This window comes from Streptomyces sp. NPDC021749 (genome assembly GCF_040640655.1).
GTDB lineage: Bacteria > Actinomycetota > Actinomycetes > Streptomycetales > Streptomycetaceae > Streptomyces.
Map to the genome: position 1 here is coordinate 1 of NZ_JBFACE010000028.1, position 115,343 is coordinate 115,343.

At 70.2% G+C, this 115,343-nt stretch carries 94 protein-coding genes, 2 pseudogenes and 1 riboswitch; of the genes and pseudogenes, 31 read left to right on the forward strand and 65 right to left on the reverse strand.

The genetic code is table 11. The features are described from left to right. Positions 1-365: 365 nt before the first annotated feature. The 3 genes from AB0G35_RS24925 to thyX form a co-directional block, all read right to left on the reverse strand. Entirely contained in the window at positions 366-2,051 is a 1,686-nt protein-coding gene (locus AB0G35_RS24925; RefSeq protein WP_360953558.1) for a ribonuclease J, read from the reverse strand. A 113-nt stretch (positions 2,052-2,164) separates the two neighbouring features. Further along, positions 2,165-3,064 carry a 4-hydroxy-tetrahydrodipicolinate synthase gene (dapA, locus tag AB0G35_RS24930; protein WP_030417239.1) on the reverse strand — a complete coding sequence of 300 codons (900 nt, stop codon included), beginning with the start codon at positions 3,062-3,064 and terminating at the stop codon, positions 2,165-2,167. Between the two features lie 197 nt (positions 3,065-3,261). Beyond that, positions 3,262-4,020, reverse strand: coding sequence for an FAD-dependent thymidylate synthase (thyX, locus tag AB0G35_RS24935; RefSeq protein ID WP_360953562.1), 759 nt, complete (start codon positions 4,018-4,020; stop codon positions 3,262-3,264). 232 nt (positions 4,021-4,252) lie between these two features. On the opposite strand from thyX, the gene AB0G35_RS24940 reads away from it, so the two are divergent. Both AB0G35_RS24940 and AB0G35_RS24945 read left to right on the forward strand, forming a co-directional pair. Continuing rightward, the gene (locus tag AB0G35_RS24940) at positions 4,253-4,492 is read left to right on the forward strand and encodes a hypothetical protein (protein ID WP_360953565.1); all 240 of its coding nucleotides are present in this window, start codon (positions 4,253-4,255) and stop codon (positions 4,490-4,492) included. 116 nt (positions 4,493-4,608) lie between these two features. Then, complete coding sequence (locus AB0G35_RS24945) at positions 4,609-5,163, forward strand: PH domain-containing protein (protein WP_360953568.1); 555 nt, start codon at positions 4,609-4,611, stop codon at positions 5,161-5,163. Between the two features lie 82 nt (positions 5,164-5,245). On the opposite strand, the gene AB0G35_RS24950 is transcribed toward AB0G35_RS24945, so the two are convergent. The 6 genes from AB0G35_RS24950 to eccD form a co-directional block, all read right to left on the reverse strand. Beyond that, the gene (locus tag AB0G35_RS24950) at positions 5,246-5,695 is read right to left on the reverse strand and encodes a hypothetical protein (protein ID WP_360953571.1); all 450 of its coding nucleotides are present in this window, start codon (positions 5,693-5,695) and stop codon (positions 5,246-5,248) included. 11 nt (positions 5,696-5,706) lie between these two features. Beyond that, complete coding sequence (gene dapB, locus AB0G35_RS24955) at positions 5,707-6,459, reverse strand: 4-hydroxy-tetrahydrodipicolinate reductase (protein ID WP_360953574.1); 753 nt, start codon at positions 6,457-6,459, stop codon at positions 5,707-5,709. 58 nt (positions 6,460-6,517) lie between these two features. Continuing rightward, positions 6,518-7,897: a pitrilysin family protein gene (locus tag AB0G35_RS24960; protein ID WP_360953577.1), complete on the reverse strand. Its 1,380-nt coding sequence runs from the start codon at positions 7,895-7,897 to the stop codon at positions 6,518-6,520. Beyond that, positions 7,894-10,116 (reverse strand): polyribonucleotide nucleotidyltransferase, encoded by a 2,223-nt coding sequence (locus AB0G35_RS24965; RefSeq protein ID WP_360953580.1) that lies wholly within the window; start codon positions 10,114-10,116, stop codon positions 7,894-7,896. The genes AB0G35_RS24960 and AB0G35_RS24965 overlap by 4 nt, the downstream gene beginning before the upstream one ends. A gap of 292 nt (positions 10,117-10,408) precedes the next feature. After that, positions 10,409-10,696, reverse strand: a complete 288-nt coding sequence (gene rpsO / locus AB0G35_RS24970) for a 30S ribosomal protein S15 (RefSeq protein ID WP_360953583.1) — start codon at positions 10,694-10,696, stop codon at positions 10,409-10,411. Positions 10,697-10,849: 153 nt separating this feature from the next. Then, the gene (eccD, locus tag AB0G35_RS24975) at positions 10,850-12,313 is read right to left on the reverse strand and encodes a type VII secretion integral membrane protein EccD (RefSeq protein WP_360953586.1); all 1,464 of its coding nucleotides are present in this window, start codon (positions 12,311-12,313) and stop codon (positions 10,850-10,852) included. Positions 12,314-12,568: 255 nt separating this feature from the next. On the opposite strand from eccD, the gene eccCa reads away from it, so the two are divergent. Continuing rightward, a complete protein-coding gene (gene eccCa, locus AB0G35_RS24980; RefSeq protein ID WP_360953589.1) occupies positions 12,569-16,525 on the forward strand; it encodes a type VII secretion protein EccCa in 3,957 nt (1,318 codons plus the stop codon). Between the two features lie 89 nt (positions 16,526-16,614). Here eccCa and AB0G35_RS24985 read toward each other — a convergent pair whose 3' ends face one another. Together AB0G35_RS24985 and AB0G35_RS24990 are read right to left on the reverse strand one after the other, a co-directional pair. After that, positions 16,615-17,346, reverse strand: coding sequence for a WXG100 family type VII secretion target (locus AB0G35_RS24985; protein WP_360953592.1), 732 nt, complete (start codon positions 17,344-17,346; stop codon positions 16,615-16,617). Continuing rightward, a complete protein-coding gene (locus AB0G35_RS24990) occupies positions 17,343-17,669 on the reverse strand; it encodes a hypothetical protein (RefSeq protein ID WP_261955370.1) in 327 nt (108 codons plus the stop codon). Before AB0G35_RS24990 ends, AB0G35_RS24985 begins: the two co-directional genes overlap by 4 nt. A 237-nt stretch (positions 17,670-17,906) precedes the next feature. Here AB0G35_RS24990 and AB0G35_RS24995 point away from each other — a divergent pair, with 237 nt between their 5' ends. The 3 genes from AB0G35_RS24995 to AB0G35_RS25005 all read left to right on the forward strand — a co-directional run bounded on the left by AB0G35_RS24995 (position 17,907) and on the right by AB0G35_RS25005 (position 22,505). After that, complete coding sequence (locus tag AB0G35_RS24995) at positions 17,907-18,308, forward strand: hypothetical protein (RefSeq protein WP_360953595.1); 402 nt, start codon at positions 17,907-17,909, stop codon at positions 18,306-18,308. A 520-nt stretch (positions 18,309-18,828) separates the two neighbouring features. Further along, positions 18,829-21,183 (forward strand): ATP-binding protein, encoded by a 2,355-nt coding sequence (locus tag AB0G35_RS25000; RefSeq protein ID WP_360953598.1) that lies wholly within the window; start codon positions 18,829-18,831, stop codon positions 21,181-21,183. Continuing rightward, complete coding sequence (locus AB0G35_RS25005) at positions 21,180-22,505, forward strand: SUKH-4 family immunity protein (protein WP_360953601.1); 1,326 nt, start codon at positions 21,180-21,182, stop codon at positions 22,503-22,505. The genes AB0G35_RS25000 and AB0G35_RS25005 overlap by 4 nt, the downstream gene beginning before the upstream one ends. 276 nt (positions 22,506-22,781) lie before the next feature. Here AB0G35_RS25005 and AB0G35_RS25010 read toward each other — a convergent pair whose 3' ends face one another. Together AB0G35_RS25010 and AB0G35_RS25015 are read right to left on the reverse strand one after the other, a co-directional pair. Beyond that, a complete protein-coding gene (locus AB0G35_RS25010; protein ID WP_360953604.1) occupies positions 22,782-23,249 on the reverse strand; it encodes a hypothetical protein in 468 nt (155 codons plus the stop codon). A 7-nt stretch (positions 23,250-23,256) separates the two neighbouring features. Further along, positions 23,257-23,931, reverse strand: a complete 675-nt coding sequence (locus AB0G35_RS25015) for a hypothetical protein (RefSeq protein WP_360953607.1) — start codon at positions 23,929-23,931, stop codon at positions 23,257-23,259. 666 nt (positions 23,932-24,597) lie between these two features. On the opposite strand from AB0G35_RS25015, the gene AB0G35_RS25020 reads away from it, so the two are divergent. Together AB0G35_RS25020 and AB0G35_RS25025 are read left to right on the forward strand one after the other, a co-directional pair. Continuing rightward, positions 24,598-24,927: a hypothetical protein gene (locus AB0G35_RS25020; RefSeq protein ID WP_360953610.1), complete on the forward strand. Its 330-nt coding sequence runs from the start codon at positions 24,598-24,600 to the stop codon at positions 24,925-24,927. 170 nt (positions 24,928-25,097) lie between these two features. Then, positions 25,098-26,105 carry a PE-PGRS family protein gene (locus AB0G35_RS25025; RefSeq protein WP_360953613.1) on the forward strand — a complete coding sequence of 336 codons (1,008 nt, stop codon included), beginning with the start codon at positions 25,098-25,100 and terminating at the stop codon, positions 26,103-26,105. Positions 26,106-26,322: 217 nt separating this feature from the next. Here the strand turns inward: AB0G35_RS25025 and AB0G35_RS25030 are convergent, their stop codons facing one another. From AB0G35_RS25030 to AB0G35_RS25050, 5 genes and pseudogenes are all read right to left on the reverse strand, one after another. After that, the gene (locus AB0G35_RS25030) at positions 26,323-26,631 is read right to left on the reverse strand and encodes a hypothetical protein (protein WP_360953616.1); all 309 of its coding nucleotides are present in this window, start codon (positions 26,629-26,631) and stop codon (positions 26,323-26,325) included. Positions 26,632-26,705: 74 nt separating this feature from the next. Continuing rightward, positions 26,706-27,107, reverse strand: coding sequence for a hypothetical protein (locus tag AB0G35_RS25035; protein ID WP_360953619.1), 402 nt, complete (start codon positions 27,105-27,107; stop codon positions 26,706-26,708). A gap of 27 nt (positions 27,108-27,134) precedes the next feature. Beyond that, complete coding sequence (locus AB0G35_RS25040; protein WP_360953622.1) at positions 27,135-27,878, reverse strand: hypothetical protein; 744 nt, start codon at positions 27,876-27,878, stop codon at positions 27,135-27,137. A gap of 52 nt (positions 27,879-27,930) precedes the next feature. Continuing rightward, positions 27,931-28,257, reverse strand: coding sequence for a hypothetical protein (locus tag AB0G35_RS25045; RefSeq protein WP_360953625.1), 327 nt, complete (start codon positions 28,255-28,257; stop codon positions 27,931-27,933). 552 nt (positions 28,258-28,809) lie between these two features. After that, positions 28,810-30,034: pseudogene (locus AB0G35_RS25050) on the reverse strand (S8 family serine peptidase). Positions 30,035-30,297: 263 nt separating this feature from the next. Between AB0G35_RS25050 and AB0G35_RS25055 the strand changes: the two are divergent. Next, the gene (locus AB0G35_RS25055; RefSeq protein WP_360953627.1) at positions 30,298-30,447 is read left to right on the forward strand and encodes a hypothetical protein; all 150 of its coding nucleotides are present in this window, start codon (positions 30,298-30,300) and stop codon (positions 30,445-30,447) included. Between the two features lie 399 nt (positions 30,448-30,846). Here the strand turns inward: AB0G35_RS25055 and AB0G35_RS25060 are convergent, their stop codons facing one another. From AB0G35_RS25060 to AB0G35_RS25090, 7 genes are all read right to left on the reverse strand, one after another. Continuing rightward, a complete protein-coding gene (locus AB0G35_RS25060) occupies positions 30,847-32,199 on the reverse strand; it encodes a S8 family serine peptidase (RefSeq protein WP_360953630.1) in 1,353 nt (450 codons plus the stop codon). A gap of 97 nt (positions 32,200-32,296) precedes the next feature. Then, complete coding sequence (locus AB0G35_RS25065; RefSeq protein WP_360953633.1) at positions 32,297-33,931, reverse strand: hypothetical protein; 1,635 nt, start codon at positions 33,929-33,931, stop codon at positions 32,297-32,299. Positions 33,932-33,993: 62 nt separating this feature from the next. Further along, complete coding sequence (locus tag AB0G35_RS25070; protein ID WP_360953636.1) at positions 33,994-34,305, reverse strand: hypothetical protein; 312 nt, start codon at positions 34,303-34,305, stop codon at positions 33,994-33,996. Between the two features lie 22 nt (positions 34,306-34,327). Beyond that, positions 34,328-35,563, reverse strand: a complete 1,236-nt coding sequence (gene mycP, locus AB0G35_RS25075; protein ID WP_360953639.1) for a type VII secretion-associated serine protease mycosin — start codon at positions 35,561-35,563, stop codon at positions 34,328-34,330. Positions 35,564-35,763: 200 nt separating this feature from the next. Next, on the reverse strand, positions 35,764-36,057 hold the full coding sequence (locus AB0G35_RS25080; RefSeq protein WP_030414182.1) for a WXG100 family type VII secretion target: 294 nt from the start codon (positions 36,055-36,057) through the stop codon (positions 35,764-35,766). 117 nt (positions 36,058-36,174) lie between these two features. Further along, positions 36,175-36,498 (reverse strand): WXG100 family type VII secretion target, encoded by a 324-nt coding sequence (locus AB0G35_RS25085; protein ID WP_030414183.1) that lies wholly within the window; start codon positions 36,496-36,498, stop codon positions 36,175-36,177. 330 nt (positions 36,499-36,828) lie between these two features. After that, the gene (locus AB0G35_RS25090) at positions 36,829-38,484 is read right to left on the reverse strand and encodes a type VII secretion protein EccB (RefSeq protein ID WP_360953643.1); all 1,656 of its coding nucleotides are present in this window, start codon (positions 38,482-38,484) and stop codon (positions 36,829-36,831) included. Between the two features lie 346 nt (positions 38,485-38,830). On the opposite strand from AB0G35_RS25090, the gene eccE reads away from it, so the two are divergent. The 3 genes from eccE (at position 38,831) to AB0G35_RS25105 (ending at position 43,997) form a co-directional block, all read left to right on the forward strand. Then, on the forward strand, positions 38,831-40,057 hold the full coding sequence (gene eccE / locus AB0G35_RS25095; RefSeq protein WP_360953646.1) for a type VII secretion protein EccE: 1,227 nt from the start codon (positions 38,831-38,833) through the stop codon (positions 40,055-40,057). Beyond that, the gene (locus AB0G35_RS25100) at positions 40,057-40,911 is read left to right on the forward strand and encodes a hypothetical protein (RefSeq protein WP_360953649.1); all 855 of its coding nucleotides are present in this window, start codon (positions 40,057-40,059) and stop codon (positions 40,909-40,911) included. Before eccE ends, AB0G35_RS25100 begins: the two co-directional genes overlap by 1 nt. Before the next feature lie 305 nt (positions 40,912-41,216). Next, a complete protein-coding gene (locus AB0G35_RS25105; RefSeq protein WP_360953652.1) occupies positions 41,217-43,997 on the forward strand; it encodes an SCO5717 family growth-regulating ATPase in 2,781 nt (926 codons plus the stop codon). A 501-nt stretch (positions 43,998-44,498) separates the two neighbouring features. Here the strand turns inward: AB0G35_RS25105 and AB0G35_RS25110 are convergent. The 10 genes from AB0G35_RS25110 to rimP form a co-directional block, all read right to left on the reverse strand. Beyond that, the gene (locus AB0G35_RS25110) at positions 44,499-45,446 is read right to left on the reverse strand and encodes a bifunctional riboflavin kinase/FAD synthetase (protein WP_360953655.1); all 948 of its coding nucleotides are present in this window, start codon (positions 45,444-45,446) and stop codon (positions 44,499-44,501) included. A gap of 237 nt (positions 45,447-45,683) precedes the next feature. Further along, positions 45,684-45,869 (reverse strand): hypothetical protein, encoded by a 186-nt coding sequence (locus AB0G35_RS25115; protein ID WP_360953658.1) that lies wholly within the window; start codon positions 45,867-45,869, stop codon positions 45,684-45,686. 141 nt (positions 45,870-46,010) lie between these two features. Continuing rightward, positions 46,011-50,336, reverse strand: coding sequence for a hypothetical protein (locus tag AB0G35_RS25120; RefSeq protein ID WP_360953661.1), 4,326 nt, complete (start codon positions 50,334-50,336; stop codon positions 46,011-46,013). A gap of 274 nt (positions 50,337-50,610) precedes the next feature. Continuing rightward, entirely contained in the window at positions 50,611-51,540 is a 930-nt protein-coding gene (truB, locus tag AB0G35_RS25125; RefSeq protein WP_360953664.1) for a tRNA pseudouridine(55) synthase TruB, read from the reverse strand. Positions 51,541-51,542: 2 nt separating this feature from the next. Next, entirely contained in the window at positions 51,543-51,992 is a 450-nt protein-coding gene (gene rbfA, locus AB0G35_RS25130) for a 30S ribosome-binding factor RbfA (RefSeq protein ID WP_265360858.1), read from the reverse strand. A gap of 66 nt (positions 51,993-52,058) precedes the next feature. After that, positions 52,059-52,352: a DUF503 domain-containing protein gene (locus AB0G35_RS25135; protein ID WP_360953668.1), complete on the reverse strand. Its 294-nt coding sequence runs from the start codon at positions 52,350-52,352 to the stop codon at positions 52,059-52,061. Positions 52,353-52,501: 149 nt separating this feature from the next. Beyond that, on the reverse strand, positions 52,502-55,549 hold the full coding sequence (gene infB, locus AB0G35_RS25140) for a translation initiation factor IF-2 (RefSeq protein ID WP_360953671.1): 3,048 nt from the start codon (positions 55,547-55,549) through the stop codon (positions 52,502-52,504). A gap of 177 nt (positions 55,550-55,726) precedes the next feature. Next, positions 55,727-56,005, reverse strand: coding sequence for a YlxR family protein (locus AB0G35_RS25145; protein ID WP_360953674.1), 279 nt, complete (start codon positions 56,003-56,005; stop codon positions 55,727-55,729). 122 nt (positions 56,006-56,127) lie between these two features. After that, positions 56,128-57,135, reverse strand: a complete 1,008-nt coding sequence (gene nusA, locus AB0G35_RS25150) for a transcription termination factor NusA (RefSeq protein ID WP_360953677.1) — start codon at positions 57,133-57,135, stop codon at positions 56,128-56,130. 2 nt (positions 57,136-57,137) lie between these two features. Beyond that, positions 57,138-57,686: a ribosome maturation factor RimP gene (rimP, locus tag AB0G35_RS25155; RefSeq protein WP_360953680.1), complete on the reverse strand. Its 549-nt coding sequence runs from the start codon at positions 57,684-57,686 to the stop codon at positions 57,138-57,140. A 160-nt stretch (positions 57,687-57,846) separates the two neighbouring features. Here rimP and AB0G35_RS25160 point away from each other — a divergent pair, with 160 nt between their 5' ends. From AB0G35_RS25160 to AB0G35_RS25170, 3 genes are read left to right on the forward strand one after another with little or no spacing between them, the layout of a single operon-like run. Next, positions 57,847-58,350 carry a hypothetical protein gene (locus tag AB0G35_RS25160; protein WP_360953683.1) on the forward strand — a complete coding sequence of 168 codons (504 nt, stop codon included), beginning with the start codon at positions 57,847-57,849 and terminating at the stop codon, positions 58,348-58,350. After that, positions 58,347-58,853, forward strand: coding sequence for a ferritin-like domain-containing protein (locus tag AB0G35_RS25165; RefSeq protein ID WP_360953686.1), 507 nt, complete (start codon positions 58,347-58,349; stop codon positions 58,851-58,853). The genes AB0G35_RS25160 and AB0G35_RS25165 overlap by 4 nt, the downstream gene beginning before the upstream one ends. 52 nt (positions 58,854-58,905) lie before the next feature. Continuing rightward, positions 58,906-59,817, forward strand: a complete 912-nt coding sequence (locus AB0G35_RS25170) for an aminoglycoside phosphotransferase family protein (protein ID WP_360953689.1) — start codon at positions 58,906-58,908, stop codon at positions 59,815-59,817. A gap of 82 nt (positions 59,818-59,899) precedes the next feature. On the opposite strand, the gene AB0G35_RS25175 is transcribed toward AB0G35_RS25170, so the two are convergent. From AB0G35_RS25175 to AB0G35_RS25220, 10 genes are all read right to left on the reverse strand, one after another. Then, complete coding sequence (locus tag AB0G35_RS25175; protein WP_360953692.1) at positions 59,900-61,609, reverse strand: proline--tRNA ligase; 1,710 nt, start codon at positions 61,607-61,609, stop codon at positions 59,900-59,902. 127 nt (positions 61,610-61,736) lie between these two features. Continuing rightward, entirely contained in the window at positions 61,737-62,273 is a 537-nt protein-coding gene (locus AB0G35_RS25180; RefSeq protein WP_201808233.1) for a GNAT family N-acetyltransferase, read from the reverse strand. A gap of 25 nt (positions 62,274-62,298) precedes the next feature. Further along, entirely contained in the window at positions 62,299-63,144 is an 846-nt protein-coding gene (locus AB0G35_RS25185) for a GNAT family N-acetyltransferase (RefSeq protein ID WP_360953695.1), read from the reverse strand. A 172-nt stretch (positions 63,145-63,316) separates the two neighbouring features. Beyond that, positions 63,317-64,474, reverse strand: coding sequence for a flavodoxin-dependent (E)-4-hydroxy-3-methylbut-2-enyl-diphosphate synthase (ispG, locus tag AB0G35_RS25190; protein WP_360953698.1), 1,158 nt, complete (start codon positions 64,472-64,474; stop codon positions 63,317-63,319). A gap of 172 nt (positions 64,475-64,646) precedes the next feature. After that, on the reverse strand, positions 64,647-65,948 hold the full coding sequence (locus tag AB0G35_RS25195) for a site-2 protease family protein (RefSeq protein ID WP_360953701.1): 1,302 nt from the start codon (positions 65,946-65,948) through the stop codon (positions 64,647-64,649). Further along, complete coding sequence (gene dxr / locus AB0G35_RS25200) at positions 65,945-67,219, reverse strand: 1-deoxy-D-xylulose-5-phosphate reductoisomerase (protein ID WP_360953703.1); 1,275 nt, start codon at positions 67,217-67,219, stop codon at positions 65,945-65,947. Before dxr ends, AB0G35_RS25195 begins: the two co-directional genes overlap by 4 nt. 97 nt (positions 67,220-67,316) lie before the next feature. After that, on the reverse strand, positions 67,317-69,236 hold the full coding sequence (locus tag AB0G35_RS25205; protein ID WP_360953706.1) for an acyl-CoA dehydrogenase family protein: 1,920 nt from the start codon (positions 69,234-69,236) through the stop codon (positions 67,317-67,319). Between the two features lie 570 nt (positions 69,237-69,806). Then, on the reverse strand, positions 69,807-71,267 hold the full coding sequence (locus AB0G35_RS25210; protein WP_360953709.1) for an aldehyde dehydrogenase family protein: 1,461 nt from the start codon (positions 71,265-71,267) through the stop codon (positions 69,807-69,809). A 320-nt stretch (positions 71,268-71,587) separates the two neighbouring features. Then, positions 71,588-73,345 carry a PucR family transcriptional regulator gene (locus tag AB0G35_RS25215; protein ID WP_360953712.1) on the reverse strand — a complete coding sequence of 586 codons (1,758 nt, stop codon included), beginning with the start codon at positions 73,343-73,345 and terminating at the stop codon, positions 71,588-71,590. Between the two features lie 365 nt (positions 73,346-73,710). Then, positions 73,711-75,912, reverse strand: a complete 2,202-nt coding sequence (locus AB0G35_RS25220) for an ATP-binding protein (RefSeq protein ID WP_360953715.1) — start codon at positions 75,910-75,912, stop codon at positions 73,711-73,713. A gap of 286 nt (positions 75,913-76,198) precedes the next feature. Here AB0G35_RS25220 and gabT point away from each other — a divergent pair, with 286 nt between their 5' ends. Continuing rightward, positions 76,199-77,548, forward strand: a complete 1,350-nt coding sequence (gene gabT, locus AB0G35_RS25225; RefSeq protein ID WP_360953718.1) for a 4-aminobutyrate--2-oxoglutarate transaminase — start codon at positions 76,199-76,201, stop codon at positions 77,546-77,548. 677 nt (positions 77,549-78,225) lie between these two features. Beyond that, on the forward strand, positions 78,226-78,969 hold the full coding sequence (locus tag AB0G35_RS25230) for a phosphatase PAP2 family protein (RefSeq protein WP_360953806.1): 744 nt from the start codon (positions 78,226-78,228) through the stop codon (positions 78,967-78,969). A gap of 60 nt (positions 78,970-79,029) precedes the next feature. Here the strand turns inward: AB0G35_RS25230 and AB0G35_RS25235 are convergent, their stop codons facing one another. The 6 genes from AB0G35_RS25235 to AB0G35_RS25260 all read right to left on the reverse strand — a co-directional run bounded on the left by AB0G35_RS25235 (position 79,030) and on the right by AB0G35_RS25260 (position 86,441). Continuing rightward, a complete protein-coding gene (locus AB0G35_RS25235; protein WP_360953721.1) occupies positions 79,030-80,451 on the reverse strand; it encodes an FAD-dependent oxidoreductase in 1,422 nt (473 codons plus the stop codon). A 14-nt stretch (positions 80,452-80,465) separates the two neighbouring features. Further along, complete coding sequence (locus AB0G35_RS25240; RefSeq protein WP_360953724.1) at positions 80,466-81,335, reverse strand: ABC transporter permease; 870 nt, start codon at positions 81,333-81,335, stop codon at positions 80,466-80,468. Continuing rightward, positions 81,335-82,270: an ABC transporter permease gene (locus AB0G35_RS25245; protein ID WP_360953727.1), complete on the reverse strand. Its 936-nt coding sequence runs from the start codon at positions 82,268-82,270 to the stop codon at positions 81,335-81,337. Before AB0G35_RS25245 ends, AB0G35_RS25240 begins: the two co-directional genes overlap by 1 nt. After that, on the reverse strand, positions 82,267-83,430 hold the full coding sequence (locus AB0G35_RS25250; protein WP_360953730.1) for an ABC transporter ATP-binding protein: 1,164 nt from the start codon (positions 83,428-83,430) through the stop codon (positions 82,267-82,269). Before AB0G35_RS25250 ends, AB0G35_RS25245 begins: the two co-directional genes overlap by 4 nt. A gap of 62 nt (positions 83,431-83,492) precedes the next feature. Next, a complete protein-coding gene (locus tag AB0G35_RS25255) occupies positions 83,493-84,737 on the reverse strand; it encodes a spermidine/putrescine ABC transporter substrate-binding protein (protein WP_360953733.1) in 1,245 nt (414 codons plus the stop codon). A gap of 186 nt (positions 84,738-84,923) precedes the next feature. Next, positions 84,924-86,441, reverse strand: a complete 1,518-nt coding sequence (locus tag AB0G35_RS25260) for a gamma-aminobutyraldehyde dehydrogenase (protein ID WP_360953736.1) — start codon at positions 86,439-86,441, stop codon at positions 84,924-84,926. Positions 86,442-86,703: 262 nt separating this feature from the next. On the opposite strand from AB0G35_RS25260, the gene AB0G35_RS25265 reads away from it, so the two are divergent. From AB0G35_RS25265 to AB0G35_RS25275, 3 genes are all read left to right on the forward strand, one after another. Then, a complete protein-coding gene (locus AB0G35_RS25265) occupies positions 86,704-87,285 on the forward strand; it encodes an NADAR family protein (protein WP_360953809.1) in 582 nt (193 codons plus the stop codon). Positions 87,286-87,393: 108 nt separating this feature from the next. After that, positions 87,394-88,416 carry an adenosine deaminase gene (locus tag AB0G35_RS25270; protein WP_360953739.1) on the forward strand — a complete coding sequence of 341 codons (1,023 nt, stop codon included), beginning with the start codon at positions 87,394-87,396 and terminating at the stop codon, positions 88,414-88,416. A gap of 167 nt (positions 88,417-88,583) precedes the next feature. After that, positions 88,584-89,237: a DUF2690 domain-containing protein gene (locus AB0G35_RS25275; RefSeq protein ID WP_360953742.1), complete on the forward strand. Its 654-nt coding sequence runs from the start codon at positions 88,584-88,586 to the stop codon at positions 89,235-89,237. 27 nt (positions 89,238-89,264) lie between these two features. Here the strand turns inward: AB0G35_RS25275 and AB0G35_RS25280 are convergent, their stop codons facing one another. Beyond that, positions 89,265-90,446, reverse strand: coding sequence for a spermidine/putrescine ABC transporter substrate-binding protein (locus AB0G35_RS25280; protein ID WP_360953745.1), 1,182 nt, complete (start codon positions 90,444-90,446; stop codon positions 89,265-89,267). Between the two features lie 145 nt (positions 90,447-90,591). After that, positions 90,592-92,046, reverse strand: a complete 1,455-nt coding sequence (locus tag AB0G35_RS25285; protein WP_360953748.1) for a gamma-aminobutyraldehyde dehydrogenase — start codon at positions 92,044-92,046, stop codon at positions 90,592-90,594. 200 nt (positions 92,047-92,246) lie between these two features. Between AB0G35_RS25285 and AB0G35_RS25290 the strand changes: the two genes are divergently transcribed. The 4 genes from AB0G35_RS25290 (at position 92,247) to AB0G35_RS25305 (ending at position 96,222) form a co-directional block, all read left to right on the forward strand. Continuing rightward, positions 92,247-92,732: an Lrp/AsnC family transcriptional regulator gene (locus tag AB0G35_RS25290; protein ID WP_360953751.1), complete on the forward strand. Its 486-nt coding sequence runs from the start codon at positions 92,247-92,249 to the stop codon at positions 92,730-92,732. Between the two features lie 2 nt (positions 92,733-92,734). Further along, entirely contained in the window at positions 92,735-94,096 is a 1,362-nt protein-coding gene (locus AB0G35_RS25295) for an aspartate aminotransferase family protein (RefSeq protein WP_360953754.1), read from the forward strand. A gap of 231 nt (positions 94,097-94,327) precedes the next feature. Beyond that, positions 94,328-95,068 (forward strand): ATP-binding cassette domain-containing protein, encoded by a 741-nt coding sequence (locus AB0G35_RS25300; RefSeq protein ID WP_360953757.1) that lies wholly within the window; start codon positions 94,328-94,330, stop codon positions 95,066-95,068. Next, complete coding sequence (locus AB0G35_RS25305) at positions 95,050-96,222, forward strand: hypothetical protein (RefSeq protein ID WP_360953760.1); 1,173 nt, start codon at positions 95,050-95,052, stop codon at positions 96,220-96,222. Before AB0G35_RS25300 ends, AB0G35_RS25305 begins: the two co-directional genes overlap by 19 nt. Before the next feature lie 579 nt (positions 96,223-96,801). Here AB0G35_RS25305 and AB0G35_RS25310 read toward each other — a convergent pair. Beyond that, positions 96,802-97,239 carry a RidA family protein gene (locus tag AB0G35_RS25310; protein ID WP_360953763.1) on the reverse strand — a complete coding sequence of 146 codons (438 nt, stop codon included), beginning with the start codon at positions 97,237-97,239 and terminating at the stop codon, positions 96,802-96,804. A gap of 112 nt (positions 97,240-97,351) precedes the next feature. Between AB0G35_RS25310 and AB0G35_RS25315 the strand changes: the two genes are divergently transcribed. The 5 genes and pseudogenes from AB0G35_RS25315 to AB0G35_RS25335 all read left to right on the forward strand — a co-directional run bounded on the left by AB0G35_RS25315 (position 97,352) and on the right by AB0G35_RS25335 (position 102,323). Next, entirely contained in the window at positions 97,352-97,759 is a 408-nt protein-coding gene (locus AB0G35_RS25315) for a MarR family transcriptional regulator (RefSeq protein WP_360953812.1), read from the forward strand. A gap of 10 nt (positions 97,760-97,769) precedes the next feature. Beyond that, positions 97,770-98,915 carry an LOG family protein gene (locus AB0G35_RS25320; protein ID WP_360953766.1) on the forward strand — a complete coding sequence of 382 codons (1,146 nt, stop codon included), beginning with the start codon at positions 97,770-97,772 and terminating at the stop codon, positions 98,913-98,915. 163 nt (positions 98,916-99,078) lie between these two features. Continuing rightward, positions 99,079-99,948 (forward strand): annotated as a pseudogene (locus tag AB0G35_RS25325) (hypothetical protein); the annotation flags it as partial. A 540-nt stretch (positions 99,949-100,488) separates the two neighbouring features. Then, entirely contained in the window at positions 100,489-101,643 is a 1,155-nt protein-coding gene (locus tag AB0G35_RS25330) for a sensor histidine kinase (RefSeq protein ID WP_360953769.1), read from the forward strand. Further along, positions 101,637-102,323 (forward strand): response regulator transcription factor, encoded by a 687-nt coding sequence (locus AB0G35_RS25335; RefSeq protein ID WP_360953772.1) that lies wholly within the window; start codon positions 101,637-101,639, stop codon positions 102,321-102,323. The genes AB0G35_RS25330 and AB0G35_RS25335 overlap by 7 nt, the downstream gene beginning before the upstream one ends. A 130-nt stretch (positions 102,324-102,453) precedes the next feature. Here AB0G35_RS25335 and AB0G35_RS25340 read toward each other — a convergent pair whose 3' ends face one another. From AB0G35_RS25340 to AB0G35_RS25365, 6 genes are all read right to left on the reverse strand, one after another. Continuing rightward, positions 102,454-103,557 carry an ABC transporter ATP-binding protein gene (locus tag AB0G35_RS25340; RefSeq protein ID WP_360953775.1) on the reverse strand — a complete coding sequence of 368 codons (1,104 nt, stop codon included), beginning with the start codon at positions 103,555-103,557 and terminating at the stop codon, positions 102,454-102,456. Further along, a complete protein-coding gene (locus AB0G35_RS25345) occupies positions 103,558-105,207 on the reverse strand; it encodes an iron ABC transporter permease (RefSeq protein WP_360953815.1) in 1,650 nt (549 codons plus the stop codon). A 56-nt stretch (positions 105,208-105,263) separates the two neighbouring features. After that, positions 105,264-106,340 (reverse strand): thiamine ABC transporter substrate-binding protein, encoded by a 1,077-nt coding sequence (locus AB0G35_RS25350; RefSeq protein WP_360953778.1) that lies wholly within the window; start codon positions 106,338-106,340, stop codon positions 105,264-105,266. A 103-nt stretch (positions 106,341-106,443) separates the two neighbouring features. Beyond that, positions 106,444-106,564, reverse strand: a riboswitch (TPP riboswitch). 34 nt (positions 106,565-106,598) lie between these two features. Next, positions 106,599-107,705 (reverse strand): 23S rRNA (adenine(2503)-C(2))-methyltransferase RlmN, encoded by a 1,107-nt coding sequence (rlmN, locus tag AB0G35_RS25355; protein WP_360953781.1) that lies wholly within the window; start codon positions 107,703-107,705, stop codon positions 106,599-106,601. Between the two features lie 359 nt (positions 107,706-108,064). Further along, on the reverse strand, positions 108,065-108,637 hold the full coding sequence (locus tag AB0G35_RS25360; protein ID WP_360953784.1) for an RICIN domain-containing protein: 573 nt from the start codon (positions 108,635-108,637) through the stop codon (positions 108,065-108,067). Between the two features lie 442 nt (positions 108,638-109,079). Continuing rightward, the gene (locus tag AB0G35_RS25365) at positions 109,080-109,703 is read right to left on the reverse strand and encodes a TetR/AcrR family transcriptional regulator (protein WP_360953787.1); all 624 of its coding nucleotides are present in this window, start codon (positions 109,701-109,703) and stop codon (positions 109,080-109,082) included. An 80-nt stretch (positions 109,704-109,783) separates the two neighbouring features. On the opposite strand from AB0G35_RS25365, the gene AB0G35_RS25370 reads away from it, so the two are divergent. Continuing rightward, positions 109,784-110,011: a hypothetical protein gene (locus AB0G35_RS25370; RefSeq protein ID WP_360953790.1), complete on the forward strand. Its 228-nt coding sequence runs from the start codon at positions 109,784-109,786 to the stop codon at positions 110,009-110,011. Beyond that, on the forward strand, positions 110,008-110,229 hold the full coding sequence (locus tag AB0G35_RS25375) for a hypothetical protein (protein WP_360953793.1): 222 nt from the start codon (positions 110,008-110,010) through the stop codon (positions 110,227-110,229). Before AB0G35_RS25370 ends, AB0G35_RS25375 begins: the two co-directional genes overlap by 4 nt. Positions 110,230-110,574: 345 nt before the next feature. Here AB0G35_RS25375 and AB0G35_RS25380 read toward each other — a convergent pair whose 3' ends face one another. The 5 genes from AB0G35_RS25380 to rpsB all read right to left on the reverse strand — a co-directional run bounded on the left by AB0G35_RS25380 (position 110,575) and on the right by rpsB (position 115,215). Further along, positions 110,575-111,747, reverse strand: coding sequence for a phosphatidate cytidylyltransferase (locus AB0G35_RS25380; RefSeq protein ID WP_360953796.1), 1,173 nt, complete (start codon positions 111,745-111,747; stop codon positions 110,575-110,577). Beyond that, positions 111,747-112,304, reverse strand: coding sequence for a ribosome recycling factor (gene frr / locus AB0G35_RS25385; RefSeq protein ID WP_030413725.1), 558 nt, complete (start codon positions 112,302-112,304; stop codon positions 111,747-111,749). Before frr ends, AB0G35_RS25380 begins: the two co-directional genes overlap by 1 nt. Before the next feature lie 174 nt (positions 112,305-112,478). Then, entirely contained in the window at positions 112,479-113,249 is a 771-nt protein-coding gene (gene pyrH, locus AB0G35_RS25390; RefSeq protein WP_030413724.1) for a UMP kinase, read from the reverse strand. 163 nt (positions 113,250-113,412) lie between these two features. Further along, positions 113,413-114,249 carry a translation elongation factor Ts gene (gene tsf / locus AB0G35_RS25395; protein ID WP_360953800.1) on the reverse strand — a complete coding sequence of 279 codons (837 nt, stop codon included), beginning with the start codon at positions 114,247-114,249 and terminating at the stop codon, positions 113,413-113,415. Positions 114,250-114,354: 105 nt separating this feature from the next. Continuing rightward, the gene (rpsB, locus tag AB0G35_RS25400) at positions 114,355-115,215 is read right to left on the reverse strand and encodes a 30S ribosomal protein S2 (protein WP_261955438.1); all 861 of its coding nucleotides are present in this window, start codon (positions 115,213-115,215) and stop codon (positions 114,355-114,357) included. Positions 115,216-115,343: the final 128 nt, after the last annotated feature.

The following is a 115,343-nucleotide window of genomic DNA, read 5'->3' on the forward strand; positions in this document are numbered from 1 at the left end:
CGCTTCCCTTCGGTCTTGCGTTTCCGACTCTATCAGATCCTCGCGGTCCTGATTTTCGCCGGTGCGTTTCGGCCTTTCGGCTTCTTCGCGGTTCCGACTCTATCAGATCCGATTCCTTGCCGTTTCCGGTTCGAATTCGGTCCGATTTTCCGTCGGAGGGGGTTTGCCTTTCGGCTGATCCGACTTTATCAGATTGCTCTTGGTCGGAATTCCGCCTCGCGGGGAGGGGCGTCCGTACGCACAGGCGTGCGGCGCTTCCCGTTCAGGAGGAGCCGTAAACGTACTGGAGCGGGGCGCCCGGATGCAAATCCGTGCGCCCCGCTCCGACTTGGGGACCTTCGTACGAGTTCGTACGGGCCGGCGCGTCAGACCTCGACGACCACGGGGAGGATCATCGGGCGGCGGCGGTAGTTGTCCGACACCCACTTGCCGACCGCGCGGCGGACCAGCTGCTGGAGCTGGTGGGGCTCGGCAATGCCGTCCTGGGCGGACTTGGCCAGCGCCTCGTCGATCTTGGGGACCACGCCCGCAAGGGACGCGTCGTCGATGCCGGAGCCACGGGCGTGCAGGTCCGGGCCGCCGACGATCTTGCCGGTGCTGGAGTCCACGACCACGAAGACCGAGATGATGCCCTCGTCGCCGAGGATGCGGCGGTCCTTGAGGGACGTCTCGGTGACATCGCCGACCGACAGGCCATCGACGTAGACGTAGCCGGCCTGCACCTTGCCGACGATCTTGGCGACGCCGTCGACCAGGTCGACCGCGACACCGTCCTCGGCGATGACGATGCGGTCCTTCGGGACGCCGGTCAGGGCGCCCAGTTCGGCGTTGGCGCGCAGATGACGCCACTCGCCGTGCACCGGCATGAGGTTCCGGGGCTTGCAGATGTTGTAGAAGTACAGCAGCTCGCCGGCTGAGGCGTGGCCCGAGACGTGGACCTTGGCGTTGCCCTTGTGGACGACGTCGGCGCCCCAGCGAGTGAGGCCGTTGATGACGCGGTAGACCGCGTTCTCGTTCCCGGGGATCAGGGACGAGGCCAGGATGACGGTGTCGCCCTGGACGATGCGGATCTGGTGGTCGCGGTTGGCCATGCGGGACAGCGCCGCCATCGGCTCGCCCTGGGAGCCGGTGCACACCAGCACGACCTCGTCGTCCGGAAGGTCGTCGAGGGTCTTGACGTCGACGACCAGGCCGGCCGGAACCCGCAGATAGCCCAGCTCGCGGGCGATGCCCATGTTGCGGACCATCGAGCGGCCGACGAAGGCGACCCGGCGGCCGTACTCGTGCGCCGCGTCGAGGATCTGCTGGATGCGGTGCACATGGCTGGCGAAGCTGGCGACGATGATGCGCTTCTGGGCGTTGGCGAACACCTGGCGCAGCACGCCCGAGATGTCGCGTTCCGGCGGGACGAAGCCGGGGACCTCGGCGTTCGTGGAGTCCACGAGGAGGAGGTCGATGCCTTCCTCGCCGAGCCGGGCGAAGGCCGGGAGGTCGGTCAGGCGGCGGTCCAGCGGGAGCTGGTCCATCTTGAAGTCGCCGGTGTGCACGACCATGCCCGCGGGGGTGCGGATGGCGACGGCCAGGGCGTCCGGGATGGAGTGGTTGACCGCGACGAACTCGCAGTCGAACGGGCCCAGACGCTCGCGCTCGCCCTCGGCGACCTCCAGTGTGTACGGACGGATGCGGTGCTCCTGGAGCTTGGCCTCGATCAGGGCGAGGGTCAGCTTTGAGCCGATGAGGGGGATGTCCGGCTTCTCGCGCAGGAGGTAGGGGACGCCGCCGATGTGGTCCTCGTGGCCGTGCGTGAGCACGATGCCGTCGATGTCGTCGAGGCGGTCCCTGATGGACGAGAAGTCGGGCAGGATCAGGTCGATTCCGGGCTGCTCCTCCTCGGGGAAGAGCACTCCGCAGTCGACGATCAGCAGCCGGCCGCCGTATTCGAAGACCGTCATGTTGCGGCCGATCTCTCCCAGGCCGCCGAGGGGGGTGACGCGCAGGCCGCCCTTGGGGAGCTTCGGCGGGGCGCCGAGCTCGGGATGCGGATGACTCAAAAGACTCTCCTCACCACGCGCGCCACGCTGCCGTAGAGGCACGTGGCGCGCATGACATTCGTGCACTTGCTATAAGGCGGTTGTTGGTCCGTATTCAGTTGTGAAGTCTTTGATCAGAGCTGTACCCCGCCGGCGGCGAGATCGCGCGTGAGCTGCTCGGTCTCCTCGGGGGAGAGCTCGACGAGCGGCAGGCGAAGGGGTCCGCCGGGCAGGCCCTGGAGCCCGAGGGCGGCCTTGGTCGTGATGACGCCCTGGGTGCGGAACATGCCGGTGAAGACGGGCAGCAGCTTCTGGTGGATCTCGGTGGCCTTGGTGACGTCGCCGTTGAGGTGCGCGTCCAGGAGGGCGCGCAGCTCGGGGGTGACGACGTGACCGACCACGGAGACGAAGCCGATGGCGCCGACCGAGAGCAGCGGGAGGTTGAGCATGTCGTCGCCGCTGTACCAGGCGAGGCCGGAGCGGGCGATGGCCCAGCTGGCGCGGCCGAGGTCACCCTTGGCGTCCTTGTTGGCGACGATCCGGGGGTGCTCGGCGAGCCGGACGATGGTCTCGGTGTTGATCGGGACGCCGCTGCGGCCGGGGATGTCGTAGAGCATCACCGGCAGGTCGGTGGCGTCCGCGATGGCCGTGAAGTGGCGCAGCAGGCCCTCCTGCGGGGGCTTGCTGTAGTACGGCGTCACCGCGAGCAGGCCATGGGCTCCGGCGTCCTGGGCAGCGCGGGCCAGCTCCAGGCTGTGGTGGGTGTCGTTCGTACCGGCTCCGGCGACGACGAAAGCACGGTCGCCCACCGCATCGACCACGGCGCGGACCAGCTGCGCTTTCTCCGCGTCACTGGTGGTCGGGGACTCACCGGTGGTGCCGTTGACGACGAGGCCGTCGTTGCCGGCGTCCACCAGATGGGCGGCGAGCCGCTGCGCGCCGTCGAGATCGAGAGCGCCATCCGCCGTGAACGGCGTGACCATGGCGGTCAGCACCCGCCCGAAGGGGGTCTGCGGTGTGGAAGTCGGAGCCATGGGTCCCACGCTACTCGTAGCTCACCGTGGGATGCGCCTCTGGGGAGCAGGGATGTGGACTCCGGCACTGCCTGCTCGGGGGTTCAAGCAGTGCCGGGTCCGTCTGTTCAGCGTAGATGAACTTCTCAAAATGCCGCAATCCGGACACCTCGCATGGCTACCTCGCGCACCTCGCCATCCGGCCCGCGGCCTGGGCCTTACGGCGCGATCCGGCCGTTCGCATTGAATGCGCCGTACGTGAGCGGCATGAGCTTGGCCCAGTGGGCCTCCATCTGCTCGCCGACCATCTCGATCTCGCGCTGCGGGAAGGAGGGCACCTTCGCCTGCTCGTGCTGCGTCCGCAGGCCGAGGAAGTGCATCAGCGAGCGGGCGTTGCAGGTCGCGTACATCGAGGAGTACAGGCCGACCGGGAGGACCGCACGGGCGACCTCGCGGGCGACGCCGGCGGCGAGCATCTCCTGGTAGGCGGTGTACGCCTGGCGGTAGGAGTCCTCCATGACACGGCCGGTGAGCTCGTGCTGCGCGGGGGTGCCCTCGACGAATTCGTACTTGCCCGGGCGGCCCTGCTGGACGAGCTTGCGGGCCTCGCCGGGGACGTAGAAGACCGGCTCCAGCTGGCGGTAGCGGCCGGACTCCTCGTTGTACGACCAGCCGACGCGGTGGCGCATGAACTCACGGAAGACGAAGATCGGCGCGCTGATGAAGAAGGTCATGGAGTTGTGCTCGAACGGGCTGCCGTGCCGGTCCCGCATGAGGAAGTTGATCAGGCCCTTGGAGCGCTCGGGGTCCTTCTGGAGCTCCTCAAGGGACTGCTCGCCGGCCGTGGAGACCCGGGCCGCCCAGAGCACGTCGCTGTCCGCGGCGCTGTGCTTGACCAGCTCGACCGTCACCTCGCTCCGGAAGCTGACGGCTTCAGCCTCGGGGCTTTCGGCGCTCTCGGCGGGGGTATGCGACACCGGCGGTTCCTTCCGTTCGATCCTCGTGCGCGACCAGCCTACGGCCCGCCACTGACAGTCCAGTAAATGGGGCGTGATGCCGCGTTAGCCGCAAAAGGGACGCTCTATAGCAGGGCACCGAGCGGGAGTTGATTTTTTTCACAGAAGTCTTGGAAAACGGGCACCAAACGGGCGGCGCAAACGTCTATCCCTGTGACAGTACCCACTACGAGGTTCCTAGGAGAGCCCCCTCATGTTCCGCCGGCGCGAGCCCGTCCCGTTCGCCTTCGTCGCAGAGGCAGACCGGTTCCGCAGCAATGTCACTCCCCCGCCGCGTGCGCGTCTCTCACGTACGCAGCTCGTCGGCCAGTCCCTGATCACGCTCACAGTGGTCGGCGGCCTGGCCGGTGCCCTGCTGTTCGGCGTTCCCGCGCTGCAGCAGGACAGCTCGGCCTCCAATCGGGTGCATCAGTCCGAGGCCGCCCACCACTGAGTGGCAGGGGCGGGGCGGACCAAGTGGTTCCGCCCCGCCGGTCCCGATAGCCTCACCGGTCACAGCTTCCGTCGGCACGCCCCCGCATGCCGAGCAGCCACCAGTGAGGATCAGCCGTGCCCCTGCCCTTCCTGACGGCCGACCGCCACCTCGACAACGGTGCCGCCGAACAGGCCGCACTGCCGTACGACGAGCCGGACCACTGGCGCCGTCCCTACCTCCCGGGACCGTGGCGGGTGGGGGCGGCGGCGGTGTTTTTGCTGCTCGCGTCGTTCGTGCTGCTGTCCGCGATGATCATTGCGATGGCCGGATCGCTGCCCGGGGCGGCCGCGGTGCTGGCGATCGGCGCCCTGGTGATCGCGCTGGCACTGCGGCTGCTGCGGGTCGGCGTGTGGGTCAGCGCCCGGGGCCTGCGCCAGGTGAACCTGCTGCGGACGACCACGGAACCGTGGAGCGCGATCGCGGCGGTCCGTACGGTCCAGCAGCCGGTGCGCTGGCTCGGCCTGCCGCGGACCGTGCAGGGCCAGGCGCTGCTCATCGAACGGCGCCAGGGCGAACCCCTGCGCACCCTGGTCACGGACCACAGCGGCGACTTCCTCGGCCGCCCCGAGTCCTTCGTACACGCCGCGGACGTCCTGGAGGCCTGGGCGGCGGAGTACCGGCGGGGGTAGACACCGCGGAGCCGGAGGGGGCGGCGGGCGGGCCCTTTGACGGCGGGGGCACCGGCAAGGGTTGGGGTCAGGGTGTTCCGGGCTAAGCCGGGGAAGCTGTCTCGTACAGCGTGATCGCGCGTTGCATGGCCTTGCGGGCTCGGGGGGTGTCGCGGGCGTCGTGGTAGGCGACGGCCAGGCGGAACCAGGTGCGCCAGTCGCCGGGGGCCGCTTCGGTTTCGGCCTGGCGGCGGGCGAAGACCGCGTCGGCGGAGTCCCGGTCGATACGGCCGCCGGGGGTCCGCTTCAGCTCGTCGGCCGGGAGGCCGCCCTCCGCCTCCAGTACGGCCGCGAGCCGGTGGGCGTTGCGTGCGAAGCGGGTGTTGTGCCACAGGAACCAGCCGCCGATGAAGGGCAGCACGAAGGCCACCGCGCCCATGCCCATGGCGGCCGGCTCGCCGGTCAGCAGGAGCAGTACGCCCTCCATGGCCACCACGCCGAAGACGAGCACCAGGACGGTGGCGAGGAAGAAGTAGGTGAACTTTCCGCCCATGACTGCCGGCCTCAGCCCAGATCGAGGAAGTTTTCCAGGCCCACCGTCAGGCCCGGGGTGGTCACCACGCGGCGGACGCCGAGCAGGATGCCCGGCATGAAGCTGCTGTGGTGGAGGGAGTCGTGGCGGATCGTGAGGGTCTCGCCCTCGCCGCCGAGGAGGACCTCCTGGTGGGCCAACAGGCCACGCAGGCGGACCGAGTGCACCGGGATGCCGTCGACGTCCGCGCCGCGGGCACCGTCCAGCGCGGTGGTGGTGGCGTCCGGCTGCGGCGCGCAGCCGGCCTCCTCGCGGGCCCTGGCGATCAGCTGGGCGGTGCGGGCCGCGGTGCCGGAGGGGGCGTCGGCCTTGTTCGGGTGGTGCAGCTCGACGACCTCGACGGACTCGAAGAAGCGGGCCGCCTGCTGGGCGAACCGCATGGTGAGCACGGCGCCGATGGAGAAGTTCGGGGCGATGAGCACGCCCGCCTGCGGTGCCGCGGCGAGCGAGGTGCGCAGCTGCGCGAGGCGGTCCTCGGTCCAGCCGGTGGTGCCGACGACGGCGTGGATGCCGTGCCGGACGCAGTAGTCGAGGTTGCCCATGACGGAGGCGGGGTTGGTCAGCTCGACCACGACCTGGGTGTCGTTCTCGACCAGCGTCTCCAGCTTGTCGCCCCGGCCCAGGGCGGCGACCAGCTCCATGTCCTCGGCGGCCTCGACGGCCCGTACGGCCTCGGAGCCGATGCGGCCCCGGGCTCCGAGTACGGCCACGCGCAGCTTGCTCATCGTTTCCTGTCTTTCTCTCGGTGGTACGGCGGCGGGCGGCCCGCCCGACGATCCGGTCCTAGGCGACGATGTCGTCCAGGCGGGCCGCCTGCCGGTCCTTCAGCGGGCCGATGACGGACAGCGAGGGGCGCCGGCCCAGGACCTCGCGGGCCACCTCGCGCACCTCGTCGGGGGTGACGGCCGCTATCCGGGCGAGCATCTCGTCGACCGACATCTGCTCGCCCCAGCACAGCTCGCTCTTGCCGATGCGGTGCATCAGCGCGCCGGTGTCCTCCAGGCCGAGGACGGTGGAGCCGCGCAGCTGGCCGATCGCGCGGTGGATCTCGTCGTCGCTGAGGCCGTGCGCGGCCACCTCGTCGAGTTCGTCGCGGCAGATCTTGAGGACGTCGTCCACCTGGTTGGGGCGGCAGCCCGCGTAGACGCCGAACAGGCCGCAGTCGGCGAAGCCGGAGGTGTAGGAGTACACGCTGTAGGCGAGGCCGCGCTTCTCCCGGACCTCCTGGAAGAGGCGGGAGGACATGCCGCCGCCGAGGGCGGTGTTCAGCACGCCCATGGCCCAGCGGCGGTCGTCGGTGCGGGCCATGCCGGGGACGCCGAGGACCACATGGGCCTGTTCGGTCCTGCGGTTGAGCAGTTCGACGCGGCCGGCGGTGCGGATCGCGCGGGCCCCGGAGCGCGGGGCGACCGGGGTGGCGTCCGTCCGGTCGAGCGCGCCGGCCTGCTCGAAGGCGCGGCGGACCTGGCGGACGACCTTGGCGTGGTCGATGTTGCCGGCCGCGGTGACGACGAGGTGGGTGGGGTCGTAGTGCTTCTTGTAGAAGCGGCGGATGCGGTCCGCGGTGAGGGCGTTGACGGTGTCGACGGTGCCCAGGACGGGGCGGCCGAGCGGGGTGTCACCGAGCATGGTGTGGGCGAACAGGTCGTGCACGCAGTCGCCCGGGTCGTCCTCGGTCATCGCGATCTCTTCGAGGATGACGCCGCGCTCGGCGTCGACGTCCTCGGCCTCGATCAGCGAGCCGGTGAGCATGTCGCACACCACGTCGATGGCGAGCGGCAGGTCGGTGTCGAGCACCCGCGCGTAGTAGCAGGTGTATTCCTTCGCCGTGAACGCGTTCATCTCGCCGCCGACCGCGTCGATGGCCGCGGAGATGTCCAGGGCGCTGCGCTGCTCGGTGCCCTTGAACAGCAGGTGTTCGAGGTAGTGCGTGGCGCCGTTCAGGGCCGGGGTCTCGTCGCGGGAGCCGACGTGCGCCCAGATGCCGAAGGTGACGGAGCGGACCGAGGGCAGCGTTTCGGTGACGATGCGCAGGCCGCCGGGCAGCGTGGTGCGGCGGACCGTGCCGGCGCCCGCGGTGCCCTTGAGAAGCGTTTGGGTACGGGCGACGGCCCGCCCCTCCGTGGAGGTGCGGGCCGTCGTCCGTTGCGTACGGGACGTCACTTGGCGGCGTCGTCCTTCTTGTCTTCCTTGGCGGCGTCCTCTTCCTCGATCACGGGGATGAGGGAGAGCTTGCCGCGCTGGTCGATCTCGGCGATCTCGACCTGGACCTTGGCGCCGACGCCGAGCACGTCCTCGACGTTCTCCACGCGCTTGCCGCCGGCGAGCTTGCGGATCTGCGAGATGTGCAGCAGGCCGTCCTTGCCCGGGAGCAGGGAGACGAACGCACCGAAGGTGGTGGTCTTGACGACCGTGCCCAGGTAGCGCTCGCCGACCTCCGGCATGGTCGGGTTGGCGATGCCGTTGATCGTGGCGCGGGCGGCCTCGGCGGCCGGGCCGTCGGCGGCACCGATGTAGATGGTGCCGTCGTCCTCGATCGTGATCTCGGCGCCGGTGTCCTCCTGGATCTGGTTGATCATCTTGCCCTTGGGGCCGATGACCTCGCCGATCTTGTCCACGGGGATCTTGACGGTGATGATCCGCGGGGCGTTCGGGGACATCTCGTCCGGGGTGTCGATCGCCTCCATCATCACGTCGAGGATGTGCAGACGGGCGTCGCGGGCCTGCTTGAGGGCCGCGGCGAGGACGGACGCCGGGATGCCGTCCAGCTTGGTGTCGAGCTGGAGGGCGGTGACGAACTGCTTGGTGCCGGCGACCTTGAAGTCCATGTCGCCGAAGGCGTCCTCCGCACCGAGGATGTCGGTGAGCGTGACGTAGTGGGTCTCGCCGTCGATCTCCTGGGAGATCAGGCCCATGGCGATACCGGCGACGGGGGCCTTGAGCGGCACACCGGCGTTCAGCAGCGACATGGTGGAGGCGCAGACCGAGCCCATGGACGTCGAGCCGTTGGAGCCGAGGGCCTCGGACACCTGGCGGATCGCGTAGGGGAACTCCTCGCGGGTCGGCAGGACCGGCATCAGCGCGCGCTCGGCGAGTGCGCCGTGGCCGATCTCGCGGCGCTTCGGGGAGCCGACGCGGCCGGTCTCGCCGGTGGAGTACGGCGGGAAGTTGTAGTTGTGCATGTAGCGCTTGCGGGTCACCGGGGAGAGGGTGTCCAGCTGCTGCTCCATGCGGAGCATGTTGAGGGTGGTGACGCCCAGGATCTGGGTCTCGCCACGCTCGAACAGGGCGGAGCCGTGCACCCGCGGGATCGCCTCGACCTCGGCGGCGAGCGTACGGATGTCCGTGACGCCGCGGCCGTCGATGCGCTTCTTCTCCTTGATGACGCGCTCACGGACCAGGGTCTTGGTCAGCGAGCGGTACGCGGCGGAGATCTCCTTCTCGCGGCCCTCGAACTCCGGCAGGAGCTTCTCGGCGGCGAGCGCCTTGACGCGGTCCAGCTCGGTCTCGCGCTCCTGCTTGCCGGCGATGGTCAGCGCCTGGGAGAGCTCGTCCTTGACGGCCTTGGTGAGGGCCTCCAGGACGTCGTCCTGGTAGTCGAGGAAGATCGGGAACTCGCCGACCGGCTTGGCGGCCTTGGCGGCGAGGTCCGACTGGGCCTTGCACAGGACCTTGATGAACGGCTTGGCGGCCTCCAGGCCGGCGGCGACGACCTCCTCGGTCGGGGCCTCGGCGCCGTCCTTGACCAGCTGGACGGTCTTCTCGGTGGCCTCGGCCTCGACCATCATGATCGCGACGTCGCCGTCGGGGAGCACCCGGCCGGCCACGACCATGTCGAAGACCGCGTCCTCAAGCTCGGTGTGCGTCGGGAAGGCGACCCACTGGCCCTTGATGAGGGCGACGCGGGTGCCGCCGATGGGGCCGGAGAAGGGCAGGCCGGCCAGCTGCGTGGAGCAGGAGGCGGCGTTGATGGCGACCACGTCGTAGAGGTGGTCGGGGTTGAGCGCCATGATCGTCTCGACGATCTGGATCTCGTTGCGCAGGCCCTTCTTGAACGACGGGCGCAGCGGGCGGTCGATCAGGCGGCAGGTGAGGATGGCGTCCTCGGAGGGGCGGCCCTCACGACGGAAGAAGGAGCCGGGGATCTTACCGGCCGAGTACATCCGCTCCTCGACGTCGACGGTCAGCGGGAAGAAGTCCAGCTGGTCCTTCGGGGTCTTGGAGGCGGTGGTGGCCGACAGCACCATGGTGTCGTCGTCCAGGTACGCGACGGCGGAGCCGGCGGCCTGCTTGGCCAGGCGGCCCGTCTCGAAGCGGATGGTGCGGGTGCCGAAGGAACCGTTGTCGATCACGGCTTCGGCGTAGTGGGTCTCGTTCTCCACCAGGAATATCTCCTCGTCTGCGTCTGCTGCCCGTATGGCGGCAGACCGTCTTCGGTGGAGCGCCGGTGCGGGCCGGTCTTCGATCGAAGCACCCGGAGTGATGGCGCATGGTGTCCATGGATCGTCCGGGGGCCACTACCGAGGACCGGCGGCCAGGAGGCGCTCCTACCGCGTTCACTTTTGCGATATGGCACCAGAGTACAAAGCTTCCGTCCACCTTGAGGGGGCACGGAGTCCGGTGCGTATGGCAAAGGGAGCGGTCCCCGGTGGGAACCGCTCCCTCTACGGCGTCTTACTTGGCGCCCGCCGCGCCGCGGCGGATGCCCAGGCGCTCGACCAGCGCACGGAAGCGCTGGATGTCCTTCTTCGCCAGGTACTGCAGCAGGCGGCGGCGCTGGCCGACCAGCAGCAGCAGACCACGGCGGGAGTGGTGGTCGTGCTTGTGGGTCTTGAGGTGCTCGGTCAGGTCCGAGATGCGGCGGGAGAGCAGCGCGACCTGGACCTCGGGGGAGCCGGTGTCACCCTCCTTGGTGGCGAACTCGGCCATGATCTGCTTCTTCGTAGCGGCGTCGAGCGACACGCGGTACTCCTTGGGGTCGGGGCCGTCGAGCGTCCCTGGTCTGCTTCACAGGGAATCCTTGGATGACTCGGCCGGGCCGTCACACAGCGTACCAGTTGGAAACGGCCCCCCGACCGGGTGGTCGGGGGGCCGTGGCCGTGAGCGGGGGCCGCGCTAGTTGCCGGTGAGGCCGCGCACGGTGTTGTAGACGTCGAGGACCGCCAGGCACAGCGGGACCAGGGACAGCAGCACGAGGCCGTCGAAGATGTCGAAGATCCGGCCCCAGAAGGGGGTGACGCCCTTGCGGGGAACGACCAGGCCGACGCCGACGAGGACGGCCGCGCCCACCGCGATGCTGCTGGAGAACCAGACGGTGCGGATGTTCAGCGGGCCGGAGTCCTGGTACTGCAGCAGGTCGACGAAGATGTCCTGCGGCGGGTGCAGGGCGATGCCCAGGATCAGCAGGACGATGGTCAGGATGCCGGCGATGGTCAGGCAGGCGACCTGCGCGGTGTAGTCGAAGAGCCGGGCGCGCAGCATGATCGTGATGCCGGCGGCCAGGGCGAGCAGCTGGGCCCACATGTTGTCGGAGAAGCCGAGGACGATACCGGCGGAGCCGACGACGAGGGCGGAGCAGCCGGCGACGAGGCCGAGCAGCAGTTCGTGGCCGCGCTTGGCCTGGTTGCCGATCTTGATGAAGTCGACGGACTCGGTCTCGCCGCCGTTGTCCAGGGAGCCCTTGGCGATCTGGTCGGGCGAGCGGTAGCCGATGGGCAGCCGGGCGAAGCGGGCGGAGAGGCCGGGGAGCCAGGCGACCATGGCGATGGCGACGACGGCGGTGACGGCGGCGACCTCGCGGGGCTCGGCGTCGGTGAGGATCGCGGCGAAGACCGCGAGGGTGCCGATGGCGGAGAGGAAGGCGGCCGCGACGAAGGGGGCGTCACCGCGCGGCAGCAGCACCACGAGCAGTACGGACGCGATGAGTACGGTCACGCAGCCGACGAGGAGGTGCAGCCGGCCGGGGCCGGCGCCCTCCTCGACCGGGAAGATGCCGGATCCGGCGATGAGCAGGTGCGGCAGCGCGGACAGGCCCAGGGCGATGGAGGAGCCGTGGTCGTCGTAGACCCGGGCGCGGACGCCGGCGAGGGCGACCAGGACGATGCCGACGACACCGGCGATGATGCCGGGCAGGCGGTGCATGTCGCGGTCCACCGGGTTCGAGAACCACAGGGCGAACGCCATCATGACGAGCAGCAGCACACCGGCGCTGAGGCCGAGGGTGTGCATGAGGTCGTCGCTCCAGCGGTTGCGGTTGCGCTTGACCGCGGAGGCGACGGCGTCGGAGACGTCGTCGAAGACCGGGAGCGGCAGCGATTCGGCGAACGGCTTCAGGAGCAGGAGGTCGCCGTCGAGGATCTGCTGCTGCGCGAGCGACTGCCCGGCGTCGAGGACCGTGCCGTCGCGGCGTACGAGGTGGTAGCCGGTGGGCGCGCCCTCCGCCTGGGACTGCCCGGAGAGCCGCAGGATCTCCGGATAAATGTCGACGAGTGCGACGTCCTCCGGCAGTGCCACGTCGATCCGTGCATCGGGCGCGGCGACCGTGACCCGGCAAAAGCCGGTGCCAGTGCTCGTGCTCACCTGGCGGTTCCCCCTATCCGTTGGGCGTTTTGTCGCTTCGCGCGCCGTATATATAGAGCCGTCTCTGCGGGGCCGTGGCACGCTCGCGAGGCGTCAGCGTACCGTCCAATTCGGCGACCGCCCCACCCACCCCGCGACTTGACGCTTAACAGTAGGATCAACGCCTGGTTCGGGCCAAGGACTTGGCTCGGGGGGACCGTCGAATCCAACGGGGGCGGTCCGAGACTGCGAGATGCATGAAGGACTGATGCCTCGGTGAGCGTTGTCATCGTCAAGCGCCCGCCCCGCGCGCTGCCACCCGAAGTCCCCTCCGAGGAGGTGACACTTGAGGCTCCGCCTGAGCTGCCCCGCGAAGGTGAGCAGGAGAACCTCTTCATGACGTTTATGCCCATGATGGGTATGGCGTCCTCCGCGGGATTCCTGTTCATGGGCAACCAGCCGTTCATGAAAATCATGGGTGGCTTTATGGTGGCGTCCACGTTGGCAATGGCGATCATGCAGATCGTCAAGGCGCGGCAAGGCCCTTCCGGACAAATGGTCCAGGAGCGCCAGGATTACCTCAAGTACCTTGCGCAGAAGCGGAAAGAGGTGCGGCGGACCGCGCGTAAGCAGCGGGATGCGCAGCTTTTCACCCACCCCGATCCGAGCCAGTTGTGGTCGATCGTCGCGGAAGGCAAACGCGTCTGGGAACGGCGGGCGACCGACCCGGACTTCGGGCAGGTACGTCTCGGGCTCGGGCCGCAGCAGCTGGCCACCCCGCTGAGGGCTCCGGAGACCGCCCCGGTCGACGAGCTGGAGCCGCTCACCGCGCACGCGATGAAGGAATTCCTCGACAAGCACGGGCAGTTGGACAACCTGCCGCTCGCGGTCTCGCTGCGCGCCTTCTACCACCTGACCGTCTCCGGTGACCCGGACACCGTCTACGGCACGGCCCGCGCCATCATCGCCCAGCTGTGCACCCTGCACTCCCCCGAGGACCTGGTCGTGGCCGTCGTCGCCGCGCCCGGTGCGCAGGCGGAGTGGGAGTGGACGAAGTGGCTGCCGCAGGTGCAGGACAAGACCACGGACGGCGCGGGCAGCCGCCGGCTGGTGGTCGGTGACCTCGGCGAGGTCGAGGAGCTGCTGGCGGACGAGCTGGAGGGCCGCGGGCGGTTCAACCCGCAGGGCACGCCGGTGACCGACACCCCGCACGTGGTCATCATCCTGGACGGCGGCGAGGTCCCGATGGACTCGGTGATCGCCGGTGCCGAGGGCCTGCAGGGTGTCACCATCATCGAGGTCGTCCCGGGCGACCTGGACGAGATCCGCGGCGGCCTGGCCGTACAGGTGTGGCCGGGCAAGCTGGTGCTGGAGTCGGCCAGCGGCGCGGTCTACCACGGTGTCTGCGACACCCTCTCGATCGCCGAGTCGGAGGCGTTGGCGCGTCAGCTGGCCCCGCTGCGGGCGGGTTCGGGCGCGGACGGCGAGGAACCGCTGCTGTCCGCCCTGGACTTCACCGACCTGCTCAACATCGGCGACGCCGGTTCCCTGGACGTCTCGCGCACCTGGCGGCCGCGGACGCTGGCCGAGCGGCTGCGCGTCCCGATCGGTGTCGACCGCGACGGTCAGCCGGTCATGCTGGACATCAAGGAAGCCTCGCAGCAGGGCATGGGCCCGCACGGCCTGTGTGTCGGTGCGACCGGTTCCGGTAAGTCCGAGGTGCTGCGCACGCTGGTGCTGGCGCTGGCGGTCACGCACTCCTCCGAGACGCTGAACTTCATCCTCGCGGACTTCAAGGGTGGCGCCACCTTCACCGGCATGTCGGACATGCCGCACGTCGCGGCGGTCATCACCAACCTCGGTGAGGACGTCACGCTGATCGACCGCATGCGCGACTCGATCACCGGTGAACTCCAGCGCCGTCAGGAGCTGCTGCGCTCCGCGGGCAACTACGCCAACATCACCGACTACGAGAAGGCGCGTGCCGCGGGTGCCCCGCTGGACCCGCTGCCGTCGCTGGTGATGATCATCGACGAGTTCTCCGAGCTGCTCGCCGCCAAGCCCGACTTCATCGAGATGTTCATCCAGATCGGCCGCATCGGCCGTTCGATGGGTGTGCACATGCTGCTCGCCTCGCAGCGTCTGGAAGAGGGCAAGCTGCGCGGTCTGGACACCTTCCTGTCCTACCGGTTGGGTCTGCGGACGTTCTCCGCGGCCGAGTCGCGGACCGCGATCGGTGTGCCGGACGCCTACCACCTGCCCAACGTCCCCGGTTCCGGCATCCTGAAGTACGACACCGAGACGATGGTGCAGTTCAAGGCCGCGTACGTGTCCGGTACCTACCGCGGTCCGGGCGGCGGCGGCCGGGGCGGCAGCGGCGGCCGGTCGATGCGGATGCCGGTGCCGTTCACCGCGGCCCCGGTCATCGAGCAGATCATCGAGGAGCCCGTCGTCGAGGCGACGGAGCCGGAGATCGACGACGCGCTGGCCGACACCGTGCTGGACGTCATGGTGCAGCGGATGCAGGGCCAGGGCCCGCCGGCGCACCAGGTGTGGCTGCCCCCGCTGGAGGAGGCGCCGACCGTCAACCAGCTGCTGCCGACGCTGGCGGTCACGCCCGAGCGGGGCGTGCACGCGGCGGAGTACACCGCGCTCGGCAAGCTCGTGGTGCCGGTCGCGCTGGTGGACAAGCCGTTCGAGCAGCGGCGTGACGTGATGTACCTGGACTTCTCCGCGGGTGCCGGTCACGGTCTGGTCGTCGGTGGTCCGCAGTCCGGCAAGTCGACCCTGATCCGTTCCGCGATCGCGGCGTTCGCGCTCACCCACACCCCGGCCGAGGTGCAGTTCTACTGCCTCGACTTCGGTGGCGGCGGCATGCTCACGATGGAGGACCTGCCGCACGTCGGCGGTGTCGCCTCGCGTCTGGACGCGGAGAAGGTCCGCCGTACGGTCGCCGAGGTCGTGGGCATCCTCAACGAGCGCGAGGAGTTCTTCCGGCAGAACAACATCGACTCCATCGCGACCTACCGCCAGCGGCGGGCCGCGGGCGCCTTCCCCGGCGAGAAGTGGGGCGACGTCTTCCTGATCATCGACGGCTGGGCGACGTTCAAGACCGACTACGAGCAGCTGGACCCGGTGATCCTGGACATCGCCGCCCGCGGTCTCGGTTTCGGTGTCCACCTGATCATCGCCGGCGCCCGCTACACCGAGGTCCGCCCGGCGCTGCGCGACCAGCTCCTCAACCGCGTCGAGCTGCGCCTGGGTGACCCGATGGAGTCGGAGTTCGACCGCAAGCGCGCGGAGAACGTCCCGATGGGCAAGCCGGGCCGTGGTCTGTCCCCGGAGAAGCTCGACTTCCTCTCGGCGCTGCCGCGTCTGGACGGCATGAGCGACCCGGAGACGCTCAGCGACGGCATCGCCAACCTGGTGGCGACGGTCAAGGAGCACTGGCAGGGCGAGCCCGCCCCCAAGGTGCGGATGCTGCCGACGATGCTGCACGCCACCGAGCTGCCCAAGGGCAGCGACTACCCGGAGCACGGCATCGCGATCGGTGTCGACGAGACCACGCTGTCGCCGGCGTTCATCGACTTCGAGACCGACCCGCTGCTGGTCATCTACGGCGAGAGCGAGTCCGGCAAGTCGTCGCTGCTGCGCCTGCTGGCCAAGCAGATCGCCGAGCGGTACCCGTCGGACAAGGCGCTCATGGTGGTCTCCGACTACCGCCGTGCGCTCCTCGGGGAGATCCCCGAGAGCCACATGTACAAGTACTGCGCCGCGGGCCCGCAGCTGCAGGAGGTCATCAGCGGACTGGCCGGTTCGCTGGGCCGCCGGATGCCCGGGCCGGACGTCACGCCGGAGCAGCTGCGCAACCGCAGCTGGTACGACCTGCCGGACGCGTTCGTGATCGTGGACGACTACGACCTGGTGGCGACCAGCAGCGGCAACCCGCTGCAGCCGCTGCTGGAGTACCTGCCGTTCGCCCGTGACCTGGGTCTGCGCCTGATCATCGCGCGCAGTTCCTCGGGCGCCGGACGGTCGTCGTTCGAGCCCGTGATGCAGCGGACGAAGGAGCTCGGTGCGCAGGGTCTGATCCTGTCGGCCGACCCGGCGGAGGGTCCGCTGATGGGCAACATCAAGGGCCAGCCGCTGACGCCGGGCCGGGCCACGTTCATCACGCGCAAGCGTGGTGCGCAGCTGGTCCAGACGGGCTGGCTGCCGGCCCACAGCGGGTAACCGGCGAGCACGGCAACGGCGGTGGGGCGTCCCTCTGGGAGGGGCGCCCCACCGCCGTTTCGTGTGCGATGACGGAACCGGGCCGTCGCTCAGCCGAAGGCGCCGTGCTGGGTGGTGTCCGGGGCGGCGGGCTCCGCGGGCTTCTGCTCCGCCGGGGCCGGCGCGTCCTTCTTGCCGGAGGTGGTCGGCGCGGCGGACGCGGCGGGTGCGGCCTTGGCGTCCCGCTCCGCACCCGGCGCCGGATCCGGGTCGGCCGGCCGGGTCCGTACGCCCTTGGCGAGGCCCTCGCCGCCGCGGGTCGCGGCCGGGCCGTCCCCCGCCGGCCCGAACGGGTCCGCTCCGTGCACGGCCGTGGAGGTCTCCCAGGTGTGCCGTGCGGACGGGACCGAGCTCTGGCCGCCGCCCCGGCCGCCGCGCTTGCCGAAGGCGCCGCCGAGCCCGTTGGCGAGCTGACCGAGCGCCATGAAGCCGTAGGCGACCTGGGGGCCGGACGAGGACTGGCCGCCGCCCGAGGCGCTGTTCGCCTGCGGGGCGCCGTGGTCCTGGTCGCCCTTGTCGTCCTTGTCGTCGGGGTGCTGCGCGGCGGCGGTCTCCAGGTCGGCCGCGGCCAGTTCGAAGGCCGGCAGCGCGTCGTCGACGGACCGCTTGAGGCGGTGCCACTCCGCGGCGAACGCCTCGCCCGCCGGGCCGTGCCAGTTGGCCGCGGCCGCGGTACCGACGTCCCGGTCCAGGTCGCGGACCATGCCGTCGAGGTGCCTGCCCATCTCCCGCCAGCCGGCCGCCGCTTCGTGCAGGGCCTCGGGGTTGCGTCGTCCGCTCACTTGGCGCTCCGCATCTTCTCGACGCTCCGCAGGGTGTCGACCAGCTCGTCCTCGGCCGCCTCCGTGTTGGCGACGGTCTCCTTGATGCCGCTGCTGACCTCGGCGAGCCGCTCCTGCAGCTGGACGAGGGCGTGCTCGGCCTGCTCGTACAGCTCGCGGAACGGCCGGGCCGCCTCGTCGCTGCCGAATCCGTCCCGCAGCGCCTCGGCATCGGCCCGCCGTCTGAATGCGGCCAGCTGCCGGCTCAGTTCTTCCGCGCGTATCCCGAAGGACGCACCGAGCTTGTGCAACTCCTCCGTACTGAGCCGGACTTCGTCGGACATCATTTCTCCCCGAATTGAATGACAGCTGCCTGCCAACATCGCCTCAGGTCTAGCACACCCGCAATAGCCCCGAAGCCCGCTGTGAACCGGCCGGCCGCCGGACCGTGGAATGGATACGGAGCAATATGCGGCAATACCGACAACCCCCGCCTTGACGGCGCGTTCACATCCGTCATTAGACTCTGGACGCCGGTGCAGCACACGTGGTTGCTGTGCCATCACGTCAAGGGGGCAGAGATGAGCAACGAGCGGCAGATCCAGGACGAGGACCTGATGGACGTCGCCCAGGATCCGGAGCAGGCGCACCGGCTGCGGAAGGCCCTGAAGGTCCTGGCGGAGAACCCCAACGTCGGCGGCAAGCTCCAGGAGATGGCCCAGGAGGTGCTGTCCGGCCGCATCGGCATGAAGGAAGCCATCCAGACACCGGGCTACATGGACGCCATCGGCGACCGGCTGGGCGAGATGCGGCGGGCCGCGGAGAACCAGACCATGGCTGAGCGCGAGGAGTCGCGCGAGAAGTTCGCCGCCTGGCAGAAGGAACAGGAAGAGAAGGAAGACCAGGAGCGCGCCGAGCGCGACGGCCCGTCGGGGAACATCGTCACCGGCTCGCGGCGCGGCGGTCGCGGCCACCGCCGCTGAACCCGCTCCCCGCTGCCGCCTGAACTCCCCGGGCGAATTCCCGGGATCTTCCGCGGCCTTGGGTGTGCGTGTGCCGCCTCGTGCCCTGTGGTGTCATCGTGCCGTACGGCGTCGTCGTACCGTATGGCGGCGTCGTACCGCATTGCGGCGTCGTACCGCATTGCGGCGTGATGCAAAGAGTGCCCGAGGGTGCTCATAGCGAAAGAAGCAGATCAATACCCGGGAATTTCGGGCATTGATCTGCTCCTTTCTCCACAGCACATTCCCAACACTCGCGTTTTCTCCATAACGGGCGACCACTCCCGGCGGCTGCGGCCGCAGGAGCCCCTGCCTTCACCGGCGCCCCACAAGCCCGGCATGCCGCCCGCACACCCGCTCCGGCCTGCGTGTTCCAGTTCCGGAACAGCCGGACCCGCGGCGTCCCGGGCACGCGGCCCGGATCATAGGATCGAACCGGTAAGCCGCTACACGCAGGAATCCACGAAGGTGGAGGGCGGGATTGATGGGGGACGAGGAAGCCATGAGCGCCTCAGACGAGGGAAACGCCCGAACAGCCGGCTACGCTCCGCATCCGTACATCGGCGGCCGCACCGCCGTGCTGCGCGCCCTGGCGGCCTGGCGCATGCGCTGGCCCGGTGCGCCGCGCGTCATCGTGCTCACCGGAAATCCGGGCAGCGGTCGGTCACGCCTGGTCACCGGCTTCCTGATGATGTGCGACCCCGGCTACCGCAAGCAGCTGCCGCTGGACGACCTGGACCCGGCCACGGTGCCGCCGGACCTGCCGCCGCCGGCCGTACCGAGCCCGGAGGGCCGTACCGCGGCGCAGTTGCTGTGGCTCATCGCCGACCACTTCGGCCTGCGGGCCGGCCGCACCGAGGACGTCTTCACCGAACTCGCCGCTCGTGAGGAGCCGGTGACGATCGTGGTGCCGGACGTCGACCGGGCCGGTCCGGTGCGCGCCGCCCAGGAGCCGGCCCGGCTCGTCCGGGACGTGCTCGCCCCGCTCGCCGCCGTCGAAACGGTTCAGCTGCTGGCCGACGTCCCTCGGGAACTGGCCGCGGAGCTCGCCGGGGCGCTGCCCGCCGGGCAGGTCCAGGTCATCGACCTCGACGCTCCCGAATGGGCCGACCCCGCGGGTCTGGTGCTGCACGCCGAGACCGCGCTCGACCCGGACACCGGCGCGCCGGAACTCCCGTACACCACCGACCCGTCGGCCCGCCGGGCGCTCGCCGAGGCGCTGGCCGGTCGGGCGGTGGGCAACCGGCTGACCGTCCAGCTGACGCTGCAGTCGCTGCTCATGCAGCCCGAGGGCTTCGACCCGGCGGATGCCGCGCAGCTGCCCGGCAGCGTGGGCGAGGTGCTCGATCTGCACGCCCGCCGGCTCGGCGCCGACCCGCAGACGCTGCGGCTGATGCTGGCCCCGCTGGCGTTCGCCGAGGGCGAGGGGCTGCCGGTCGAGCTGCTGGGCACCCTGGCGAACGCCGTCGCCGGACGGGACATGAGCCAGGACATCGCCAACGGCATGCTGCTGGCCGCCCCGTTCATCCAGCCGGTCGAGGTCGAGGCGGACGACGACGCGGCGGAGGCGGCGCCGGCGGACGGCGAGGGGACCGCGGACGCCTCCGCTGCCGGGCCCGCACGCACGCTGCTCCGCCTGATGCACCCCGCCCTCGCCGAGGAGATCCGGGCCGGCCTGCCCGACGTCCGTGACGCCCAGACCAAGATCGCCATGGCACTGCTGGAGGCGGTCCCCCATCAGGACTGGGCGCAGGCCGATCCGTACGTCCGCGACCACCTCGCGGCGCACACCCTCGAAGCCGGTCTGCTGCCCCAGCTCCTCACCGACCCGGGCCTGTTCGCGCACGCCGATCCGGTGACCCTGCGGGCCGCCGTCGAGGCCGTCCCGCTGGAAGCGCTGGGCGCACCGGCCCGTACGTACCTGCGCACGGCCCCGCTGCTCACCCGCACGCAGGCGTCGGCCGAGATGCGGGCGGCCTTCCTGGAGACCGCGTTCGTCGAGGACGGGCTGACGCCGTACGCCGAGGCGCTGCACACCCGCGGCTTCCGGCTGCCGTGGCGGACGCTGTGGAGCGCACCACTCCCCGGCGTCGCCGCGGTGACCGCCGGCACCCTCCCCCAGGAGGGCACGAAGAACGCGGACGGTACGGGCGGCACGGACGGTATGAGCGGTACGGGCGGCACGGACGGTATGAGCGGTACGGGCGGCACGGACGGTATGGGCGGTACGGGCGGTACGGGCGGCACGGACGGTATGGGCCGCACGGACGGTATGAGCGGCACAGACGGCAGGGAGAACTCGAAGGGCGCCACCTCGCGCGCCGTCGTCGCCCTGCTCGTCCCCGAGGGCCCTCCCGGCTCCCGTACGGTGCGGTCCACCACGGGTGCCGCCGGGTCCGAGCCGGGTGGCGCGGAGAGCGCGGACGGGGCGGACGGGGCGGACGGGGCAGGCGCGCCGGGAGACGCGGCCCTGGCGGATGCCGCCTCCGACCGCGCCGGTCAGGCGGTCCTGCTGCACGACCTGTGGACGCCGGAGTACGTGGACGCCGACCCCGCGCAGGTGCTGCGCCCCTCGGACGACGAGCGCGCCGCGGCACCCTTCGGGCTCAGCCGGGGCGCCGACTACCTGCGGGTCTGGGCCCGGGCGACCCAGCAGGTGGTGGCGGCGCTCGTGTCCGACTCCCCGATCACCGCCGCCGACCTCTCCCCGGACGGTGTGCTCGTCGTCGCCACCGAGCGCGGAGTGACCGCCCGCCAGATCCTCGCGGCCGCCCCCGCGGCCCCCACCGTGCCGGCCCAGCGCGCCGCCACCACTGACGCCGACGCTTCCCACGGCCTCGAAGGAGACCACTCGTGATCACCCAGGCGCAGGCACACGCCACCGCCGCCCGCTGGCTCAACCCCGAGGGGCACCAGGGCCCGCCGCGCGAGGTGGCCATGCAGGAGTTCGACCTCGGCTGGGTGGTGTGGGCCGTACCGCCGCCCCCGGAGGTCGACCCGCAGACCGGGCAGCGCCGCCCGCCCGCCGAGATCGGCACCGCCTGCGGCGTCGTCGACCGGGCCTCCGGCGAGCTGACCGTCTGGCCGTCCGTACCGGTCGACGAGGTCGTGCGGATGTACCAGCAGAAGCACGGCGGCGGCGCGGCCCCCTCGGAACCTTCCCGGCCGCCGGTCACCGGCCCCGGCAACACCGCCGTCGCCACCTACAACGACCCCGCGACCGGCGAGGAGACCAGCCTCGCCCGGGTCTCGGCCCCCGGCCAGCCGCCCGTGGAGTACCAGCTGTACGAGGAGCTGCGGCGGCTGGGCGTGGACCCGGCGGCCGTCCACGCGGTCCACACCGACCTGCGCCCGGCCCTGCTGCCCGGCGGCTACCCCGGCGACTTCGTCCTCCGCACGTTCCCCAACGCCTCGTTCTCCTGCACCGAGGGCTACGGCATGCGGCCCGAGGAGCGCGCCGAGGGCGTCGCGGGGCTGCTGCGGCACGTCGAGATGATGCACCAGCTGGCGGGCCAGCAGCCGCCGCCGCGGCCGCACCGGGTACCGGTTCCTGAGCGCGTCGAGCCGGCGCCGCCGATGCGGGACGTGGCCCTCGGCAAGCACCTCGTGGAGGTCTACGGCCCCGAGGGCGTCCACCGCCCGGACGCCGACGACCTGGCCCCGACCCAGCTGCCCGAGGCCACCAAGAACACCCTGCTCTGGGCCGGACTCCCGTCCCAGGTCCCGTACTTCTTCACCGCCGACCGCCCCGACACCCCGCCCGCCGGCGGGCTGTTCACGGACGTGGCGACCCACCTCCGCGAGGTCGGCACGCAGGCCAAGGAGCAGACGCTCGACACGCTGGCCGGCTACGTCCGGATCGGCGCCGACGGGCTGTACACCATCGCCGTCCAGTGCACCGCCCCGGAGACCAACCAGAACCTCATCGGCACCATCTGGGCCGTCCAGCCCTCCTCCGGCGGCGGCCGCTTCGTCAACCGCACCCTCTCCGCCCACCTCCGCTCCCTCGCCCTCCTCACCACCACCCGCCGGGAGATGCAGGGCCTGGACCCGGCAGCGGCGGGCACGGCGGTGGCGGCCTTCCAGGAACAGATCGCGGCGATCGACTCCTGGGCACTGGACGACCAGGGCAACTGGTGGTCGCTGGTGATCGAGCAGATGTGGCACGGGTTGTTCTGATTGTTCTGAGGCCTTGAGCGGTAGGTGGCGTTGCCGTGGGTGGCTGTGGGTGGCGTGGCCGTAGGTGGCCGTGGGTGGCGTTGCTGTAGATGGCCGCGGGTGGCTTGCGTAGGTGGCGAGTGCGGAGTCCATCGTTTGGGAGGGCTCCGCACTTTCCTGCGCAGGGGGCTCCGACACTCCGTGCGCAGGGGATCAGCGCTTCCCTGCGCAGGGGCCTCCGCACTCCCCGAGTTGGGGCCCAGGCACTTCCCTGCGCACGGGCCCCCGGTCGGCCCGTCAGGGCAACAGGAGCCAGTCCGCGGCGAGGGCGGCCGCCAGGCCGATGCCCAGCATCCAGGTGCCGAGCCGGGTACGCCCGTGCCGGCTGAGCTCGATCACGACACCGCAGAGCACCAGCGCGGCTCCGTACACCCCGACCACGAGCACCGACGTACGCGAGGCCAGGCGCACCACGAGCACCACCGCCATCGCGGCCATGAGCACCGAGGCCAGGACGATGCGTATCCGCCGCGCCTGACGCGGCGTCAGCCCTACCCGATTCGCGGACTCATCGAGCTCGTCCAGATCGTCCAGCTCATCCAGCTCCGCAAGCTCGTCGAGGGAGGCGCGCTGGTCGAGGGAGTCGTCAAGGCCCTCTTCATGCGACTCTTCAGCCGGCTTTTCAGCGGTCGCTGCAGTCGACTCTTCAGCCGGCGTTGCAGTCGACTCTTCAGCAGCCGACTCTTTGGCAGAGGGTTCGGCCATGCGCGGTTCACGCCCCTCGGTTCCATGCACTGACGAATGCCTCCATATGCGTGCGCACCGCGCTGCCGAGGGCGATCCATGAACCGTCGGTGAAGCTGACGTCGAACCGGCCCCGGCCGCCCATGACCTTGGGATGCGGGTCGATCCGAGCGATGTTCGGACGAGGCACTGCCGATCCGACAGCCCACCGCGGGGTGGTCTCCCGCCAGCTGGTGTTGTGGTCCACGAGCACGATCAACCGGCGGTCGGTCAGCGCCTGCCGCCCCGGCGTGCCCCCGGCGTTCGTCAGATTGACGAGGAAGCGCCCGGCCATGCTGTGCCAGCCGCCGTCCATGACAGTACCCCAGATCGCTTTCTCGACGGCCCGGTCGGCCGCGTGATCCAGGGCGTCCATCGTGCGCTCGGCGCGGTCGCCGACGCGCCCCACAGCCCGGGTGAACGGGTTGTTGACCAAACGGCTGTTGGTCACCGCCTCCAGCGGACGGGCCACCGCGCCGAGTGCGCTGCCCAGAACACCCCGTACCCGCTCTTCGAGCGCCGACGGAGGGGGCGGGGGGTGTGGGGTGCGCAACTCGGCGGGGACGGAGGGCAGCGCATCATTGCCCCAGTAGTCGCAGGCGATGACCAGTCGTTCGCCCGGATGGAGAAACGGCAGGAAACTGTCGCGGTACTCCGGCTTCATGCGGCCGGGCTCCTCTCGTCGTGTGGGGCTGCTCGCCGCTCAAGGCCTGATTCGATCTTCTCGGCGCCTCGTCGACCACACGGCCGATGACCGGGCTGCGCCGCACCACCCACGCACCCGCCCACCCACCGGATTGCCCCTGAAGCCGAGGCCGTACGGCAAGCTGCCGCGCATCGCCCGCACCTTCTCGACACGCCGGCCCGAGCATGTGGCGAACTAGTGGAAGGCTTCCTGGTCAGCGGTGAATCGCTGTGTCACGATCCCCGGTCTGCACTGGCTCCGATCCGCCATGGTCCCGATCCGTCCCGGCCCGTCATGGTCCCGATCCGTCCCAGTCATGCAGTCGAAGACGATCTTAGTCAACGGGTCGGACAGCGGCAGTGCAGACTCATCACAAGCGCACCAGCATCGCCACCAGTCGACGGGCCACCCACCCCACCGAAGCGTTCACACATACCACTATGCGGCATGTGCCACCAATGCCACAGTCGAGCCGAATTTCACGGGACCTCCACGCCATTGAGTAAAGACATTCCCTTGAATCCACCGCAGGATCGCCCGCGTTGACATGTCGGCGCTCACTGCACCTAACCTGGGAACGCTAAACTCGCGCTACGAGTCAGACGCTAAGGGTCAGAGCGGACGCACCGGAAAACGGGGGTTGTGGTGGCAGGCAAGGAATTTGACGTAGATCCGGATGTCCTGCGCACGCAGGGCAACGCGTTTACGCACATCGGCAGCGATTTCTCCAAGGCGTCGAAGAAGCTGAAAGCCGACCTGGAGGACCTCGGCAGTCCCTGGGAGAACTGCGACTTCGGCGACATCTTCGAAACGATCTACACCCCCGTCAGGGACGGCATGTTCGAGTCCATGGACTCCCTGGGCGAGCGCCTCGAAGGAATCGGCGACAAGCTGCAGCACATGGCGCAGACATACGCCGAGTCCGACCAGCAGGGCATCCACACCATCAGCGCCGTCGGCCGCCCCGTCATCTGACGCCTCGGGCCACCGCACTTACTGCGGGCCGCACACCCGGGCCGAGGGCGTGAAAGTGTGAGAGTTCACGATCCGCCTCCCACCCCCCTCAGCCCGATTCCGCACCTCTCACTTCCCACTCCTTCCATTGCACTCCGCAATCGGCTACCACTGCACGGGGGACGATCACTGTGTCATTGACGCTGCCAAGCGAGGTCGCCTGGGTCCTGGACCTGCTCGGCTACAGCTGGCCTGACGCCGACGAGGACAAGCTCCACGAATGCGCCCAGGTCTGGCGCAACTTCGCCGAGTCGGTCAACCAAGCGGCTTCCTCGGGCACTTCGGCAGCCAATGAAGTCGTCTCCGCCAACTCGGGCGAAGCGATCGAGGGCTTCACCAATGAATGGGGCTCCTTCTCCGGCGGCGGTGACAGCGGGGACAATTACCTCCGCGACGCCGCCGCAGCGGCGGAAGTCATCGCCGTCGCCTTCGACGCCGCCGCCATCGCCGTTCTCGCCGGCAAGATCGCGGTCATCGTCCAACTCGTGATGCTGGCCGCGGAACTCATCGCCGCACAGGCCGCCGCGCCCTTCACCCTCGGCCTCTCCGAACTCGGCGCCGCCGGCGCCACACAGGCGACCCGTCTGATCGTCCGCGAGATCCTCGACAAGATCAAACGCGAGGTCATGGAGGCGGCCACCAAGGCCATGGAGCACGCCACCATGGACGCCATCAAGAAGATGGCGAAGAAGGCCGTGTCCAAGGAAGCCCGCAAGCTGGCGATGGACTACGCCAAGAAGACAGTCAAGGAAACCGTCAAGGACACCGTCAAGGAAAAGGTTGTCGACGCGGCCAAGGAAAAGGCCACGGAAGCCGGCACCGAAATGGCCCAGAACGTCGCCCAGCAGGGCATCGAAAGCCACTTCGGCGCCCGCGACGGTATCGACTGGGGCGAAACGGCCGACATCGGCAAGGAAAAGGCCGGTGAATACGTCGACGGCATCAAGGAAGGCGCCCAAGACCTCACCGACCCGAAGACCTACGTCGACCACGCCCGCCAGGACCTCACCGACCGCGGCCTCAACGCGGCCCAACGCCACGCCGACCAGCGCACCGGCGGCGCCGCCACCCGCCACCAGGGCGCGACGGACGCCGTCAGGGAAACGGTGAGCGGCAGCGTCGAGGACGTCTTCGGCTGAGCCCTGCTCCAATTGACCCCGGGCGGGGCACAATCCACACCCCGCCCCACCGCTTACACATCCCCCTCGGCCCTAACGTGTGGCTCGGCCTGGATAGGGCTGGGCGTTCGAGTTCCCATGACACACCAGGATCCCGATGCAGAACAGTGCGCGCCTCGTGAATCCCCTGCTCCAGGTCGCGCCTTCCGGCTCCCGCCTGCTTCGCCTTGACACGTCGTCATGCCATAAGCGACATAGCCACCAGGCAAACCGCGAGTGATCCAGCCATGATCCATCCGCCCAAGGTCACCAGCCGGGCACGGTCGTGACGCCAGCCGCGCACCATGACGAACAACCCGCCGTACATGACCACCAGATTGAGAAGGGAGGCCCAGAGGTGCCTTCCCGTCATCACTGCCATGGCGACAAGCACCAAGGGCGCCAGTACTCCGCCGCCCAGAAGCAATGAGGTGAACTGCCCCCGCTCGCGCAGGGCCATCTCATCAGCCGGGGACTGCGGGTCCAGATCCGGCAGCTCCGAGTTCATGCATACCTCCATCGTCGCCAAAAGCCGCCACGCACTCGCCCTGTACCGTCCCTCAGGCGGATGGCGGGCTACCACTAGTAGACGCTGAATCCACCCGCATCGTGCCGGCTCTTGGCCTGCGTCCCACGAGCGCGTTCACGCCGCTCCTGCTCAATCTCAGCACGCTGCTCTTGCAGAAACCTGGTGCCCTCTTTTTCGGCTTGTGATCGCTCTTCCGCAGACATCTCGTCCCACTTGTGCTGGAACTTATCGATGTTCCGTACGAGTTCCTCTTCGTAAGCGCCGACCCGCACTGCGTCCCTGAGCCCGATCCGCCCTGACAAGACCTCTCTCGCCATCTCCGCCAGGACGTCACCGCCCTTCCCATCAGCCAACGCTTCCAGTTGCTTCCTCAGCACACGAGCCATGGCCGGGTCCCGGGTAATCGGCACGAACTCGTCGTCACCGACCCAGGGTTCACTTTCCTTGCCGCTCATCGAGCCACCTCTCCCCGCCCCTTCGGTTCAGACCGCGGGGTTGTCGTATCCCTTGCCGGGCAACGGGAATTTCTCCATGTTGGCCGCGTGGAAACTGGTCAGCTGGACAACCGTACCCACGGATCCACTGACGACGCTCTGTACCTCAGTGACCAGCGCCGTCAGCCTCCCCCACAATGTGATCATGGCCGCGACCTCAGCGGCCACGGCGCCTGCCGCAATGACCGGGCCGAACAGCGTGAAACTCGTTGATGCCCCGGCTGCAGCCGTGATGGCGGCGGTCAACGCCAGGTCGAGAATTCCGCTCAGCAGATCGCCGCAGGCTTCAGCGGCATGCCATACGGCTTCCGTTACCCGTTCGTACTGCTCCTTCAGCCCGTCGAAGGATTCCTTCATCGTCGAGACATCCTTGGCCAGCGTGTGGACGTACACATAGGCCGAATCCGCGGCATTACCCGACCACGTGGCATCGAGCGCCTTGTTGCCTGACTCCAAATTCTTCGACAGATCGGCACAGAAGCTCCCGAGAGCTTGCCACGCCTTGGCACATTGTGCGTATTCTTCCCAGTTCCCGCCGAGCAGCTTCTTGGCCTCGTCCACCGGGTTGAAGTCGAATGCCAGCTCCAGCCCTTTACTGATCATCGCCGAAGGGCTGAGCACGTCGCCGAACGAGGTCAGATCGCGGTAAAGCGTCCCCGGCTCATCCTTGTCTCCGTCGACCTTAGGCTTAACGAGCCTACTGGTCGGCTCCGTCACATCATGGAAACTCAAACTGCTCCCCTTGCAGATCGCGCCGCACGTATGCCTTTACGAGAAACCTTGGTCATCGCTTGGAAGCCGGATAAGTAGCGTCCAACTTGGAGGCCTCACCACGGTCCGTATGCTCGTAGAACGTCGCACTGCGCGCCATTTCCCGCTGAGAGGCATCCAGAATGTGATGTAGCTTCCTCAGTGTGGATTCAACATTTGCCATTACCCCGTCATGCCCTCCGCCAAAGATACTCGCCAGCGCCGAGATGGGCCCTTTGTCGAAGGTTCCGATCGAGCACTCGCTGCGCACGAACCCCAAGGCATGATTCACGTCACCGGAAGCCCGTTCCAACTGCTTGGCAAATGCAGATAGATCGGCCGGCTGCACTTCGAATGACATACATCCCCCATGCGTAAGGCAAAGCAAACGTGCCGCCTAACCGTAAACCATACAGGACAGTGACCACCGGACGGCTGCACGGCACTCCAGATAAATAGGATCACGCCACATTGTGGACTGCGGCGACACCGCCTCCAGACCCGATAAATGAGCGACATAGGGGGCAAAGTGGAAAAAGATCCAGCTAGTACAAGAGTCATTGCACGTAAGGGACTGCATGCTGCCTTCAAAAATCCCCCAGGCAGCATGGTTGATCGTCGAGGATGAAGTAGTAAAGCGATCCGCGCAGCGCGGCTGACACTGGCCGGCGAACGCCACACACCACGGCTTATCGCCCCGCCACCGTGGAAGATCGCTTCATGCGTAGCCAGATCTGCACACCAAGGGCATGTTCCACAGAGGCTCTGGCACCCCCGGTTGTCACCCTGCAACGCGCATGTGGGCGGCTCTAGATGCCGGGGTGCAGAATGATCTTGCGAAAGAGGTGGGGCCCATAGCCCGAAGGCCACGGACCCCAAGTCGCACTCATGAGCGCGATACCAGCATCAGTCCTCACTGCCCCGGCGGCTGCGTGGGCGGCGTCGGTGGCGGGAGGCTACCGGGCTGCTGCTGATACGGCCCAGGCTGCTGATAGACACCTTGCTGCTGGTACGGCCCCGACGGATGCGGCGGAAGACCCGTTCCTCCGGGGCCGCCGAAGCCACCCGGAGGGGGTCCGTTGCGCCCGTTCTTCTTCTGGCGGGCAACCACGATGACGATGATTCCGGCCACCACGAGAACCGCTACCGCAATTCCCACGATGGCGCCCATGCCGAGGCCACTGCCGTAATCGGCCTTCTGTCCGTTGCCAGATACGCCTGCCGCGTTGGTCCCGGCAGTGCCGGCAGGTGAATCCGCCTTCGGGGTCTTCAGGGGACCGTTCGTGGAACCAGCAGGGATGTCAGCAGTCAGCGCTTTCAAAGGCTGGATGAAGCCATAACCGTAACGCGGGTCAGGAAGCTTGAGGCCTTTCTCCCCGGGGGGGGGCAGACCGGCGGACTTCACCAGCCGGTTGGCAATTTGACCGGCCGTGAGGTCGGGGAACTTTGCACGCAAGAGCGCCGCCGTAGCCGAGACATAGGCGGTGGCGTCAGAAGTACCGTCAGCTAGCCTATATTGACCAGGAGTAGCAGAAGCAGACGTGATCTCTACACCGGGAGCTGATATCAACAGCTGACTTCCCGTGTTGGACTTCGCCCATACCTTTCCAGTCTTGTCCACTGCTCCGACGGACACAACGCCAGGAACAGAAGCCAGTTCGCTCCAGTGCACTCTTGTCATCTTCGCCGACGTAGTAGGGATTGATCGACGTGTTGATGACTGACGCACCCTGATCGACTGCGTACCTAACCCAGCTTCCAACGCTGGTGCCGGAGGCATCCTGCCCCTCGGTCGGCACTGCCACAGGAAGAATTTTGGCATCGGGAGCGAGTCCCATCACACCATCGGAATTCCCCGCACCATGCCCGTGCCCGGCGATGAGAGACGCCATGCCGGTTCCGTGGTCACGCGTCCCCCTTTGGTCACCCCGCCCACCGTCGGCGAAGCTCTTCCCAGGAAGAACGCTACCCTTCAAGTCTGGGTGGTTACCGTTGACCGGATCATCAATTACTGCGACAGTGACGCCCTTGCCTGTGGACTCCTTCCAGACGCTTTGAGCGTCAAAGGCCTTCAGTGGCCACTGGTCTTCCCTGTTCTGGTCTGCCAAGGCAGTCGGGGCGGCGCCGAACAGCAGCACTCCGCCGCCACCGCGCCACCCACTACACGCAGCGTCCGCGTGAAGCTCATGCCGTTACACCTTCCCGTAGCAAGCTGGGGCCCGCAGCCCGAAGACTGCGGGCCCCCGTCGAGTCCGCCGAGCGGTTCGCGCTGGCGGGCAGGTCCCTACTCGATGGCCCTGGGCGGCGTCACATTACGCTCTGGGATCCAGGTCTCCTCGTCCTCTACCAAGTAGTCCGGACGCTGTCCGTTCTCGTTGGCCTCATCTTTGCCCTTGGGGCCGTGAGCACCGTGCACTCGTGCCATTCCCGCCGGACGGCGACCGTCAACTGCGCCCTGTCGGGCACCGCCTCGGCTGCGGTGCACTCCCAGGCCGCCCTGCCCACCGGCTCCCGGCTGGCCGACCTTGCCGCCGATCACGCCGCCCTTTAGTGGGCAAGCGGCCCATGCATCGTTGAGGCCGGCGGCCTTGCCTGGCGCACCATCCCTGGCATGCTCCACGGCCGCCACGAGCACCCGCATCGGCGCCTCGGATCATGCCTGGCATGCCAGGGGTGCCAATACCCGAACGGGCTCTTCCGCCAATGCCAGAGCCTCCCCCGGCCCTCCGGTGCCTACATCGCGAATTATCCCTGGCCCACCTTGGCAACCCGGTGCCGTAACGAATGACACAGCCCGCTGCTGCCACACAGCCCACGCTGCGCAGTGCCCGAGCGAAGTCCATACATTCCGACACGGCTTGGGGTCCGCAGCCCAAGTCTGCGGACCCCAAATCGCCACCTTCTGGTCTCTCACGTCACCGCCACACCAGGCACAGGCTGCGCCGAGCTATCACTGCCCTGGCGGTTGGTTGGGCGGCGCCGGCGGAAACCCTCCCGGCGCACCAGGCTGCTGATACGGACTCGGTTGCTGGTAGGCACCCTGCTGCTGATACGGGCCACCCGGCTGCGGCGGAAGACCAACGCCGCCGCCAGGTCCACCGAACCCACCGGGCGGCGGGCCGTTGCGGTCGTTCTTCTTCTGCCGGACCACGACGAGGACAATGATTCCGACAACTACGAGAACGCCCACCGCGATTCCCGCGATGGCGCCCATGCCAAGGCCGCTTTCCTTCTGGCCGTTTGCCTGCTCGTTTCCACCGCCAGTCGATCCTGCGACAGTCGCTCCACCGGCCGTGGACGGCTCCGTCTTGGGAGTCTTGAGCGGACCATTCTTGGAACCCGCCGGAATGTCCTTGGTCAGCGCGCTGTACGGCTTGATGAAGCCGTAACCGTAGTGCGGGTCCGGGAGCTTCATTCCCTCCTTGCCAGGCGGGAGGCCTGCCGTCTTCACGAGACGGTTGGCGATCTGACCGGCGGTGAGGTCGGGGAACTTGGCCCGGAGGAGCGCGGCGGCACCGGAGACGTAGGCCGCGGAGTCGGAGGTGCCGTTGGCCAGTCGGTACGGCTTGGACGCCGCAGCAGACCTGATGAGGGTTCCAGGCGCGGTCAGCATGGTCTCGGGGCCATAGTTCGATTTCCCCCACACCTGACCGGACTTGTCGACTGCGCCAACAGCAACTACGCCTGGATAGGACGTCAACTGGTCAAGGTGCCCCACTCCATCGTTGCCTGTTGCGACAACAAGGAAGACGTCCTTTTTAACCGCGTTGGAAAGAGCCTGCCTGTCTTTCTCGCTTAGGACAGCTTGACCAAATGACATATTGATAACAGATGCGCCGTTATCAACCGCATAATTCACCGCATCCGCCAGGTCGTTCGAATTCGAGTCCGAAAACTCGTCGCCGGTCGGGATGGCGACTGGCAGAATTTTAACGTCAGGGGCTAGCCCTTTCACTCCCTCTGAATTTCCAGCGCCATGCCCATGGCCTGCGATGATGGACGCCATCGCCGTGCCATGATCATCCAGATTCTCCCGGTTGGCGGACCCACCATCTTCAATGTCCTTCCCTGGTAGGACATTGCCTTTCAAGTCAGGATGATCGCCGTTGACGGGGTCATCGATCACTGCGACCGTGACGCCTTTACCTGTCGACACCTTCCACACGCTTTCAGCGTCGAACGACTTCAACGGCCATTGATCATCCCTGATCTGGTCCGCAACAGCAGCCGAGGCGGAGCCGAAGAGCAGTGCTCCCGCCACCACCGCGCTGCCCACCGCACGCAGCGTCCGCGTGAAGCTCATGCCGTTACACCTCTCCCTAGCAAGGTGGGGCCCGCAGCCCGAGGACTGCGGGCCCCACTTCGATTCCGCCGTGTGCCGGAACGCGACCGACAGGGTCCTACTCGATGACCTTGGGCGCCACATTACGCTCCGGCGTCCAAGTCTCCTCATCTTCTACCAGGTAGTCCGGACGCTGTCCGTTCTCGTTGGCCTTGTCCTTGCCCTTGGCGCCGTGCGCACCGGCTCCACCCATCATCCCAGCCGGACGACGGCCACCTGCGGCACCCTTCTGCGTGCCGCCGCGGCTGCGGTGCAGACCCGAGCCTCCTTGCGCACCTCCTGCGGCCTTCCCAGCCTTGCCGCCGATGATGCCGCCCTTCTGACGAGCGAGTGCGCCACCCTTACCCGCGCCCACGCCCTTGGCGCCGCCCTTGGCCCCGGCTCCGGCGGCACCACCCATGCCCGGCATACCGGTACGACCGCCGCGGGCGCCCGCTCCAGCACCAGCGCCTCGGGCGCCACCGGCGCCACCGGCGCCACCGACCATGCCCGGCACGCCCGGGGTGCCGATACCCGGCCCCGAGCCACCGTGGGGACCGCCGGCGCCTGCGCCCAAGCCGCCGGTGCCGACGCCGCCACCGACGCCGCCGCCACCCCCACCGATGCCTCCGGTGCCGAGACCGGTACCTCCTGAGAGACCGTCAAGCCCGGTGCCTACGTGCGGTACAGGTGCAGGTGCGGGGGACTTGGGGATGCTGCCGATCCCGCCGTCAATACCGTTCGGGCGCGGTGCCTGCATCGCCGGAGGAGTCGTGTACCCGCCTCCCTTGACGCCCGGCATCTTCGGCATCGAAGTGCCACCCTTCGGGCCGGAGGGTGCCGGACCGTACGGGGCGATCGGGGGGATGGGCATGTTGGGACCGTCGTGGTCCGGGACCTCGTCGTCACGAGGTGGCCGCCCACCACCAAGCGGCGGCTTCCCCATAGCCGTAACGCCCGACCGATAGGTCGTCGCCAACTGCTCCATGTAATGGGCAGCCTCAAGCTCGCGCTCCCTGTCGATCGACAGGTTGCCGCGATTCTTGTTCATGGCGTCGTAGATGGAGATCTTCGGGTTGGCCAGGTCACTGTTCAGCTGCGAGTCGTCTCGACCGTCGCCAGCGCCCATCAACTTGGCCGCACCGCCAGCGATCAAGCTCCCGCCCGGAATGAACGAGCCAACTGCCGCAGCCTTGCCTGTGCCGGAGTGTGCGAGGTCGTTGAGTCGGTCGGCCTTTCGCTCCAGCCAGCTCGGCTCCTCGACGGCCTCGACGGCCTTCTTGACTTCCCTCAGCCGATCGCTGATCTGCTCAAGGACGTAGCCGGTGTTGTGCGGATACACCGCAAGCTTGGCGAAGTTGTTGCTGATCTTCTGCGCCGAGGCCGCGAACTGGTCGGCGGACTGGCCGTGCCAGGACTGCAGGACCTTGGTCACCGCATCGTCGAACTTCTTCTTGATGCCGCTGTTCCAGTCGTCACCGACGAGCGAAACGCGGACCTTCTTCCAGCCCTCGGCGACATTGCCGACCTCGCCCGGGTCGGCGCCCTCGACCAGCGCCTTGACCTGGTTCAGCCTCAGGTTGGTGAACTGAGGGCGGCTCTGGCCGACTTCATAGCTTTCCTCCGAAGCCGCACCCGACCCCTTGGGCGCCGGTTCAGGCTTCTTCGGTACGTGGACCTCTGCGGGCTTGAACTCGCTATCTTTCGCTGACATCTACTGTCCCCCACTCCGTCATCGAACACGTTCTACCGGTTACTACGATCAGCCCGCTGACGTCACTTCATGCCGACGGTGTTGTCCGCCTCGGCATCTTGGTACGCGCCCCTGACCTTGGACGACTTCTTACCGAACCGGTCGACCAGGCCCTCAACCATGTCGATCAGCCGCTCGATGTCGCTCTTCATCAGGTCGTGAGCCTGATACAGCTGCCCCTCTTCCTTGAACCCCTTGCCCAGGGACCCCTTCGGAAGGTAAGTGCTGTTCTTCGCCGTGCTCTTCGAGTCGCCCATCTCCTTCAGGACATGGTTGAGCTCCTTGATGACCTGGTCCAGCGCGTCCAGGTCAACGCCATACTGCCCCTGAGCCATGAGTATGTCTCCCCGTGTGTTCTCAGCTTGTCTTTCGCCGCCAGTCGCGGATCGCGATGGCGGTGCCCACCACCGCGCCCACGGCGAGGATCCCGCCGCCGACGATGTAGATGGAAATGCGGGCACGTCGGTCCTCGGCGCTTTCGCCGACGGTGAGGGCGACCGGGTGGATGTTGGAGCCGTCGGCCGCCTGGGACGCCTTGTCCGGCTTCGGCGGAGCGGTCGGTGTGGTGTCGTCCTTGAGCGCTGCCACCGGGTCGACGACTCCCCAGCCGATGAAGTCGTCCCGGCCCTTCTTCACGCGCTCGGCGGTCTGCTCCAGGTGCCAGATGAGCTGCTGCGGAGTCCAGTCCTTGTGGCGTGCTTTCAGGAGTGCCGCGGCGCCCGTTACGTAGGGGGCGGCGAAGCTGGTGCCTTGGTCGACGCAGTTGCCGCCGTCCGGAACGGTGGACACCATGTCGACACCGGGCGCGGCGATGTTCACGAATTCTCCGGACTGGGAGAAGGGGGCGCGCTCGTTGTTGCGGTCGGAGGCTGCCACCGCCAGCACATTGGAGTAGTCGTCCGAATAGGCGGCGGGATACATGCTCTTCTCACCGCCGTCCGCGCCGCCGTTGCCTGCCGAGGCGACGATGAGGACCTTGTGCCTCTCGGCATAACTGACCGCCTGCTCCAGGGTGGGCAGCAGCCTGCGGTTGGCGCCGGTGCCTTGCGAGATGTTGATGATGTTCACGTGCTCGTCGACAGCCAACCGGATGGCCTTCGCGAGGCTTTCTGCGGTGCCCGGCTTCTCTTCCGACGTCTGCTGGAACGGAATGACCTTTGCTCCGGGCGCGATACCGAAAAAGCCGGACCCACTGATCTGCTGGGCCGCGATGATGCCGGCCACCTTGGTGCCGTGACCGACCTTGTCATCCGTGGGCTTGCCCCTCACGAGGCTGGCCCCACCGGTGCCTATCGCCCCCTGAAGCTGTTTGTTGCCCGCGTCGATACCGGTGTCGATGACCCCGACACGAATTCCTTCGCCCTTGCCGTGCTGCCACATCTGCGCGGTCAGCAGTCGCTGCAGCGACCAGGGCGTCTCTTTGATGTTGTCGGTACCGAACTTGCACTCACCGCTGTTGAGCGGCACATTCTCGTCCGCGACCGCCGGCGCGGCGACTACGCCCGACAGGCCGACGATGCACGCCGCCGTAGCCAGTGCGCCCGCCGCTCGGCGACGGTGCCCGGCTCGGTGACCAATGGCGCGAGATCCCACGGGTTGTCTGCTCTCCATGTGTGGCGGAATAGGCGGTGCGAGGGGTGAGGGTGGGGGAACGCTGATGGCAGCGGGCGCTGATCGCGGTGGCGGACGGCAGAAGGGCGAGCGCACTGATGCAGCGCGCTCGCCCTCATTGACCACTGTGCGAGCCGTCGGGCTGCTCAGCCGATCGCCATCCGTAGCTGTGCCGACCTGGGTCAGCCGCCCCAGATACCGGCGTTCTTGTGCTCGGTGGACTGGTAGTTCTGGGCAGCGGTGTCCAGAGCCTTGGCGATGGCCTCCAGCGTGGAGTGCAGGGAGGCGGCGCGCTGGTCCCACTCGCGCTGGCGGGCCTGGTAGCCCTCCTGCGCCGCACCTTCCCAGCTGGCGGCGATCTTCTTGACGCCGGCCTCAAGGTCGTCGAGCTGCTGACGGATGTTGTTGGCCGTACCGCGCACGTCGGAGCTGGCCTGCTGGATCGTCGCAAAATTAACGAGGATCTGGCCTGACATGGTGTCTCCTCAGGAGTTGATGCTGCTGGTCGAGTCACATGCCGCAGCGGGCCGGCTCGGTGGCCGGCGCGGGCTGCGGCGAGTGGGCCGGGCGTCGCGGTCAGCGACGCGGCCCCATCATCCGAACGGGGAAGCCGAGGCGGAGATGTGCGAGATCGACTGCGCCTGCTCCTCTTCGGAGGCGGAGTAGTTCTTCGTGGTCTCGTCGATCGCTTCCTTGATCTCACCCAGGAGCTGGTTGAGACGGTTGGCGTCCTCGTTCACCTGCGACTGGAGCTGGTTGTACGAGGAAGCCGCAGCACCCTTCCACCCCGAGGTGATGGTGTCGACGACCGTGTTCAGGCGGGAGATCTCACCCTGGATCGACTGGTTGACCGAGGCGATCTTGCCGCTGAACGCGACCATCTCCTCCTCGGTGGTTGTGTACTGCTGACCAGCCATAGTCAACGTCCCCCATGAGACTTGTACGTTGTCCCGCGCCCGCCGGCTCGCCAGCTTGCGTGGTCGGCATCTCCTGCTGACGCCTCTGACCACTTTAACCACTTCGCATGCCCGCGCCCAACAGCAGGCCTGCCCTTGTGACGGGATCACAACAATCCCAACTCCCGGTCGACCCAACGCCGTTCGCGAAATTCGGGCAGATGCGGCGCTATCGGTCAGATCGAGGAATGCGTGTCCTCCAGAAGATCGCAATCAAATGAGAACTGACCCGCCGTACGGAAAGACGCCGTACCGATCCCGATGAATCGGTATCGGCACGGCGTCAGGCGATCACGAAGCCTGGGGCTTTTTGGCGCTCTGCACGTCCAGCATGGGGCCGGCCGAGAGCAGATCGGACCAGGTCTTGAGGATCAGCGGCGGATGGGCCGACTTGTACCCGAGGTGGAGCTGCGACTGCCCCTGTTCCTGGTCCGCCTTACCCGCCTTGTTTCCACCGTCATTGTTTTCCGGAACCGAGTACCGCAGTCCGGTGTCGGTGACCAGGAAGAGGCTCCCGAACTTTGCGGAGGGCGTGCTCGCCTGCCGGTAGAGCAGTCCACTGCCGGGGGTGACGTACGCGCTGGCACCCGGGGCAATCTTGGCGGGATAGTCCTTTCCGACCCAGGTCTGCATGTTGGGAACGCCGTTCGGGAACCCCAGCAGCTTGTTCGCCTGGCCCGGGTACTTGGTGTTGGTGCCCTTGTAGACGCTGCAGGCCACGCCGTTGCCCGTGGGGCTGTTCAGGCCTCCGGTCTGGGGATCCTGCTTGTAGTTGTTCGCGGCGGAGACCTCTTCCGTGGGCCAGGGCATGGGCACGTCCGTGGTCGGAATCGTGCCCATGAAGCTCATCACGTGCCCGGAGTCATCCGTCTTGGGGTTGAAACTCGTGGTGGAGACGGTCTGGGGGGTCAGCGCAGACCCGTCCTTGTTCACGGCCTGCGCGTTCTGGCCCTGGAGCAGGAGCTTGGCGATGAAGTTCGACACCTTGTAGACGCCGTCGGCCTGGACCACGTACTTCTGCGGTGAGTCGTCGGTCTGCAGCACGGTGCCGACGGTCCGGTACTTGTCCGGCACGTCCTTGACGGGGGTCTGCTTACCCGCATCGGGGACGGTGGGCATGCCGATCGGCACCGGGCTCTTGATCAGGGTGTCCATGAACTCCGGAGTCACCTTCTGCGGCTCGACGGAGTCCCCGAAGATGATGCGCTCCAGGTCCCGGTTGGTTTTCGACGCCCCTCCGATGGGCCCGACGCGCCCGCCCATCGTGGAGTCGAACTGGAAGGCGGTCCCGTTGTTGTCGACCAGCCACCTCTTGCCGTCGGGATCCTCGACGTACAGGGCCTCGTGAACGTCAAGCCTGCCCGTGCGCGGGTCGTCGACGAGTTGCTTGTCCTTGCCGCTCAGAACGAAGACGGCTTGCTGAGGCTTGCTCTTCTGGCCGCTACCGGGCCTGTTGCACACCGCCCAGACCTTCGGCTTGTCGACGTCCTGGGGCGTGGGGAGGCGATCGGGCGCATACGGGATTCCCACCGCCGGGCCGTGCGTAATCTTCCCGTCCAGCTCGGATTCCTGGACCTTCACCACGCTGTACTTATCGGGGTCGAGGAGAAGCTTCGCGGAGGCGAGGTTGAGTACCGGGTGGAGCAGATTCCGCTTGTGTCCGTTGAGGTCGGTGTTGGGGAGAACCACATAGCGCGTGGAGGATTCACTCCCGACGATCAGATTCGCCTGGGGCTTGTCCCACCCCGACGGCGCCACCGGCTTGAGAATGCCGCAGGCGCCGAATCCCACGAGCATCAGGACACCCATGATGGCGCTGGGCACCACCGCCTTGAGCGGCTTGGGGGCGCTCTCGATCGAGCCGTTGGGCAGCGGCTTCAGAAATGCCGCATTCGTGCGCTTTCGAGCAAACGAATACGCATTCAGCTCGTCCCGACGTGATGCCATTGTTGCTTTCTCTCCCCGCCTGTTGGATCCACATCGAACCGCCCCCGGCACTCACGCCGTAGCGCCCTCTACTATGCCGTGTGTCGATCGACCCGTACGGTACGGGTGCCACCTTCCAACGCACCAGTCTCAGCGGCGGCCGATACGCCTAGAGGCCCACATCACCAGTAGAGGAGCAGGCCGGGGGATGTCCAGCGCCACCAGGGCTCGACGCCGCAATGGGCGGCAACAGCAGCAACAGCCTTCCGGGGCACCGCAATACGCGGGAAATGCTGGCCAAAACGGCACAGCTTCGGGCAACAGAGGAAATCGCGGCCGTGGTTCCGCGGCGCGCCCGGCGGGTCCGGTGGCACCGCGGCTGCGCCAGCAGGCCGGCACGATCGGCGGTGTCCGCGTCCAGCAACTGGCCATCCTCGAACTCGCCGCCGCGCTGGTGCTGGTGGGCTGGTCGATCCACCCCGCGGCGCTGACCGCGGCCATCGTCGTCGCGGCCCTGCTGGTCGTCTTCGCGCTCGGCCGGCGGCGCAAGGTCCCGCTGCCGGAGTGGATCACGACCGTGCGCGCGATGAAGCGCCGCGGCAAGAACAGCACCGCCGCACTCGCGGCCACCCAGGGCGTCGACCCGGCGATCGCCCCCGTGGTGGAGTGCGAACCGGCCCTGCGCACCTGCGAGTACACGACCGAGGCCGATCAGCGGGCCATCGGTTTCGTCGGGGACGGGACGTTCCTGACGGCCCTCGTCCAGGTGGACGCCCGCGACGAACCGCTGCGCCCGCAGCGCGGCAGCCACATGCTGCCCCTGGAGGTGCTGCACACCGCCCTGGACATCGAGGACATCCACCTGGAGTCCGTCCAGTTCGTGCAGTACACCCAGCCCGCGCCGGCGCCGCACCTGCCCGAACAGGCCGTGGCGGCCCGCTCGTACGCCCCGCTGCAGGCGCAGTCGCAGACCCCGGCGATCCAGCTGACCTGGATCGCGCTCAAGCTCGACCCGGAGCTGTGCTCGGAGGCGATCGAGGCCCGCGGCGGCGGCCTTGAGGGTGCCGAGCGCTCGCTGCTGCGCGCCGCCGACCAGCTCGTCAGCCGGCTGACCGCGCACGGCGTGCGGGCCAGGGTGCTCAACGAGCGCGAGGTCACGGCCTCGATCGGCACCGCCGTGTGCGTCAGCCCGCGGGCGGCCAACGGCGCCATGGGACGGGACGGCCGGGCGGTCCGGCGTACGCAGGAGACCACCCGGGCGATGCGCTGCGACGACCGCTGGCACTCCACGTACTGGATCGGCCGGTGGCCCCAACTGGGCGAGGGCGGTGCGCCGTTGGCGGCCGTCACCCAGCTGCTGACCAGCACCAGGGCGATGGCCAGCACGTTCGCGCTGACCGCCACGCACGGCGGCGGCCGCCTCCCGGCCATCTCGGGTTACATCCGCCTCTCCACCCGCAGCGAGAACGAACTCTCCGCCGCACAGAACGAGTTGGAGCGCCGTTCCGGTTCCGCGAAGGTCGGGCTGGTCCGCCTCGACCGTGAACAGCTGCCCGGCCTGTTGGCCACGCTCCCCCTCGGAGGTACCCGCTGATGGCCTCGCCCACGTATCAGCCCCGCGTCAACGCCAGCAGCGACGGCTGGCGCAATCCCCCCCTGTCGGCGGGCGTCAGCGGCGGTGACGGCCGTCGGCTGTCGCACCAGCCGCGTCCGGAGGAGGAGCAGTCCGGGCCGAACGGGCCCAAGCCCAGGCCCGGTTACGGCCTGCGCGGCCCGCGCCGCAGCCCGCACGTGCTGACCGCCGAGTCGCTGGCCGCGCTGACCCTGCCGGTCGGCGACGACGGCGTGATCATCGGCATCGACCCGCAGAACCAGCCCGCCGTGCTCAGCCTGCTGCGCCCGACCCCGCTGGAGGTCGCCCTCGTCGGCAGCATGTGGATGGCGCAGGTGCTGGCGCTGCGTACGGTCGCCACCGGCGCCCGGGTCGCGGTCGAGACCGCCCGGCCGCCCGCCTGGGCCCAGATGGCGCAGAACGCGGGCGGTGGCCAGCAGTGCGTGTCGGTCCACGACGTCCGCCAGATCGCGCCCCAGGGTCCGTCGGTTTCCAGCCCCGTGCTGGTCGTACGGGACATGGGTGCGCGGCCGCCGCGCAATCAGCTCGCCCCGAGCCCCTGGCAGTCGGTGCTGACCGTGCTGCCGTTCCTCGGGCCCCGGTCGCCGCAGATGCTCAGCCGCGCCGACCTCGTCGGCCTGCAGCGGCTGTCGCCTGAGGAGGCGGAGGTCGTGACGCGCATCATGCGGCTGCCGGAGCAGGTCGGCGCGGTGCTGCCGACGCTCAGCGACAACGCCATGCTGTGGTGCAGCCGTGACGGTGGTCACCAGTTCGTCATGACGCAGCCGACGGAGGCGGAGACCAACCTGCTGGGCGGCCCGCGCCGTATGGACTGATACCTGGACAGCTCACCTCCGGCACTGCCGCACGGGCGCATCCACAGGCGAAGTCGCCGGATGCGCCCGTAGGTGTGCCGAAGGGCTTGAAGACGACATGGCACCGACTGCCGTTATGGGCCGACTCTTGATTAGGCTGTGTGGGAGAGCCGCAGGAGCACAGCGCGACGGCAGTCGATACGGGGATGGAGACAGTTAGTGTTGGCGCAACCCCGGGTGGTGTGTTCCGACTTCCGCTCCATCCGAACGATCCGCCTGTATCCGGTCCTGCCGTTCAGGTGCGTTGCAGTACACCAGGAGGCACAGTGAACGAGCAGGAGGCTTTCCGTCCGGACGGAAACGATCCTGACGACGACCAGTCCGAGTTCGACCTGACCGGCGAGTTCAAGATCGACTTTGCCGCGCCGGCCTGGTATGCGAGCAACGACACCAGTGGCGGCGCCGGTGCCGCTGCTGCTCCTGCGCCTTCGCCGACCACTCCGCCCGCCGCGGCGCCGCCCGGTCCGCCGACCGGTCAGCCGCTGACCGGGCCGGCCCAGGGCGCTCCGGTCCCGGGACTTCCGCAGCAGGGCGCGCCGGCCGTGGACGCCGCACCGCCCGGTTTCCCGACGCTGCGGCCGCAGGGCACGGACGGCGCCGCTCCGGCCGCCGCCACTCCCCCGGCGGCGCCGGAGGCTGCCGCGGAGCCCGCACCGGCCGCGAACGACGCGTCCGACAGCGGCAACAAGCGTGCCGGTACGGGTGTCGACCCGTCGGCCTCCCTCTGGGACGACGACGATGACGACACGGAGCCGGAGCCGGAGGCTGCGCCCCAGACGGAGAACGCGGCCGCCGCCCCGGCACCGCAGCCGGAGGCCGTGGCCCCCGACTCCCCGGCCGAGGACGCCGCCCTAGCCCAGCAGGCCCGGCCCGCACCGCCGGTCCAGCCGGTTCCCGACGCCGCCGCTCAGGGCGCGCAGGCGGCCCAGCCGCCGGTGCCGCAGCAGACGCAGGCTCAGGCGCAGGACACGCCGGTTCAGGGTCAGCCGCAGCCCCAGCAGGCGCAGCAGCCGCAGCAGGGCGTGCCCCAGGGTGCTCCGCAGCAGCACGGTGTCCCGCCGCAGGGCGCTCCGTGGGGCGCCGCGACGGACGGTCAGCAGCAGGGCGTTCCGGGCCAGGGTGTGCCCGGTCAAGGGGTTCCCGGGCAGGGCGTGCCCGGGCAGGGTGTCCCCGGTCAGGGTGGACTGCCGCCGCTGCCGCCGGAGTTCCAGCCCGCCGACCCGCGCATGGCGCAGGCCCAGACCGGTCAGCAGCCGCCTGCCCAGCAGGGTCAGCAGCCGCAGCAGGGCGTGCCCGCGCAGGGCCAGCAGCAGACGCCGGCCCAGCAGGCCGCCCAGGCGCAACAGCAGCCGCAGGCCGGATACCCGCAGGCCCAGCCCCAGCAGGCCGGTTACCCCCAGCAGGGCCAGCCCGCGCAGCAGCAGGGTGCCTACGGCTATCCGCAGCCCGCGTACGGCTACCCGCAGCAGGGGCAGCAGCAGCACCCCAACGCGGCCGCGCAGCAGCCCGCTTACGGCTACCCGCAGACCGCGGCGCAGGGCTACCCCCAGCAGGGCCAGCAGTATCCCGGCTACGACCAGTACCAGGCGGCCCAGCAGGCCGCCCAGGCACAGCAGGCACACCAGGCCCAGCAGGCCGCCCAGGCACATCAGGCGCAGCAGGCCCAGGCACATCAGGCGCACCAGGCTCAGCAGGCCCAGGCCCAGCAGGGGCAGCAGACGCCGTATCAGCCGCTGCCCGGGCAGCAGACGGACCCCAACGCCGCGGCGAACTACGCGACGTATTCGCAGCCCGGCCAGCAGCAGCCGCAGCGGGCGGCTCCGGGCGCACCGCTCGGTTACAGCGCGGCGGTCGAGCTGACCTCCGACCGGCTGCTGCGCAACCAGCCCAAGAAGCGCAAGCCGGGCGCCAACGCGCAGCCGTCGAAGTTCAAGCTGGGCGCGAAGAAGGAGCAGGAGGAGCGGCAGCGCAAGCTGGAGCTGATCCGTACGCCGGTGATGTCCTGCTACCGGATCGCGGTGATCAGCCTCAAGGGCGGCGTCGGCAAGACGACGACCACCACGGCGCTGGGCTCCACGCTCGCCTCCGAACGGCAGGACAAGATCCTGGCGATCGACGCCAACCCTGACGCCGGCACGCTCGGCCGACGGGTGCGCCGCGAGACCGGTGCGACGATCCGTGACCTGGTGCAGTCGATCCCGCACCTGCACAGCTACATGGACATCCGCCGGTTCACCTCGCAGGCGCCGTCGGGTCTGGAGATCCTCGCCAACGACGTCGACCCGGCCGTCTCGACGACCTTCAACGACGACGACTACCGGCGGGCGATCGACGTCCTCGGCAAGCAGTACCCGATCATCCTCACCGACTCGGGTACCGGTCTGCTCTACAGCGCGATGCGCGGAGTCCTCGACCTCGCCGACCAGTTGATCATCATCTCCACCCCGTCCGTGGACGGTGCGAGCAGTGCCAGTACGACCCTGGACTGGCTCTCCGCGCACGGCTACGCCGACCTGGTGCAGCGCGGTATCACGGTCATCTCCGGCGTCCGCGAGACCGGCAAGATGATCAAGATCGACGACATCGTGTCGCACTTCGAGACCCGCTGCCGCGGCGTCGTGGTCGTCCCCTTCGACGAACACCTCGCCGCCGGTGCCGAGGTCGACCTCGACATGATGCGGCCCAAGACCCGCGAGGCGTACTTCAACCTCTCCGCCTTGGTGGCCGAGGACTTCGCGCGGGCCCAGCAGGCGCAGGGGATGTACCCGCAGCAGCAGATGGCCGGCGATCCCTACGCCCAGCAACAGCAGCAGTACGCCGCCCAGCAGGGCCAGCCGCAGCAGGGGCACCCGCAGCAGGGGCAGCCGCAACAGCACCCGCAGCAGGGCCAGCCGCCGGCCGGCTACCCGCCGCAGCAGGGCGGCTGGACCCAGCAGCCCGCCCAGCCGCCGGCCCACTGGCAGCAGCAACAGCCCGCCCCGGACGCCCCCCAGCCGGACCAGTCCGGCCTGGCCCCGGGCTGGCAGCAGCAGCCGCCTCCGCAGTAGCGGGGCGACGGCGGGCGAGCGCGCACGCGCAGAGCGATACGGGTCGGGGCCCGGCACCCTTGTGGGCGCCGGGCCCCGACCCGTATGCGGCCCCGCAGCCGTCATGCCCGTACCACACGCCGACCCGAACGAGCGAACCCTTCCCGGTCGAACTCAGCGCGTTTCAGGCCGAGTTGGCATTCAAACCGCGGCACTGCACCTGAGCGCAGCGCTGCCCCGCCCACCGAACACGCCCCTGCGAGCGCCACACCCGCTCGCGGACACGACCTGCGAGCGCCACATCCGCTCGGACACGACGTACGAGCGCCATATCCGCCCGCCCAACACGTCAGCCGCAGCGCTGCACAAACGCCTCGCGCGTGGCACCCGCAGCACTACACCCGCCCACCCCCCGAAGGGGGGTGGGCGGCGGGGAAAAAACTGGTGCGGCGGAAACTCGGCAGGGGAAACGTCCGCCGGCGGGGATCGTTCCGCCGGCGGGAAAGGCTTCAGCGAGGCCGGTCAGCCGGCGTCCGCGATGAGGCCGCGGGCCAGCTTCACGTCGACCGCCATCCGGTCCAACAGGGCGTCGAGGGTGTCGAACTTCTCCTGTCCGCGGATGTAGGAGAGGAAGTCCACCCCCACGTGCAGCCCGTACAGGTCCAGCCCGACGCGGTCGATCGCGTACGCCTCGACCGTGCGCACCTTCCCGTCGAACTGCGGGTTGGTGCCGACCGAGATGGCCGCCGGCATCGCCTCGCCCTCGACCTGCAGCAGCCCCGCGTAGACGCCGTCGGCCGGGATCGCCGTGTGCGGCAGGGTCTCGACGTTGGCCGTCGGGAAGCCCAGTTCACGGCCGCGCTGGGCACCGCGGACGACGACGCCCTCGACGCGGTGCGGCCGCCCCAGGACCTCCCGCGCGCCGGTCACATCGCCCTCGGCCACCAGCCGGCGGGCAAGCGTGGAGGAGAACGGCTCGCCACCGCCCGCCTCTCCGCGCTCGAAGAGGTCGACGACCTCGACGGTGTAGTCGTAGGTGGTGCCGAGTTCGGCGAGGGTCTCGACGTTGCCGGTCGCCTTGTGGCCGAAGCGGAAGTTGGGGCCCTCGACGACGACCTGGGCGTGCAGCTTGTCGACCAGCGCCTTGACCACGAAGTCGGCCGGCGACAGCTTCGAGAACTCCTTGGTGAACGGCAGCACCAGGACCGCGTCCACCCCCAGCTCCGCCATCAGCTCCGCGCGCCGGTGGTGCGGCGCCAGCAACGGCGGGTGGGTCCCGGGCCGTACGACCTCGCTCGGGTGCGGGTCGAAGGTGACGACCACCGCCGGGATCCCCAGCTCACGGGCGCGTGCGACGGCCTTGCCGATGATCAGTTGGTGACCGCGGTGCACACCGTCGTACGAGCCGATGGTGACGACGCTGCGTCCCCAGCCCTCGGGGATGTCCTCCAAGCCACGCCAGCGCTGCACTCTGCCCGCTCCTCGCCCGAACTCTTGTCAGTCCACTGCGCCACGTCGGCATGGCGCAGGTCTAAGACTGCCATGCCCTGAGTGGTGCTTCGCGCGAAGGGTCACCGGCGGCCGCCCGGTGGATCCTCGCGGCAGCACCACGGCGGCCCCGCACCTGGGCCACGGTTACCCGGCCTCGGTCTCCCGGATGCCTGCCCGCGGACGCCTGCCCACGGACGCCTGCCCACGGGCACCTGCCTACGAGCGCCTCTCCGCGAACACCTGCCCTGCGGCGTCCCATCGCCAGCAGCTGATCACAGGCATCGCGAGGATCGCGAGGATCACGCGGATCACGCGGATCACGCGGATCACGCGGATCACGCGGATCACGGGGATCACGCGGATCACGGGGATCACGGGGATCACGGGGATCACGGGGATCACGGGGATCAGGCGGATCCCGGAAAAAAACGGGAGCCCGGCCCTCGGCCCCCGACCCAGGCCCCCGCCCCCAACATCCGGCCCCGCTTCCCCGCTCCGGCCCCGCTCCCCCCGCTCGGCCCCGCTCGCTCGCTCCGGCCCCGGTCACCCGCTCCGGTTCCCCGCCGCCGTCGTGCGGGCGCGGGCTCCCCTCGCCGCTGCCCACCCCGACGGATCTCCCGCCGCCCCTTCCCGGAGCCGTCGGGCGAAGGCGGGGAGCCGGCGGCCCAGCTCGGCCAGCTGCCGCTCGAAGCGGGCCGCGCCGCCCGGCGTACGGGCCAGCAGCCTGCCGGTGCGGTGCACCAGATCCCGGGTGCGCTCCGCGGGCCGCCGTTCGCAGCCCTCGGCGGCCGCCCGGAGCAGCGCCTCCAGGACGCTGGTGTCGGCCGTGGCGTCGCGCTCGCCGTCGCCCAGGCCGTACGGGCCCCTCTCCTGCTCCTCCTGCGCCAGCAGGGCCGCCAGCAGATCACCGCGCAGCGCCTCCGAGGCGCCGGAACCGCCCTCCGCCAGTACGTCGGCCAGCGCGCAGCGGACCGGCGCCGGACAGTCGGTGATCAGCTCGCCGACGAGCGGGCGCAGCACGGCGCGGGCGGCCGGTCCGCGCTCCAGGCGATGGGCGACGAACTCCGCGACCGGGCGCGCGGCGCGGTCCGGGCTGTACCGGGCGTAGTCACGGACGAGCGAGGCCGCGCGGGCGGCGGGCTCGGGCGCGTCGAGACCGGCGAGCAGCCGCAGCAGCGCGGCGGCGACCGGTGGCCCTTCGCCGCCGGTGAGCCGGACCCGGAAGGCGGCCAGCACCGGCACGGGGTGCTCGTCGAGGGCACCCGCGAACGCCGTGGGCGGCAGCTGCGGGTCTCCCGCGACGAAGCGGGCCAGCGCCCGCGCCAGGTAGCGGGGACGGGTGACGGGGTCGCCGACCAGCAGCGCGAGCGCCGACCCCGTACAGGGGCCGTCCATCGGCTCGTCCAGGGGGGCGACCGTCGGTTCGGGCAGCCGGCCGTCGTCCTCGTGCCCGGCGAGCAGGTCGAGGGCCGCCTGGCGGAGCAGGGCGCGGTCGGCCTCGGTACGGGCGTGCGGCGCGGCGCGCAGCGCGTAGGAGGCGGCGGCGGCCCGGCGGCGCGGGCGGGGGTCGTGTGCCCAGCGGGCGACGGCCCGGCAGACCGTCGACGGCTCGTCCTCCGCGAGCACGCCGAGCAGCTCGTCGCCCCTGGGGTGCGCGGCCGCCACCAACGCCTCGGTGAGCGCCTCCGGTGCCCGTCGGCGGTGGGCGTACAGCAGCGCCTGCGCGGCGGCCGCCACGGTGATCTCGCGCGGCCGCGGTGCGGCGGAGCCGAGCGGGGACGCCGGGTCGGGAGGCGAAGGCACGGGGGCACCGGGCGAGGGCGTCGACGGCGTCGAACCGCGGGGCGGCGGTACGGAGCCGTGGGCCGGGCGGCCCGGCAGTCCGGCGCCCAGCAGGCGGGTGTCGTCGAACCACGAGCAGAGGAGCGGCTGGATGCCCTGTGGGTCGGCGCGCAGCATCCCGGCCGCGGCGTCCAGAAAGCGCGCCGGTGCACCCACCCGTCCGTCGGCCGCCCGCCCGTCAGCCGCCCGCCCGTCGGCCGCCCCTCCGTCAGCCGGCACCAGCCGCCGCAGCAGGTCCAGCCGGTCCTCGTCCGTCAGCGCCAGCCGCTCCCAGAACCACGGTCCGAAGGCGTCCAGTCCCGTGCGCAGGAAGCCGCCCGCGCGCAACGACCGTTCGGCGATCCGGTCGGCCAGCAGCCGCAGCACGCCGGTGTACGGCCCGGCGTCGGGCACCTTGAGCAGGACGCCGGCCAGCAGCTGCCGGGCCCACCGGGAGGCGTCCACGGGCCGTGCGGACGCGACCGGGCGCCCCGCGTCCAGCACCCCCGGCTCCGCCCCCTCTGCCTCCTCCGCCCCCTCTGCCTCCTCCACCCCCTCTGCCCACTCCGCCCCCTCTGCCCCCTCTGCCCCCTCCGCACTCTCTCCCGGCGCCCCTGGCCCCGGCTCTGGCCCCTCGCCCAGGACGATCGGCTCCCACCCCTCCTCCGTAACGGCCGGCGGTGGACCACCCCGAGAGTCGCGGGCGCAGGAGTCGTGACCGCAGGAGTCGCTGCCCCACGAACCACGGCCGCAAGAGCCGCTGGCCCACGAACCGCGACCGCACGAACCGCTACCCCACGAACCGCGACCGCACGAACCGCGGCCGCAGAAGACAGGGTCGCAAGAGGTGCAAGAGGCGCAAGGGTCGCAAGAGGCGCAGCCGCAAGCGAGGAGCGGCGGCGACTGCGGTGCGTCCATGTGCGGGGCGCGCGGCAGACCGTCCCCGTGGGGCACCGCCGGCGGTCCCCCGCCGGCCGCCGTCGCCACCGGCACCAACTCCGCCAGCCGAAAGGCCAGTTGGACCCGCCCCGTGTGCCGGGCGAGCCGGAGGAGTGCCTCGATGACCGGGGCGGGGCGGTGGCCGGGCACGGTCAGCAGGTCGAGGTCGACGTGGGCGCCCTGCAGCCATTCCCCGAACTCGTCGTGGGCGAAGCGGTATCCGGGGCCGGCCGGCACCAGCAGGCCCTCGGCGAGCACCGCGGCGGACCAGCCGGCCCGCGGCGGGAAGACCTCCTCGAAGGACGGACGGTCCAACGCGCCCTCTACGGAAGCGAGGCAGCGGCGGGCCGCCTCGTGGGCCTGGCCGGCGACCTGGGCGGCCAGCCGGCGCACCACGGTGCCGCGCGGTGCGGGCCGGTACCCGGCAGCGATGCGTACGGCGATCCGCAGCGACATCAGGTCCAGATAGGCGTCGAAGACCTGGTGGCGGTCCGGTGCACCCAGCAGCACCCTGGCCGGCCCCCCGTCCGGCCCCCCGCCCGGCCCCCCGCCCGGCCTCCCGTTCCCGGTCTCCGCCCCGGCCGGCCCGACGGCCGGTCGGCCGTCCCCACCCCACGCCAGGCCCTCCGCTCCCCCGTGCAGCGCCTCCCGTACCTCCGCCAGCAGCCGCAGGGTCAGCGGGTGGCGGGCGTCCGGGGCTGCGGGGGCGCCGGGCGGCAGGCCGTAGCGTTCCCGGGCGCGCTCCGCCGCCGTCTTGGGGAGGTCGCCGATCGCCACGCAGTCGGGGAGTGCAGCCACCTCACCGCCCGGCCGCGGCCGGTGCAGCAGCCCCGGTGGGAAGAGCGCTCCGGCGCTCTCCCAGTAGGCGGGGCGGCAGGCGATGACGAGCTGCACGCGGGCGGTGCGCAGCCAGTGGACCGTCGCGGCGGTCCACTCGGCCAGCCGGTCGTGCCGGGCCAGGGCCGGTGGCATCTCCTCCGGCCCGTCGAGGAGCACCAGCAGCGGTCGGCCGGAGTCCGCGGCGAGTGCGGCGACCATCTCGGGGGTGGCGTCCGCCGGATCGCCCGCCGTACGGCCCGAGGCGACCAGGGTCCGGCCCGCGGAGCGCAGCGCGCGCCCCACCGCGGTGCGTACGCCCTCGTCGCCGGCCCGCAGGTCCGCGCCGCGCAGCCGGAGGGTGGGCGCCGGTGCCGCGCCGGCCGCCCGGCGCGCCGCGAGCCGGGCCAGCTCCATGCTCCGCCCGGTGCCCGGGCCGCCCACCAGAGCCAGTACCCGCGCCCCTGCCGCCCCGGGCGCCGGCTCCGCCGTGAAGCGGGCGAACTCCCCCTGTACATCGGGGCGTTCGACCGGTTCGGGGCCCGGGCGGGCGGCGGTGGACGGGCTGCCCGCGGAGAGGGCCGTGAGCCGTAGCACCCCGGCGTGGTTCAGTTCGCTGCCGTACGCGGGGACGGTCGCCGCGTTGCGCGCCAGCACGGCGGCCAGCGGGCCCTCGGGCGCGGCCTCGGCGACCGTGCGCAGCGGGACGGCGAAGCCGCCGGCCCGGCGGCCGGCGTGCAGGGCACTGCCCAGGACGCCGAGCACCACACCGGTCCGGCCGTCCAGCACCGGCCCGCCGATCGCGGGGCCGCCCAGCCGCAGCGCCTCCCGGCCGCCCGCGCAGAGCGCCAACTCCAGGATGTGGTCGAGGTGGTGGACGCGGTCGCCGACGGTGTACGTGATGCCGGAGGCGGGGCCGACGACCGTGCCGTCCAGCCAGCCGCCCGTCCAGAGCCGGGCCGGGGCGCCGGCGTCGGGCCGGGCCGTGCCGATCGGCAGGGGTCTGAGCCGGTCCGGACGGAAGCCGGTGGTCCGGATGAGCGCGAGCCCGCTTCCGGGGAGGGGCGTGATGGCGCTCGGCTCCACCGGGCGGGTCCATGCGGCGGCCGCCCCGCCGGTGGCCGTGACGGGCCGCATGGGCTGGAGCACCAGCCCGACCGCGCCGTCCACCGCCTCATGGCTGGTGACCACCGTGCCCTCGTGGTCCGCGAGGAATCCCGTGCCGCGGGTGTGACCTGCCAGATCACGGATCCGCACCAGTGCGGTGTCCGCATCGGCATCCAGCAACGCCATTGCCGATCCTTCCCGCCGGTACCGTCCTCCGACGGTAAGCAGGCGGTGATCGTCCTGGCGACGAGTGCGGCGAACGCGCCCCCGTCCGCGCCTTGATTCACTCCGAGCGCCTCGCCGAATGAGTGAATGCCCGAGGTGCGCTGGAGAGAGATCAAGGGGAGGGGGATGGTGGAGCGCGGACCGGCACCCGTGCCTGCCGGGCGGCCCGCGTTCCACCACCTCTCCTCATGCCGGGTTGCCGGCTCTCCCGGAAGCCGGGTTTCCGGCCCCCGGGTCAGAGGGCGAAGACCGCCAGGCTCTTGGCCTTCCCGCCCTGGTTCTCCACCAGCGCCAGGAACCGCCCGTCCGGCCCGAAGGCCGCGACCGGCCCGTCGGCCTCGAAGCGCGGCATCGCGATCCGCGCGCCGTTGAGCAGCAGCCGGGCCTGCGCCTCGGTGACGTCCCAGCGGGTGAAGGCCGCGTCCGCCGCCTCACCGACCGGCATGATCGGCAGTCCGCCGCCCTCGGGGGCGTCCACCGCCGCCTGCAGCTGCTCCAGGGTGTGCGCCCGGTCCAGCTTGTACGGCCCGACGCGGGTGCGGCGCAGCGCGGTCAGATGGCCGCCGACGCCGAGCCCGGCGCCCAGGTCCCGGGCCAGGGCGCGGATGTACGTACCGGAGGAGCACTCGACGGAGACCAGCAGGTCGGTCACCGGCGTGCCGTCCTCCGCCTCGGTCTCGTGCGCGGAGTGCACCACGAACGAGGAGACGGTGACCGGGCGGGCCGGGATCTCCACGTCCTCGCCCGCGCGCACCCGGGAGTACGACCGCTTGCCGTTGATCTTGATCGCGCTGACCTTCGACGGCACCTGCATGATCGCGCCGGACAGCCGCGCGACCCCGGCGTCGATGTCCTCGCGGGCGAGGCCGTGCGCCGCCTTGGACGCGGTGATCTCGCCCTCGGCGTCGTCGGTGATCGTGGTCTGGCCCAGCCGGACGGTGCCGACGTACTCCTTCTCCGTCAGCGCCAGGTGGCCGAGGAGTTTGGTGGCCCGCTCCAGGCCCAGGACGAGCACGCCGGTGGCCATCGGGTCGAGGGTGCCGGCATGGCCGACCCGGCGGGTGCGGGCCATACCGCGCATCTTCGCCACCACGTCGTGCGAAGTGAAGCCGGCCGGCTTGTCGACGATGACAAGACCGCCCGGCTTGTTGCTCTCACGCTTCATGCTTACGCGGTGCCCTCGTCATCCTCGTCGTCGCCGGGCTTGCGGTACGGATCGGCCTCGCCGGCGTACCGGGCGCCCGAGGAGGCCTCCCGGACCTTGGCGTCCGAGGCCCGCGCCTTGTCGAGGAGGTCCTCGATGGTCTTGGCGTTCTCCGGCAGGGCGTCCGCGACGAACGCCAGGGTCGGCGTGAACTTCGTGCCGGCCGCGGCGCCGACCGCGGAGCGCAGCATGCCCTTGGCGCTCTCCAGCCCGGCGGCGGCGCTGGCCCGGTCCTCGTCATCGCCGTAGACCGTGTAGAAGACCGTAGCCTCCCGCAGGTCGCCGGTGACCCGGGTGTCCGTGATGGTCACGTGCGAGCCGAGCCGCGGGTCCTTGATGCCACGCTGCAGCTTCTGTGCGACCACCTCCCGGATGAGGTCCGCCAGCTTCTTCGCCCGCGCATTGTCGGCCACTGGTCCGTCTCCTTCTTGTCTTCCACAATTGTGCTTCCACCGGCGGCGACCTGCCCCGTCATCAGGTCAGTCGTCGTCGCCGTGCAGCCGTCGGTGTACCGACAGCAGCTCCACTTCGGGCCGTGCGGCGACCAGGCGCTCGCAGCGGTCCATGACATCGGTGAGGTGCCCGACGTCCCCGGACACCACCGCCAGGCCGATGGTGGCCCTGCGGTACAGATCCTGGTCCCCGACCTCCGCCACGCTCACCGCGTATTTGCGGTGGAGTTCGGAGACGATCGGGCGGACGACGGAGCGCTTCTCCTTCAGCGACCGTACGTCGCCGAGAAGCAGGTCGAAGGACAGCGTCCCTACGTACATGCAAGCCGGGTCAAGCCACCCGTGGGGCCTTGGGGGCACCCTCCGGCATGGGCCGGGGGCGTACGTGTCAGTTCGAACCGTACACGCAACGGCCGGGGCCGATCGACGGAGTTTCTTCCGCCGACCGGCCCCGGGGGGTCACTGCGTGATCAGCCGCGCGGCTTCTCGCGCATCTCGTACGTCGCGATGACGTCGTCGACCTTGATGTCGTTGAAGTTTCCGAGATTGATACCGCCCTCGAAGCCTTCGCGGATCTCGGTGACGTCGTCCTTGAAGCGACGCAGACCGTCGATGTTGAGGTTCTCCGCGACCACCTTGCCGTCGCGGATGAGGCGCGCCTTGGTGTTGCGCCTGACCTCGCCGGAGCGGATGAGAACACCCGCGATGTTGCCCAGCTTGGACGACTTGAAGACCTCGCGGATCTCCGCCGTACCGAGCTCGACCTCCTCGTACTCCGGCTTGAGCATGCCCTTGAGGGCGGCCTCGATCTCCTCGATCGCCTGGTAGATGACCGAGTAGTACCGCACGTCGACGCCCTCGCGCTCGGCCATCTGCGTGGCGCGGCCCTCGGCCCGCACGTTGAAGCCGATGACGATCGCGTCGGAGCCGGACGCCAGGTTGATGTCGGTCTCCGTGACCGCACCGACGCCGCGGTGCAGCACCCGGATGTCGACCTCTTCGCCGACGTCGAGCTGGAGCAGCGAGGACTCCAGGGCCTCGACGGAACCAGAAGCGTCACCCTTGATGATGAGGTTGAGCTGCTGGACCTCGCCGGCCTTGAGCACCTTGTCCAGGTCCTCCAGGGAGACCCGGCGGGTGCGCTTGGCGAAGGCCGCGTTGCGCTCGCGCGCCGCGCGCTTCTCGGCGATCTGGCGGGCCGTGCGGTCCTCGTCGACGACCAGGAAGTTGTCGCCGGCGCCCGGGACGTTGGTCAGACCCAGGACCAGGACGGGGGTCGACGGACCGGCTTCCTCGACGTTGTTGCCCTTGTCGTCGAACATCGCGCGGACCCGGCCGTAGGCGTCACCGGCGACCATCGTGTCACCGACGCGGAGGGTACCGCGCTGGACGAGGACGGTGGCCACGGCGCCGCGGCCGCGGTCGAGGTGGGCCTCGATCGCAATACCCTGCGCGCCCTGCTCGGCGTTGGCCCGCAGGTCGAGCGCGGCGTCCGCGGTGAGGACCACGGCCTCCAGCAGGGAGTCGATGTGCAGACCCTGCTTGGCGGAGATGTCGACGAACATGGTGTCGCCGCCGTACTCCTCGGCCACCAGGCCGTACTCGGTCAGCTGACCGCGCACCTTGGTCGGGTCGGCGCCCTCGACGTCGATCTTGTTGACCGCGACCACGATCGGCACGTCGGCCGCCTTGGCGTGGTTCAGGGCCTCGATCGTCTGCGGCATGACACCGTCGTTGGCCGCCACCACGAGGATCGCGATGTCGGTCGACTTGGCACCACGGGCACGCATGGCGGTGAACGCCTCGTGACCGGGGGTGTCGATGAAGGTGATGCGCCGCTCTTCGTCGTTGACCTCGGTCGCGACCTGGTAGGCACCGATGTGCTGGGTGATGCCGCCGGCCTCGCCCGCGATGACGTTCGTCTTGCGGATCGCGTCGAGCAGTCGGGTCTTACCGTGGTCGACGTGACCCATGACGGTCACCACCGGCGGACGGGAGACGAGCATCTCCTCGCCGCCCTCGTTCTCGCCGAACTCGATGTCGAAGGACTCCAGAAGCTCGCGGTCCTCCTCCTCCGGGCTGACGATCTCGACGACGTAGTTCATCTCGTCGGCGAGCAGCTGCAGCGTCTCGTCGGAGACCGACTGCGTCGCCGTGACCATCTCGCCCAGGTTCAGCATGACCTGGACCAGCGACGCCGGGTTGGCGTTGATCTTCTCGGCGAAGTCCGTCAGCGAGGCACCGCGCGACAGGCGAACCGTCGCACCGTTGCCGCGCGGCAGCATGATGCCGCCGACCGACGGGGCCTGCATGGCCTCGTACTCCTGGCGGCGCTGCCGCTTCGACTTGCGACCGCGACGCGCGGGACCGCCGGGACGGCCGAACGCGCCCTGCGTGCCACCACGGCCACCGGGGCCGCCGGGACGGCCACCGAAGCCGGGACGACCGCCGAAGCCGCCGCCACCGCCGCCGGGGCCACCGCCACCGGGACGACCGGCGAAACCGCCGCCGGCACCCGGACGACCGCCGCCGCCACCGGGACGACCGGCGAAGCCGCCGCCACCCGGACGGCCGCCGCCACCGGGACGACCGGCACCGCCGGGACCACGGCCACCGCCACCGGGGCCGGGACGCGGGCCGGCAGCCGGACGCTGCGGCATCATGCCCGGGTTCGGGCGGTTACCGCCGCCGGGACGCGGGCCCGCACCGGGCGCGGCGCCCTGCGGACGGGGCATACCACCGGGGGTCGGACGTGCGCCGCCCTGGCCCTGGGGACGGGGGCCGCCCTGGCCGCCGCCCTGCGGGCGCGGACCGCCGGGACCACCCTGGCCGCCGGGACGCGGCGCGCCACCGGGACGGGGGGCCTGCGGACGGGCCATGCCCGTGGAGCCACCGGAGGTGAAGGGGTTGTTACCCGGACGCGGACCGGACGGACGGGCACCGGGACGCGGGCCCGGGCGCTCGGCGCCGGGACGCGGGGCGCCGCCACGGCCCTGACCACCCTGGCCGGGACCGGACGCCGGACGGGCCGGGCGCGGGCCGGGGGTGGCACCGGGACGGGGGGCCGACGGGGCGGCCGGGGGCGCCTGGAACTCGGGCTGCGCGGGCGCGGCCGGAGCAGGCTTGGGTGCTGCCGGGCGCGCCGGGGTGGGGCGCGGACCCGGGGCGGGGGTGCTCTTGGGGGCCGCGGGGGCCGGCGCCTCGGAGGCGGCCGGGGCCGGAGCCGCGGGACCCGGCTTGGGGGCGCCCGGCTTCGGGGCAGCAGGACGCGCCGCCTGTGCCGGAGAGGGCGCCGACGGCTTTGCGGGGGCCGACTTGCGCGGCGCCGCGGGCTTCCCGGCGGCGCGGCCGTTGCCGCTTCCCGCCTGGAAAGCGTCGGTCAGCTTGCGAACAACCGGCGCCTCGATCGTCGAGGACGCCGAACGGACGAATTCACCAAGTTCTTGGAGCTTGGCCATGACGACCTTGCTCTCAACGCCGAACTCCTTGGCGAGTTCGTAAACCCGGACCTTAGCCACTTCGCTCCTTCTAGGTCCGGGGTGTCCACCGGACCGTCGCTACTTCATGGGCGTACTCATCGCGTACTCATCGAGTGCTCATCGCAATCTCGACCTACTTCCGACTCGCGAGGTACCTGACCGCACGGTTTTCCGTGCGCTGTGCGTTCTTGCTGTGCGTTATTGCCATGGGCGGCTTCAACCGGCGCTCCGTTCGATGAAGCGACGCAGATCCGTCGTGTCGAACGGCCCCCGGCCCCGAAAGGCCCGGGGAAACGCCCGGCGGCGGACCGCCAGGTCGAGGCAGACCAGTGTCGGGTGCACGTACGCACCCCGGCCGGGCAGCGTACCGCGAGGATCGGGGGCACACTCGCCCTCGATCTCCACGATGCGCAGCAAATCGCCCTTGGCCGCCCGCTCCCGGCATCCCAGACATGTGCGCTCAGGGCATGCGCGGGCATGCGTCCGGCCAGACACTGCTTAAGTCTACCTCCCCGCGCCGACCGGACCCCGATGGGGTAAATGCCGAACGGCTGCTCAGAATTCCCGTCGGGGCGCCGCGGCGCCACCGAATTTCCGGTGGGCCGCGGCTCCGGCGGCTACGACGTGCGACCCGCGGACTGCGGTGCGTGCTGCTCGGTGTCCGGACGGATGTCGATCCGCCATCCGGTGAGCCGCGCCGCGAGACGGGCGTTCTGCCCTTCCTTGCCGATCGCCAGTGACAGCTGGTAGTCGGGCACCGTGACCCGGGCCGAGCGCGCCGCCAGGTCCACGACCTCGACCTTGCTGACCCGGGCCGGCGACAGCGCGTTGGCGACCAGCTCGGCGGGGTCGTCCGACCAGTCCACGATGTCGATCTTCTCGCCGTTGAGCTCGGCCATCACGGCCCGCACCCGCCCGCCCATGGGGCCGATGCACGCGCCCTTGGCGTTCAGCCCCGACCGCGTGGAGCGCACGGCGATCTTCGTACGGTGTCCGGCCTCGCGGGCGATGGCGGCGATCTCCACCGATCCGTCCGCGATCTCCGGCACCTCCATGGCGAAGAGCTTCTTCACCAGGTTGGGGTGGGTGCGCGACAGCGTCACCGACGGGCCGCGCACGCCCTTGACCACCCGGACGACGTACGACCGCAGGCGGGTGCCGTGGGCGTACTCCTCACCGGGTACCTGCTCCTGCACCGGCAGGATGGCCTCCAGCTTGCCGATGTCGACCAGGACGTTCTTGGGGTCCTTGCCCTGCTGGACGACGCCGGTGACGACGTCGCCCTCCCGCCCGGCGTACTCGCCGAACGTGATCTCCTCCTCGGCGTCCCGCAGCCGCTGCAGGATGACCTGCTTGGCGGTGGTCGCCGCGATCCGCCCGAAGCCGGACGGGGTGTCGTCGAACTCGCGCGGCTCGGCCCCCTCCTCCAGGTCCTCGGGGTCCTCCTTCGCCCACACCGTCACATGGCCGGTGTTGCGGTCCAGCTCCACCCGCGCCCGCCGGCGGCTGCCCTCGGTGCGGTGGTAAGCGATGAGGAGGGCCGACTCGATCGCCTCGACCAGCAGGTCGAACGAGATCTCCTTCTCCCGCACCAGCCCCCGCAGGGCACTCATGTCGATGTCCACGGCTACGCCTCCTCCTTGTTCTCGTCGATCTTCTCTTCGTGCTGCGCGTCGCGCTTGTCCGCCTTCTCGGGCTTACGGAATTCCAGCTCGACGCGCGCCTTGGCGATCTCGTCGAACAAGACCCGGCGGGCCGTCGGCTTGCGCCCCTTCACGCCCGGCACCTCCAGATCGAGGCCGTCCTCGTCGACGCCGGTGATCCGGGCGACGAGCTCCCCGGACCCTGCCGCGTCGGTCAGTTGGGCCTTGATGAGGCGACCGAGGGCGCGGCGGTAGTGGCGCAGCTCGGTCAGCGGGCGGTCGGCGCCCGGGGAGGTCACCTCAAGGGTGTAGGGCGCGCCGCCCATCACATCGGTGTCGTCCAGGACCTGGGACGCCTCGCGGCTCAGCTCGGCGCACTCGTCCAGCTGGACGCCCTCGTCGGAATCGACCACGATCCGCAGCACCCGGCGCTTCCCGGCCGGTGTCACCTCGATCTCTTCCAGATCCAGGTCTCGCGCGGCGACGAGCGGTTCAAGCAGTCCGCGCAGCCTCTCGCTCTGGGTGGTGCTCATCCGGGTGACTCCTCGGCCGCGTGTGCTGTTGTGGGTGGATCGCGTGTCGGGTCAAAGCCTATCGGTTCCGGCGGGGTACTGACGATTCGGTGGGTGGTCACGGATACTCTCGCCTGCGGTGATCACAACGGAAGACCCCGGGAAGTGCAACGTGCCGAAAGTGGCGCTCACGCGCAGAAGGACCCTGCTGGCCGGCGCCGCCCTGGGGGGCGCGGCGCTGCTCGCCGGCTGCTCCGAGGACGACTCCCCCGAACGGGACGAGCACTCCTCCGCCGCCGACCGGCTGCGCACGGCCGCGGCCCACGACAGTACGGCGCTGCTGGCGCGCTACGACGCGACGCTCGCCGCCCACCCGGCCCTGGCGCCGCGGCTGCGCCCGCTGCGCTCCGAAGTGGCCCGGCACGTCCAGGCGTTCACGACCGGGGACGCCGGCCCCTCCCCCTCCGGTTCCGCCCGCCGGGGCCGTCCGCACAAGGCCGCCGCGCCCCCGGTGCCCGGGGACGAGGAGGCCGCGCGAGGCGCCCTGGCCACCGCGGAACGCAAGCTCGCCGACCACCGGACCACCGCACTGCTGTCCGCGCCGCCCGAACTGGCCCGGCTGCTCGCCTCGGTGGCCGCGGCCGGCGCGGCGCACGCCTATCTGCTGACGGAGCCGCCCCGATGACCTCCCGCAAGAAGAGCGACGAGCAGCACGACGACGACCACGAGGAGCTGACCGCCGTGCAGGCCGCGCTGGCCGCCGAGCACGCCGCGGTCTACGGCTACGGCGTGGTCGGCGGCCGCATCTCCCGCGACCGGCGCACCGAGGCACAGGCGGCCTACGACGCCCACCGCGCCCGCCGGGACGCACTGCACCGCGAGGTGCTGGCGCTGGGCGGCAGGCCCGAGGCCGCGGCCGCCGCGTACGAACTGCCGTTCCCGGTACCCGACCCGGCCGCCGCGGTGCGGCTGGCGGCGGAGCTGGAGGACCGGCTGGCCGCCGTCTACGCGGACCTCGTGCGGGCCGGCGGCCGGGCCCGGCGGCGGGAGGCGGCCGCCGCGCTGCGGGAGGCGGCGGTGCGGGCGGTGCGCTGGCGCGGCGGCGGCGTAGCCTTCCCTGGGCTCACGGAACGGGCCACGGCCCCCGCTCCGTCCGGCTCCACGAGCGCCTCCGCGGGCGCGCTCTGAACGACCGGCGGTCACCGCCCCGGAAAGGCCCCAGGAAAGGGACAGCGCAGGCATGGCAACGGCACCCATCGAACCGCCGCAGCGTCTGGTGAGTTCGGTGAGCGGCGACCCGGACAGCCCGGTACGCAAGTGGCTCGACGCACTGCCGACGCTGGTTCAGCAACGGCTGGCCGACTGGGAGCTGACGCTGGAGCGGGTGCACGCCCCGGGTGGCCGCAGCAGTCTGCTGGCGCTCGTACGGCAGGCGGACGGGACGCCGGCGGCGCTGAAGTTGCCGGTGCCGGGCCGCCGCGCCGGGCACGAGGCGGAGGCGCTCGCGACCTGGGACGGCTGGGGGGCGGTGCGGCTGCTGCGGTCCGACGCGGCGAGCGGGGCGCTGCTGCTGGAACGGCTGCAGAGCGGGGTGTCGCTGCGTTCGCTGCCGGAGGCCAAGGCCCTGCTGGAGGCGGCAGGTACGGTCCGCCGCCTGTGGGTGGAGCCGCCGGCCGACCACCCGTTCGAGACCCTGGCCGGGCGCGCCGAGGAGGACGTGGAGGCGCTGGCCACGGCGGGTGCGCTGACCCGGGCGGCCGCCCCGCTGGTCGAGGAGGCCCAGGAGTTGCGCCGCGGTCTGCCGGCCGCTTCCGACGAGCGGTTCCTGCTGCACGGGGCGTTCCGCCAGGGCAAGGTGCTGGCCGGTGAGCGGGCGCCGTGGCTGGCGATCGGCCCGTCGCCGGTGGTCGGCGAGCGGGCGTACGACCTGGCGGCACTGGTGCTGGACCGCTTCGAGGACCTGGCGGCCGGGTCGGGCGCGGCCGCCGCGGTCCGCCGCCGGGTGGCCAAGCTGGCCGACTCCCTGGAGGTGGACCGGGACCGGCTGCGCGAGTGGACGCTGTACCGGGCGGTGGACGCCGGGGTGCGGGAGGCGGCGGTGGGCGACCGCCAGCGCGGCGAACTGCTGCTGCAGTTCGCGGCCTGGCTGTAGACCCGTGGTACGTGCGCCGCGGCGCCGCCGGTCCCGGGACCGGCGGCGCCGCGGCGTTCTCGTGTCAGGCGTACCGGGCGGATCAGGCGCTGAGCCGGGCGACGGCCTCCTCGACCGTCAGCTCCTCGCGCTCGCCGGTGCGGCGGTCCTTGACCTCGACCACGCCCTCACCGGCGCGCCGGCCGGCGACCACGATGGTCGGCACGCCCAGCAGTTCGGCGTCGGTGAACTTCACGCCCGGCGAGACCCCGGCCCGGTCGTCGACCAGGACCCGCAGGCCGGCGTCGCCGAGCCGGTCCCCGATCGCCAGCGCGAGCTCGGTCTGCTGGGCCTTGCCCGCCGCGACGACGTGCACGTCGGCCGGGGCGACCTCGCGGGGCCAGCACAGCCCCTTCTCGTCGTGGGTCTGCTCGGCCAGTGCGGCCACCGCACGGGAGACGCCGATGCCGTACGAGCCCATGGTGACCCGGGTCGGCTTGCCGTTCTGGCCGAGCACATCGAGCTCGAAGGCGTCCGCGTACTTGCGGCCGAGCTGGAAGATGTGGCCGATCTCGATGGCGCGGTCGATCTTCAGGCCGGTGCCGCACTTCGGGCAGGGGTCGCCGGGCTCGACGACGACCACGTCGAGGTACTCGTCGACCTCGAAGTCGCGGCCGCACACCACGTTCTTGGCGTGCGTGCCCTCCTTGTTGGCGCCGGTGACCCAGGCGGTGCCGGGGGCGACGCGCGGGTCGGCGAGGTAGCGGAAGGCCTTGCCGGCCAGGCCCTGCGGGCCGACGTAGCCGCGGACCAGGTCCGGGCGGTCGGTGAAGTCCTCGGCGGTGACCAGTTCGACGGTAGCCGGCGCGAGGTGCTCGCCGAGCTTGCCGAGGTCGACCTCGCGGTCGCCCGGGACGCCCACCGCGACGATCTCGCCGTCGACCTTGACCAGGAGGTTCTTCAGCGTCGCGGAGGCCGGGACGCCGAGGAACTCGGCGAGCGACTCGATGGTCGGGGTGTCGGGGGTGTCCAGCTCCTCGACCGGGCCGTGCGCGCTGCCGTCGGCCGGCTCGACGGTGACCGTAACGGCCTCGGTGTTGGCGGCGTAGTCGCAGGCCGGGCAGTCGACGAAGGTGTCCTCGCCGGCCGCCGCGGGCGCCAGGAACTCCTCGGACGCCGAGCCGCCCATCGCGCCGGATACGGCGGAGACGATGCGGTAGTCCAGGCCCAGGCGCCGGAAGATCTTCTCGTAGGCCTCGCGGTGCAGCGCGTAGGACTGGGCCAGGCCCTCGTCGGTGGTGTCGAAGCTGTACGAGTCCTTCATGTGGAACTCGCGGCCGCGGAGCACGCCAGAGCGGGGGCGGGCCTCGTCGCGGTACTTGATCTGGATCTGGTAGAGGATCACCGGCAGGTCCTTGTAGGACGTGCACTGGTCCTTGACCGTGAGGGTGAAGATCTCTTCGTGGGTGGGGCCGAGGAGGTAGTCGGCGCCCTTGCGGTCCTTGAGGCGGAAGAGCAGGTCGCCGTACTCCTCCCAGCGGCCGCTGGCCTCGTAGGGCTCCTTGGGCAGCAGCGCCGGCAGCAGGACCTCCTGGCCGCCGATGGCGTCCATTTCCTCGCGGACGATGCGGGAGACGTTCTCCAGGACCTTCTTGCCCAGCGGCAGCCACGTCCAGATGCCGGCGGAGGAGCGGCGGACGTACCCGGCGCGGACGAGCAGCTTGTGGCTGGCGGTCTCGGCGTCGGCCGGGTCGTCGCGCAGTGTCTTGATCATCAAGCGGGACATGCGCTGGACCTGTGCGGCGTGGGCCATGGGAGTTTCTCCTGCGTAAGAAAGGTGACTCCCTGGAGGTTAGCCGTAGGGGTGTGTCCCGCGGAAATGGGATACGGCCCGCGTTGCCCGCTGCCCCGCCGCGGGTCGTCCCGCTGTAGGGGGCGGATCAGGGGCGCTTCAACGGCAGGGGCGCGCCCATCACCGCGTACGGGGTGGGGGCGCTGGGGAAGAGGACCCGGCGGGCCAGGTCGTGGTAGCCGAGGGAGCGGTAGAGCTTGCGGGCGGGGCTCTCGACGTCGATGGCGGAGAGGATGGAGCGGGGTTCGCCGGCGCCGTCGGTGATCCGGGTGATCAGTGCCCGGCCGAGGCCGCGGTGCTGGTAGGCGGGGTGGACGTGCAGCTCGGTGATGGTGAAGGAGTCGTCGAGCCAGTGGTCGAGGCCCTCGCTGCGCAGATAGGGCTCGACGACCGTGGACCACCAGTGGGTGCGGTCGTTGGGCATGCCGTAGACGAAGCCGACGAGCCGGCCGGCGGGGGTGGTGGCGCCCAGGGCCCGGGCGCCGGGGCAGCCGAGGTGGCGCAGGACGATGTGCCGGCGGACGGCGATCTCCTCCTCGCTCAGGCCGAAGGCGAGCGCCTGCACCGCGAGCGCGTCGTCCACGCGGGCAGCGAGATCGAGGGGGCCGACCGCGACGTCATCCATGGTCCGGAGCGTACAAGGCCGCGGGTCAGAACAGCACGCTCATGAACGCGCCGACTTCCTCGAAGCCCACCCGGCGGTAGGCGGCCCGGGCTGCGGTGTTGAAGTCGTTGACGTAGAGGCTGACGACGGGGGCGACGTCGCTCAGGGCGTAGCGGAGCACGGCGGCCATTCCGGTCTCGGACAGGCCCTTGCCGCGGTGGGCGGGGTCGACCCAGACCCCCTGGATCTGGCAGGCGCGCGGGGTGGCGGCGCCGATCTCCGCCTTGAAGATGACCCTGCCGTCCTCGACGCGGGCGAAGGAGCGGCCGGCGCCGACGAGTTCGGCGACCCGGGCTTGGTAGAGGAGTCCGCCGTCGCCGGCCATCGGGGAGATGCCGACCTCTTCGGTGAACATGGCGACGCAGGCCGGCATGATCAGGTCCATCTCGTTCTTGCGGATCCGCCGGACGCAGGGGTCGGGGGCGATCGCGGTGGACGGCGAGGTGGTGACCATCAGCGGCTGGTGGGCGCGGATCTCGCGGGCGGGGCCCCAGTACGGCTCCAGCAGCGACCAGAGTTCGGCGGTCGGGCCGGCCGGGCCGACGATGGAGGAGCAGCGCCGGCCCTGGCGGCGGGCGCGGTCGGCGAAGCCGCGGACCGCCTCGGAGGTGGCGCAGACGGGGACGAGGTTGGCGCCGGCGTAGCACAGCGACTCCAGCCGGCCGCCGACGTACCAGCCCCACATCTCGCCGCCCAGCCGCCAGGGGTCGAGGCCGGCGACCTGGACGCGGGCGGCGACGAAGGCGTTGGCGACCGGGTCGCGGTCGAGGACCGCGAGCGCATCGTCGAGGTCCCCTGGTTCGAGGACCTTGATGGTGGTGGTCGTCAGCACGTCTCGGAATGCCTCACCGTTACGGGCCTGGGAGGGCAGGCGGGAGCAGGTCTTGGCACTTTACCTCGCGTCCGCGCGGGGCACCCCGTGCGCTGCGTGCGGGGCCGGTCCAGGCAGCCGTGAGCCCCGCGGCCCTGGTGGGCGGCGGGGCTCGGACGGGCTGTGGGGCGGGTCAGCCGGCGGCGGTGACGACCGGTTCGCCGGAGGCGACGCCGTCCTTCTCCATCTGCTCGGCGATCTTCAGGGCCTCTTCGATGAGGGTCTCCACGATCTTCGACTCGGGCACGGTCTTGATGACCTCGCCCTTGACGAAGATCTGGCCCTTGCCGTTGCCGGAGGCGACGCCGAGGTCGGCCTCGCGGGCCTCGCCGGGGCCGTTGACGACGCAGCCCATGACGGCGACCCGCAGCGGCACCTCCATGCCCTCCAGGCCCGCGGTGACCTCGTCGGCGAGCTTGTAGACGTCGACCTGGGCGCGGCCGCAGGACGGGCAGGAGACGATCTCCAGGCGGCGGGGGCGGAGGTTCAGCGACTCCAGGATCTGGATGCCGACCTTGACCTCCTCGACGGGCGGCGCGGACAGCGAGACCCGGATGGTGTCGCCGATGCCCTCGCTGAGCAGCGCGCCGAAGGCGACCGCGGACTTGATGGTGCCCTGGAAGGCGGGGCCGGCCTCGGTGACGCCGAGGTGGAGGGGGTAGTCGCACTGGGCTGCGAGCTGGCGGTAGGCGTTGACCATCACGACCGGGTCGTTGTGCTTGACCGAGATCTTGATGTCGCGGAAGCCGTGCTCCTCGAAGAGGGACGCCTCCCACAGCGCGGACTCGACCAGCGCCTCGGGGGTGGCCTTGCCGTACTTCTGCAGCAGGCGGCGGTCGAGGGAGCCGGCGTTGACACCGATGCGGATCGGGGTGCCGGCGTCGCCGGCCGCCTTGGCGATCTCCTTGACCTTGTCGTCGAACTGCTTGATGTTGCCGGGGTTGACCCGGACCGCGGCGCAGCCGGCGTCGATGGCGGCGAAGACGTACTTCGGCTGGAAGTGGATGTCCGCGATGACCGGGATCTGGGACTTCTTGGCGATCACGGGCAGCGCGTCGGCGTCGTCCTGCGTGGGGCAGGCGACCCGGACGATCTGGCAGCCGGAGGCGGTCAGCTCGGCGATCTGCTGCAGCGTCGCCCCGATGTCGGAGGTCCGCGTGGTCGTCATCGACTGCACCGAGACCGGTGCGTCTCCGCCCACGGCGACCGGACCGACGTGGATCTTGCGGCTGACCCGGCGGTCGGCGAGCTTGGTCGGTACGTCCGGCATTCCCAGTGAAATGGCAGTCATCTGGCGAGCAACCCCAAGGTATGGATCAAGGCCCCGCGTCGGCGGGCTCCGGCCTCCGACATTACGGCACCGGGCTCGCCCGGGGCACATCGAGGCCGTGTGCCCCCACTAACGGAGGCGGCCGGGCGCGCCCATACGGTGGCAGCGGGCCCGGCCGTCACGGATGTCCTGGTCAGGTGAGCTTCACCGGGTTCACCACGTCCGCCACGAGCACCAGCAGCGTGAAGCAGATGAAGATCCCGGCGACGACGTAGGCGACCGGCATGAGCTTGGCCACGTCGAAGGGCCCGGGGTCCGGCCGCCGGACGATCTTGGCGAAGGCCCGGCGGATGGACTCCCACACGGCGCCGGCGATGTGCCCGCCGTCGAGCGGGAGCAGCGGCAGCATGTTGAACAGGAACAGCGAGAGGTTGAACCCGGCGACCAGGAAGAGCATGGTCGCCACCCGCTGCTCCGGCGGGATGTGCAGCGAGAAGACCTCGCCGCCGACCCTCGCTGCGCCGACCACGCCCATCGGGGAGTCCTGCTTGCGCTCGCCGCCGTTGAAGGCCGCGTTCCACAGGTCCGGGACCTTGCCGGGCAGGTTGACCAGGGAGGAGACGCCCTGCTCGACCATGTTGCCCATGCGGTCGACGGACTGGCCGAAGGACTGCTGGACCACGCCGCTGGCCGGGGTGAAGCCGAGGAAGCCGGCGGTGACGAACTGGCCGGGGACGTAGCCGCCGTGCCCGTCGGTCTTGGCGACCTTGTTCTTGATCAGGTCGGCGTGCAGGGTCTTGCGGACGCCGTGCCGCTCGACGACCAGCGTGGCGGGTCCGGTGGTGTCCCGGATCTGCTGCTGGAGGGTGCCCCAGTCGGGGACGGCCCGGCCGTTGAACGTGAGGATCTTGTCGCCGGCGCGCAGGCCGGCGGCCTTGGCCGGGGAGTCCTTGGCGCCGGCCGGGCACTTGTCGGTCTTGGCGGCGGCCGAGATCACGCAGTCGGAGACGGAGCCGACCTGGGTCGTCTGGGTGTTGATGCCGAAGCCCATCAGGACGCTCATGAAGATCACGACCGCCAGGATCAGGTTCATGAACGGCCCGGCGAACATCACGATGATGCGCTTCCAGGGCTTGCGGGTGTAGAAGAGCCGCTTCTCGTCGCCGGGCTGCAGTTCCTCGAAGGCCGCCGAGCGGGCGTCCTCGATCATGCCGCGGAACGGCGAGGTGGAGCGGGCCTGCAGCTTCCCGTCGTCCCCGGGCGGGAACATCCCGATCATGCGGATGTAGCCGCCGAGCGGGATGGCCTTGATGCCGTACTCGGTGTCGCCCTTCTTGCGGGAGAAGATCGTCGGCCCGAAGCCCACCATGTACTGCGGCACGCGGATGCCGAACATCTTGGCCGTGGAGAGGTGGCCGAGTTCGTGCCAGGCGATGGAGAACAGCAGGCCGACGACGAAGACGACTATGCCGAGGATGGTCATCCAGGTCGTCATGCGCGAGCCTCCGAGGGGGTCCGTGCCGCACGGGCGGCCAGTTCGCGGGCGCGGGCGCGCGCCCAGGTCTCCGCCTCCAGGACGTCCGCGACGGTCAGGGAAGTTCCCGAGGCGGGCGTGCCGTGTTCGGCGACCACCTCCGCGACGGTATCCACAATCCCTGTGAACGGCAGCCCGTCCTTCAGGAAGGCGTCCACGCATTCCTCGTTCGCGGCGTTGAAGACGGCCGGTGCGGTGCCGCCCAGGGAGCCGACGTGGCAGGCGAGCGGTACGGCCGGGAAGGCCTCGGTGTCCAGCGGGAAGAACTCCCAGGTCTGCGCCGTGGTCCAGTCGACGCCCAGGGCGGCGTCCGGGACCCGGTCCGGCCAGCCCAGACCCAGTGCGATCGGCATCCGCATGTCGGGCGGGCTGGCCTGGGCGAGGGTGGAGCCGTCGGTGAACTCCACCATCGAGTGGATGTAGGACTGCGGGTGGACGACGACCTCGATCGCGTCGAAGGGGACGTCGAAGAGCAGGTGCGCCTCGATGACCTCCAGGCCCTTGTTGACCAGGGTCGCGGAGTTGATGGTGACGACCGGGCCCATGGACCAGGTGGGGTGGGCCAGCGCCTGCTCGGGGGTGACCCCGGCCAGCTCCGCCTTCGTACGACCGCGGAACGGGCCGCCGGAAGCGGTGACCACGAGCTTGCGGACCTCGGCGCGGGCGCCGCCGGTCAGTGCCTGGAAGAGCGCGGAGTGCTCGGAGTCGACGGGGATGATCTGGCCGGGCTTCGCGACGGCCTTGACCAGCGGGCCGCCGACGATCAGGGACTCCTTGTTGGCCAGCGCCAGCACCCGGCCCGCCTTGAGGGCGGCCAGGGTCGGGGCGAGGCCGATGGAGCCGGTGATGCCGTTGAGGACGGTGTGGCAGGGGGAGGCGGCGAGTTCGGTGGCGGCGTCGGGGCCGGCCAGGATCTCGGGGAGCTTCTCGCCCGGGCCGTACTGCTCGGCGAGCGCGGCGCGCAGCGCGGGGGCGGCGTCCTCGCGGGCCACCGCGACGGTCTCCACCCGCAGCCGGTGCGCCTGCTCGGCGAGCAGCTCGGGCCGGCCGCCGGCCGCGGAGAGCGCGGTCACCCGGAAGCGGTCGGGATTGCGCAGCACGATGTCGATCGCCTGGGTGCCGATCGAGCCGGTCGAGCCGAGGATCACCAGGGAGCGGGGCCGGCCCGGGCCGCCGGGGTCGCCGGCGGCCGGCTCGAAGCGCAGGTGCGGATGGGCGAGGGAGTCCGTCATGGGGTCCATTGTGGCCGGTCGCGGGGTGCCGTGGGCACGGAGGGCACACGGCGGGCCCGGTCCGGCCGATCAGCGGCGGACCGGGCCCGGGTGTGGTTCAGCCGATGGGGCGGTGGACGTTGTCCTTGGCGCTCGGGCCGGGGGTGGCGTCGGCGATCCACGGGCCGTCGCCGCTGGGGTCGATGATGCCCTCCTCCAGCCAGCCGTAGCTGCCGTCGAGGACGCCGGAGACGACCTTGCGGTCGAGTTCGTCGGTGTTGGACCACAGCCGGCCGAAGAGCTCCTCGATCCGGATCCGCGCCTGCCGGCAGAACGCGTCGGCCAGTTGCTGCGCCTCGCGGCCGTGGTCGCCGGTCTCGCGCAGGTGCTCGGCGCGGACGCAGGCGGCGCTCATCGCGAAGAGTTCGGCGCCGATGTCGACGATCCGGCCGAGGAAGCCCTGTTTGGTCTCCATCCGGCCCTGCCAGCGCGACATCGCGTAGAACGTGGACCGGGCGAGCTTGCGCGAGGTCCGCTCGACGTACCGCAGGTGCCCGGCGAGGATGCCGAACTCCTGGTAGGTGCGCGGGAGTTGGCCGGGTCCGGCGACGAGCTTGGGCAGCCAGCGGGCGTAGAACCCGCCGGCCTTGGCGGCCGCCCGGCCCTTGTCGGCGAGGGACTTGTCGGGGTCGATGAGGTCACCGGCGACGGAGAGGTGGGCGTCCACCGCCTCCCGGGCGATCAGCAGGTGCATGATCTCGGTGGAGCCCTCGAAGATCCGGTTGATCCGCATGTCGCGCAGCATCTGCTCGGCGGGGACCGCGCGTTCGCCGCGGGCGGCGAGCGAGGGAGCGGTCTCGAAGCCGCGGCCGCCGCGGATCTGGACGAGTTCGTCGGCCATCAGCCAGCCCATTTCGGAGCCGTAGAGCTTGGCGAGGGCGGCCTCGATGCGGATGTCGTTGCGGTTCTCGTCGGCCATCTGGGAGGACAGGTCGACGACCGCTTCCAGGGCGAAGGTGGTCGCGGCGATGAAGGAGATCTTGGCGCCGACGGCCTCGTGCTTGGCGATCGGCCGGCCCCACTGCTCGCGGGCCGCGGACCACTCCCGGGCGACCTTCAGGCACCACTTGCCGGAGCCGACGCACATCGCGGGCAGCGAGAGCCGTCCGGTGTTGAGCGTGGTCAGGGCGATCTTCAGGCCGGCGCCCTCGGGGCCGATGCGGTTCGCGGCCGGGACCCGCACCCGGTGGAAGCGGGTGACGCCGTTCTCCAGGCCGCGCAGGCCCATGAAGGCGTTGCGGTTCTCGACGGTGATGCCGGGCGAGTCGGCCTCGACGACGAAGGCGGTGATGCCGCCCTTGTGGCCCTCGGAGGCGGGCACCCGGGCCATCACCACCAGCAGGTCGGCGACCACGCCGTTGGTGGTCCACAGCTTGACCCCGTCGAGCACGTACTCGTCGCCCTCCGGGACGGCCGTGGTCGCGAGCCGGGCCGGGTCCGAACCGACGTCCGGCTCGGTCAGCAGGAACGCCGAGATGTCCGTACGGGCCAGCCGCGGCAGGAAGGTCTCCTTCTGCTGCTTGGTGCCGAACAGCTTCAGCGGCTGCGGTACACCGATCGACTGGTGGGCCGAGAGCAGCGCGCCGATGGCGGGGCTGGCGGTGCCGACCAGGGACAGCGCCCGGTTGTAGTAGACCTGGGTGAGCCCCAGGCCGCCGTATTTGGGGTCGATCTTCATCCCGAGCGCGCCGAGCTCCTTGAGCCCGCGCACCGTCTCGTCCGGAATCCTGCCCTCGCGCTCGATCCGCGCGCCGTCGATCTCCGTCTCGCAGAAGTCCCGCAGGGTGGCGAGGAACTTCTCACCGCGGCGCACGTCGTCCACGGCGGGCGTGGGGTGCGGATGGATCAGGTCGAGCCGGAAGCGCCCCAGGAACAGTTCCTTGGCGAAGCTCGGCTTGCGCCAGTCCTGCTCGCGGGCCGCCTCGGCGACCTGGCGTGCTTCGCGCTCGGAGACGTTGCGGATGGATGGAGCGGTCATCAGGAGCTCACCTCGCCGCGGGGTCGGGAGTTCAGCGCCGGCGGGCCGGTCGGCCGCTGGACAGCGCTACTTGTGAGAGTTACCCGATCCGCGCGGCTTGCACCACTGGAGGTACCGGCCGCGGCGGGCCGCAACGGTGCCTCCCGGCCATGGGGCGCCTGCGCACCGGCGGGGCGACGGCCCGGCCGGCCGTCATCGGCCCTTCGGGGGGTGCGCGCATACCGCGCTGGTTGTACGTACCCGCCGGTCTCCCCCCTGGGACACGGCCGCGGCTCCCCCTGGGACAGGAGGCGCCGGGGCGGTCCGCGCCGTACGGTCAAGATCCGGCACGACGGGGGAACGGTGCCGGAGAACGGGGGACGCGGCGCGCTCCGGAAACAGGGTGCCGGAGCGCGCCGCGTCGAGGGCCGGCGCCGGGGGGTGCGCCGGCCGGGGTCAGGACGGTGAGTGGCCCGAGGGAAGGCCGTCGCTGTCCACCGGTCCCGACCTGGTCGGGGGTGCGGAGGAGTGCGGTGGCACCGGCTCCCGGCGCCACCGGGTGGTGCCCCTTGCGGGGCACCGGACCGGGTCCTACAGGGCCAGGCCGGTGAGGACCAGCACCCGCTCGTAGGTGTAGTCGTCCATGGCGAACCGGACGCCCTCGCGGCCCACGCCGGACTGCTTGACGCCGCCGTACGGCATCTGGTCCGCGCGGTAGGACGGCACGTCGCCGATGACCACGCCGCCGACCTCCAGCACCCGGTGGGCACGGAAGGCGGTCTTGGCGTCGTGGGTGAACACGCCCGCCTGCAGGCCGTACTTGGAGTCGTTGACCGCCGCGAAGGCCGCGTCCACCCCGTCGACCTTGGTGAGGGTGAGCACCGGGCCGAAGACCTCCTCGCAGGCGAGGGTGGCGCCCGCGGGCACGTCCTCCAGCACGGTCGGCGCGTAGGAGGCGCCGTCGCGCTTGCCGCCGGCGAGCAGCTTGGCGCCGCCCTGCACGGCCTCGTCCACCCAGGCCTCGACGCGCTTGGCGGCGTCCTCGTTCACCAGCGGGCCGACCTCGGTCGCGTCGTCCGACGGGTCGCCGGTGACCTGGGCCTCGACGGCCGCCACGATCTTGGGCACCAGCCGGTCGTACACCGAGGCGTCCGCGATCACCCGCTGCACGGAGATGCAGGACTGGCCGCCCTGGTAGTTGGAGAAGATCGCGATCCGCTGCGCCGCCCAGTCCAGGTCCTCCTCGGAGGACCAGTCGGGCAGCACGACGGCCGCGCCGTTGCCGCCGAGCTCCAGGGTGCAGTGCTTGCGCGGCACCGAGTCGAGGATCGCGTAACCGACCTTCTCGGAGCCGGTGAAGGAGACGACCGGCAGCCGCTCGTCCTGGACCAGCGCCTCCATGCGCTCGTTGGGCACGGGGAGGATCGACCAGGAACCGGCCGGCAGGTCGGTCTCAGCGAGCAGCTCACCGAGGATCAGACCGGACAGCGGGGTGGCCGGGGCCGGCTTGAGGATGATCGGGGCGCCGGCGGCGATGGCCGGGGCGACCTTGTGGGCGCAGAGGTTGAGCGGGAAGTTGAACGGCGCGATGCCGAGGACCGTGCCGCGCGGGAAGCGGCGGGTCAGCGCGAGCCGGCCGGCGCCGCCCGCGTCGGTGTCCAGCCGCTGCGCCTCGCCGCCGTTGAAGCGACGGGCCTCCTCGGCCGCGAAGCGGAACACGGAGATCGCCCGGCCGACCTCACCGCGCGCCCACTTGATGGGCTTGCCGTTCTCCGCGGAGATCAGCCGCGCGATCTCCTCCGTGCGCTCGACGAGCCGGCGCTGCACGTGGTCCAGCGCGGCCGCCCGTACGTGCGCGGGGGTCGCCGCGAACTCCTCCTGGACCGCGACGGAGGCCGCGATGGCCTCCTCGACCTGGTCCTCGGTGGGCACGCTCACCGTGCCGACGAGACGTCCGTCCCACGGGGAGGTGACATCGAAGGTGGCCTCGCCGGTGGCCTCGCGGCCGGCGAGCCAGAAGGCGGTGGGGGCTGCATCAGTGGGGATCGGCACAGTGGAACCCGGCCCTTCAGACGTGGTGGGTGATGCGCATGGCTCAGCGAGCGGCTCTGCGGTTTGGACTGCTGCCCCCACGGTAGGGGCGCACCGCCGCGATGGCGTTTGTCCGAAGCGGCGTAATCAGGGGGCGGGGCTCTCCGTGGTGGAGGGGCGCGGGGGTACCGGGGGCCGGGGCCGAGGGCGCGGTGGGGCCGGGTGGGCTCGGTTCACTCCCCGCCACGCGGCGACGGCGGGGCGCGGTGGAGCCGGATGGGCTCGGCTCGCTCCCCGCCACGTGGCGACGGCGGGGCGCGGTGGAGCCGGATGGGCTCGGCTCACTCCCCGCCACGCGGCGACGGCGACGGCGACGGCGACGGCGACGGCGACGGCGACGATGGTGACGACGCGGACGACGACGAGGTCGCCTTCAACGCCAGCCACAGCTCCATCCGCACGTCCGCGTCGTCCAGCGACCGCCCCAGGATCTCCTCCACCCGCCGCATCCGGTAGCGCAGCGTGTGCCGGTGGACGCCCAGGTCGGCGGCGGCCGCGTCCCACTGGCCGTGCCGGGCGAGCCAGGCCCGCAGCGAGGCCACGAGATCACCGCGGCCGGTCGCGTCATGCTCGCGCAGCGCCCGCAGCAGCCCGTCCGCGAACGCCCGGACCGCGTCGTCGGCGAGCAGCGGCAGGACGGAGCCGGCGGCCACGTCCTCGTGCTCGACCAGCACCCGGCCGCGCCGCCGGGCCACCGACAGCGCCTGCTCGGCCTGCCGGTAGGCGTTCGCGGCGGCCGCCGGCCCGGTCGGCGCGGACAGCCCGACGGCCAGTCCCTCACCGCCCGGTTCGGTACGCCCCGCCCGGCCCCGCGCGCGGGCCTGCGCACCGGCCCGGGCCTCGGCCTGCGCCGCATACGCCGCACACGCGTCCGCCGCCGCACCGCCGTCCGTGACCAGCACGATCAGCCGGCCGCCGTCCGGCACCGCGAGCACCGCCTCACCGGTCCGTGCCGCCGCCGAGTCCATGGCGTCGGCGAGCGCGTCCAGCGCCCCGCCCATGCTGTTGCTGTTGTTGTTGTTGCTGCTGCTGCTGCTGCGACGAGACGTACCGGAGGACGAGGCACCGGCCGACCCGCCGCCCTCCTCCCCCGGCACCGCTTCCGCGACCACCACCCGGAACGGCGCGTCCAGCAGCCCGCCGTAGAGCCGCCCCGCGACCGCGCGCGCATGGTCGGGCTCGCCCGCCAGCAGCATCTTCAGCACCGCGGCGCCCAGCCGCTGTTCGGCGTCCTGCAGCGCCCGGGACCGCTCGGTGGTCAGCGTCAGCAGCGCGACCGCGGAGTGCACCGCGTACCGCTCGGCCGTTCCGAGCGGCGCACCGGTGCCCACCGCGAGCACCCCGCGGGCCCGCCGGCCGGTGCCCAGCGACTGCAGCTCGACCCGGTCGTCGCCCTCGGCGTCACTCACCACCGAGCTCGCCGGCGCGGGCCGTTCCCTGAGCCGCGCCACGTCCTCCGCGAGCCGCGCCGCCCGCCGCGCCGCCCAGTCGGGGGCGGCCGCCACGACGGCCCCCGAGGCGTCGTACAGCGCCGCCCACCCGTCCAGGTGCGCGGCGAGCCGGGCCAGCAGTTCGGTCGGGCCCTCGGCGCTGAGCGCCGCCCGGGTCAGCTCCCGCTGCGCCTCGAAGCCGGCGGTCACGGCGCGGTACTGGTCGGCGGCCACCGCCGCCGACACGGCCTTGCTGATCGCGATGAACGGCGTCCGGCGCGGCACGCCCAGCAGCGGCAGCCCCTGCTCCCGCGCCGCCGCCACCAGCGGCTCCGGGACGTCCTCGTAGTTCACCCCGATCGCGAAGCCCAGCCCGACCACCCCGGCCTCCGCCACCCGCCGCACGTACCTCCGGGTGGCCTCCGGGTCCTCCGCGTCCAGCTTCAGCGCCGTGATCAGCAGCAGCTCGCCACCCTCCATATACGGCACCGGATCGATCAGCTCACTGGCATGCGCCCAGCGCACCGGCACGTCCAGCCGCCCCTCGCCCGCGAGCACGGTCAGCTTGAGCGCGGTGTGGTTGACCAGGGAGGCGAGCGTGTGCGGCATAGGACCTTCGATGGCTTCGGTGACTTCGGTGACTTCGGTGACGTCGACGATTTCGCTGACTTCGCTGACTTCGCTGACTTCGCTGACTTCGCTGGCTTCGCCGACTCCGCAGACATCTCGCTGCCTTCGGCGAACCCGAGCGGACAACCGATCGTCGACCACCCGACAACCGGCCCACGACCCATTCTTTACGCCGCCCCGTACGAACGGCCACCCCCGATTCTGCCTCAACGGCGGAATCGGGGGGCCTGGGGTGCCGGGGGGGCCTGGCGTGCCGGGGGGCCTGGCGTGCTGGGGGGCCTGGCGTGCCGGGGGTGGGGGCGTGGGCCGCGGGGTGGGGGGGGCGTGGGCCGCGGGGTGGCGGGTCAGGAGCGGAGGTCTACGAGGACGGGTGGGGCGTGTTCCCCGGTCACGCTGGTCACCGAGAGCACCGCATGCCCCGCAGGGACGGAGTTGGCGAGGTCGGAGGCGGACCAGCGTTCCCGCTCCACGGTCCGCACGGTGACGGCCTTGGCGGTGGCGGCCTTACCGGTGACCAGGTGACGGAAGACGTGGAACGCCTTCCCCGCGGCACTCTCCGCGATGATCTGACGGTCCGTCACATCACGGGTCTCCACCCACTCCTTGCCCCAGACCTCGGCGAACCGCGCACCGTCCCAGGTCGTGACGCCCGCGAACGCCATCCGGCAGCCGACCGCGCCGAGCAGCGTGCCGCGCAGCGCGTCCGGGACGTCGTCGAGGGAGCGCAGGGTGAGCACCACGCCCGCATTCGCCGAGCGCAGCCGCTGGAGACCACGGAGCGCCTCGGCCGTGATGGTGTGCGCGGCCTCGTCCAGCACCAGACAGGCGAACAGCGAGCGGTCGCTGCGGGCCACCGCGCACTCGGTGAACTGCGCCAGCACCAACCGGGCGAGGATCCGCGAGGCCTCCGCGTGGCCGCGCTCGGGCAGTTCGATCCGTACCCGCAGCGGATGGTCGAGGGCGTGCAGCGAAACCTGGCGGGTGCGCCCCGTCGGGTCGAAGAACGCGGCGAAGGCGGGTCGGTCCAGGAGGGCGAGACGGTCGGCGAGGAGAACGGCGACGTCGCCGGGGCGCTCGGCCTGGCGGGCCCGGGCGTCCAGTTCACGCAGCAGGGTGTGGGCCTCGGCCTCCTCCAGAGCGGTGCGCAGGTCGGCGATCGTCTGGGGCACCGCGTCCAGGAGCGCGCGCAGTTCGGGGACCGTCGGGAAGCGGTCATGGACGGCACGGAACGGGCCGAGCAGCTGGGCCAGTGCGGTCGCGGCCCGCCGGCTGTCCCCACCGGGCAACTGCTCGGCGAGGTCACCGACCAGCGCCTCGGCGAGGATGCCCGCCGCCTCGTCGGGATCCGTGGTGCCGCCGTAGAGATCGAGATCGCAGTCCGGGTCCGGGCGGCCGACCCTGACCACCACGTCGAACGCCTCGTCGGGCCCCAGGTCCGACCCGGCCGGTCCGACGGCGATCACGGCGCACTGCCCGGCCAGCGCCTGGAGACACATCGACTCCACGACCGGCTTCACGACCCGGGTGGTCTTCCCGCTCCCCGCGGGCCCGACGGCCAGCAGGGACGTCCCCAGCACCCCGGGCTCCAGGGCACAGCCGACCCCGCGGTGCTGGTAGGGGTTGCGGGGGTGGTCGGCGGCGGTGCCGATACGGACCTGGTGGGCGAGCAGATCGTGCGCGGCGGCCCGGCGCGGCAGGTCACGCCGGCCCGAGGGGTGCGCACAGGCGGCCGCGCCGTGCCGGAGCACAGTGTCGGTGAACGTCGCGAGGGAGTTCTTACCGGACCGGACCGACCGCCAGGCCCGTTCGATCCTGGCCACGTCCACGTCGTTCATCCGCCCGGCACGCGCCTCGGCGGCCAGCCGCTCGGCCGCATCCACCGCACCGTGCGCCCGCAGCTCGGGCCACTGCGCGGGATCGGAGGCGGACGGGGGCTTGGGGGCGGCGGTGGCGGGGGTGCGGAGGCGGCGGAAGACCGGCATCACGTATCGACGCGCCAGCTCGGGCCAGCGGCCGAGACGGCCGAAGAAGATTGCGATGCCGAGGATCCACAAAGCACTGTAAATACGCGTTACCACCGCATAAATGACCTCGTCACTGGGTGTTGTGCCCACCACCCAGGAGTGCGGGACGAGAGCTTCGAGCGGCCACACCCAATACGTCCCCAAGTACCCGTTCCACAACAACGACCACAACAGCCACCCGCACAAGAACGAGATGACCGCCCCGCTGACCAGTTGGCGAGCCGGGACCCGGTCGGGCTCCTCCGCCGGGCGGGGGCGGTGCCCGTAGGTCCATACGCCGGGTGCCGCCGCCGGGCGTGGCATGCGGAGCCAGCTCACCACCGCCGGCTCGGGCGCGCCCGTGCCGGCGGCCGGCGCCGTAGTGGGCGGGAGGGTGGGCACGGCCGATACCACCGGTGGGGCAGAGGGGGGTGGCGGAGTGGGCGGGGCCGCGGGACGCGGCACGGTGGGATCGGTCCGGTGCGCTCCGCCCGACGGCTGGGGAGCGGTGTGACGTGCGTCGTGCGTGCCCTCGGTGTCCATCCGGTGCCCCTTGTCCCCCTTGAGCCGTGGCCTGGTGTGTGGCGGTGCGGCCGCGCCGTGGGCCGGCGGTGCCGCGTTGTCATTGTCATGCCCGCGCTGGTGGGCGCCGCTGCCGGGCGCGCCGGCGCTCAATCTACTGGCCGGGAGCCGTCGCTATGTCCGGTGCGGACAACGCAACACGCGCACTTCTCCCGAACGGAACATGCCAGACCCGCCCGACCGCCCCTAGCCTGCGAGAACAAGACTCAAGACGTCTGTCCGTTCCCGTTCCATCCAGGAGACTGCCATGAGCGAACTGTCCGGAGGCCCCGCCCTTCCCCAGGAGCGTCGCGTCGTCACCGCGATCCCCGGCCCGAAGTCGCAGGAGCTGTGGGCCCGTAAGCAGGCCACGGTCGCCAGTGGCGTCGGCGCCGTGCTGCCTGTCTTCGTGAAGCGGGCCGGCGGTGGCGTCCTGGAGGACGTGGACGGCAACTCCCTGATCGACTTCGGCTCGGGCATCGCCGTGACCTCGGTCGGCAACAGCGCGGAGGCGGTCGTCCGCCGGGCCACCGCGCAGCTCGCCGACTTCACCCACACCTGTGTGATGGTGACGCCGTACGAGCCGTACATCGAGGTCTGTGAGGCGCTGGCCGAGCTGACCCCGGGCGACCACGAGAAGAAGTCGGCGCTGTTCAACTCCGGTGCGGAGGCGGTCGAGAACGCCGTCAAGATCGCGCGGGCGTACACCAAGCGGCAGGCCGTGGTCGTCTTCGACCACGGGTACCACGGCCGGACGAACCTGACGATGGCGCTCACCGCCAAGAACATGCCGTACAAGCACGGCTTCGGTCCGTTCGCGCCCGAGGTCTACCGCGTGCCGGTGGCCTACCCCTTCCGCTGGCTGACCGGCCCGGAGAACTGTGCTCAGGAGGCCGCGGAGCAGGCCATCACGCAGATCACCAAGCAGATCGGCGCCGAGAACGTCGCGGCGATCATCATCGAGCCGGTGCTCGGCGAGGGCGGTTTCATCGAGCCGGCCAAGGGATTCCTCCCGGCGATCGCGAACTTCGCCAAGGAGAACGGGATCGTCTTCGTCGCGGACGAGATCCAGTCCGGGTTCTGCCGTACGGGCCAGTGGTTCGCGTGCGAGGACGAGGGCATTGTGCCCGACCTGATCACCACCGCCAAGGGCATCGCCGGCGGTCTGCCGCTGGCGGCCGTGACCGGTCGCGCGGAGATCATGGACGCCGCGCACGCGGGCGGCCTGGGCGGCACCTACGGCGGTAACCCGGTCGCCTGCGCCGCCGCGCTCGGCTCGATCGAGACCATGCGCGAGCAGGACCTCAACGGCAAGGCCAAGCACATCGAGGAGGTCATGAAGGGCCGCCTCGTCGCGATGCAGGAGAAGTACGACATCATCGGCGAGGTCCGCGGCCGCGGCGCCATGATCGCGATCGAGCTGGTCAAGTCCGGTTCGAAGGAGCCCAACCCGGAGGCCACCGGCGCGCTCGCCAAGGCGTGCCACCAGGAGGGCCTGCTGGTCCTGACGACCGGTACGTTCGGCAACGTGCTGCGCTTCCTGCCGCCGCTGGTCATCGGCGACGACCTGCTCAACGAGGGTCTGGACATCCTTGAGGCGGCGTTCACGAAGATCTGATCCGCCGGGGATCGATACATCAGGGACTGACTGATCCGCCGGGGATCGAACCGTCAGGGACCAACTGGTCCGCCGGGGATCAAACCGTCAGGGACTGACCGGTCCACCCGGGATCGATCCGTCAGGGGCTGGCCCGCCAGGGACCGATCCGGCCGGGAGCTGATCCGGCCGGGAGCCCCGGAGTGAGCGGCCCGCAGCCTGTCTGCGGGCCGCTTTCCCGTGTCCGTACCGGGTGACGGCGCGTCTCCGCAGGTGGTGGCGGTCGGTCGCAATCCCGGCCTGATCACCCTCTTCCGGGCGGACGCGCGTAGCTGGAGATGCCGAGTGAAGAAGATGTGCGGGGCCGATGGCGGGCGGGTGATGCGGCTGTCCGGTGCGCTCCCCGTGCCGTACGGTTTCTGCAGATGAGAGAAACACCCCGCCCGCAGGGGACTGCGGGCGACGCCCGGTCGGCGCTTCCCCGGCTCCGGCCAGGCCGTGCCCTCGCGCACAAAGCCGGTCCCCCTCGTGAGAGGGGCACCGGGAATCCTCACCGATCGGATGTCCGCCCGCCCCATACCCCCCGGGGCGCGCGGGACACCGGTCAGCGCGGCCGCCTCGGGACCACCCCCCCTGTTCCGAGGCGGCCGAACCTTTTCCCGAACCGTCTTCCGGGGCCTCTCACCGCCTGGCGCGTGATGGTCGTCTGCGGGCTGCTGTTCGCCGTGCTCACCTGGCAGGTGGCGGCGCACGGTCCGCTGCGGGCGTACGACGAACGGCTGGGTCATGGCCTCGCCGGTGCCCGCGAACTCCCTTCCACCATCGCCGAGTTCTTTGCCGACCTCGGCAACACGGTTGTGGCGGTGCCGGTGTTGTCGGGGGTTGTGGTGCTGGCGGTGGTCATGGGTCGGGCCGGGTCGTGGTCCCGGCGGCGGGCCGGGGCCGCCGGCAGCCCGCCCCGGCGGTGGTGGCTGCCGCCGCTGGCCGCCGGGCTCGCGCTCGCCGCGGTGCCCGTGCTCGTCGTGCCGCTCAAGCTGTGGCTCGCCCGGCCCGGTCCACCGCAGATGGCCGGCGGCGGGCACGACGGCTTCTATCCGTCGGGCCATGCCGCCACGGCGGCGGTCGCCTACGGAGTGGCCGCGCTGCTGCTGATCCGCGGACGAGCTCCTCGCGCGATCCGGGCCGACCGCCGGGCCCGAGGACGGTGTCGGAGCCGGGCCCGCGGCAGGCTCCCGAGGACACCGGCCACGGCCACCGCGACCGTGCTGCTCAACCTCGCTGTCGGGGTGGGACTGGTACGGCGCGGTTATCACTGGCCGCTGGACGTCCTCGGCAGCTGGTGCCTGGCCGGGGTGGTGCTCGCGCTCTGGTGCGCCGTATGCGACCGCTGGGCGCCGGAGGTCACCGCCTCCACTCCCCCTGCACCGCCACCACTGCAGTGATACGACGGGCGAAGGGGCGGGCAGAAGCCATCCGCCCGCCCCGTGACGCCTCCGTCCCCGTCAGCTGTCGAACCCCAGCCCCACCTTGTCCATCGCCTTCAGCCACAGGTTGCGGCGTCCGCCGTGGGTGTCGGCGCGGGTCATCGACCACTGGGTGATGCCGATGCCGGCCCAGCGCAGCGGCTCGGGCGGGAAGGGCAGCGGCTTGCTGCGGACCATCTCCAGCTCCGTGCGCTCGGTGCGTTCGCCGGCGAGCAGGTCGAGCATCACGTCGGCGCCGAAGCGGGTCGCGCCCACGCCGAGGCCGGTGTAGCCGGTGGCGTAGGCGACCCGGCCGGCGTGTGCGGTGCCGAAGAACGCCGAGAAGCGGGCGCAGGTGTCGATCGCGCCGCCCCAGGTGTGGGTGAAGCGCAGGCCCTCCAACTGCGGGAAGCAGCGGAAGAAGTGCCGGGCGAGCTTCTCGTACGTCTCCGGGTGGTGGTCGTATTCCGCGCGGATCCCGCCGCCGTAGCGGTAGACGATGTCGTAGCCGCCCCACAGGATGCGGTTGTCGGCGGTGATGCGGAAGTAGTGGAAGTGGTTGTTGGAGTCGGAGAGGCCCTGGCGGTTCTTCCAGCCGATGGCGGCCAGCTGCTCGTCGGACAGCGGCTCGGTCATCAGGGCGTGGTCGTAGACCGGGACGATGTACGGGCGGATCCGCTTGACCAGGGACGGGAAGGCGTTGGTGCCGAGCGCGACCCGGCGGGCGAAGACCCGGCCGTACGGGGTGCGGACGGCCATGCCCGTGCCCTCGGAGGCCAGCGCGGTGGCGCGGGTGCGCTCGTAGATGCGCACCCCGAGGCCCAGACAGGCCTGCTTCAGGCCCCAGGCGAGCCGGGCCGGATGGAGCATGGCGACGCCGTTGCGGTCCCACAGGCCGGCCCGGAAGGTCGGTGAGTCGACCTCGGCGCGGAGTGCGTCCTCGTCGAGGAAGGTGTGCCGGTCCAGGCCGAGCTTCGCGGCGTCCTCGGCGGCCTCCTTGAGCTCGGCGATCTGGTGCGGCTCGGTGGCGATGTCGATCTCACCGGTGCGCTCGAAGTCGCAGTCGATGCCGTAGCGGGCCACCGCCTCCTCGATGGCGTCGAGGTTGCGGATGCCGAGTTCTTCGAGCTTGGCGAGTTCGCCGGGCCAGCGGGCCAGTCCGTTGCCCAGACCGTGGGTGAGGGAGGCGGCGCAGAAGCCGCCGTTGCGCCCGGAGGCGGCCCAGCCGATCTCGGCGCCTTCGATGAGCACGACGTCGCGCTGCGGGTCGCGCTCCTTGGCGAGCAGCGCGGTCCACAGTCCGGAGTAGCCGCCGCCGACGACGAGCAGGTCGCAGTTCTCGTCGCCGACGAGGGCGGGTTGCGCGGCGGGGCGGGCGGGGTCGTCCAGCCAGAAGGGGGTGGGGGTGGCGTCCGCGAGCGCGTGGACGGGGGACGGGGCGTTCATGGCAGCTCGTGCCATGGTTCTCAGCTCCTCTAGCTCCTTTTACGGCGTTTGCCGGCCAGTTGGCCGACCACTACGCACAACACGGCGACCAGGAACATCGCCGTACCGATGACATTGATCTGAACGGGTGTGCCCCGCTGTGCCGATCCCCAGACGAACATGGGGAAGGTCACGGTGGAGCCGGCGTTGAAGTTGGTGATGATGAAGTCGTCGAAGGAGAGCGCGAAGGAAAGCAGGGCGCCGGCCGCGATACCGGGCGCGGCGATCGGCAGCGTCACCCGCAGGAAGGTCTGGGTGGGCGAGGCGTAGAGGTCCTGGGCGGCCTGTTCGAGCCGGGGGTCCATGCTCATCACGCGGGCCTTGACGGCGGTGACGACGAAGCTCAGGCAGAACATGATGTGCGCGATGAGGATCGTCCAGAAGCCGAACTGGATGCCCATGTTGAGGAAGAGGGTCGCCAGTGAGGCGGCCATGACGACCTCGGGCATGGCCATCGGCAGGAAGATCAGGGTGTTGACGCCGGCCCGGGCGCGGAAGCGGTAGCGGGCCAGCGCGAACGCGATCATGGTGCCGAGGACGGTCGCGCCGACCGTGGCCCATACGGCGATCTGCAGGCTCAGCCCCAGCGAGCCGCACAGGTCGGCGACCCCGCACGGATCGGTCCAGGCGTCCGTGGAGAACCGCTGCCACTGGTAGTTGAAGCGGCCGTTGGGCTTGTTGAACGAGAAGACCATCACGACGAGGTTGGGCAGGATGAGGTAGCCCAGGGTGCCCAGCCCCGCGAGGGTGACGATGTTGCGGCGCAGCCAGCGCAGGCCCTTGTTGGGCGTGCGGCCGTTCGTGGGCGCCGTGGTTGCCGTGGTCTCGGCCGTGCCGGCCGTGGTCGCGGTTGCCGCCATCAGACCAGATCCTCCGTCCCGGACTTGCGGATGTAGATCGTGACCATGGCGAGGATGGTCGCCATGAGGATGAAGGAGAGCGCGGCGGCGGTCGGGTAGTCCAGGACCCGCAGGAACTGCGACTGGATGACGTTGCCGATCATCTTCTGGTCGGTGGAGCCCAGCAGTTCGGCGTTGATGTAGTCGCCGGCGGCCGGGATGAAGGTGAGCAGGGTGCCCGCGACGACGCCGGGCATCGACAGCGGGAAGGTCACCCGGCGGAAGGTGGTGGCCGGGCGGGCGTAGAGGTCGCCGGCCGCCTCGTGCAGCCGCGGGTCGATGCGCTCCAGCGAGGTGTAGAGCGGCAGGACCATGAACGGCAGGAAGTTGTACGTGAGTCCGCAGACCACCGCGAGCGGGGTGGCCAGCACCCGGTGTCCCTCGGTGATGCCCAGCGCGCTGGTGACGTCGAGGAGGTGCAGCGAGTTCAGGGCGGCGACGACCGGTCCGCCGTCGGCCAGGATCGTCTTCCAGGCCAGCGTGCGGATCAGGAAGCTGGTGAAGAACGGGGCGATGACCAGGATCATCACGACGTTGCGCCAGCGGCCCGCCTTGAAGGCGATGAGGTACGCCAGCGGGTAACCCAGGAGCAGGCAGAGCGCGGTGGCGATGGCGGCGTAGCCGACCGAGCGGACGAACTGCGGCCAGTATTCGCCGAGCGCGTCCCAGTAGGTGGCGAAGTGCCAGGTGACCTTGAAGCCCTCTTCGAGGGAGCCGGTCTGGATCGAGGTCGACGCCTGGTAGACGAGCGGGGCGGCGAAGAAGACGATCAGCCAGAGGATGCCGGGCAGCAGCAGCCAGTAGGGGACCAGCCGTTTGCGGGCCGGGGTCTTGCGCACCTCCAGGGGCGCGGCGGTCTGCTCGTCCGCTGGCGCGGGGGTCTCGGTGGTGGTCACGCGGCCTCCTCGTCGAGGTCCGCGCCGGCCTGGATGTCCTGGGTGGCGTCCAGCCCGAAGGTGTGCGCCGGGCTCCAGTGCAGCACGATCTCCGCGCCGGGGACGAGCCGGCCGTCGCGCTCGATGTTCTGCTCGTAGACGGCGAGTTCGCCCAGGCCCGGTACGTCGACGACGTACTGGGTGGAGACGCCGATGAAGCTGGCGTCCTTGATGCGGCCGGGCAGCCGGTTGTGGCCCTCGGTGATGGACCCGGCGTCGTCGGCGTGCCGCAGGGCGACCTTCTCGGGCCGGACGCCGGCCAGCACCTTCTCGCCCGTACGGGCCGAGGCGCTACACCGGGCGGCGGGCAGCCGGAGCTTGGCGTCCGCGGCCTTGAGCAGCAGTTCGTCGCCGCCGGCCTCGACGACCTCGGCCTCGATGAGGTTGGAGGTGCCCAGGAAGTTGGCGACGAAGGTGGTGGCGGGGTTCTCGTAGAGGTCGGCGGGGGCGCCGAGCTGCTCGACCCGGCCGCCGTTCATCACGGCCACGGTGTCGGCCATCGTCATGGCCTCCTCCTGGTCGTGGGTGACATGCACGAAGGTGATGCCAACCTCGGTCTGGATGCGCTTGAGCTCCAGCTGCATCTGGCGGCGCAGCTTGAGGTCGAGGGCGCCCAGCGGCTCGTCGAGGAGCAGCACCTGGGGGTGGTTGATCAGTGCGCGGGCGACCGCGACGCGCTGCTGCTGGCCGCCGGAGAGCTGCTGCGGCTTGCGGCGGGCCATCGGGCCGAGCTGGACCAGGTCGAGCATCTCCTCGACCTGCTTCTTGACGGACTTGATGCCGCGGCGGCGCAGTCCGAAGGCGATGTTCTCGTAGATGTCGAGGTGCGGGAAGAGCGCGTAGTTCTGGAAGACGGTGTTGACCTGGCGCTTGTAGGGCGGCAGGACGGTGACGTCCTGGCCCGCGAGTTCGACGGTCCCGGTGGTGGGCTCCTCCAGGCCGGCGATCATCCGCAGGGTGGTGGTCTTGCCGCAGCCGGAGGCGCCCAGCAGCGCGAAGAAGGAGCCCGCGGGGACGGTCAGGTCGAGCGGATGGACGGCGGTGAAGGAGCCGTAGGTCTTGCTTATCCCTTGGAGGCGGACGTCGCCGCCGCTGCTCTGGGGGGTCGCGGTCTTGGTCATGTCGGTCGTCCCGTGGGTCGGAGGGCGAAACGGCTCGGGGGCGGGCCCGGTGCGAGGTGGGGTCAGGCGCCGGTGAGGTCGGAGAACTTCTGGCTGAACGCCTTGTTCTCCTTGGCGGTCAGCGCGCGGAAGGAGTGGGACCTGGCGGCCATCTCCTTGTCCGGCAGGATCAGCGGGTTGGCCGCCGCCTTCTTGTCGATCTTGGCGAGTTCCTCGCGGACACCGTCGACCGGGCAGACGTAGTTGATGTATGCCGCGAGCTGCGCCGCCACCTTCGGCTCGTAGAAGTAGTCGATGAGCCGTTCGGCGTTTTCCTTGTGGCGGGCCTTGTTCGGCACCATCAGGTTGTCGGTGGACGTCATGTAGCCGCTCTTGGGGATGACGTACTCGATGTCCGGGTTGTCGTTCTGCAGCTGAACGATGTCGCCGGCCCAGGCCACGCACGCGGCGAGGTCGCCCTTGTCCAGGTCGGTGGTGTAGTCGTTGCCGGTGAAGCGGCGGATCTGCTTGGAGTCGACGCCCTTCTGGAGCCGGGCGATCGCCGCGTCGAAGTCGTCGGCGGTGACCTCCTCGGGCTTCTTGCCCATGTCCAGGAGAGTCAGGCCTATGGAGTCGCGCATCTCGGAGAGGAAGCCGACCCGGCCCTTGAGCCGCGGGTCCTCCAGCAGCTGGCTGACCGAGTCGACCTTCCGGCCGCCGGTGGCCTTCTTGTTGTACGCGATGATCGCGGGGATGCCCTGCCACACGTAGGAGTGCGCCCGGCCGGGGTCCCAGGCGGGGTCGCGGAACTGCCCCGAGAGGTTGGCGTAGGCGTGCGGCAGGTTGGCCGGGTCCAGCTTCTGGATCCAGCCGAGGGAGATCATCCGTGCGCACATCCAGTCGGTGAGCACGATCAGGTCGCGGCCGGTGTCCTGGCCGGCCGCCAGCTGTGCCTGGACCTTGCCGAAGAACTCGTCGTTGTCGTTGATGTCCTCGGTGTATTTGACGGCGATGCCGGTGCGCCGGGTGAAACGGTCCAGCGTCGGGTGGTGCTTGCCGTCGTCGCTGACGTCCATGTACTCGGTCCAGTTGGAGAAGTTGAGCCGCTTCTCCTTCCTGGAGTGGTCCTGGGACGCCGCGGCGTCGGTACGGCCGGCGGGCGGGATGCCGCAGGCCCCCAGAGCGCCCAGGCCGCCGGTGACGGCCGCCATGGCACCGCCCGCGCGCAGCAGCGAGCGGCGGGTCATGGCGAGCCGGCCGTTGGTCGCGCTCCGGCGGATGGCGGCGAGTTCGACCGCGGACAGGGGTTCGGGCTGGTGGTGCTCCATGCGCGGTGCCCTTTCAGGGGGTGAGCCCGGCGCTCGGCCGGCGGGGACGGTGCCGTGCGGCCGCTGGCCGCGGGGTGGGCCCGTACGGGCGGGGTACGGGCGGGGCGGGGCGAGGTGGGGGCTCGCTCCGGGGAGTCGTCCGGGGAACGGTCCGGGGGCCGTCCGAGGCCCCCGGGTGGTCCCTCATCAGGTGCGGTCCCCGAAGATCGTGCGGTGCCAGTCCTTCCTGGCGACCGCGGTGTTGTCATACATCACGTGCTTGACCTGGGTGTACTCCTCGAAGGAGTAGGCCGACATGTCCTTGCCGAAACCGGACGCCTTGGCGCCGCCGTGCGGCATCTCGCTGATGATCGGGATGTGGTCGTTGACCCAGACGCAGCCCGCCTTGATCTCACGGGTGGCGCGGCCGGTGCGGTAGACGTCCCGGCTCCAGGCGGAGGCGGCCAGCCCGTAGGGGGTGTCGTTGGCCAGGGCGATGCCCTCGTCGTCGCTGTCGAAGGGGAGCACGACCAGCACCGGGCCGAAGATCTCGGACTGCACTACCTCGCTGTCCTGGGGTGCGCCGGCGATCAGCGTGGGCAGGTAGTACGCGCCCTTGGCCAGCTCGCCCTGGGGGGCGTCGCCGCCGGTGACGACGGTGGCGTAGTCGCGCGCCCGGTCGACGAAGGCGGCCACCCGGTCGCGCTGGGTGTGCGAGATCAGCGGGCCCAGGTCGGTGGACGGGTCGAAGGGGTCGCCGAGCCGTACGGTCGCCATCAGGTCGGCGACGCCGCTGACGAACGCGTCGTAGAGCGGGCGCTGTACGTAGGCGCGGGTGGCGGCGGTGCAGTCCTGGCCGGTGTTGATCAGCGCCCCGGCGACCGCTCCGTGGACGGCCGCCTCCAGGTCGGCGTCGTCGAACACGACGAACGGGGCCTTGCCGCCGAGTTCGAGGTGGAGGCGCTTGACGGTGCCGGTGGCGATCTCGGCGACGCGCTTGCCGACGGCGGTCGAGCCGGTGAAGGAGGTCATCGCGACGGCGGGGTGTCCCACCAGGTGCTCACCGGCGTCCCGGCCGGCCCCGGAGACGATGTTGAGCACTCCGTCGGGCAGCCCGGCACGCTGGGCGGCCTGGGCGAAGAGCAGCGAGGTCAGCGGGGTGATCTCGGCGGGCTTCAGGACGATGGTGTTGCCCGCGGCGATGGCCGGCAGCACCTTCCAGGCGGCCATCTGGAGCGGGTAGTTCCAGGGCGCGATGGACCCGACGACGCCGATGGGCTCGCGGCGGATCACGGAGGTGTGGTCGGCGCTGTATTCGCCGGCCGCCTTGCCCTCCAGATGGCGGGCCGCACCGGCGAAGAACGCGGCATTGTCGATCGAACCCGGCACATCGAACTCATTGCTGAGCTTGATCGGCTTTCCGCAGTTCAGCGATTCCGCGAAGGCGAGATCGGCGGCGTCCTCGGCGAGCGCGGCGGCGAAGCGGTGGAGGGTGTCGGAGCGCTCGCCGGGCGTGGCACCGGCCCACTTGGGGAAGGCCCGTCCAGCCGCCTCGACGGCCGCGTCGACATCGGCCGTACCTGCGAGTTCGTAGCGGTACACGGTCTCGCCGGTCGCGGGGTCGACGACGTCCTGGCTCCGGCCCGAGGTGCCGCTCCGGAGGCTGCCCGCGATGAATTGCGCGCCCTGGGCGAATCGCTCGGTGACGTCGAATCGGTGATCCATGGTGCTCTCCTCCGCCGGGCGCCCGGGGCCGCTCCGCGGCACCGCCTGGCGTAGCTATTTCCGGAATCGATGGCCGATCTTGACAGAGTAGAACGGCCTCAACAAGGGATTCCGTTGTTGCCTTTTGGTTACGCGACGAATTCTGCGATTTCTACGGTACGGACCCCGACACGTTGTCAGTGCCCGCTGACAGAATCCCGGCATGATGCACGACAGCACGGGGGGCGACGCGGGGCAGGCCCCCGATATCGCCGGGGGGATCATGGACGGGCGCACCGCGGACGGGCCGCGCTCGGTCGAGGAACTGCGCCGGAAGACGTCCGCCGGCACGCGTCCGAAGTACGTCTTCTTCTGGGGGCACCGCCCGCGCCGGGACGGCGAGCTGAGCCCGAGCTGCTTCAGCCAGTGGTGGCCGGCCCCCTTCACGGTCGACGGGATCACGTACGCCACCGCCGAGCACTGGATGATGGCCGGCAAGGCCCGTCTCTTCGGCGACGCCGAGGCGGAGCGGCAGGCCCTCGCGGCCGGCCACCCCAAGCAGGCCAAGGACGCCGGCCGGAAGGTCCGGGGCTTCGACGAGGAGACCTGGCAGCGCCACCGCTTCGCCCTGGTCATCGAGGGCAGCCTGCACAAGTTCGGCCAGGACCCCGCCCTGCGGGACTTCCTGCTCGGCACGAACTCCCGGGTCCTGGTGGAGGCCAGCCCGCTGGACCGCATATGGGGCATCGGCCTGGCCGCCGACGACGAACGCGCCCCGGACCCGGGGCGCTGGCGCGGGCTGAACCTGCTGGGCTTCGCCCTGATGGAGGCCCGCCAGCGACTGCGCGAGGACACGGCGGCGTAGCGGGGGGATCCCCGGGGCCGCCCCCTGCCCCGGCACCGCCCCGCATAGCATGACGGGGCCGACCGGGCCGTTCCGCTCACCCCGCCCATCCCTGACCAGGAGGATCCGTTGTCCGATCTCGATGCCTTCATCGCGGGCCTGCCCAAGGCGGAGCTGCACGTCCACCACGTCGGCTCGGCCTCGCCGCGGATCGTCTCCGAGCTGGCTGCCCGGCACCCGGACTCCGCGGTCCCCACCGACCCCGAAGCGCTGGCCGACTACTTCACCTTCCGCGACTTCGCGCACTTCATCGAGGTCTACCTCTCCGTCGTGGACCTGATCCGCGACGCCGAGGACGTCCGGCTGCTGACGTACGAGGTCGCCCGGGACATGGCGCGCCAGCAGATCCGCTACGCCGAGCTGACCATCACGCCGTTCAGCTCCACCCGCCGCGGGATCCCCGACGCCGCGTTCGTCGAGGCCATCGAGGACGCCCGGAAGGCCGCGGAGTCCGAGCTGGGCGTGGTGCTGCGCTGGTGCTTCGACATCCCGGGCGAGGCCGGTCTGGAGGCCGCCGAGGAGACCGCCCGGATCGCCTGCGGCCTGCAGCCCGAGGGCCTGGTGTCGTTCGGGCTCGGCGGCCCCGAAATCGGCGTCCCCCGCCCGCAGTTCAAGCCGTACTTCGACCGCGCGATCGCCGCCGGTCTGCGCTCCGTACCGCACGCCGGCGAGACCACCGGGCCCGGCACGATCTGGGACGCGCTCCGCGACCTCCGCGCCGAGCGCATCGGGCACGGCACCAGCGCGACCCAGGATCCCGCACTGCTCGCCCATCTCGCCGAGCACCGCATCCCGTTGGAGGTCTGCCCCACCTCCAACATCGCCACCCGCGCGGTCCGCACCCTGGAAGAGCACCCGATCAAGGAAATGGTCGACGCGGGCGTCCTGGTCACCATCAACAGCGATGACCCGCCCATGTTCGGCACCGACCTCAACACCGAATACGCCGTCGCCGCCCGGCTGTTGGACCTGGACACCGCCGGGGTGGCCGCCCTGGCGAAGAACGCCGTCGAGGCCTCCTTCATGGACGCGCCGGCCAAGGCCCGGCTGGCCACCGAGATCGACGCGTACACCGCCTCCTGGCGCGGCTGACCGACGCCACCACGCACGGACGGCGGCCTTCCCCGACGGGAAGGCCGCCGTCCGCGCCGGCACAACGACCGAATCGCCGACACCACGACCGATTCCGTCCGCGCCATATCCGGACAAGCCCCTTATCCTGCCCTTCTGACGAGGTGTCACACGGTGCAGGAGGTCGCATGCCCGGCTCACGAGGCAATGCGGAGGGCCCCCACGGCGAGACGGGCCGGTCGGGAACGAGCACGCGAGCGGCCGCGCCCGACGAGCGCTCCTGGCTGAAGCGGCACGGCCCCGAGACACTGGTCGGTTCGGTGATCGTGGCGGCGGTGACCACCGTGCTGACCGTGACCATCCCCCTGCTCGCGGGCGGCGAGCCGGACGACGAACGCGGCGGCGCAGCCGGCCCCGCCCCCACCCCGTCCGCCGCCACGACCACGACCGAGCCGCCCACCTGCACGATGATCGACTGCGACGGCCTCGACCCCAAGGACACCCACTGCGACCGCGGCGCGGTCACGCTGGCCCAGGAAACGGCCGGAAGCATGCAGGTCTCGGTCCGCTACAGCCCCGGCTGCCGAACGGTCTGGGGCAAGCTGACCGGCGCCGAGCCGGGCGACACGATCGAGATCGCCACCTCCCCGGCCAAGAAGGAACGCAAAGCGGTGCACACCGGGCACACCCAGTACACGGCCATGCTCCCGGCCGGCAGGACCTTCTCCGCCCAGGCCGTCGGCACCAGCCTCAAGGGCCAGCCCGCCCACGACCTCCCGCCGCGCCACCAGGTCCCCATCGGCGCCAGCCAGGAGGACATCCCGCCACTCCAGGCGTCGTGACCCGACAGGACGGGCCCGCGCCCCCTCCTACAGCCCCACGATCCCGTTCCACACCTTCGTGAACTCCGTCCGCTCCTTGGACGTGATGTCCCGGGCGATGGCCAGCCGCTTGCGCATCGCGTCGTCGGGAAAGATCAGCGGGTCCTCGGCGAGCGCGGCCCGCTCCTTGTCCTTGGAGGAGGCCAGCACGTCGCGCGCGGCCGGTACGGGGCAGACGTAGTTGACCCAGGCGGCCAGGTCCGCGGCGACCTCCGGCTCGTAGTAGTAGTCGATCAGCCGCTCCGCATTGCGCTTGTGATCGGCGAGGTTGGGGATCATCAGGCTCTCCGCCCACAGTTCGGCGCCCTCCTCGGGCACCACGAACTCGATGTCCGGGTTGTCCGCCTGCAGCTGGATCACATCGCCCGAGTAGGCCTGGGCGGCGAGCGCGTCCCCCGAGTCGAGGTCCTTGATGTAGTCGTTGCCGGTGAAGCGCCGGATGTGGCCCGTGCGGACCAGGCGGCGGAGCTGGTCGGTCATCCGGTGGAAGTCGTCCGCCGTCCAGCGGGTGATGTCGACCCCGTTTCCCTGCATGAGCAGGGCGAAGGCCTCGTCGAGCCCGGAGAGCAGGGTGACCCGCCCGCGCAGATCGGGCTTCCAGAGGTCCGCGGTGTGCTTGATCTCCCGGCCGAGCTTCTTGCGGTTGTAGGCGATGCCGGTGATCCCGGACTGCCAGGGCACCGAGTGCAGCCGGCCGGGGTCGAAGTGCGGGCGGCGCAGCTGCGGGTCGAGGTACTTGGCAACATGCGGCTGGGCGGCGCGGTCCATCTCCTGCACCCACCCGAGCCGGACGAACCGGGCGCACATCCAGTCGCTGATGACGATCAGGTCGCGGCCGGTGCGCTGGTGGTTCATCAGCGCCGGGCTGATCTTGCCGAAGAACTCGTCATTGTCGTTGATCTCCTCGGTGTAGGTCACGGAGATCCCGGTGCGCCGCCCGAACGCGTCAAGGGTGGGGCGCCGCTCCTCGTCGTGGTCGTCGACGTCGATGTAGAGCGGCCAGTTGGCGAAGACGATCTTCCGGTCGTGCCCGGAACGGTCCGGGCCGCCGCGGCGGGCGGCCTCGACGTACGCGGGCGGCACCCCGCATCCGGTCAGGGCGGCCAGCGCCCCCGCCACACTCAATCCGCCCATGCTCCGGAGCAGTGCCCGCCGCGAAAGATCAACCATGGCGAGCACTCTCACGTGCCGCGGGCGGAGGCGGCAAGCGACAGAGCGTCAGTTGCCGGGCCTCCGCCCGCGACGGTGTGTCGAGCGTTCCGTGCCGCTCGACGGTGGGGATCCCCGGGTCGGCCGGTCGGACCGGCCGGTCCGCTCAGTCGTGGAGCGAGGTCATCACGTGCTTGATCCGGGTGTAGTCGTCGAAGCCGTAGGCCGAGAGGTCCTTGCCGTAACCGGACTTCTTGAATCCGCCGTGCGGCATCTCGGCGACCAGCGGGATGTGGGTGTTGATCCACACACAGCCGAAGTCCAGGCTCTTCGACAGCCGCATGGCGCGGGCGTGGTCCTTGGTCCACACCGAGGACGCCAGCGCGTACTCGACGCCGTTGGCCCACTCCACGGCCTGCTTCTCGTCGGTGAAGGACTGGACGGTGATGACCGGGCCGAAGACCTCGTGCTGGACGATCTCGTCGTCCTGCTTGAGGCCGGAGACGACGGTCGGGGCGAAGAAGTAGCCCTTCTCGCCGACCTGCTCGCCGCCCGCCTCGATCTTGGCGTGCGCGGGCAGCCGCTCGATGAAGCCCTTGACCTGCTTGAGCTGGTTGGCGTTGTTCAGCGGGCCGTAGAGCACGTCCTCGTCGTCGACCGCACCGGTCTTGGTCTCCGCGGCCTTCTTGGCGAGCGCGGCGACGAACTCGTCGTGGATGGACTCCTGGACGAGCACGCGGGTCGCGGCCGTACAGTCCTGGCCGGCGTTGAAGTAACCGGCGACCGCGATGTCCTCGACGGCCTTGGCGATGTCGGTGTCCTCGAAGACGACGACCGGGGCCTTGCCGCCCAGCTCCAGGTGGACCCGCTTGAGGTCCTTGGAGGCGGACTCGGCGACCTGCATACCGGCGCGCACCGAGCCGGTGATCGACGCCATCGCCGGGACCTTGTGCTCGACCATGAGGCGGCCGGTCTCGCGGTCACCACAGATGACATTGAAGACGCCGCGGGGGTGACCCAGCTCGTCCAGCACGCTGCCGATGATGTCGGCGATCAGCACCGTCGAGGCGGGGGTGGTGTCGGACGGCTTGATGACGACGGTGTTGCCCGCGGCCATGGCCGGGGCGAACTTCCAGACGGCCATCATCATCGGGTAGTTCCACGGCGCGACCTGGGCGCAGACACCCACCGGCTCGCGGCGGATGAGGGACGTGAAGCCGTCCATGTACTCGCCGGCCGAGCGGCCCTCCAGCATCCGGGCGGCACCCGCGAAGAACCGGATCTGGTCCACCATCGGCGGGATTTCCTCGGAGCGGACCAGCGCGATCGGCTTGCCGCAGTTCTCGGACTCGGCGGCGATCAGCTCCTCGGCGCGCTCCTCGAAGCGGTCCGCGATCTTGAGCAGGACCTTCTGCCGCTCGGCGGGGATCAGGTCCCGCCATACGGGGAAGGCGGCCTCGGCCGCGGCCATCGCCGCGTCCACGTCGGCGGCACCCGAGAGAGGGGCGGTGGCGTACACCTCACCCGTCGCGGGATTGACCACCTCCGTGGTCCGCCCGTCGGCGGCGTCCCGGAACTCCCCGTCGATGTAGTTGCGCAGACGACGCAGTGCGGTGGTCACTGTGCGCCCCCTTCAGTCAGATGTGTCCGGTGGTTGGGAACCACTGTCCGGTGGTTTGGCACCACCCTAGCCGCGAATCCCACGTTTTCAACACACCCGCCACTCAGGAACAACGGAATCAGTTAAATTCCGATCGCGAGACGACTAATTTCATCGATTTGGGGTTGCAAGACTGTCGAGGCTCGTGCACAGTGAAGGACGTGGCGCCTTCCCGTAACAGTCATGACAGAACCGGCACTCCGTCGATCGACTCCGTCTCCCTGGCGATCATCGAGCAGCTCCAGGAGGACGGGCGTCGTCCGTACGCCGCGATCGGCAAGGCCGTAGGCCTGTCGGAGGCGGCCGTGCGCCAACGCGTACAGAAGCTGCTCGACCAAGGCGTGATGCAGATCGTCGCGGTCACCGACCCCCTCACGGTCGGTTTCCGCCGGCAGGCAATGGTCGGCATCAACGTCGAGGGTGACCTCGACCCCGTGGCCGACGCCCTGACGACCATGGAGGAGGTCGAGTACGTCGTCATGACGGCAGGCTCCTTCGATCTCATCATCGAGATCGTCTGCGAGGACGACGACCACCTTCTGGAAATGATCAACAAGCGGATCCGCACGCTTCCCGGCGTTCGATCCACCGAGAGCTTCGTGTACCTCAAGCTCCGGAAGCAGACCTACACCTGGGGAACGAGATAGCAATGAGCGCCGACCTCTCCAAGACGGCGTACGACCACCTGTGGATGCACTTCACCCGCATGTCGTCGTACGAGAACTCTCCCGTGCCCACGATCGTGCGCGGTGAGGGCACCAACATCTACGACGACAAGGGCAAGCGCTACATCGACGGCCTCGCCGGTCTCTTCGTGGTCAACGCCGGCCACGGCCGGGTCGAGCTCGCCGAGACCGCCTACAAGCAGGCGCAGGAACTGGCCTTCTTCCCCGTGTGGTCCTACGCCCACCCCAAGGCCGTCGAGCTGGCCGAGCGCCTGGCCCACCACGCGCCGGGCGACCTGAACAAGGTCTTCTTCACCACCGGTGGCGGCGAGGCCGTCGAGACCGCCTGGAAGCTGGCCAAGCAGTACTTCAAGCTCACCGGCAAACCCACCAAGCACAAGGTCATCTCGCGTGCGGTCGCCTACCACGGCACCCCGCAGGGCGCCCTGTCGATCACCGGCCTGCCCGGCCTGAAGGCCCCGTTCGAGCCCCTCGTCCCCGGCGCGCACAAGGTCCCGAACACCAACATCTACCGCGCCCCGATCTTCGGCGACGACCCGGAGGCCTTCGGCCGCTGGTGCGCCGACCAGATCGAGCAGCAGATCCTCTTCGAGGGCCCCGAGACCGTCGCGGCCGTCTTCCTGGAGCCGGTGCAGAACGCCGGTGGCTGCTTCCCGCCGCCGCCCGGCTACTTCCAGCGGGTCCGCGAGATCTGCGACCAGTACGACGTGCTGCTCGTCTCCGACGAGGTCATCTGCGCCTTCGGCCGTCTCGGCACGATGTTCGCCTGCGACAAGTTCGGCTACGTCCCGGACATGATCACCTGCGCCAAGGGCATGACCTCGGGCTACTCCCCGATCGGCGCCTGCATCATCTCCGACCGCCTGGCCGAGCCGTTCTACAAGGGCGACAACACCTTCCTGCACGGCTACACCTTCGGTGGCCACCCGGTCTCCGCGGCCGTCGGCATCGCCAACCTCGACATCTTCGAGCGCGAGGGTCTCAACCAGCACGTCCTCGACAACGAGGGCAACTTCCTGAGCACCCTTCAGAAGCTGCACGACCTCCCGATCGTCGGCGACGTCCGCGGCAACGGCTTCTTCTACGGCATCGAGCTCGTCAAGGACAAGGCCACCAAGGAGTCGTTCAACGAGGAGGAGACCGAGCGCGTCCTCTACGGCTTCCTCTCCAAGGCCCTGTACGACAACGGTCTCTACTGCCGCGCCGACGACCGTGGCGACCCGGTCATCCAGCTGGCTCCGCCGCTGATCGCCGACCAGTCGGTCTTCGACGAGATCGAGCAGATCCTGCGCGCGGTCCTCACCGAGGCCTGGACCAAGCTCTGATCACCGCGTCACCTCCCTTTTCGCTGATGCCGAGCTCACAAATACACAACTGAACACCCAGCGGCTCAGATTCACTCACTTCAAGCCATACGAGTGAATCTGGGCCGTTGTGCTGCCAAGCGGCGAATACCGGGGGTCAGCAATCCTTACCGTGCTAGTGACCGATACCCTCCATGGTCGTTCACCCGGTCGGGGGAACGAAGTCGACGCGAACAAGCAAGAGGTGCGCAGATGGTGGCCCCGCCTGACAACGACGTTCTCTGGGCCCGCGGCCTGCACCACACGTACGGTGGGACCACCGCCCTCGCCGGAATCTCGCTCGGCGTCCGCGAGGGCGAGATCCTCGCCGTCACCGGCCCGCGCGGCAGCGGTAAGACCACCCTCCTGAAGTGCCTCTCCGGTCAACTCGTCCCGGCCGAGGGCGAGGTCTGGTTCAACAGCGCCCCCGTGCACACCCTCTCCTCCCCCAGCCGTGAACGGCTGCGTCTCGACCGGTTCGGCTGGATCGACACCGAACCCCACCTCGTTCCCGAACTCACCGCCTGGGAGAACGCCGCCCTCCCCCTGCTGCTGCGCGGCACCGGCGCCCGCTCCGCGAAGCACACCGCGATCGAATGGCTCGACCGCCTCGACGTCGGCATGTGCGCCCGCCGCCGCCCCGCCCGGCTCGACCAGTCCCAGCGCCAGCGCGTCGCCATCGCCCGCGCCCTCGCCACCACCCCTCAGGTGCTGTTCGCCGACGAACCGACCGCCCCCCTGCACCGCGCCGACGGCACCCAGGTCCTGCGCACCTTGACCACCGCGGCCCGCTCGCACCAGATCACCGTGGTCCTGGCCACCCACGACCCGGACATCGGCACGCTCGCCGACCGGTCCGTCGCACTCCTCGACGGCCGCCAGTCGACCGCCGCGCCGGCCGGCGCCGGCTCCCCCGATGAGGAAAGCAGGGCAGCGTGCTCGCTCTCCGTCTAGCCCGCGGCTCTCACCCCCTCGTCATGCTGCGCCGGCTCCTCGTGGCCACCGCCGCGGCCGGCACCGGCTTCCTCATGCTGTCCACCATCGGCCACGCCGCCGGCCACCCCACCGCGGCCGAGGAATCCGTCGTACGCCTGCTGTGGTGCGCCGCCCCGCTCGCCGCCACCGCCCAGTTCGCGGTCTCCACGGCCCGCACCGACCCGGCCGCCCGTCTCCAGCGCGGCATGACCGCCGCCGGTCTGGGCCCCCTCCGCCTCACGCTCCTCGCCACCGCCTCCACGGCACTGACCTGCTTCCTCGGCGTCCTCCTCTCGCTGCTCGTCTTCCTGCGCCTCCGCGGTGACCTCGGCGGCGCGGGCGCCGCCCGCTCCCTCGGCATCGACGCCGACCTGCTCGGCGCCGGCCACCCCCTCCCCCTCGTCGGATCCCTCCTCCTGCTCGCCCTCGTACCACTCACCGCGTCCGCCGCGACCGCCGTCTCCCTGCGCCCCCGCGACGACGCCGGCTCCCAGGAGACCGAGCCCCGCTCCCGCACCGCACCGCCGTCCGGTCTCCCCTGGGGCATTGCCCTGGCCGCTGCGGGCCTGGCGATCGAGGCCTACACCAACCCCGCCTCCAAGGCCCACGGCGGACTGCTTCCCCTGCCCGGCCGGTTGATCGGCAGCCCCCCGGGCGTACTGGGCGGCTGGGCCCTGTCGGCCCTGGGCCTCGTCCTGGCCGGCCCCGGGCTGGTGCATCTCTGCGGCCGCCTCCTGTGCACCGGCCGACCCGGCGCCCTGCGCCTCCTCTCCGGGCGCACCCTCCAGGAGGAGTCATACCGCCTCGGCCGCCCGCTCGGCGTCCTGTGCGCGGTCGCCTCCGCCGCCTACGTCGCCGTCAAGGTCTACGACTCCGTTCCCTCCCGTGCTTTCGGTCCCCTCACCGGCGTCGGTGCCACGGTCGTCCTCGCCTGCGTCACCGCCAGCGCCCTCACCGCCGCCCTGGAATCCCGCTCCGCCCGCGCCCAGACCACGGCCGCCCTCCGCCGCCTTGGTGCCTCCGCCTCCGTCCTCCATCGCGCCGCCGCTCTCCGCACCCTGGCCCTGCTCATCGTCCTGGGCCCGCTGACCTGGACCGTGGCCGAGATGGCGACGCTTCCGTTGATGCACTGAGCTGACAGGCAGCCGCTTGTGCCTTTTGATTTTGCTGGCGGGTGAGTGAGCTGCGGTCTGGGCTGTGGGTGTAGGTGTAGATGTTCTGAGCGGATGGGTCTCCTGAGACTGGGGCAGGTGGCGTGGGCCAGGTCGGGGCCGGGCGGCTTGGCCAGGTGGTGGGGCAAGCGGGCGCCAGGTGGTGGGGCAAGCGGGCGCCAGGTGGTGGGGCACGTCAGCCGGTTGACCGACCAGCGGTGGGGGCGGGTACGCAGGGCACGGCGGTGGTGCCCGGTGGCGCGCTGATTGGATGCGCCGTGGTGGCAGCGCGGCGTGCCGCACGTTGTGGCCGCATCTGGCCCGTATGGGGCGGCACCCTTTGGTCCGGCTTCCGGCACGTGGCCCCTGGCGCTCGGCTTCCGGCTACCGGCTCGTGGCTCCGGCCCTCGGCTTTCGGCTCCCGGCCCCCTAGCTTCCAGCTTGTAGCTCGTGCCGCCCTGCCGTCGGCTTCCGACCCCGGCGTCCGGCCTCGGGCCGAATCACCTTTTCCACGGTGGGAGAGGGCGAGCCTGCCTACTCCGGAAGCTAGCGCTGCCGTCGTCAGCCGCGACGGTCCAGCGCCGTGACCTCCACCTCTATTCGCCAGTCCGGTTGGGCCAGAGCTGAGACTTCGAGGAGTGTGTCGGCCGGATAGGGCTCGGACAGGAACTCCTCGCGCAGGGTGATGACATGGTCGAGGTGGGCCGCCATGTCCGTCACGAAGATACCGACCTTTACGACATCCGCCAGCGAAGCACCCGCCGCGGCCAGGACGCGTTCGACGTTCGCGAACGCCTGCCGGCCTTGTTCCAGGAAATCGTCCGAGACGGTCCGCCCCTGGTCATCGATTCCCGCCTGCCCTGAGACGTGGACCAATCCACCGGCCCTGATGGCCTGTGAGATCTTGTACGGCTCGTACCAGTCCGGCACGGTGGCGATCCGCTCGATCTCAGTCGCGTTCCGAGCCACGGTTGCCACGTTCCCCGTCACCATCGTCATTCTCCCCCTAGGTCCATGCACATGCATCACTTGCATGCACATGCATTATTTTCAGGTGCATGTACGCTGCTGTCAAGAGCCCAGCGGGAAAAGGCAGAAGAGGCGGATGGCGATGGACGCGGAGCACTGGGACCGGCTCGGAACACTGCACACGCGCGTCGAGCAGGAGCTGGCAAGGGCCCTGCAGCAGCACCACAGCATCGGACTGTCGGAGTACCGCGCGCTGGCCCGGCTGGCCGAGGCGGACGACGGCGAGCTGCGGATGCAGGAACTCGCCGACCTCATCGGGCTCAACCAGAGCTCGGTGAGCCGACTGGCCTCACGACTGGAGTCGTCCGGTCTCACTCGCCGGGACCTGTGCCCCGATGACCGACGCGGTGTGTACAGCGTGATCACCGAGGAAGGCCGCAAGCTGCAGAAGAAGGCACGGCCGACGTACGACGGCGCCCTGCGCGCCGCCCTGGACTCTGCGGCAGCCGACCGGAACCTTCGTTCCCTGGTGGAATCCTTGCAGCCCTAACATGGCGGGCGTGCACTGGAATTCAGAGTCCCCGGCGTCCGAACACCACCTTCGTCACGACCGTGAGATCGAGTCCCTGGAGGAGTTCGACCAAGTCGCCTCCACCGGCAGTCTCGCCGGCTACCGCATCCAGTCGCTCGACCTGATGGACCGTACGTTCGTGCTCCTCGGTACGGACACCACGGAATCGGTATTTCTCGGCTGCACCATGGAGCCGGACGCGGCGGCCAAGGTCCGTGCCGGCGGCGCCTTGGTCTTCCCGCCCATACCGAACCTGCCGTTCAATCCTTATCGGGGCAGTGTGTACGGGCCTGACGAGCTGTTCGAGGGGCTGGTCGACGCGGGCTATGACGCCACCCCGGACGCTCTCACCTATCACTGGTACCAGGACACCAAATCGGACGGCGACATCTTCGCCTCGATGCTCCGCAGCATTCACGACGACGCGGTTTCCGATGCCCTGGACGAACACCTCGCGGGCGCCCAGGTAGTGGGAATCATGGGTGGCCACGCACTGGAGCGTGGGTCCGCTGCCTACTCAGGGGCAGCCCTGCTCGGTCGCCGGCTCGCGCGCGACGGCCTGACCGTGGCGACGGGTGGCGGCCCGGGCGCGATGGAGGCCGCGAACCTCGGCGCGTATGCCGCGCCCTTCGAGGACGAGATGCTCGACTCGGCGCTGGAGATCCTTGCCAAGGCACCGGACTTCGGCCCCTCTGTCACCGACTGGGCGCGTGCCGCCTTCGACGTACGCCGGAGCCGGCCGGGCGGCGGCTCCTCGGTGGGCATTCCGACCTGGTTCTACGGACACGAACCGCCCAATGCGTTCGCCTCCCACATCGCCAAGTACTTCGTCAACGCAGTGCGCGAGGACGGTCTGCTGGCACGCTCCAACGCCGGCGTCGTGTTTCTGCCGGGCGCGGCCGGGACGGTCCAGGAAATCTTCGACAACGCGACCCCGAACTACTACCAGTCGCGCGGCGAGCCGACCCCGATGGTGCTGGTGAACCGCGCGCACTGGACAAAGAAGCTGCCTACCTGGCCCCTGCTCCAGTCCCTCGCCGCGGACCGTCCCATGGCTACCCGGATCGCCCTGGTCGACTCGGTGGACGAAGTCCCGGATGCGCTCGTCCGCCTGAGGGGTGGGGCGCCTTCCTGAGCGTGGCGACGTTCCTCACGCGGCTTTCCGAACACCAGTGGGCGCGCTCCCGCCGCCGACGAGTGATCGGTTTGCCCGCTGAGGCAACTCCTCTCCTGAAATGCACGTCTGCCAAGCCAGGTAATGAACAGGTAATACAGACAGCGGGCGAACGGAGCTCTCGGTGATCATCGGCCTTCTGACGGCCGTAGCGGCGTCGGCCTGCTACGGCACGGGTTCGGTCCTACAGGCGGTCGGTTCCCGTAAATCCGCCCGCCAGGAGGCCGCCAAGACCTCCACCACCGGCGTCACCCAGCACGGCGGCCCCAGCCTCGCCTCGACCGCAAAAGCGGCCGTGACCTGGGAATTCATGGTGGGCACCGTGCTGGACTTCATCGGCTTCGGGCTCGGTGCACTGGCGGCCCGGCTGCTGCCGCTGTTCCTGTCCCAGACCGTGATCAGCGCAAACCTCGTGATCACCGCCGTTCTGAGCATCAAGCTCCTCGGCATCCGGCTCAGCAAGGCCGAGTGGAGCTCCATCGGTGTGGTCTGTTCCGCGCTGGTACTGCTCGCCACGGCCGCGGGCCCGGAAGGCAGCGGCCATACGCCTATCGCCACCCACTGGTGGCTGCTCGCTGCTTCCATCCTGCTCATGGGAGGCGGCACCGTGATCGTTCGCCTGATGGGCGGACGGGCGGCGATCCTCGCTGGTCTGCTCTCCGGCCTGGGTTTCGGCGCCCTCGGCGTCGGCGTACGAGTGCTGAACGGCGCGGCCCCCTTCGATCTGCCGTCCATGCTCGCCGACCCCGCTCTGTACGCGATTCTCGTTGCAGGCCTCGGCGGCATGTATCTGCACACCGTCGCCCTGCAGATCGGGTCGGTGAACGGCGCCACGGCGGCGCTGGTGGTGGGCGAGACCGTGGTCCCCGGCATCCTCGGCGTCCTCTGGCTGGGCGACTCCTCCCGCCCGGGCTTCGGCTGGGTCGCCATCCTCGGCTTTGTGGTGGCCGTGGCCGGTGCGGTCGCGGTCGCCTGGTTCGGCGAGCCCGAGCCGGAGGGTGCCGACGTGCCCATGGCGCCGGGGGAGCGATCGGACACGGGGGCGGAGAAGGAGCCGGGGTCACCGGGCGCGGGCTCAAAGGAGTCAGCGGGCGGAGCTCTCCCCGACGGTGCCGCGCCTTCGCCCGGTCACGAACAGACACTTCGGGCGGCGAAGGATGTTGGGGCCGGCGCCGAGCTCCGCGAACAACCCGTGCCTCCCGCGGCCGCCAACCGCGGCAGGTCGTCGTAGGACGCTCCCCGTCCCACTCCGCCGGCCCGCGGCCGGCGCTTCCCGGAACACGATGTCCAGCCGAGGACGACGATGGCGGGCCTTGCGTCGCCAGCCCGACCCGCGTCGGCTTCCCTACATATGAGGTGTATTGATAGCCCATGATTTCTCCCTCCTCGTGTGATCACGAGGCTATGGAGTGCGGGCTCGCGAGGCGTCAACCGAGCAACTGAACCTCGGAGTCAACCCGTGGCATGACATGCGGCCGGGAGATCAACCCGTGCGGCGACGCTGCGGCAATGCGCGATTTTGAAAAATATCGCCATGAGCAAATCTCTCCAGCAGCGGCTGCGCGGGTGGATCGCGTCGCCCTCATACCCCTGGATCACCGGCGGAGCGCTGACCGCGTTGGCTGCCGTGGAACTGGTGATCGTGCCGCGGCCCTCGCTGATGATCGCTCTCGCTGTGCTGACGTCCACCGCGGCTCTGCCGTGGCGCCGTTCATACCCGGCCACCGCAGCGCTCGCGGCGGTATCGGCCCTGGTCAGCTTCGCGGCCGGCAGCGACCCCTACATCGCGGCCGTCGCGAGCGGGCTGATCGGCTGCTACACCCTCGGGCGTCGCAGAGTGGCCCATCCTGCGGTCGTTGTCGTCGCCGGTTCGGTTCTCTCGCTCATCGTGAGCCAGTGGCACATTGCGAGGTGGGGATTGTCCGCCTACTCGCTCAGTCCGTACGCCGAGTGGCTCGTACCGACCGCGATGATCCTCGCGGCAGTGTCGATGGGCGATGCGGTAAGCGCACGGGAGGAAACGCGGCGGGAACGCACCGCGGCACAGGCCCAGCTGATCGAGATGGAGCGACGGCAGACCGTCGAGGCGGAGCGTGCGGCGATCGCCCGCGAACTCCACGATGTCATTTCGCACTCGGTCTCCATGGTCGCGGTACAGGCCGAGAGCGCCACCTACACCATGCCCGGCCTCTCCCCCCAGGCCCGCGAGGGTTTCCAGCAGATCGCGGCCTCCGCCCGCTCGTCGATGGCGGAGCTGCGCCGGCTTCTGGGTGTCCTGCGTACCGGGCCCGATGACAACTCCGGCACGGCTCCCCAGCCGACCCTCACGGCACTGGACGACCTCATAACGGAGCACCGCTCGGTGGGCGGTGAGGTCGAGCTGCGCATCAGCGGTGAACGCGTCGCGCTGCCTACCTCCTGTGAGCTGTCCGCATACCGCATGGTGCAGGAGGGGCTGACCAACGCGCGTCGGCATGCTCCGGGGGCTCATACGGTGGTGGAGATCGGCTACCGCTCCAACCGGCTGGCGGTGCGCATCGCGGACGACGGACCCGGTCCGACGGCTTCGGTCCACCCCGGCCACGGGCTGATCGGCATACAGGAGCGGGCGGAACTGCTCGGCGGGAAGTTCACCGCCGGGCCCGGACCCGACGGCGGCTTTCTCATAGAAGCGGAAATCCCTTGGTGATCAGAGCAATCGTCGCCGACGACCAGGCGGTCGTCCGCACCGCATTCGCCAATCTCCTGGGCACTCAGGATGACATCGAAGTGGTCGGTGAGGCCGAGGACGGGGTCCAGGCGGTGCGCGTCGCCGCGGAGCAGCGGCCCGACCTGGCGCTGCTGGACATCCGTATGCCGCACAAGAACGGCATCGAGGCCGCTCGTGAGATTACCCGGGCGTCCGGCGGCGCCACCAAAGCGCTGATGCTGACGACGTTCGGTCTCGACGAGTATGTCTATGACGCGCTCGCGGCCGGGGCCAGCGGCTTCCTGCTGAAGGATGCGACGTTCGCTGAACTCCTCCAGGCGGTCAGGGTGGTGGCGGAGGGGAACGCCCTTCTCGCGCCGGAGCTGACGAAGCGGCTCATCGCGGCCTTCGTCAAGCAGCGGGCGACGCCGGTGCCCGTACGGACGGTCGAGGAGCTGACGGGCCGCGAGGTGGAGGTGCTCGTCCAGATCGCCCAGGGCCTTTCCAACGCGGAGATCGCCGAACGGCTGACGATCACCGACCACACCGTCAAGACGCACATCAATCGGCTGTTCACCAAGATGGGTCTACGCGACCGGGCTCAAGCAGTCATCCTCGCCTACGAGTTGGGCCTGGTGGTCCCGAAGGGCCGTCGCCCGAATTCCCCTCCTCCCGCATGAACAACAGACCATCCCCGAACCACAGAGCACGACCACCCCAAAGGAGCGCGCCATGACCATGGCAGAGGCACAGGCACAGGCACAGGCACAGGCACACACAGAGGCGCAGTTGGGCTGCCGCGCCCACCAGTTATTCCGCTGGGTTCGACGCGTCGAGGTCCCTGGCGTCAAAGTCCGCAGCGTCCAGCACCACGACGTCCTGTGCGGTGAATGCGATCCCCACTCGTTCCCCCACCTCCGGCGCCTCGCGCAGGGCGCAGGCCGCCTCCAACTGCGGTCCGCCGGAAGGCTGGAGCAGCAGGGCGACATGGGTCCCGCGGAAGGTGCGGGCCGCGACCCTACAGGGCAGACCCTCGGGCGCGGGCATCAGGCGCACGCCGGCCGGACGTACGAGCAGCCGGCAGGGTCCGTCCGGGGTCCCGTCGGGGACCGGCACCTTGCCCCACGGAGTGACGGCGGCCTCGCCCTGCACCGTGGCCTCGACCACATTGTCGAATCCGAGGAAGCGTGCGACGAATTCCGAGGCCGGGCGCTGCCAGACCTCCAGCGGGGTTCCGGTCTGGGCGATCCTGCCGCCCTGCATCACCACGACCCGGTCGGCGAGCGCGAAGGCCTCACCCTGGTCGTGAGTGACGGCCAGTACGGTCGTCCCCAACTCCTCGAAAAGACGGCGCAGTTCGACGACCAGCCGTTCGCGCAGGCCGCGGTCCAGCTGACCGAGGGGTTCGTCCAGCATCAGCAGTCGAGGGTGCGGGGCGAGCGCCCGGGCCAGTGCGACACGCTGCTGTTCCCCGCCGGACAGGGATGCGACGGCGCGCCGTTGGGCGCCCGGGAGACCGACGAGGTCGAGCAGTTCGGCGACGGTGCGGTCCCGGTCGGTGCGCGCGGTGCGTCGCATCCGCAGCCCGAAGGCAACATTGCCCGCGACGTCCCGCTGTGGAAAGAGCTGGTGGTCCTGGAACATCAAGCCGACCCCGCGCCGGTGCGTGGGTACTCCCGCCTGGTCCCGTCCTTCCAGCAGCACCTGGCCCGCATCGGCCTGCTGGAGACCCGCGACCACCCGCAGCAGCGTCGACTTACCGCTGCCGCTCGGGCCCAGGACGCACACGATTTCGTGTGCGGCGACCTCCAGGTCCACCGAGTCCAGGGCGGGGCGCTCGGCGGAGCCGAAGCGGACGGTCACGCCGTCCAGCCGCAGCAGTTCCGGCGCAGTGGTCTCGGCCCGTGCCGTCATCTAGAACTCCCCGGGGTGGTTGATGCGGATGCGCTCCAGGACCAGCAGGGCGCCGGCGCAGACCACCATCAGGATGGTCGACAGGGCCATCGCCTGCCCGTAGTTGAGCTCTCCCGCCCGCCCCAGCAGCCGTGCCACGGCCACCGGCAGCGTCGGCTGGTCCGGCCGTGCGATGAACACCGTCGCACCGAACTCGCCGAGCGACACGGCGAAGGCGAATCCTGCGGCGATCAACATGGCCCGCCGCACCATCGGAAGATCGACCTCGCGCCATACCCGCCATGGCGAGGCACCGAGGACCGCGGCGGCCTCGCGCAGTCGTCCGTCGACCGCCCTCAGGACGGGCAGCATCGTCCTGACCACGAACGGCACCCCCACCAGTGCCTGGGCGAGCGGGACCAGCCACCAGGAGTCACGCAGATCCACGGGGGGCTTGTCGAGGGTGATCAGAAAGCCGAAGCCGACGGTCACCGCGGAGACGCCGAGGGGAAGCATCAGCAGGGCGTCGAAGCCCCGGACGAACCGGTTGACCACGGGTGTCCGCCCGGAAGGACTCCTGCGAAGCCGAGGCAGCGTCAGGGCAGCGGCTGCCAGACCGCCGATGACGAGAGCGATCACGGTCGCCGCGGCTCCGTAGGCGAGGGAATTCCACAGGGCGTCGAGCGGGGCGACGACGAAGGTGCTGTCGGCGGACGCGGCGGATCGCAGGGAGTCGTAGAAGATCGTGCCGTAGCCGTCCGGGCCGGCGAACGACCGCTCGACGAGCACGACCAGCGGGACGACGAGCAGCAGGGTGATGACCAGGAGGTTGCCCCACAGCAGCGCCCATTGGCCGCGGCCGCGCGGGCGGCGGGCGGACTGCGAGGCATCCACGAGCCGGAGTGCGGTTTCCCGCCGGCGCACCGTCCAGGCGTGCAGCGCGAGGACGCCCAGCACGGCCGCGAACTGGATCATGGTGAGGACCGCGGCGGTCGGCAGGTCCAGGAAGTCCGCGGTCTGCCGGTAGATCTCCACCTCCAGCGTCGAGAAGGTGGGACCGCCCAGGATCTGTACGACGCCGAAGGAGGTGAAGGTGAAGAGGAAGACCATCAGTGCGGCCGCCGCGACGGCCGGACCCAGCGCGGGCAGCGTCACCCTGCGCCAGGCGGCGAGCCGCCCGGCGCCCAGGACCCGCGCGGCCTCTTCCTGACGCGGATCGAGTTGGCCCCACAGCCCGCCGACGGTCCGTACGACCACCGCGTAGTTGAAGAAGACATGCGCGAGCAGAATGGCCCACACCGAGGTGTCCAGGCGCAGGCCCCACAGTTCGTCCAGCAGTCCTCCCCGGCCGACGAGGGCCAGGAATGCCGAGCCGACGACGACGGTGGGCAGCACGAACGGCACCGCGACCACCGCGCGCAGCAGTTGTTTGCCGGGGAAGTCGAAGCGCGCGAAGACGTAGGCGCCGGGCAGCGCGATCAGCAGCGTCAGGGCGGTGGAGGCCGCTGCCTGCCAGACGGTGAACCACAGCACGTGGACGATGTCCGGGTCGGTCAGCACGGTTCCGAGCCGGCCGAGCTGCCACTGTCCGCCGTCTTTGAGTCCCCGTCCGACGATCGCAGCCACCGGATAGGCGAAGAACAGCGCGAAGAAGGCGAGCGGCACCGCCATCAGGCCGAGCCGCACCGCCGTTCCCCGCGCGGGGCGTGCGCGCCGCTGGGTGGGGGCTACTTCAGGACGAGCGAGGACCACTGCTTGATCCACTGGTCACGGTTCTTGGTGATCGTCTCCGGCGGCAGCGACGTCGGCTTGTCGATCTTGGTGCCGTACTTGGTGAACAGCTCGGGCACCTTGGCGTCCTTGCGCGCCGGGTTCACGAACATCTGCAGCGGCTCGTCCTCCTGGAACTTCTTGCTCAGGAGGAAGTCCAGGAGCGCCTTGCCGCCCTTCTCGTTCTTCGCGCCCTTGAGCAGACCACCGAATTCGATCTGCCGGAAGCAGGTGCCGGTCGCCACCCCGGTCGGGGCCTCCTTGGGAGCGGGCTTCTTGCCGAGCACCTCAGCCGGCGGGCTGGAGGCGTAGGAGACCACCAGCGGCTTGTCGCCCTTGCCGGCGCCTGCGGCGGAGCCCGAGAAGCGGTCGTTGTACGCCTGCTCCCAGCCGTCGACGACCTCGACGCCGTTGGCCTTGAGCTTCTTCCAGTAGTTCTGCCAGCCGGCGTTTCCGTACTTGGCGATGGTGGCGAGCTGGAAGCCGAGCCCCGGAGAGGAGGTGGCGGAGTTCTCCGTGACGAGCAGGTTCTTGTACTGCGGCTTGATCAGGTCGTCGAGGGTGGCCGGCGGCGCGATCTTGTGCTTGGTGAAGTAGGCGCGGTCGTAGTTGACGCAGATGTCGCCGTAGTCGAGCGGGGTGACGCGGTGCCGGCCCTTGTCGAGCTGCAGGGCGGCCGGGACGTTCTCCAGGCCCTTGGCCTTGTAGGGGGTGAACAGTCCCTCGTTCAGTCCCCGCGAAAGGAGCGTGTTGTCGATACCGAAGAAGACATCGCCCTGGGGGTTGTCCTTGGACAGGATCGCCTGGTTGACGGCCTTGCCGGCGTCCCCGCCCTTGACGAACTTGATCTTGTAGCCGCTCTCCTTCTCGAAGGCGGCCAGGACGGACTTGGAGGCGAAGAACGAGTCATGGCTGACGAGCGTGACGGTCTTTGCGTCCGCGCTCCCGCCGCCCGAGCCGCCGCACGCGGCAAGCGTGGTCATACCGACCGCGGCGGCGAGCGCTGTCGCGGTGATCCTGCTGGTGGTGCTCACTGATTTCCTCCTGGCTGGCCAGGAAGAGACGCGGCCCCGCCCGGTGTCCGCGGCTCTCGACGTCGGGAGACGTACGGAGGGGACTCCGGGCAGGGCGCAACAGCATGAGTGACGACCGAACTTCCTACCCGGAATGACCCGGGCGAGGTTCAAGGGTCTGCGGGCACCGTATGACTACGACGCTTCCGCACTCTCAGCGCTGTGGCGCTCCCCTGTCGGAATGTGCATTTGTTCGATCACACAGTACCAGCGGGTGGGTCAGCGTTCCGAGGCGGCGAGCTGCCCGCAGGCGCCGTCGATCTCCTGGCCGCGGGTGTCCCGGACGGTCACCGGAACCCCGTGCGCCTCGATGGCCTGGACGAACGCGCGCTCGTCCTCGGGGCGGGAGGCGGTCCACTTCGACCCGGGAGTCGGATTGAGCGGAATGAGGTTCACATGGACCCGCTTGCCCTTGAGGAGCCGTCCGAGCAGGTCACCGCGCCATGCCTGGTCGTTGATGTCGCGGATCAGGGCGTACTCGATCGAGATCCGGCGGCCGGACTTCTCGGCGTACTCCCACGCCGCGTCCAGTACCTCGCGGACCTTCCACCGCGTGTTGACGGGGACGAGCGTGTCGCGCAGCTCGTCGTCCGGGGCGTGCAGCGAGACGGCGAGCCGGCACTTGAAGCCCTCGTCGGCGAACCGCAGCATCGCCGGGACCAGACCGACCGTGGAGACGGTGATGCCGCGCTGGGACAGGCCCAGTCCGTCGGGCTCCGGGTCGGTCAGCCGACGGATGGCCCCGACCACGCGCTTGTAGTTGGCCAGGGGCTCGCCCATGCCCATGAAGACGATGTTGGACAGCCGCGCCGGGCCGCCCGGCACCTCACCGTCGCGCAGTGCCCGCATCCCGTCGACGATCTGGTGCACGATCTCCGCGGTCGAGAGGTTGCGGTCCAGCCCGGCCTGGCCGGTCGCACAGAACGGGCAGTTCATCCCGCAGCCAGCCTGCGAGGAGATGCACATGGTGACCCGGTCCGGGTAGCGCATCAGGACGGACTCGACGAGCGTGCCGTCGTGCAGCTTCCACAGCGTCTTGCGGGTGGTGTCGTCGTCGCACGAAATGTGCCGAACGACGGTCATCAGCTCCGGCAGCAGCTCGCTCGCCAGCTTCTCGCGGGCCGCCGCCGGGATGTCGGTCCACTGCGCCGGGTCGTGTGTGTAGCGGGCGAAGTAGTGCTGCGACAGCTGCTTGGCGCGGAACGGCTTCTCACCGATCGCGGCCACCGCCTCGCGGCGCTCGACGGGGCTGAGATCGGCAAGGTGCCGCGGGGGCTTCTTGGCCCCGCGCGGCGCGACGAAAGTGAGTTCTCCGGGTGCAGGCATGGTCTGTCCAGTGTGGCAGATCATCTCGTGCGCCCCAGGCTCGCGCACCCCAGGTGAGAGCAGCGATGGAAGCGTCACCCTCAGTCGTCGGGTCGTCATCCAGCGTCGTCATTGGCGGTGGCCGATCCGGCAGGCCGCAGGGGGACGCCTCAGAGTCGGAAGAGCTATGCGATTCCCCGGAACGTCCTCAGTGACGGGGAATACGCGCCTTGTGCAGACCCTTCCGGCTCGTTGGGAATACGCATCACCGCCATCCCGCCATCCCGCCATCCCGCCATCCCGCCATCAGCCGACCCCAGGAGCCCCTCTCCCCGAAAAGGGGCATTCGGCTCGGCCAAGCATGGGCTGTCGGTATTTCGTCAGTCGATGATCCCGCCGACCCGTTTCAGGATCCAGCGGCGCGAGGGGTGCGAGTCGCAAGTGAACTGCACGAGCCCGACATTGTTGTCCGTGGAGACGCCGCCCGAAACCGTCATGCACTTGCCGGTCTGCGCGTTGACGAGCTGGAACGAATTGCCGTTCCTGTTGGTGATGATCCAGCGGCGTGACGGGTGCGAATCGCAAGTGAACTGCACAAGCCCGACATTATTGTCGGTGGAGACCCCGCCCGCAACCGTCGCGCACTTGCGAGTTTGCTCGTTCACGAGCTGGTCGGAGCGGCCGTTGCTGTTGGTGATGATCCAGCGGCGCGAGGGGTGCGAGTCGCAAGTGAACTGCACGAGCCCGACATTGTTGTCCGTGGAGACCCCGCCCGCGACCGTCGCGCACTTGCCGGTCTGCGCGTTGACGAGCTGGAAGGTTCCGGATATCTGTGCCGAGATACTGTCTGCGGCTGGCTGGGCAACCGCGCCATCGGGAAAGAGCATGACGCCCGCGGCGACAAGAACTGTCGCCGCCGTCAAAAGACGGCGCCTACGGCGGCTTTTGGACATAGAGGTGCTCCTCTCGGCATTTCTGCAAGGGAGGTGAGAAAAGGTGCGGCAGCCCCTCCCACCATCGAAGCACGACTCGCACAGATCGGCAGCCGGTAAGGGGGAAGGAAATCGCGCCGATGCGCGCTGCATGCTTGACCGGCTGCCCCTGGCCGGAATGGATACGAGGTCCAGCGCGCCCCTGCAGAAGTGGAGCCGGTTACTTTTCCTCTGAGAAGGCATGGCTCACGGAATCACGCCTCTTCCTTGGCGTGAGTTGGCTCAGCTCCGAGTTCGGCACGGCGCAAGCAGGTGCCGACCAGGCCGGCGTCTTCCTGCGTAATGGCTGAGCCAATGACCGAGTATTGCAGCCAGTAACTCGCCACAGGCAGAACCTACTTCCCGCCCGGCTCACAACACCTCGATGCCTGCCGACACGAAGGGACCGGCCCTTTTCTCACCATTACCCCTCTCCCGCCAAGTCCCCTAGGTGGGCTGCCAGTACAGCAGAGCACATCGTCGGGCCCAGGACGTCCGGGTTGCGGACGGCGCCAAGACCCAGGCCGTCGACGAGGGCGGTCAGGCGCTCGGTCTCGATGTCGAGGTCGCGGCCCGGGCGCAGGGTGCCGGACTCGTCGAGGCGGGTCAGGACGCGGCGGACCAGTCGTCGGGCGCCGGCGGCGGCCTGGTCGGAGAGGTCCTTGAAGGCCGGGTTGGTGCGGGCTGCCGCGTTGAAGTCGAGGAAGACGGTGACCTCCGCACGGCGGCGTTCGTCGAGCGGCAGGAGTTCGGCCAGCAGGCCGGCCGCGAGGCGGAGGCGTTCCGCCGGGGGATGCGCACTCAGGTCTCCGATGCGCTCGACATGGCGCAGCAACCGGTCGGTGAGGCCGTCGAGCATCGACTGCATGGCGAAGTCCATCAGCTCCTGCTGGCTGGCGAAGTAGTGGCGCAGGGAGCCGATGTTGAGTCCGGCCTCGTCGGCGACGGCGCGCAGCGACGTGCGCTGCAGACCGTCCCGTACGACGACTCGGAACAGGGCGTCGACGACCTCGCGGCGGCGGGCGTCCGGATCCACGACCTTGGGCATGACCTCTTTGTACCACGTTATATCACGGCCGTGATAAATTGGGATGTATCACAGGCGTGATAGAAAAACGGGAGGCTTCGGTGGAGACGTATCTCAACCTCATGCTCATCAGGTTCGGCATCCTCGCGGGCGGCATCGTGGTGCTCGCCCTGGTGGTGTTCGGCGTAGCCGTGTTCCTCAAGCGCAGGGGCCGGCTCGACGCGGCACGCCGCTGTGCCGACCCCGCCGTGCGGGCCGCACTGCGCATGGCCGCCCGGCGCTTGGAGGACGGGGCAGGCCGGGCCCGGCGGCGGGACGGCCGACGGTGACCAGGCTCGCTCTGGAGACGCCTGCTGCCACCCTGCAGGCATCCGGTCTTCACCCGGTTCACCTGGCGGCGTCCGATCTCGCCCACCATCTGTTGGTGGATTTCGTCCTCAAGATCCTCATCGTGGTCGTGGCCCTGGTGGTGCTCGGGCTGGGGATGGCGGTGATCTGGAGGCGAGTCGGCCGGCCGGAGGGACGGCAGCGGAGGAATGACGAGTGACGGGGCGGGACGGTGCGGGGCAGGACGGGACCGGACGGCCCGCCGCACCCCTGCGGGCGGGCCGGCGCTCGTCCGTCACCTTCAGTGCGCCGAAGCCTGCAACGCGAAGCCTGTGCACCGAAGCTTGGCGCCCGGCCCCGGAACGGCACCGGGCGACCAGCACGCCCTCGGGCGGCACCGGACCCGCGTCCCGCGGCCCGCAACCACCAGCACCACTACCACCACAAGCACCACAAGCACCGACGCCCAGACCCCACCCCACGCAAAAGCCCCCCACCAGCAGCAATCCGCTGGCAGGGGGCTTCGGCTTCTCGTCGGCTCAGGGGCCGAGCGGTGCCGTCGGGCTCAGCCCGCTCCGACGAAGACCACGAACAGCAGCCAGACGATGGGCGCCGTCGGCAGCAGGGAGTCCAGGCGGTCCATGATGCCGCCGTGCCCGGGGAGCAAGGTGCCCATGTCCTTGATGCCCAGGTCCCGCTTGATCATGGATTCGCCGAGGTCACCCAGGGTGGCGCTGGCCGCGACCGCGAGGCCGAGCAGCAGGCCCTGCCACCACGCGCCGTGCTTGATCAGGAATTCCATGCACAGTGCGCCGGCGACCATCGCGAAGAGCAGCGCGCCGACGAGCCCCTCGCGGGTCTTGCCGGGGCTGATGCGCGGGGCGAGCTTGTGCTTCCCGAACCGCCAGCCGACCGCGTACGCGCCGGTGTCGCTGACGACGGTCAGCAGCAGGAACGTCAGCACGCGCTGCGGCCCGTCGTCCGCCGCGAGCATCAGCGCCACGAACGTCGCGAGGAACGGCACGTAGAACGCTGCGAAGACACCGGCGGTGACGTCCCGCAGGTAGTTCTCGGGGGCCTCGGTCATCCGCCAGACGAGGACGGCGAGGGCGGTGAGGGCCATCGCCACCCAGGCACCCTCGGCGCCGCGTACGTAACCGGCGACGACCATGGCGGTGCCACCGACCGCAAGCGGCACCAGCGGCACCCGGATGTCCTTGCGTTCCGCCAGCCGCGAGGTCAGTTCCCACAGCCCGACGACGACGGCGATCGCGATCACGCCGATGAAGACCGGCTTGTAGACGAAGAGCGAGGCGAGGATGACCGCGCCGAGCCCGACACCGACCCCTATCGCGGCGCGCAGATTGCGCCCCGCGCTCTTCTTCTTGGGCTTCTCTGAGTCCGGCGCACTGTCGGACCCGGGAACGGAGGTGGGCATGGGCTCCTGCGGCTGGTCGTCGCGGAACAGGGGGCCGCTCCGTGGAGCAGCCCCCCGGTCGTCCGGGTGGTCCCGGTTATCCCGGATATGCCGATGTTCCCGGTGGCCCCGGTCGTCGTCCTGGTGTCCGCCTGGCTCGGGCACGATGGGCATGGGCCGAGTCTGCGCCGCTTCACCCCAGTCGTGCACGGGACCCGCCGAGGCGGACGGCGCCACCCCGCGAAGCGAGGAGGCCGGTCCGTATTCGGGCGGTCCCCATCGACCGGCGCCGGGCGGGGCCCCCCAGGATGACTCGTTCATCAGACCTCGAGGAGCTCGGATTCCTTGTGCTTGAGCAGCTCGTCCACCTGCGCGACGTACTTCGCGGTGGTGTCGTCGAGCTCCTTCTCGGCGCGGCGCACCTCGTCCTCGCCGCTCTCCTTGTCCTTGACCAGCTTGTCCAGGGACTCCTTGGCCTTGCGGCGGACGCTGCGGATCGAGATCTTCGCGTCCTCGCCCTTGTTCTTGGCGACCTTGATGAACTCCTTGCGGCGTTCCTCGGTCAGCTCGGGGAAGGTCACCCGGATGATGTTGCCGTCGTTGCTCGGGTTGACCCCGAGGTCGGAGTCACGGATCGCCTGCTCGATGTTGCGCAGCGCGCTCTTGTCGAACGGGGTCACCACGGCCATCCGCGGCTCGGGAACCGAGAACGACGCCAGCTGGTTGATGGGCGTCATGGCGCCGTAGTAGTCCGCCACGATCTTGTTGAACATCGCCGGGTGCGCACGCCCGGTGCGGATCGCGGCGAAGTCCTCCTTGGCGACAACGACGGCCTTCTCCATCTTCTCCTCGGCTTCGAGGAGGATCTCTTCGATCACCACTTGCTCCTGGTCTTTTCGGTAAGAAGCAGAGCCTCGCCCCTGCCGCGCGTCTACTCCTGCACGGTGTCCGACCGGCAGGCGGTTGTCCATCCCCGTACCGGGTCTTACCCCGGCCGGGAGTTGCCGCCCGTACGGATCGATGCCCGTACGGAAGGGCGGCAGTTGAGGCCGTCAGGCCCGGGTGTCCTGATCGCTGACGAGCGTGCCGATCTTCTCACCCTTCACCGCACGCGCGATGTTGCCCTCGGCGAGCAGTTCGAACACGAGGATCGGGAGCTTGTTGTCCCGGCACAGCGTGATGGCGGTGGCGTCCGCGACCTTCAGGTCACGGGTGATGACCTCACCGTATTCGAGGGCGTCGAACTTGACCGCGTCCGGGTTGACCTTCGGGTCGGAGTCGTAGACCCCGTCCACGCCGTTCTTGCCCATCAGCATGGCCTCGGCGTCGATCTCCAGGGCGCGCTGGGCGGCGGTGGTGTCGGTGGAGAAGTACGGCATGCCCATACCGGCGCCGAAGATGACGACCCGGCCCTTCTCCAGGTGGCGCACCGCACGCAGCGGAATGTAAGGCTCCGCGACCTGGCCCATGGTGATCGCCGTCTGGACGCGGGAGTCGATGCCCTCCTTCTCCAGGAAGTCCTGGAGGGCCAGGCAGTTCATCACCGTGCCGAGCATGCCCATGTAGTCGGACCGGGCCCGGTCCATGCCGCGCTGCTGGAGTTCGGCACCGCGGAAGAAGTTGCCGCCGCCGATCACGATGGCGATCTCGTAGCCGTCGCGCACCACGGCGGCGATCTCGCGGGCCATCGCGTGCACGACGTCGGGGTCGACGCCCAGTCCGCCGCCGCCGGCGAACGCCTCGCCGGACAGCTTCAGCAGGAAGCGCCGCCTCCCGTCCTTGGCGGCATGGTCGGTGTGCGCGCCGTCGGCACCGTGATTCATTGAGCTCTCCTCGTGCACATACGAAGAAGGCCATTGCCGTGGGTCTGGTCCAGATCCCTGTGCGGCAATGGCCTCCTCGTCACATCTGCGGCCGGCCGGTGAGCGGCCGACTGCGTACGACCCTAGCGGGGTCGTAGGTCATTCGCTGCCTTGCGGCAGGCTCTCAGATGCCGACCTTGATGCGCGAGAAGCGCTTCAGGCTGACACCGGCCTCCTGGAGGACCTTCTCGACGGACTTCTTGTTGTCGAGCGCGTACGGCTGGCCGAGCAGCGTCGCGTCCTTGAAGAAGCCGTTGAGGCGACCCTCGACGATCTTCGGAAGGGCGGCCTCGGGCTTGCCCTCCTGGCGGGTGGTCTCCTCGGCGACGCGGCGCTCGGCCTCGACGACCTCGGCCGGGACGTCCTCGCGGGCGAGGTACTTCGGCGCGAAGGCGGCGATGTGCTGGGCGACACCCTTGGCGACCTCGGCGTTCTCCTTGTCGAGCTCGACGAGGACACCGATCTGCGGCGGAAGGTCGGGCATGGTGCGGTGCATGTACGCCGTCACGTAGCCGCCGGAGAACTGCGCGAAGCGGTCCAGGACGATCTTCTCACCCAGGTTGGCGTTGGCCTCGTCCACGTACGCCTGGACGGTCTTGCCGGCCTCGATCTCGGAGGCGAGCAGGGCCTCGACGTCGGCCGGGGCGGTCTTCGCGACGTGCTCGGCGATCGCCTTGGCGACGGCCTGGAACTTCTCGCCCTTGGCGACGAAGTCCGTCTCGCACTTCAGCTCGACGATGACGCCGGAGGTGTTGTCGTCCGCGATCAGGGAAACCACCGCGCCGTTCTCGGCGGAGCGGCCCTCGCGCTTGGCGACACCCTTCTGGCCCTTGATGCGCAGCGCCTCGACGGCCTTGTCGACGTTGCCCTCGGCCTCGTCCAGGGCCTTCTTGCAGTCCATCATGCCGGCGCCGGTGAGCTCGCGGAGCTTCTTGACGTCGGCGGCGGTGTAGTTCGCCATGGTCTGTGAATCTCTTCTCGAAATCTCGAAGTCGAAAGATCTACGGGTGGACGGCGGGGGCGGCGCTCGTGGCGCACTCCCCCGCCGTCGTCAACCGGTCCTGAGTCAGGCCTGCTCGGCGTCCGCGGCCGGCTTCTCGGCCTCGGCGGCGGGAGCCTCGGCGGGCTTCTCCGCCTCGTCGGCCTTCTTCTCGCCCTCAAGCAGGTCGCGCTCCCACTCGGCCAGCGGCTCGGCGGCAGCCTTGTCGCCGGGCTTCTGGTCGCCGGTGGCGGCGCCGGAGCGGGCGATGAGGCCCTCGGCGACGGCGTCGGCGATCACGCGGGTGAGCAGGGTGACGGAGCGGATCGCGTCGTCGTTGCCCGGGATCTTGTAGTCGACCTCGTCCGGGTCGCAGTTGGTGTCGAGGATCGCGACGACCGGGATGTTGAGCTTGCGCGCCTCGCCGACGGCGATGTGCTCCTTCTTGGTGTCCACGATCCAGACGGCGCTGGGCACCTTCTGCATCTCGCGGATACCACCGAGGGTCTTCTCCAGCTTGGCCTTCTCACGGGAGAGGACCAGGAGCTCCTTCTTGGTGAGGCCGGACGCGGCCACATCCTCGAAGTCGATCTGCTCAAGCTCCTTGAGGCGCTGCAAGCGCTTGTAGACGGTCGAGAAGTTGGTCAGCATGCCGCCGAGCCAGCGCTGGTTCACGTAGGGCATGCCCACGCGGGTCGCCTGCTCGGCAATGGCCTCCTGGGCCTGCTTCTTCGTACCGACGAACATGACGGAGCCGCCGTGGGCGACGGTCTCCTTGACGAACTCGTAGGCGCGGTCGATGTACGACAGCGACTGGAGCAGGTCGATGATGTAGATGCCGTTGCGCTCGGTGAAGATGAAGCGCTTCATCTTCGGGTTCCAACGGCGGGTCTGGTGCCCGAAGTGGACGCCGCTCTCCAGCAGCTCCCGCATCGTGACGACGGCCATGGCCGTACTCCTCGTAGTTCTCGGTTCCACTGCGACCGGTCGGCCGCGGTGCCTGACGCCCCGACGCGCCTGCCGGGGAAGACACCTTGCGGAGCCGTCCGAGGACCGAGGAGCGCGGCCGTCGTGCT

Coding starts and splice junctions, on each gene's coding strand:
- dapA (WP_030417239.1), bottom strand. CDS start 3,064: ATGGCTCCGACTTCCACACCGCAGACCCCCTTCGGGCGGGTGCTGACC.
- AB0G35_RS24940 (WP_360953565.1), top strand. CDS start 4,253: ATGTTCCGCCGGCGCGAGCCCGTCCCGTTCGCCTTCGTCGCAGAGGCA.
- AB0G35_RS24950 (WP_360953571.1), bottom strand. CDS start 5,695: ATGGGCGGAAAGTTCACCTACTTCTTCCTCGCCACCGTCCTGGTGCTC.
- dapB (WP_360953574.1), bottom strand. CDS start 6,459: ATGAGCAAGCTGCGCGTGGCCGTACTCGGAGCCCGGGGCCGCATCGGC.
- AB0G35_RS24990 (WP_261955370.1), bottom strand. CDS start 17,669: ATGTCCGACGAAGTCCGGCTCAGTACGGAGGAGTTGCACAAGCTCGGT.
- AB0G35_RS24995 (WP_360953595.1), top strand. CDS start 17,907: ATGAGCAACGAGCGGCAGATCCAGGACGAGGACCTGATGGACGTCGCC.
- AB0G35_RS25000 (WP_360953598.1), top strand. CDS start 18,829: ATGAGCGCCTCAGACGAGGGAAACGCCCGAACAGCCGGCTACGCTCCG.
- AB0G35_RS25010 (WP_360953604.1), bottom strand. CDS start 23,249: ATGGCCGAACCCTCTGCCAAAGAGTCGGCTGCTGAAGAGTCGACTGCA.
- AB0G35_RS25015 (WP_360953607.1), bottom strand. CDS start 23,931: ATGAAGCCGGAGTACCGCGACAGTTTCCTGCCGTTTCTCCATCCGGGC.
- AB0G35_RS25030 (WP_360953616.1), bottom strand. CDS start 26,631: ATGAACTCGGAGCTGCCGGATCTGGACCCGCAGTCCCCGGCTGATGAG.
- AB0G35_RS25035 (WP_360953619.1), bottom strand. CDS start 27,107: ATGAGCGGCAAGGAAAGTGAACCCTGGGTCGGTGACGACGAGTTCGTG.
- AB0G35_RS25045 (WP_360953625.1), bottom strand. CDS start 28,257: ATGTCATTCGAAGTGCAGCCGGCCGATCTATCTGCATTTGCCAAGCAG.
- AB0G35_RS25060 (WP_360953630.1), bottom strand. CDS start 32,199: ATGAGCTTCACGCGGACGCTGCGTGCGGTGGGCAGCGCGGTGGTGGCG.
- AB0G35_RS25065 (WP_360953633.1), bottom strand. CDS start 33,931: ATGTCAGCGAAAGATAGCGAGTTCAAGCCCGCAGAGGTCCACGTACCG.
- AB0G35_RS25070 (WP_360953636.1), bottom strand. CDS start 34,305: ATGGCTCAGGGGCAGTATGGCGTTGACCTGGACGCGCTGGACCAGGTC.
- AB0G35_RS25080 (WP_030414182.1), bottom strand. CDS start 36,057: ATGTCAGGCCAGATCCTCGTTAATTTTGCGACGATCCAGCAGGCCAGC.
- AB0G35_RS25085 (WP_030414183.1), bottom strand. CDS start 36,498: ATGGCTGGTCAGCAGTACACAACCACCGAGGAGGAGATGGTCGCGTTC.
- AB0G35_RS25090 (WP_360953643.1), bottom strand. CDS start 38,484: ATGGCATCACGTCGGGACGAGCTGAATGCGTATTCGTTTGCTCGAAAG.
- AB0G35_RS25100 (WP_360953649.1), top strand. CDS start 40,057: ATGGCCTCGCCCACGTATCAGCCCCGCGTCAACGCCAGCAGCGACGGC.
- AB0G35_RS25120 (WP_360953661.1), bottom strand. CDS start 50,336: ATGGCGTTGCTGGATGCCGATGCGGACACCGCACTGGTGCGGATCCGT.
- truB (WP_360953664.1), bottom strand. CDS start 51,540: ATGAAGCGTGAGAGCAACAAGCCGGGCGGTCTTGTCATCGTCGACAAG.
- AB0G35_RS25135 (WP_360953668.1), bottom strand. CDS start 52,352: ATGTACGTAGGGACGCTGTCCTTCGACCTGCTTCTCGGCGACGTACGG.
- rimP (WP_360953680.1), bottom strand. CDS start 57,686: ATGAGCACCACCCAGAGCGAGAGGCTGCGCGGACTGCTTGAACCGCTC.
- AB0G35_RS25165 (WP_360953686.1), top strand. CDS start 58,347: ATGACCTCCCGCAAGAAGAGCGACGAGCAGCACGACGACGACCACGAG.
- AB0G35_RS25170 (WP_360953689.1), top strand. CDS start 58,906: ATGGCAACGGCACCCATCGAACCGCCGCAGCGTCTGGTGAGTTCGGTG.
- AB0G35_RS25175 (WP_360953692.1), bottom strand. CDS start 61,609: ATGGCCCACGCCGCACAGGTCCAGCGCATGTCCCGCTTGATGATCAAG.
- AB0G35_RS25180 (WP_201808233.1), bottom strand. CDS start 62,273: ATGGATGACGTCGCGGTCGGCCCCCTCGATCTCGCTGCCCGCGTGGAC.
- ispG (WP_360953698.1), bottom strand. CDS start 64,474: ATGACTGCCATTTCACTGGGAATGCCGGACGTACCGACCAAGCTCGCC.
- AB0G35_RS25195 (WP_360953701.1), bottom strand. CDS start 65,948: ATGACGACCTGGATGACCATCCTCGGCATAGTCGTCTTCGTCGTCGGC.
- dxr (WP_360953703.1), bottom strand. CDS start 67,219: ATGACGGACTCCCTCGCCCATCCGCACCTGCGCTTCGAGCCGGCCGCC.
- AB0G35_RS25205 (WP_360953706.1), bottom strand. CDS start 69,236: ATGACCGCTCCATCCATCCGCAACGTCTCCGAGCGCGAAGCACGCCAG.
- AB0G35_RS25215 (WP_360953712.1), bottom strand. CDS start 73,345: ATGCCGCACACGCTCGCCTCCCTGGTCAACCACACCGCGCTCAAGCTG.
- AB0G35_RS25220 (WP_360953715.1), bottom strand. CDS start 75,912: ATGGACACCGAGGGCACGCACGACGCACGTCACACCGCTCCCCAGCCG.
- gabT (WP_360953718.1), top strand. CDS start 76,199: ATGAGCGAACTGTCCGGAGGCCCCGCCCTTCCCCAGGAGCGTCGCGTC.
- AB0G35_RS25230 (WP_360953806.1), top strand. CDS start 78,226: ATGGTCGTCTGCGGGCTGCTGTTCGCCGTGCTCACCTGGCAGGTGGCG.
- AB0G35_RS25235 (WP_360953721.1), bottom strand. CDS start 80,451: ATGGCACGAGCTGCCATGAACGCCCCGTCCCCCGTCCACGCGCTCGCG.
- AB0G35_RS25240 (WP_360953724.1), bottom strand. CDS start 81,335: ATGGCGGCAACCGCGACCACGGCCGGCACGGCCGAGACCACGGCAACC.
- AB0G35_RS25250 (WP_360953730.1), bottom strand. CDS start 83,430: ATGACCAAGACCGCGACCCCCCAGAGCAGCGGCGGCGACGTCCGCCTC.
- AB0G35_RS25255 (WP_360953733.1), bottom strand. CDS start 84,737: ATGGAGCACCACCAGCCCGAACCCCTGTCCGCGGTCGAACTCGCCGCC.
- AB0G35_RS25260 (WP_360953736.1), bottom strand. CDS start 86,441: ATGGATCACCGATTCGACGTCACCGAGCGATTCGCCCAGGGCGCGCAA.
- AB0G35_RS25265 (WP_360953809.1), top strand. CDS start 86,704: ATGGACGGGCGCACCGCGGACGGGCCGCGCTCGGTCGAGGAACTGCGC.
- AB0G35_RS25275 (WP_360953742.1), top strand. CDS start 88,584: ATGCCCGGCTCACGAGGCAATGCGGAGGGCCCCCACGGCGAGACGGGC.
- AB0G35_RS25280 (WP_360953745.1), bottom strand. CDS start 90,446: ATGGTTGATCTTTCGCGGCGGGCACTGCTCCGGAGCATGGGCGGATTG.
- AB0G35_RS25295 (WP_360953754.1), top strand. CDS start 92,735: ATGAGCGCCGACCTCTCCAAGACGGCGTACGACCACCTGTGGATGCAC.
- AB0G35_RS25300 (WP_360953757.1), top strand. CDS start 94,328: ATGGTGGCCCCGCCTGACAACGACGTTCTCTGGGCCCGCGGCCTGCAC.
- AB0G35_RS25310 (WP_360953763.1), bottom strand. CDS start 97,239: ATGACGATGGTGACGGGGAACGTGGCAACCGTGGCTCGGAACGCGACT.
- AB0G35_RS25315 (WP_360953812.1), top strand. CDS start 97,352: ATGGACGCGGAGCACTGGGACCGGCTCGGAACACTGCACACGCGCGTC.
- AB0G35_RS25330 (WP_360953769.1), top strand. CDS start 100,489: ATGAGCAAATCTCTCCAGCAGCGGCTGCGCGGGTGGATCGCGTCGCCC.
- AB0G35_RS25340 (WP_360953775.1), bottom strand. CDS start 103,557: ATGACGGCACGGGCCGAGACCACTGCGCCGGAACTGCTGCGGCTGGAC.
- AB0G35_RS25345 (WP_360953815.1), bottom strand. CDS start 105,207: ATGGCGGTGCCGCTCGCCTTCTTCGCGCTGTTCTTCGCCTATCCGGTG.
- rlmN (WP_360953781.1), bottom strand. CDS start 107,705: ATGCCTGCACCCGGAGAACTCACTTTCGTCGCGCCGCGCGGGGCCAAG.
- AB0G35_RS25360 (WP_360953784.1), bottom strand. CDS start 108,637: ATGTCCAAAAGCCGCCGTAGGCGCCGTCTTTTGACGGCGGCGACAGTT.
- AB0G35_RS25365 (WP_360953787.1), bottom strand. CDS start 109,703: ATGCCCAAGGTCGTGGATCCGGACGCCCGCCGCCGCGAGGTCGTCGAC.
- AB0G35_RS25380 (WP_360953796.1), bottom strand. CDS start 111,747: ATGAACGAGTCATCCTGGGGGGCCCCGCCCGGCGCCGGTCGATGGGGA.
- pyrH (WP_030413724.1), bottom strand. CDS start 113,249: ATGAATCACGGTGCCGACGGCGCGCACACCGACCATGCCGCCAAGGAC.
- tsf (WP_360953800.1), bottom strand. CDS start 114,249: ATGGCGAACTACACCGCCGCCGACGTCAAGAAGCTCCGCGAGCTCACC.
- rpsB (WP_261955438.1), bottom strand. CDS start 115,215: ATGGCCGTCGTCACGATGCGGGAGCTGCTGGAGAGCGGCGTCCACTTC.